107 protein-coding genes and 1 tRNA gene (1 of these 108 only partly in view) are annotated in these 113,471 nt (G+C 67.9%); 30 read left to right on the forward strand and 78 right to left on the reverse strand.

From position 1 onward, the window contains the following. The 7 genes from BOSE125_RS10085 to mscL all read left to right on the forward strand — a co-directional run. Positions 1-161, forward strand: partial view of a DUF1028 domain-containing protein gene (locus BOSE125_RS10085; protein WP_159552240.1) — the end only. Its footprint begins 511 nt before the window's first position; the window shows 161 of its 672 coding nt (coding positions 512-672); its start codon lies beyond the left edge, outside the window; it ends in the stop codon at positions 159-161. Beyond that, positions 97-1,314: a M20 family metallopeptidase gene (locus BOSE125_RS10090; RefSeq protein WP_159552242.1), complete on the forward strand. Its 1,218-nt coding sequence runs from the start codon at positions 97-99 to the stop codon at positions 1,312-1,314. Before BOSE125_RS10085 ends, BOSE125_RS10090 begins: the two co-directional genes overlap by 65 nt. Next, complete coding sequence (locus BOSE125_RS10095) at positions 1,311-2,738, forward strand: aspartate ammonia-lyase (RefSeq protein WP_371300586.1); 1,428 nt, start codon at positions 1,311-1,313, stop codon at positions 2,736-2,738. Before BOSE125_RS10090 ends, BOSE125_RS10095 begins: the two co-directional genes overlap by 4 nt. Positions 2,739-2,887: 149 nt before the next feature. Further along, positions 2,888-3,883 (forward strand): type I pantothenate kinase, encoded by a 996-nt coding sequence (gene coaA / locus BOSE125_RS10100; protein WP_371300775.1) that lies wholly within the window; start codon positions 2,888-2,890, stop codon positions 3,881-3,883. 167 nt (positions 3,884-4,050) lie between these two features. Then, positions 4,051-4,764: a M15 family metallopeptidase gene (locus BOSE125_RS10105; RefSeq protein ID WP_159552246.1), complete on the forward strand. Its 714-nt coding sequence runs from the start codon at positions 4,051-4,053 to the stop codon at positions 4,762-4,764. Positions 4,765-4,917: 153 nt separating this feature from the next. Beyond that, a complete protein-coding gene (locus BOSE125_RS10110; RefSeq protein ID WP_159552248.1) occupies positions 4,918-5,472 on the forward strand; it encodes a hypothetical protein in 555 nt (184 codons plus the stop codon). A 101-nt stretch (positions 5,473-5,573) separates the two neighbouring features. After that, on the forward strand, positions 5,574-5,999 hold the full coding sequence (gene mscL / locus BOSE125_RS10115; RefSeq protein ID WP_159552250.1) for a large conductance mechanosensitive channel protein MscL: 426 nt from the start codon (positions 5,574-5,576) through the stop codon (positions 5,997-5,999). Between the two features lie 48 nt (positions 6,000-6,047). Here mscL and BOSE125_RS10120 read toward each other — a convergent pair whose 3' ends face one another. From BOSE125_RS10120 to BOSE125_RS10160, 9 genes are all read right to left on the reverse strand, one after another. Continuing rightward, positions 6,048-6,791, reverse strand: coding sequence for a MerR family transcriptional regulator (locus BOSE125_RS10120; protein ID WP_236557915.1), 744 nt, complete (start codon positions 6,789-6,791; stop codon positions 6,048-6,050). A 35-nt stretch (positions 6,792-6,826) separates the two neighbouring features. Further along, on the reverse strand, positions 6,827-8,455 hold the full coding sequence (locus BOSE125_RS10125; protein ID WP_201301176.1) for an alpha/beta hydrolase: 1,629 nt from the start codon (positions 8,453-8,455) through the stop codon (positions 6,827-6,829). Positions 8,456-8,563: 108 nt separating this feature from the next. Next, positions 8,564-8,761, reverse strand: a complete 198-nt coding sequence (locus BOSE125_RS10130; protein WP_159552252.1) for a hypothetical protein — start codon at positions 8,759-8,761, stop codon at positions 8,564-8,566. A 2-nt stretch (positions 8,762-8,763) separates the two neighbouring features. Next, entirely contained in the window at positions 8,764-10,122 is a 1,359-nt protein-coding gene (gene glmM / locus BOSE125_RS10135; protein WP_159552254.1) for a phosphoglucosamine mutase, read from the reverse strand. A 59-nt stretch (positions 10,123-10,181) separates the two neighbouring features. Further along, positions 10,182-10,931 (reverse strand): sulfite exporter TauE/SafE family protein, encoded by a 750-nt coding sequence (locus tag BOSE125_RS10140; RefSeq protein WP_371300587.1) that lies wholly within the window; start codon positions 10,929-10,931, stop codon positions 10,182-10,184. Further along, positions 10,928-12,118: an NAD(P)/FAD-dependent oxidoreductase gene (locus BOSE125_RS10145; RefSeq protein WP_159552256.1), complete on the reverse strand. Its 1,191-nt coding sequence runs from the start codon at positions 12,116-12,118 to the stop codon at positions 10,928-10,930. Before BOSE125_RS10145 ends, BOSE125_RS10140 begins: the two co-directional genes overlap by 4 nt. After that, the gene (locus tag BOSE125_RS10150; RefSeq protein WP_159552258.1) at positions 12,108-12,767 is read right to left on the reverse strand and encodes a class I SAM-dependent methyltransferase; all 660 of its coding nucleotides are present in this window, start codon (positions 12,765-12,767) and stop codon (positions 12,108-12,110) included. Before BOSE125_RS10150 ends, BOSE125_RS10145 begins: the two co-directional genes overlap by 11 nt. 86 nt (positions 12,768-12,853) lie before the next feature. Further along, positions 12,854-14,038: a type III polyketide synthase gene (locus BOSE125_RS10155; RefSeq protein WP_159552260.1), complete on the reverse strand. Its 1,185-nt coding sequence runs from the start codon at positions 14,036-14,038 to the stop codon at positions 12,854-12,856. A gap of 38 nt (positions 14,039-14,076) precedes the next feature. Next, positions 14,077-16,482, reverse strand: coding sequence for a LuxR C-terminal-related transcriptional regulator (locus BOSE125_RS10160; protein ID WP_159552262.1), 2,406 nt, complete (start codon positions 16,480-16,482; stop codon positions 14,077-14,079). 333 nt (positions 16,483-16,815) lie between these two features. On the opposite strand from BOSE125_RS10160, the gene BOSE125_RS10165 reads away from it, so the two are divergent. The 11 genes from BOSE125_RS10165 (at position 16,816) to BOSE125_RS10215 (ending at position 29,468) form a co-directional block, all read left to right on the forward strand. Then, positions 16,816-18,288: an amino acid ABC transporter substrate-binding protein/permease gene (locus BOSE125_RS10165; protein ID WP_236557916.1), complete on the forward strand. Its 1,473-nt coding sequence runs from the start codon at positions 16,816-16,818 to the stop codon at positions 18,286-18,288. Next, positions 18,285-19,070 (forward strand): amino acid ABC transporter ATP-binding protein, encoded by a 786-nt coding sequence (locus BOSE125_RS10170; RefSeq protein ID WP_371300588.1) that lies wholly within the window; start codon positions 18,285-18,287, stop codon positions 19,068-19,070. Before BOSE125_RS10165 ends, BOSE125_RS10170 begins: the two co-directional genes overlap by 4 nt. A gap of 39 nt (positions 19,071-19,109) precedes the next feature. Next, complete coding sequence (locus BOSE125_RS10175; protein ID WP_236557917.1) at positions 19,110-19,919, forward strand: AraC family transcriptional regulator; 810 nt, start codon at positions 19,110-19,112, stop codon at positions 19,917-19,919. Between the two features lie 199 nt (positions 19,920-20,118). Beyond that, the gene (locus BOSE125_RS10180; protein ID WP_159552264.1) at positions 20,119-21,204 is read left to right on the forward strand and encodes an iron-siderophore ABC transporter substrate-binding protein; all 1,086 of its coding nucleotides are present in this window, start codon (positions 20,119-20,121) and stop codon (positions 21,202-21,204) included. Positions 21,205-21,214: 10 nt separating this feature from the next. After that, the gene (locus tag BOSE125_RS10185; protein ID WP_201301177.1) at positions 21,215-22,270 is read left to right on the forward strand and encodes an iron ABC transporter permease; all 1,056 of its coding nucleotides are present in this window, start codon (positions 21,215-21,217) and stop codon (positions 22,268-22,270) included. Next, positions 22,267-23,349: an iron chelate uptake ABC transporter family permease subunit gene (locus BOSE125_RS10190; RefSeq protein ID WP_201301178.1), complete on the forward strand. Its 1,083-nt coding sequence runs from the start codon at positions 22,267-22,269 to the stop codon at positions 23,347-23,349. Before BOSE125_RS10185 ends, BOSE125_RS10190 begins: the two co-directional genes overlap by 4 nt. Continuing rightward, the gene (locus tag BOSE125_RS10195; protein WP_159552266.1) at positions 23,346-24,173 is read left to right on the forward strand and encodes an ABC transporter ATP-binding protein; all 828 of its coding nucleotides are present in this window, start codon (positions 23,346-23,348) and stop codon (positions 24,171-24,173) included. Before BOSE125_RS10190 ends, BOSE125_RS10195 begins: the two co-directional genes overlap by 4 nt. Positions 24,174-24,279: 106 nt before the next feature. Continuing rightward, a complete protein-coding gene (locus BOSE125_RS10200; RefSeq protein ID WP_159552268.1) occupies positions 24,280-25,530 on the forward strand; it encodes an acyltransferase in 1,251 nt (416 codons plus the stop codon). Positions 25,531-25,633: 103 nt separating this feature from the next. Continuing rightward, positions 25,634-26,512, forward strand: coding sequence for an SDR family oxidoreductase (locus tag BOSE125_RS10205; protein WP_159552270.1), 879 nt, complete (start codon positions 25,634-25,636; stop codon positions 26,510-26,512). A 23-nt stretch (positions 26,513-26,535) separates the two neighbouring features. Further along, positions 26,536-28,347, forward strand: a complete 1,812-nt coding sequence (locus BOSE125_RS10210; protein WP_159552272.1) for a glycoside hydrolase family 15 protein — start codon at positions 26,536-26,538, stop codon at positions 28,345-28,347. Between the two features lie 128 nt (positions 28,348-28,475). Next, complete coding sequence (locus tag BOSE125_RS10215) at positions 28,476-29,468, forward strand: siderophore-interacting protein (RefSeq protein ID WP_159552274.1); 993 nt, start codon at positions 28,476-28,478, stop codon at positions 29,466-29,468. A gap of 80 nt (positions 29,469-29,548) precedes the next feature. Here BOSE125_RS10215 and BOSE125_RS10220 read toward each other — a convergent pair whose 3' ends face one another. After that, positions 29,549-30,838, reverse strand: coding sequence for an aminomethyltransferase family protein (locus BOSE125_RS10220; protein ID WP_201301179.1), 1,290 nt, complete (start codon positions 30,836-30,838; stop codon positions 29,549-29,551). Positions 30,839-30,939: 101 nt separating this feature from the next. Further along, the gene (locus BOSE125_RS10225; protein WP_159552276.1) at positions 30,940-31,971 is read right to left on the reverse strand and encodes an ABC transporter substrate-binding protein; all 1,032 of its coding nucleotides are present in this window, start codon (positions 31,969-31,971) and stop codon (positions 30,940-30,942) included. A 161-nt stretch (positions 31,972-32,132) separates the two neighbouring features. Here BOSE125_RS10225 and BOSE125_RS10230 point away from each other — a divergent pair, with 161 nt between their 5' ends. Further along, the gene (locus BOSE125_RS10230; protein WP_159552278.1) at positions 32,133-33,086 is read left to right on the forward strand and encodes a LysR family transcriptional regulator; all 954 of its coding nucleotides are present in this window, start codon (positions 32,133-32,135) and stop codon (positions 33,084-33,086) included. Positions 33,087-33,116: 30 nt separating this feature from the next. On the opposite strand, the gene BOSE125_RS10235 is transcribed toward BOSE125_RS10230, so the two are convergent. The 7 genes from BOSE125_RS10235 to BOSE125_RS10265 form a co-directional block, all read right to left on the reverse strand. Beyond that, positions 33,117-34,955: an ABC transporter ATP-binding protein gene (locus BOSE125_RS10235; RefSeq protein WP_159552280.1), complete on the reverse strand. Its 1,839-nt coding sequence runs from the start codon at positions 34,953-34,955 to the stop codon at positions 33,117-33,119. Next, positions 34,952-36,925 (reverse strand): ABC transporter ATP-binding protein, encoded by a 1,974-nt coding sequence (locus tag BOSE125_RS10240; RefSeq protein WP_201301180.1) that lies wholly within the window; start codon positions 36,923-36,925, stop codon positions 34,952-34,954. Before BOSE125_RS10240 ends, BOSE125_RS10235 begins: the two co-directional genes overlap by 4 nt. 126 nt (positions 36,926-37,051) lie before the next feature. After that, positions 37,052-37,606, reverse strand: coding sequence for a potassium channel family protein (locus tag BOSE125_RS10245; protein ID WP_159552282.1), 555 nt, complete (start codon positions 37,604-37,606; stop codon positions 37,052-37,054). Positions 37,607-37,645: 39 nt separating this feature from the next. Continuing rightward, the gene (locus BOSE125_RS10250; RefSeq protein WP_159552284.1) at positions 37,646-38,035 is read right to left on the reverse strand and encodes a hypothetical protein; all 390 of its coding nucleotides are present in this window, start codon (positions 38,033-38,035) and stop codon (positions 37,646-37,648) included. A 58-nt stretch (positions 38,036-38,093) separates the two neighbouring features. Continuing rightward, a complete protein-coding gene (locus tag BOSE125_RS10255) occupies positions 38,094-38,519 on the reverse strand; it encodes a hypothetical protein (RefSeq protein ID WP_159552286.1) in 426 nt (141 codons plus the stop codon). A 181-nt stretch (positions 38,520-38,700) separates the two neighbouring features. Then, positions 38,701-41,229 (reverse strand): LuxR C-terminal-related transcriptional regulator, encoded by a 2,529-nt coding sequence (locus BOSE125_RS10260; RefSeq protein ID WP_159552288.1) that lies wholly within the window; start codon positions 41,227-41,229, stop codon positions 38,701-38,703. Positions 41,230-41,399: 170 nt separating this feature from the next. After that, entirely contained in the window at positions 41,400-42,581 is a 1,182-nt protein-coding gene (locus BOSE125_RS10265) for an AI-2E family transporter (protein ID WP_159552290.1), read from the reverse strand. A 190-nt stretch (positions 42,582-42,771) separates the two neighbouring features. Between BOSE125_RS10265 and BOSE125_RS10270 the strand changes: the two genes are divergently transcribed. Beyond that, complete coding sequence (locus BOSE125_RS10270) at positions 42,772-44,058, forward strand: ion channel protein (RefSeq protein ID WP_159552292.1); 1,287 nt, start codon at positions 42,772-42,774, stop codon at positions 44,056-44,058. A 292-nt stretch (positions 44,059-44,350) separates the two neighbouring features. Next, complete coding sequence (locus BOSE125_RS10275) at positions 44,351-45,574, forward strand: N-acetylmuramoyl-L-alanine amidase (RefSeq protein WP_159552294.1); 1,224 nt, start codon at positions 44,351-44,353, stop codon at positions 45,572-45,574. 206 nt (positions 45,575-45,780) lie between these two features. Here the strand turns inward: BOSE125_RS10275 and rpsI are convergent, their stop codons facing one another. Both rpsI and rplM read right to left on the reverse strand, forming a co-directional pair. Next, the gene (gene rpsI, locus BOSE125_RS10280) at positions 45,781-46,278 is read right to left on the reverse strand and encodes a 30S ribosomal protein S9 (protein WP_159552296.1); all 498 of its coding nucleotides are present in this window, start codon (positions 46,276-46,278) and stop codon (positions 45,781-45,783) included. Positions 46,279-46,313: 35 nt separating this feature from the next. Continuing rightward, complete coding sequence (gene rplM / locus BOSE125_RS10285) at positions 46,314-46,757, reverse strand: 50S ribosomal protein L13 (protein WP_115931866.1); 444 nt, start codon at positions 46,755-46,757, stop codon at positions 46,314-46,316. A 582-nt stretch (positions 46,758-47,339) separates the two neighbouring features. Between rplM and BOSE125_RS10290 the strand changes: the two genes are divergently transcribed. Then, positions 47,340-49,166 carry an HNH endonuclease signature motif containing protein gene (locus BOSE125_RS10290; RefSeq protein ID WP_159552298.1) on the forward strand — a complete coding sequence of 609 codons (1,827 nt, stop codon included), beginning with the start codon at positions 47,340-47,342 and terminating at the stop codon, positions 49,164-49,166. A 22-nt stretch (positions 49,167-49,188) separates the two neighbouring features. Here BOSE125_RS10290 and truA read toward each other — a convergent pair whose 3' ends face one another. Continuing rightward, the gene (truA, locus tag BOSE125_RS10295; protein WP_159552300.1) at positions 49,189-50,079 is read right to left on the reverse strand and encodes a tRNA pseudouridine(38-40) synthase TruA; all 891 of its coding nucleotides are present in this window, start codon (positions 50,077-50,079) and stop codon (positions 49,189-49,191) included. Between the two features lie 27 nt (positions 50,080-50,106). Here truA and BOSE125_RS10300 point away from each other — a divergent pair, with 27 nt between their 5' ends. Further along, positions 50,107-51,027 carry a CPBP family intramembrane glutamic endopeptidase gene (locus BOSE125_RS10300; RefSeq protein ID WP_159552302.1) on the forward strand — a complete coding sequence of 307 codons (921 nt, stop codon included), beginning with the start codon at positions 50,107-50,109 and terminating at the stop codon, positions 51,025-51,027. Positions 51,028-51,349: 322 nt separating this feature from the next. On the opposite strand, the gene rplQ is transcribed toward BOSE125_RS10300, so the two are convergent. From rplQ to BOSE125_RS10480, 37 genes are all read right to left on the reverse strand, one after another. Continuing rightward, a complete protein-coding gene (rplQ, locus tag BOSE125_RS10305) occupies positions 51,350-51,940 on the reverse strand; it encodes a 50S ribosomal protein L17 (RefSeq protein ID WP_159552304.1) in 591 nt (196 codons plus the stop codon). A gap of 119 nt (positions 51,941-52,059) precedes the next feature. Next, the gene (locus BOSE125_RS10310) at positions 52,060-53,055 is read right to left on the reverse strand and encodes a DNA-directed RNA polymerase subunit alpha (protein ID WP_159552306.1); all 996 of its coding nucleotides are present in this window, start codon (positions 53,053-53,055) and stop codon (positions 52,060-52,062) included. Positions 53,056-53,199: 144 nt separating this feature from the next. Continuing rightward, positions 53,200-53,604, reverse strand: a complete 405-nt coding sequence (gene rpsK / locus BOSE125_RS10315; RefSeq protein WP_115931872.1) for a 30S ribosomal protein S11 — start codon at positions 53,602-53,604, stop codon at positions 53,200-53,202. Between the two features lie 112 nt (positions 53,605-53,716). Further along, positions 53,717-54,085 (reverse strand): 30S ribosomal protein S13, encoded by a 369-nt coding sequence (rpsM, locus tag BOSE125_RS10320; RefSeq protein ID WP_159552308.1) that lies wholly within the window; start codon positions 54,083-54,085, stop codon positions 53,717-53,719. 331 nt (positions 54,086-54,416) lie between these two features. After that, positions 54,417-54,530 carry a 50S ribosomal protein L36 gene (rpmJ, locus tag BOSE125_RS10325; RefSeq protein ID WP_010145295.1) on the reverse strand — a complete coding sequence of 38 codons (114 nt, stop codon included), beginning with the start codon at positions 54,528-54,530 and terminating at the stop codon, positions 54,417-54,419. A 40-nt stretch (positions 54,531-54,570) separates the two neighbouring features. Then, positions 54,571-54,792 (reverse strand): translation initiation factor IF-1, encoded by a 222-nt coding sequence (gene infA, locus BOSE125_RS10330; protein WP_010080397.1) that lies wholly within the window; start codon positions 54,790-54,792, stop codon positions 54,571-54,573. A gap of 471 nt (positions 54,793-55,263) precedes the next feature. Continuing rightward, entirely contained in the window at positions 55,264-56,103 is an 840-nt protein-coding gene (map, locus tag BOSE125_RS10335) for a type I methionyl aminopeptidase (RefSeq protein WP_159552310.1), read from the reverse strand. A gap of 72 nt (positions 56,104-56,175) precedes the next feature. Beyond that, positions 56,176-56,811: an adenylate kinase gene (locus BOSE125_RS10340; RefSeq protein WP_159552312.1), complete on the reverse strand. Its 636-nt coding sequence runs from the start codon at positions 56,809-56,811 to the stop codon at positions 56,176-56,178. Between the two features lie 64 nt (positions 56,812-56,875). Then, complete coding sequence (gene secY, locus BOSE125_RS10345) at positions 56,876-58,183, reverse strand: preprotein translocase subunit SecY (protein WP_159552314.1); 1,308 nt, start codon at positions 58,181-58,183, stop codon at positions 56,876-56,878. A gap of 236 nt (positions 58,184-58,419) precedes the next feature. Next, the gene (gene rplO / locus BOSE125_RS10350; protein WP_159552316.1) at positions 58,420-58,902 is read right to left on the reverse strand and encodes a 50S ribosomal protein L15; all 483 of its coding nucleotides are present in this window, start codon (positions 58,900-58,902) and stop codon (positions 58,420-58,422) included. Further along, positions 58,895-59,122, reverse strand: a complete 228-nt coding sequence (rpmD, locus tag BOSE125_RS10355; protein ID WP_115931879.1) for a 50S ribosomal protein L30 — start codon at positions 59,120-59,122, stop codon at positions 58,895-58,897. Before rpmD ends, rplO begins: the two co-directional genes overlap by 8 nt. After that, positions 59,115-59,870, reverse strand: coding sequence for a 30S ribosomal protein S5 (rpsE, locus tag BOSE125_RS10360; RefSeq protein WP_371300589.1), 756 nt, complete (start codon positions 59,868-59,870; stop codon positions 59,115-59,117). Before rpsE ends, rpmD begins: the two co-directional genes overlap by 8 nt. Positions 59,871-59,908: 38 nt before the next feature. Next, positions 59,909-60,283 carry a 50S ribosomal protein L18 gene (gene rplR, locus BOSE125_RS10365; protein WP_159552320.1) on the reverse strand — a complete coding sequence of 125 codons (375 nt, stop codon included), beginning with the start codon at positions 60,281-60,283 and terminating at the stop codon, positions 59,909-59,911. After that, on the reverse strand, positions 60,283-60,816 hold the full coding sequence (gene rplF / locus BOSE125_RS10370; protein ID WP_159552322.1) for a 50S ribosomal protein L6: 534 nt from the start codon (positions 60,814-60,816) through the stop codon (positions 60,283-60,285). The genes rplR and rplF overlap by 1 nt, the downstream gene beginning before the upstream one ends. Before the next feature lie 30 nt (positions 60,817-60,846). Further along, positions 60,847-61,245 carry a 30S ribosomal protein S8 gene (gene rpsH / locus BOSE125_RS10375; RefSeq protein WP_159552324.1) on the reverse strand — a complete coding sequence of 133 codons (399 nt, stop codon included), beginning with the start codon at positions 61,243-61,245 and terminating at the stop codon, positions 60,847-60,849. A gap of 71 nt (positions 61,246-61,316) precedes the next feature. Beyond that, complete coding sequence (rplE, locus tag BOSE125_RS10380; protein WP_159552326.1) at positions 61,317-61,928, reverse strand: 50S ribosomal protein L5; 612 nt, start codon at positions 61,926-61,928, stop codon at positions 61,317-61,319. Further along, positions 61,928-62,269 (reverse strand): 50S ribosomal protein L24, encoded by a 342-nt coding sequence (gene rplX, locus BOSE125_RS10385; RefSeq protein WP_115931885.1) that lies wholly within the window; start codon positions 62,267-62,269, stop codon positions 61,928-61,930. The genes rplE and rplX overlap by 1 nt, the downstream gene beginning before the upstream one ends. A gap of 3 nt (positions 62,270-62,272) precedes the next feature. Next, entirely contained in the window at positions 62,273-62,641 is a 369-nt protein-coding gene (rplN, locus tag BOSE125_RS10390) for a 50S ribosomal protein L14 (RefSeq protein ID WP_115931886.1), read from the reverse strand. A gap of 426 nt (positions 62,642-63,067) precedes the next feature. Continuing rightward, entirely contained in the window at positions 63,068-63,361 is a 294-nt protein-coding gene (rpsQ, locus tag BOSE125_RS10395; protein ID WP_115931887.1) for a 30S ribosomal protein S17, read from the reverse strand. Next, positions 63,358-63,723, reverse strand: a complete 366-nt coding sequence (gene rpmC / locus BOSE125_RS10400) for a 50S ribosomal protein L29 (protein WP_159552328.1) — start codon at positions 63,721-63,723, stop codon at positions 63,358-63,360. The genes rpsQ and rpmC overlap by 4 nt, the downstream gene beginning before the upstream one ends. 2 nt (positions 63,724-63,725) lie before the next feature. Continuing rightward, on the reverse strand, positions 63,726-64,142 hold the full coding sequence (gene rplP, locus BOSE125_RS10405; protein ID WP_115931888.1) for a 50S ribosomal protein L16: 417 nt from the start codon (positions 64,140-64,142) through the stop codon (positions 63,726-63,728). After that, complete coding sequence (gene rpsC / locus BOSE125_RS10410) at positions 64,142-64,951, reverse strand: 30S ribosomal protein S3 (protein WP_159552330.1); 810 nt, start codon at positions 64,949-64,951, stop codon at positions 64,142-64,144. Before rpsC ends, rplP begins: the two co-directional genes overlap by 1 nt. 3 nt (positions 64,952-64,954) lie before the next feature. Further along, a complete protein-coding gene (rplV, locus tag BOSE125_RS10415) occupies positions 64,955-65,317 on the reverse strand; it encodes a 50S ribosomal protein L22 (protein WP_159552332.1) in 363 nt (120 codons plus the stop codon). A 42-nt stretch (positions 65,318-65,359) separates the two neighbouring features. Then, entirely contained in the window at positions 65,360-65,641 is a 282-nt protein-coding gene (gene rpsS / locus BOSE125_RS10420; RefSeq protein WP_115931891.1) for a 30S ribosomal protein S19, read from the reverse strand. 12 nt (positions 65,642-65,653) lie between these two features. Beyond that, entirely contained in the window at positions 65,654-66,493 is an 840-nt protein-coding gene (gene rplB / locus BOSE125_RS10425) for a 50S ribosomal protein L2 (RefSeq protein WP_115931892.1), read from the reverse strand. Positions 66,494-66,529: 36 nt separating this feature from the next. After that, on the reverse strand, positions 66,530-66,835 hold the full coding sequence (gene rplW / locus BOSE125_RS10430; RefSeq protein WP_115931893.1) for a 50S ribosomal protein L23: 306 nt from the start codon (positions 66,833-66,835) through the stop codon (positions 66,530-66,532). Beyond that, complete coding sequence (gene rplD, locus BOSE125_RS10435; protein ID WP_159552334.1) at positions 66,832-67,476, reverse strand: 50S ribosomal protein L4; 645 nt, start codon at positions 67,474-67,476, stop codon at positions 66,832-66,834. The genes rplW and rplD overlap by 4 nt, the downstream gene beginning before the upstream one ends. Before the next feature lie 4 nt (positions 67,477-67,480). Beyond that, positions 67,481-68,131 (reverse strand): 50S ribosomal protein L3, encoded by a 651-nt coding sequence (rplC, locus tag BOSE125_RS10440; RefSeq protein ID WP_115931895.1) that lies wholly within the window; start codon positions 68,129-68,131, stop codon positions 67,481-67,483. Positions 68,132-68,151: 20 nt separating this feature from the next. Continuing rightward, positions 68,152-68,460, reverse strand: a complete 309-nt coding sequence (rpsJ, locus tag BOSE125_RS10445; protein WP_010145320.1) for a 30S ribosomal protein S10 — start codon at positions 68,458-68,460, stop codon at positions 68,152-68,154. A 451-nt stretch (positions 68,461-68,911) separates the two neighbouring features. Continuing rightward, positions 68,912-69,535, reverse strand: a complete 624-nt coding sequence (locus BOSE125_RS10450) for a DUF3817 domain-containing protein (RefSeq protein WP_371300590.1) — start codon at positions 69,533-69,535, stop codon at positions 68,912-68,914. Next, positions 69,532-69,657 carry a hypothetical protein gene (locus tag BOSE125_RS18115; protein ID WP_256375976.1) on the reverse strand — a complete coding sequence of 42 codons (126 nt, stop codon included), beginning with the start codon at positions 69,655-69,657 and terminating at the stop codon, positions 69,532-69,534. The genes BOSE125_RS10450 and BOSE125_RS18115 overlap by 4 nt, the downstream gene beginning before the upstream one ends. Before the next feature lie 9 nt (positions 69,658-69,666). Beyond that, positions 69,667-73,605 (reverse strand): hypothetical protein, encoded by a 3,939-nt coding sequence (locus BOSE125_RS10455; protein WP_159552336.1) that lies wholly within the window; start codon positions 73,603-73,605, stop codon positions 69,667-69,669. A gap of 573 nt (positions 73,606-74,178) precedes the next feature. Next, positions 74,179-75,369: an elongation factor Tu gene (tuf, locus tag BOSE125_RS10460; RefSeq protein WP_159552338.1), complete on the reverse strand. Its 1,191-nt coding sequence runs from the start codon at positions 75,367-75,369 to the stop codon at positions 74,179-74,181. A gap of 288 nt (positions 75,370-75,657) precedes the next feature. Then, positions 75,658-77,772, reverse strand: a complete 2,115-nt coding sequence (gene fusA / locus BOSE125_RS10465; protein ID WP_159552340.1) for an elongation factor G — start codon at positions 77,770-77,772, stop codon at positions 75,658-75,660. 118 nt (positions 77,773-77,890) lie between these two features. Beyond that, complete coding sequence (gene rpsG, locus BOSE125_RS10470; protein WP_115931898.1) at positions 77,891-78,361, reverse strand: 30S ribosomal protein S7; 471 nt, start codon at positions 78,359-78,361, stop codon at positions 77,891-77,893. Continuing rightward, positions 78,361-78,735, reverse strand: a complete 375-nt coding sequence (gene rpsL / locus BOSE125_RS10475) for a 30S ribosomal protein S12 (RefSeq protein WP_091692838.1) — start codon at positions 78,733-78,735, stop codon at positions 78,361-78,363. The genes rpsG and rpsL overlap by 1 nt, the downstream gene beginning before the upstream one ends. A gap of 378 nt (positions 78,736-79,113) precedes the next feature. After that, positions 79,114-80,484, reverse strand: coding sequence for a hypothetical protein (locus BOSE125_RS10480; RefSeq protein ID WP_159552342.1), 1,371 nt, complete (start codon positions 80,482-80,484; stop codon positions 79,114-79,116). A 34-nt stretch (positions 80,485-80,518) separates the two neighbouring features. On the opposite strand from BOSE125_RS10480, the gene BOSE125_RS10485 reads away from it, so the two are divergent. Next, a complete protein-coding gene (locus BOSE125_RS10485) occupies positions 80,519-81,814 on the forward strand; it encodes a peptidoglycan bridge formation glycyltransferase FemA/FemB family protein (RefSeq protein ID WP_236557920.1) in 1,296 nt (431 codons plus the stop codon). 33 nt (positions 81,815-81,847) lie between these two features. Here BOSE125_RS10485 and BOSE125_RS10490 read toward each other — a convergent pair whose 3' ends face one another. From BOSE125_RS10490 to BOSE125_RS10520, 7 genes are all read right to left on the reverse strand, one after another. Next, positions 81,848-82,735: an aldo/keto reductase gene (locus BOSE125_RS10490; RefSeq protein ID WP_159552344.1), complete on the reverse strand. Its 888-nt coding sequence runs from the start codon at positions 82,733-82,735 to the stop codon at positions 81,848-81,850. A gap of 149 nt (positions 82,736-82,884) precedes the next feature. Further along, positions 82,885-86,781: a DNA-directed RNA polymerase subunit beta' gene (locus tag BOSE125_RS10495; protein WP_159552346.1), complete on the reverse strand. Its 3,897-nt coding sequence runs from the start codon at positions 86,779-86,781 to the stop codon at positions 82,885-82,887. A gap of 65 nt (positions 86,782-86,846) precedes the next feature. After that, on the reverse strand, positions 86,847-90,368 hold the full coding sequence (gene rpoB / locus BOSE125_RS10500) for a DNA-directed RNA polymerase subunit beta (RefSeq protein WP_159552348.1): 3,522 nt from the start codon (positions 90,366-90,368) through the stop codon (positions 86,847-86,849). A gap of 261 nt (positions 90,369-90,629) precedes the next feature. Next, a complete protein-coding gene (locus BOSE125_RS10505; RefSeq protein WP_159552350.1) occupies positions 90,630-91,880 on the reverse strand; it encodes an acyltransferase in 1,251 nt (416 codons plus the stop codon). Between the two features lie 262 nt (positions 91,881-92,142). Then, positions 92,143-92,526 (reverse strand): 50S ribosomal protein L7/L12, encoded by a 384-nt coding sequence (rplL, locus tag BOSE125_RS10510; RefSeq protein ID WP_159552352.1) that lies wholly within the window; start codon positions 92,524-92,526, stop codon positions 92,143-92,145. 87 nt (positions 92,527-92,613) lie between these two features. Continuing rightward, positions 92,614-93,159 carry a 50S ribosomal protein L10 gene (gene rplJ / locus BOSE125_RS10515; RefSeq protein ID WP_159552354.1) on the reverse strand — a complete coding sequence of 182 codons (546 nt, stop codon included), beginning with the start codon at positions 93,157-93,159 and terminating at the stop codon, positions 92,614-92,616. Positions 93,160-93,502: 343 nt separating this feature from the next. Beyond that, positions 93,503-94,564, reverse strand: coding sequence for a LacI family DNA-binding transcriptional regulator (locus BOSE125_RS10520; protein ID WP_159552356.1), 1,062 nt, complete (start codon positions 94,562-94,564; stop codon positions 93,503-93,505). A gap of 341 nt (positions 94,565-94,905) precedes the next feature. Here BOSE125_RS10520 and BOSE125_RS10525 point away from each other — a divergent pair, with 341 nt between their 5' ends. The 3 genes from BOSE125_RS10525 to BOSE125_RS10535 are packed head-to-tail and all read left to right on the forward strand — an operon-like array spanning position 94,906 to position 98,026. Further along, the gene (locus BOSE125_RS10525; RefSeq protein WP_159552358.1) at positions 94,906-95,892 is read left to right on the forward strand and encodes a tripartite tricarboxylate transporter substrate binding protein; all 987 of its coding nucleotides are present in this window, start codon (positions 94,906-94,908) and stop codon (positions 95,890-95,892) included. A gap of 47 nt (positions 95,893-95,939) precedes the next feature. Continuing rightward, positions 95,940-96,437, forward strand: a complete 498-nt coding sequence (locus BOSE125_RS10530; protein ID WP_159552360.1) for a tripartite tricarboxylate transporter TctB family protein — start codon at positions 95,940-95,942, stop codon at positions 96,435-96,437. Then, positions 96,434-98,026, forward strand: a complete 1,593-nt coding sequence (locus BOSE125_RS10535) for a tripartite tricarboxylate transporter permease (protein ID WP_236557921.1) — start codon at positions 96,434-96,436, stop codon at positions 98,024-98,026. Before BOSE125_RS10530 ends, BOSE125_RS10535 begins: the two co-directional genes overlap by 4 nt. Before the next feature lie 107 nt (positions 98,027-98,133). Here BOSE125_RS10535 and BOSE125_RS10540 read toward each other — a convergent pair whose 3' ends face one another. From BOSE125_RS10540 to BOSE125_RS10600, 13 genes are all read right to left on the reverse strand, one after another. After that, on the reverse strand, positions 98,134-99,273 hold the full coding sequence (locus tag BOSE125_RS10540; RefSeq protein WP_159552362.1) for a Gfo/Idh/MocA family protein: 1,140 nt from the start codon (positions 99,271-99,273) through the stop codon (positions 98,134-98,136). Continuing rightward, positions 99,270-101,006, reverse strand: coding sequence for an FAD-dependent oxidoreductase (locus tag BOSE125_RS10545; RefSeq protein WP_159552364.1), 1,737 nt, complete (start codon positions 101,004-101,006; stop codon positions 99,270-99,272). The genes BOSE125_RS10540 and BOSE125_RS10545 overlap by 4 nt, the downstream gene beginning before the upstream one ends. After that, on the reverse strand, positions 101,003-102,175 hold the full coding sequence (locus BOSE125_RS10550; RefSeq protein WP_159552366.1) for a zinc-binding dehydrogenase: 1,173 nt from the start codon (positions 102,173-102,175) through the stop codon (positions 101,003-101,005). Before BOSE125_RS10550 ends, BOSE125_RS10545 begins: the two co-directional genes overlap by 4 nt. A 4-nt stretch (positions 102,176-102,179) precedes the next feature. Next, positions 102,180-102,473 carry a YciI family protein gene (locus BOSE125_RS10555; RefSeq protein ID WP_159552368.1) on the reverse strand — a complete coding sequence of 98 codons (294 nt, stop codon included), beginning with the start codon at positions 102,471-102,473 and terminating at the stop codon, positions 102,180-102,182. A 132-nt stretch (positions 102,474-102,605) separates the two neighbouring features. Next, entirely contained in the window at positions 102,606-103,391 is a 786-nt protein-coding gene (locus tag BOSE125_RS10560) for an IclR family transcriptional regulator (protein ID WP_159552370.1), read from the reverse strand. Next, a complete protein-coding gene (locus tag BOSE125_RS10565) occupies positions 103,391-104,410 on the reverse strand; it encodes a DMT family transporter (protein WP_159552372.1) in 1,020 nt (339 codons plus the stop codon). The genes BOSE125_RS10560 and BOSE125_RS10565 overlap by 1 nt, the downstream gene beginning before the upstream one ends. A 23-nt stretch (positions 104,411-104,433) precedes the next feature. Then, entirely contained in the window at positions 104,434-106,185 is a 1,752-nt protein-coding gene (locus tag BOSE125_RS10570; protein WP_159552374.1) for an FAD-dependent oxidoreductase, read from the reverse strand. Positions 106,186-106,341: 156 nt separating this feature from the next. After that, positions 106,342-107,550, reverse strand: coding sequence for a GNAT family N-acetyltransferase (locus BOSE125_RS10575; protein ID WP_159552376.1), 1,209 nt, complete (start codon positions 107,548-107,550; stop codon positions 106,342-106,344). A 152-nt stretch (positions 107,551-107,702) separates the two neighbouring features. After that, positions 107,703-108,419, reverse strand: coding sequence for a 50S ribosomal protein L1 (rplA, locus tag BOSE125_RS10580; RefSeq protein ID WP_159552378.1), 717 nt, complete (start codon positions 108,417-108,419; stop codon positions 107,703-107,705). Positions 108,420-108,514: 95 nt separating this feature from the next. Further along, a complete protein-coding gene (gene rplK / locus BOSE125_RS10585) occupies positions 108,515-108,946 on the reverse strand; it encodes a 50S ribosomal protein L11 (protein WP_115931918.1) in 432 nt (143 codons plus the stop codon). A 151-nt stretch (positions 108,947-109,097) separates the two neighbouring features. After that, complete coding sequence (nusG, locus tag BOSE125_RS10590) at positions 109,098-109,859, reverse strand: transcription termination/antitermination protein NusG (protein WP_159555049.1); 762 nt, start codon at positions 109,857-109,859, stop codon at positions 109,098-109,100. A 381-nt stretch (positions 109,860-110,240) separates the two neighbouring features. Then, entirely contained in the window at positions 110,241-110,501 is a 261-nt protein-coding gene (gene secE / locus BOSE125_RS10595; RefSeq protein ID WP_115931919.1) for a preprotein translocase subunit SecE, read from the reverse strand. A gap of 75 nt (positions 110,502-110,576) precedes the next feature. Beyond that, a tRNA-Trp gene (locus tag BOSE125_RS10600) sits at positions 110,577-110,649 on the reverse strand. A gap of 220 nt (positions 110,650-110,869) precedes the next feature. Between BOSE125_RS10600 and BOSE125_RS10605 the strand changes: the two genes are divergently transcribed. The 3 genes from BOSE125_RS10605 (at position 110,870) to modA (ending at position 113,441) form a co-directional block, all read left to right on the forward strand. Further along, positions 110,870-112,093 carry a pyridoxal phosphate-dependent aminotransferase gene (locus tag BOSE125_RS10605; RefSeq protein ID WP_159552380.1) on the forward strand — a complete coding sequence of 408 codons (1,224 nt, stop codon included), beginning with the start codon at positions 110,870-110,872 and terminating at the stop codon, positions 112,091-112,093. 95 nt (positions 112,094-112,188) lie between these two features. Next, positions 112,189-112,632 (forward strand): molybdopterin-binding protein, encoded by a 444-nt coding sequence (locus tag BOSE125_RS10610; protein WP_159552382.1) that lies wholly within the window; start codon positions 112,189-112,191, stop codon positions 112,630-112,632. Beyond that, a complete protein-coding gene (gene modA / locus BOSE125_RS10615; RefSeq protein ID WP_159552384.1) occupies positions 112,632-113,441 on the forward strand; it encodes a molybdate ABC transporter substrate-binding protein in 810 nt (269 codons plus the stop codon). Before BOSE125_RS10610 ends, modA begins: the two co-directional genes overlap by 1 nt. Positions 113,442-113,471: the final 30 nt, after the last annotated feature.

A 113,471-nucleotide genomic window follows, 5' to 3' on the forward strand; every position in this document is an offset into this window, starting at 1 on the left:
GTTGGCGGGACACCGACCTGCGCGTGGACTGGCACGAGGACCCGGTCGGCGAACTCGGCCGACTGCTCGAGGTCTGGTTGCCGCAACGGGAGGACTATGTGGTCCGCGGCCTGGACCCGGCAGCCTCCATCGGATACGGGGTGCCCGGTGACGACCGCTGACACCGCCGAGTCCCGCGATTCTGCGGAGTCCCGCGTCCGTGCCCGGGTCCGCGATGAGGCGCCGCAGCTAATCGCCCTGTCCGAACGGCTGCACGCCAACCCTGAGCTCGGGTGGCAGGAACATCAGGCGGCCGCGTGGACAGCGACCGCCCTGGCCGCGTCCGGCTTCGAGGTCACCCGGAACTACCTCGACTTCCCGACGGCGATCCGCGCCGTGGCAGGGAACGGCCGCCATCGCATCGGCCTGATGGCCGAATACGACGCGTTACCCGGCCTGGGGCATGCCTGCGGACACAACATCATCACCGCGACCTCGGTCGGCGCGGCCATCGCGCTGGCCGAGGTGGCCGAGGAACGCGACCTGACCGTCGAGGTCTATGGCACACCGGCCGAAGAGGGCGGCGGCGGCAAGATCGAGCTGCTCAAGAAGGGAGCCTTCGCCGGCCTGGCCCTGGCCATGATGGCCCATCCCAGCCCCGTGGACTCCGCAGAGGCCCGGCCTTACGCGGTCTCGCATTCCCACATCAGCTATCGCGGGAAGTCGGCCCATGCTGCGGCTTACCCGCACCGGGGCATCAACGCCAACGACGCCTTCATCATCGCGCAGGTCTCGCTCGGTCTGCTGCGGCAGCAATTGCCGACCGGAACCCGGGTGCACGGGCTGCAGACGCGCGGTGGCGAGGCCCCCAACGCGATCCCCGAGACCACCGAGGGCCGCTGGTATGTCCGCGCAGAGACCCTGGACGACCTGCAGGAGCTGCAGGAGCGGGTGGAGCGCTGCTTCGAGGCAGGCGCCCTGGCCACGGGCGCCGAGCTGAGCATCTCGCCCGAGTCCGAACCCTATTCGGAGTTTCGCACAGACGAGCGCGCGCTCGAACTATACGTGAAGCACGCCCGCGCTCTCGGCAGGACCTTCGACGCCCCGCCGGAGCAGGCGACCATGAACCGCGCCTCCACGGACATGGGCAACGTGTCCCAGGTGGTGCCGGCCATCCACCCCTACATCGGCCTGGGATGCTTCCCGGCCTCGAACCACCAGCCGGAGTTCGCGGCCCACTGCGTGGGCGAGGCCGCCAACCGGGCCATCACGGACGGTGCCACCGCCTTGGCCCTCACTGCGATCGACTACATCGCTGAATCAGGACGGTCATGAGCATGGAGCACCAGATGCCGGACGACTCCGGGCAGACCACCCGAACCGAACGCGACAGCCTGGGCGTCCGGGAGGTGCCCCGGGACGCCTACTGGGGAATCTCCACGCTGCGGGCGGTGGAGAACTTCCCCATGACTGGGCGAGGCGTCGGCACGCTGCGCTCGATGGTCTGGGCCCTGGGAGCTGTCAAGCACGCCGCAGCCACCGCGAACGAGGAGCTGGACCTGCTTCCCGCCACGGTGGCACAGGCGATCCGTGCGGCCGCCGGGGAGGTGATGGACGGCCTGCACGACGACCAGTTTATCGTCGACCTCATCCAGGGCGGTGCCGGAACCAGCACGAACATGAACGCGAACGAGGTCATCGCCAACAGGGCATTGGAGATCCTCGGCCGCACCAAGGGCGACTACGCGGTGCTCCATCCAATCGACCACGTCAACCGCAGCCAGTCCACCAACGACGTGTATCCGACGGCGGCGAAGATGGCGTTGGCGGTAGAGATCCAGAGTCTCCTGGCCGAGCACCGGCTCCTCAGTGAGGCCTTCGACCGCCGGGCCGATGAGTTCAAGGGGATCTACAAGGTCGGACGTACCCAGCTGCAGGATGCTGTGCCGATGACTCTCGGCCAGGAGTTCCGGGCCTTTGCGGCCACCTTGCGGGAAGACCACGCCCGGCTCGGAGAGTTCCGGGAGTACCTGCTCGAGACCAACCTCGGGGCGACCGCCATCGGCACCGGCATTACCGCCTCCCCGGACTACCGCCAGCTGGTGGTCAGTGAGCTGCGACAGATCAGTGGACTTCCTTTGGTCTCCGCTGAGAATCTAATGGAAGCCACGTCCGACGCCGGCGTCTTCATCCTGATCTCCGGCATGCTCAAGCGTGCGGCGGTCAAACTCTCTAAGATCTGCAACGATCTTCGGCTACTGTCCTCCGGACCCCAGGGCGGCTTCGGTGAGATCACCCTGCCAGCCGTGCAGGCCGGTTCCTCGATCATGCCCGGCAAAGTCAATCCGGTGATTCCCGAGGTGGTCAACCAGGTCGCCTTCCGCGTGGTCGGCGCCGACGCTGCCGTGACGATGGCCGTGGAAGCGGGGCAACTGCAGCTCAACGCCTTCGAGCCGATCATGGTCCACGAGTTGTTCGAATCTGTTGCGCTCCTGACCAGCGCCTGCCGCCAACTGCGGATTCGGTGCGTCGAGGGCATTGAACCGAACAGGCCCGCCTTGGCCGCACGCATGCACGAGTCGGTCAGCATGGTGACCGGCCTGGCGCCTCATCTGGGGTATGGGAAAGCGGCCGAACTGGCCAAGGCCGCCCTGCTGGAGCATCGGAGCATCCTCGACGTCGCCCAGGAGAGCGGCCTACTTAGCCGTGAGGAATTGGACCGTGCCTTCGACTTGGCACTGTTGGCCAATGACCGGTAGGGCTCCTGCTCGGCCCTGGCCGGCTCTCTCAAGGGAGCATCGGCCGGGGCGCGCCATGACCCAGGACACGGTTCGCCCCGCTCAGGATGGATAATGGGTGGGTGAATCCACCCGACGCCGCTGGCTCCGGACTCCCGCAGGCCACGCCTGTGACCCCGACCGGCCCCGCCAGTTGGGCAGGCTCCCCACCGGAGCCCGCCGACTCCGAGAACCACTACTCCCCCTTCATCGAGCTGGAGCGGGACACCTGGGCTCGGCTGGCCAATGAGATGGAACAGCCCTTCGACCAGTCGGACATCGACCGGCTGCGGGGCATCGGCGAGCACCTCTCCCTGCGTGAGGTCGCCGAGGTCTACCTGCCGCTCTCCCGGCTGCTGAGCATCCAGGTGGATGCGGCCGCCCATCTGCGGCGGGCGTCCAACGAGTTCCTGGGTGAATCCACCCGGCGCACACCCTTCGTGATCGGCGTGGCCGGTTCCGTCGCCGTCGGGAAATCCACCACGGCCCGCGTGCTCCAGGAGATGCTGCGCCGCTGGCCCAATACCCCCCGCGTGGAGCTGCTCACCACGGACGGCTTCCTCTACCCCAACGCCGAGCTGGAACGCCGCGGCCTCATGCAGCGCAAGGGATTCCCGGAGTCCTACGACCGACGCCGGCTCATGCGCTTCGTGGCGGACATCAAGTCGGGTGCCCCGGAGGTCCGGGCCCCCATGTACTCCCACCTCACCTATGACATCCTTCCGCACGAGGAAGTGGTGGTGCACCGTCCGGACGTGCTCATCATCGAGGGACTCAACGTGCTCGCCCCGCCCCGCGTGCGATCCGACGGCACCGCGGGCCTGAGCGTCTCCGACTTCTTCGACTACTCCATCTACGTGGACGCCAAGACCCCCGCCATCCGGCAGTGGTACACCGAACGGTTCATGCGCCTGCGCTCCGGGGCGTTCGCGGACCCCAAGAGTTACTTCCACCGCTACGCCACCCTGTCCGACGCCGAGGCGATCGCCACCTCCTCGGACATCTGGGACCGTATCAACGGGCCCAACCTCACCCAGAACGTGCTGCCCACCCGCGGCCGTGCCAAGCTCGTGATGACGAAGGACGTGGGCCACGCCGTCACCCGCGTGCTCCTCCGGAAGGTCTGAACGTGCGCGGCGCCCGCCCTCTCCTCACTCTCGGTGTCCTGGCTCTGCTGCTGACCGGTTGTTCAACAACGGACGAGCCGCCGATCGGATCCGCTACGGACAGCTTCCCGAGCCGTGCCACGGAGAGCGCGACGGCTTCCCCGTCGGTGTCCGCGTCGCCGCCCATCATGTCCAGCCCTGTCACACCGTCCTCACCGCCGGCCACCCCGACGCCCGTCACGCCGTCCACCTCACCGAAGGAATCCACGGCCAGCGCGGTGCCCGGCGAGTCAACGCTGGACCATGTCTCCCCCGCCTCCATCCAGGTGATGGTCAACAAGCGCAACCCCCTGGACCCGGCCGACTACGCTCCGGAGGATCTGCGCATTCCGGAAGTGCCGGCGTCGAAGGCTTCGATGGAACTCCGGGACGAGGCGGCCAGCGCGGCCGAGGACCTGTTCGCCGCGGCCGCCGCGGAGGGCGTGGACCTGACCCTGGTCAGCGCCTACCGCTCCTACGGCTACCAGCAGGGCACCTACGGCGGCTGGGTGGAGCGGTACGGGCAGGCCGAGGCGGACCGGATCTCCGCGCGCCCCGGCTTCTCGGAACACCAGACCGGCCTGGCGATGGACGTCGGTGCCGTGGACGGTGCCTGCACGCTCGAGCAGTGCTTCGGGGACACCCCGGAAGGCGCGTGGGTATCCGAGCACGCCGCCGAACACGGGTGGATCATCCGCTACCCGGACGGCGCCGAGGACGTGACCGGGTACTCCCCCGAGCCGTGGCACCTGCGGTACGTGGGCGCCGAGTCCGCGGCCGGCGTCGTGCGTTCTGGTGGGGTGCTGGAGACAGCCTGGGGCTTCGATCCGGCCCCGGACTACGGACCCGATTCCGCCCCTTGACCGAACCGTAGCCAACGGCCGGCCGGCCGGTGGATTTGGGCGCCGAATCGCAATGCATTGGGAGCCTGGCCGGGCTGTCCCTCCACCGCCAGCCGGCGCACAATTCTTCCACTTGGCGCCGCAGCTGCGGTGCCCCGGGAAGAAGGCACGGCCATGAAGAAACCACTTGCAACCCTCGGGACCTTCGTCCTCGCCGTGGGACTCGCCACGGGCATGAGTGCGGCCGCCCCACCCCCTGCGGCCGCAGCCCCGTACTGCGGCATCACGTGGGGTTCCACCACCGATGCCGCCGGGACGCATAGTGGTGCGCAGATCACGGCTGTGCGCACCGGCAGGCACACCTGCTACGACCGGATGGTGATTGACCTCAGGTATAAGGTCAAGGGCTATGACGTCCGCTACGCCTCTGTCCACCGGGAGGGCTCGGGCCAGTATGTCCCACTCGCCGGCGCCGCGGACCTGAGGATCATCGTCAAATCCCCCGCCTACAACACCTCGGGCCAGCCCACCTACGCTCCTGCCAGTTGGACAAACGCGAAGAACGTCAGCGGGTACAGCACCTTCCGCCAGGTGGCCTATGCCGGCAGCTTCGAGGGCCAGACCACCTTCGGGCTGGGCGTCCGGGCACGGTTGCCCTTCCGAGCCTTCATCCTCGACGGTCCGGGCACCGGATCACGCCTCATCGTGGACGTGGCGCACCGGTGGTGATGGCCCTGACCAGCACGTCTCTGCCGTAGGAAGACCGATGTCCCCGGCGTGTCACCCCCAACCTGGCGACCGCCGGGGCCCGGTCGGATTACGTTGAGGCCATGCTCCAGGGATTCAAAGACTTCATCATGAAGGGCAACGTCATCGATTTGGCCGTTGCCGTCGTCATCGGTTCCGCCTTCGGCGCTGTCATCACCGCATTGGTTGATTCGGTGCTGATGCCGTTCATCTCCGGCCTGGTCAAGTCGCCGAACTTCGACTCATTCGCCGTGGTCACCCTCAACGGCAACGACATCCGGTTCGGGGTGCTGCTGACCGCCCTCGTCAACTTCCTGCTCATCGCCGCCGCCGTCTACTTCGTCATCGTGATGCCCATGAACAAGATGATCGAGATGCGCAACCGCAAGCTCGGCATCGACCCGGACGCCGTGGAGATCTCCGACGACGTCGTCCTCCTCACCGAGATCCGCGACCTGCTGGCCGCGAACCGCAGCGGTGGCGCCGTGCCGCCGCGGACGGAGAACTGACCCACCGCCTGACTCCCCGCTCACCCCGCGCCCGACCCGCCGCCGGTCTCACTGACCAGGCTGCGGGTCGGCGTCGTTCTGGGCGTGGTGGGCGCGAACGGTGAGCAGGACGCGGCGGAGCACATCCCGCTGCGCCGGGGTGTAGAGCTCGGCCATGGCCTCGGTGATGGTGCGATCCGTGACCGACTGCCCCCGGGACAGATGGGGCCGGGGGTCGGTCAGCCACGGATAGTCGGTCAGGTGCGTGGCCAGCGCCGGGGCCAGACGTTCGGCCAGCCCCTGCCGGCAGGCCTCGTCGGCGTCCTCCGGCAGGTCGGCGAACTCCTGATCCATGGCACGGGATTCCCCGTCCGTGTCCCGGGCGATCATGCGCTGCACGTCCGCCATGGCCTGCTCGTCATACAGCTGCCCGTAGATCGACACGATGGACCTGTCTGCCTCGGACATCAGGGGCGCCACCGTCTCAAAGCCTGCCGGGACGCCGGCCGGAGCGCGATGCTCGAGGATCGCGGCCACCTCCGCCCGGGCTCTTTGCAGCCTCTGGATGGTCTCCTGCAGCTCGGCGTCCAGCACCTGCAGCGCCTCCAGCGCCTCGTCACCCTCCGCATCGACGGCCCCGATCCGGGACAGGGGCACCCCCAGGTCCCGCAGGCGGCGGATCCGCAGCAACCGCACCAGGTGGCGAACCCGGTACTGCTTGTAGCCGTTGGACCTGCGCTCGGGTTCCTCCAGCAGGCCGGACCGGTGGTAGAAGCGCACGGCGTTGACCGTGGTCCCGGCCAGCTCTGCCACTTCCCGCGTGCTCCACACACCGCTCACCCCCGAGATCACAGGGTACAGCTCGCCCCCTCCTCGGGAGTCTTCAGGTCGATCAGGTAGTCCGCCGCGACCTGGTTCACGCAGTCGTTGAGGCCCGTGGCCACAATCGTGTGCCCCTGCCCCTCCACCGTCAGCAGGGAACTGCCGAGCGAGGCGGCCATGGCCTCCGAACCCGCATACGGGGTGGTCGGATCCTGCGTGAGGGCCACCACCAGGGTCTCCGGCAGGCCCTCGATGTCCTGGGCATGGGGGAAGCCGAGGGTCGGCTCAGCCGGCCAGTGCTCGCAGCCCTCGCGGGCGCCGTCGCTGACGTCCACTCCCGGATCCATGAACGGGGCCTGCTCATAGGTCTGCTGCCGCAGCTGAGCCCCTTCCTCCGTGCTCAGGCGCTCCTCGTCCATGCAGTTGATGGCGTGGTTCGCCTCATTCTGGTTGGTCCAGCCGCCCTCCGGATCACGCAGGCTGAACGCGTAGCCCAGCTGCAACAGGGTGTCCCCGCGGCCCTGCTCGACCTCCCGGATCCCGGTGATGATGTCCTCCCAGTTCTGTGGCGAGTACAGGCCAGCGATCATCCCACCGACCGCAGCGTCAAAGGTCAGCTCGACGTCCTGTGCGGGTACCGGGTTCTCCCGCAGCGGTTGCATGATCTCCTGGAACCTCTCCGTTGCCTGGGCCGGATCGTCACCCAGCGGGCAATCGGGCTCCGCTGCGCAAGCCTCCGCCAGACTGTCGAAGGCCTCCTGGAAGCCGGCATAGGCATTGGTCCGCCGCTCGAGGGTGCCCTCCGTGGGATCCCCGGCACTGTCCAGGATCATGGCCCGGACCCGCTCGGGGAACTGCTCGGCATAGACGGCCCCGAGGCGGGTGCCGTAGCTCTGCCCGAGGTAGGTGAGCTTCTCCTGGCCCAGGACCTCTCGCAGCACGTCCATGTCCCGAGCGGTGTCCCGGGTACCCACATGCGTGAGGGCTTCCATGCCCCCGGAGCCCTCGGCGCACCGCTCCATCAGCGCTCGGGTGTCCTCCTCCGTGAACTGCACCGTGGTGCCTTGGGAACCCAGCGCCACCGCCCCCGTGTCCGCCTCGGCATCCGAATAGCAGTCGATCGTCGGAGTGGTGGCGCCGACGCCGCGGGGATCGAAGCCGACCATGTCAAACTTCTCCGTGACGGGACTCTCCGCCATGCCTGCCGCAGCGCTCACCGCACCCATCAACCCGGACCCGCCTGGGCCACCCGGGTTGATGACCAGCGGCCCCTGGGACTCGCCCCGTGCAGGGACCCTCAGCACGGCCACGGAGGCTTCCTCGCCCTCCGGGTTCTCATAGTCCAGCGGGACCGCCATCCGCGCGCACTCGGAGCCCTCCACCACCTCGTAGACCTCCTGCTCGATGGTGGTGGTCGCATAGTCGTCACACGCCTCCCACGCCAGTTCCTGGCCGTAGAACTCCTCGAGTCCGGCCGTCGAGGAATCCGTGGGCGACGGCTCCCCCGGGGGCTGCGGTTCACCTCCCGGGGCGCAGGCCGCCAACGTGCCGGCGAGGGCCAGGACCGCGAGCATCGCGCCGGCGGCGCGCGGCCGCCGTCGTGATGATGGCCGGGATGAAGATTGACGTGACGGTGGAGGCATCTGGCTGCGCATGGGGCTGTTCCTCAGTGTTGACGATGGGCTATACCGTCAGGTCACACTGTGTTCTGGGAACAGGGTCAAGGCTTCACTGGTGCTTGACCTGGAGACACCGGAGCGATGTCACGGTCCGATGCACGGGGCCCAGGAGTTCGGCGGATGCTCACAGGTCGGCAGGCTGATGGCGAAACAGACCAGTGCCACCAACACCACGGTGGCCGCCGCGCACAGGAGGAAGACCATCCACTTGCCGATCGGGGACACTTCTCCGGCGGGGTCCGGCCCAGCCGGATCCTCCTCAGCCGGGCGTTCCTGGCTCACGCTCAGACCGGGTCGGCGGAGAGCGCGAGTTCGCGCTCGACCACCGTGGCCAAGTCCTCGGCCTCGCGGCGGGCCTGCTCCTCGTCGGAGGCCTCCACCATCACGCGGACCACGGGCTCGGTCCCGGACGGACGCAGCAGCACCCGGCCGGTCTCGCCCAGGCGGGCCTCGGCGTCGGCCACCGCGGCCTGCACCTCGGCGTCCTCGGCCGCACGGTCCCGGTCCACGTCCTTGACGTTGATGAGCACCTGCGGGAGGCGTTCCATCACGCCGGCCAGCTCGGCCAGGGTCTGGCCACTCTCGGCCATGCGGGCGCCCAGCTGCAGGCCGGTCAGCACACCGTCGCCGGTGGTGGCGTAGTCGGAGAAGATCACGTGGCCGGACTGCTCGCCACCCAGGGAGTAGCTGCCGTGCTTCATGCCGGCCAGCACGTACCGGTCCCCGACCTTGGTCTCCACCAGGCGGACGCCCTCGCGTTGCATGGCCAGCTTCAGGCCGAGGTTGCTCATCACGGTCACCACGAGGGTGTCCTCCTTGAGGCGGCCGCCGTCCTTGAGGGCCACCGCGAGGATCCCCATGATCTGGTCCCCGTCCACCACCGTGCCGGTGGCGTCCACGGCCAGGCACCGGTCGGCGTCGCCGTCATGGGCGATGCCGAAGTCCGCACCGGTCTCCACCACCTTGGCCTGGAGTTTCTCCAGGTGGGTGGAGCCGTAGCCGTCATTGATATTGATGCCGTCCGGGTCCGCCCCGATCACCACGACGTCGGCGCCGGCGGCCTTGAAGACCTCCGGCGAGCACCCGGCGGCGGCACCGTGGGCGCAGTCGAGCACGACCTTCAGTCCGTCGAGGCGGTGCGGCAGGGTCTTGAGCAAGTGCAGGATGTAGCGGTCCTCGGCGTCCGCGAAGCGCTGGATGCGCCCGACGTCGGCGCCGGTCGGCCGGTGCGGCTCCTCCTCCATCTGACGCTGGATGGCGTCCTCCTGATCGTCGGTGAGCTTCTCGCCACCGCGCGCCAGGAACTTGATGCCGTTGTCCGGGGCCGGGTTGTGGGAGGCGGAGATCATCACGCCGAAGTCCGCCTCCAGGTCGTCCACCAGGAAGGCGGCGGCCGGGGTGGGGAGCACGCCGGCGTCGTAGACGTCCACGCCCGCACTGGCCAGACCGGCCGAGACCGCAGAGATGATGAACTCGCCACTGATGCGGGGGTCACGGGCCACCACGGCGACCGGGCGGCGCCCGTGGGTCTCCTGGTGCCCCAGCACCATGGCGGCGGACTGGGCCAGCTGGATCGACAATTCGACGGTCAGGATGCCGTTGGCCAGGCCACGGACGCCGTCGGTTCCGAATAATCTGCTCATCACCGTGGATTCTATGCCCCCTGACTCCATAATCCTCGCCACGGCGTGGCTCGCTTCCGTCAGGCCAGCATCAGCACCCCGCGGACCACAGCCACGGCCCCGCCCAATCCGGCCAGGGTGATGGCCACCGTCCGCGCGGTTCGCAGCGAGACCTTCCCGGCCAGCCAGGCGCCCAGCCGGATGCCGACCACCACGGTGACCACGATGATCGGGAACAGCCACCACGGCGGGAGCTGGTCGAACGTCGTGGCGCCCACCGCCAGCTTCGTCCCGACGGAGAAGATCCCCATGGTCATGAACGTCGGCTGCATGGTGGCGGCGAAGGACCGCTGGTCCCAGCGGGCGAACCTCGAGTACATCACCATGGCCGGTGCTGCCACCCCGGCACTCGTGTTGAGGAACCCTCCGACCGCTCCGGCGGCGGCCGTCAGGAACGGAGAGCGGATCCGGGGCACAGACGGCGTCCCGAAGGTCAGGGCCAGGGCCACCAGCACCACCGCACCGATGACGATGTTCAACCACGCCGCATCGAGTTCCCGCACCATGAAGGCCGCCGGGACCGCACCCAGCAGGGCCATGGGCAGGAAGAGCAGGTAGCGTTTCCAGTCCACGTCCCTGATCACGGCCAGCATGATGAGGAAGCCGGAGACCACCGTGGTCGAGTTCGTCACGAAGACCCCGAGCGCCGGCCCCATCAGCAGGGCCAGCACGGGGGCCACCACCAGCCCCACCCCGGTACCGGAGAGCCGCTGCAGCGTCGAGCCGACCAGGATGGCGGCCACTGCGGCGAGCACGAGCCCCAGGGTCACCGTTGGATCACCCCTCCCATCGAATAGAGCCGCGCCAGGCGGTGCTTGGCCGGTGTGGACAGGGCCGCGCGGGCCAGGGCGTCACGTCCACAGCGGGCCACGGCCCACAGCGGGCGCCCCAGGACCATGTTCACCTCCGCCATCCGGGCGGCCCGACGCGCGGCGCGGAGCCGGTCCCGCTCGAAGGCGCCGAGGTCCGGGGGCCCCTGGAACAACCCGGTCAGCAACGGCGCGAGGGCGAGTGCGTCCAACCAGCCCACGGTCATGCCCTGGCCGCCGATCGGGCTGATTGCATGCGCCGCATCACCGATGACCACTGTCCGGCCCGCCACCATCCGGCGGGCCAGTTGCCGGTACACCGTGAAGGCGCTGACCATGGTGGCCGTCGCGGGATGGGGTAGTTCCAGTAGTTCCGACGTGTTCTCACCCGGGCGCTCACCCCAGCGTTCGCGGACCAACGCCACCAGGTCCCCAGCACTTTCCAGCCGCTGCTGCCGGCCGGTGTGCACCACCCAGCGGCGTTGACCGCCGGGCAGCGGGAAGGACTCGACCACGCCGTCCCGGTGCAATTGGATGACGGCGGTCGGTTCGGCGCCAGGACCCGAGCCACTTTCCGCGAAGTCCCCCATGAGGTAGCTGTCTCCCCAGTCCCGCCGGTCAACGCCGACGCCGGCCAGGCGCCGCACCGTGCTGTGGGCGCCGTCGGCGCCCACCACCATCTGGGCCGACCACCGGCGGGTCTCCCCCGCCACCGTCCGCGCGGTCACGAGAACCGGCGCGCCGGCGTCGTGATCCTCGACCGCCACAACCTCGACGCCGCGATGAACGGCACCGGGGGCGAGCCGCTCGAGGTGGCCAGCCAGCAGCTGCTCGGTCCGTGACTGCGGCAGGGTCAGGACGAACGGGTACCGCGGATGGGCTTGATCGAAGGTGATCTCGCCCAGCAACCGGCCGTCCCCGTAGCCGACCCCGCGGCGCACCGTGACGCCCTCGGCCACGGCGGCCCGGTCCAGGCCCAGGACCGCGAGCGCGTCCAGAGCCGGCGGGTGCAGGCCGATGGCCCTCGAGTGCTCGGGAGGGTGCTCTCGGCGCTCCAGCACGGTCACGTCCACGCCCCGGGCCGCGAGGAGTCCGGCGAGGAACAGGCCGACGGGGCCGGCCCCGACGATGAGGACGTCAGCGTGCATCCCACACCGCGAGGTTCCGCCAGGGCAGCTGCGTATGCACCCGCCAGCCGGGGCGCAGCACGGCGGTGAGTTCATCCGGGGTGTAGCTGCGGCGGATCGAGGCGAGCCCGTCGGAGCGGATAAACGAGCCGGGGAACAGCGGACTCGCCAGGCCCGCCCCCGCCGAGAAGAGGGCGTAGGCGGCGGGGCTGCGGCGGATATCCGAGTGGATGGCCCGGTGCACGGCCAGCCGCTCCGAGTCGGCCAACAGGCCTTCGAGCGCCTCCGGGTCCAGGTGATGCAGCAGGTGGTTGGACACCACCACGTCATACCGCTCCCCGGCGGCCACCAGGTCCCCGCTGGTGGCCCGGCTGAAGGCCAGCCCCGGCGCAGGGGGGCGCGCGGTCGCCCAGGCGTGGGCCCGCGCGTCGGGGTCAATGGCCGTGATGTTCACGCGGAAGCCGTCCCGCCGGGCCTGACGTGCCAAGGCGCGGGGCCGGTCTCCGCCGCCGGAGCCGATGTCCAGGACCGTGACGGTGCGGGCCGGGTCCAGCAGCGGGCGGATCCAGCGCCGGTAGGTCAGCTGCCAGCCGGCGACCACCGGGTTGACCACGCCGAAGCCACGGTAGGTGCGGTGCAGCGCCGCCAGGTCACAGTCGGGGTAGTCCATCTGCTCGACGGTCTCCGGCCGGCGGGAGCGCAAGTCCGGGACAAGCCCGCTCCCCCGGATCCGAGAGCCTGGCCGTACCGGCCTCCTCAACCGGCCCCACCGACGCGCGTCATCAGGGCCGACTCCACGGTCAACCCGGGCCCGAAGGCCATGGCGCAGACCCGCTCCCCCTCCGCGGCGGGGGCGGTGCCGTCGGTGCCGTACAGCAGGTACTTCAGCACGAACAGGACGGTGGCACTGGACATGTTGCCGTAGTCCCGCAGGGTGTCCCGGGCGGGTGCGAGCTGGGCGTCGGTCAGCTCCAGCCGGGCCTGCACCTTGTCCAGGATGCTGCGCCCGCCGGGGTGGATGGCCCAGTGCTCCAGCTCCGCGTAGGGGCGGGCGGCCAGCTCGGGTTCGGCGGCCAGCAGTGGTTCGAGGGCGCCGGTGATGTGCTCGTCGATGATGTGCGGGACATAGGTGCCCAGGATCATCTCGAAACCGTGATCGCCGATGTTCCACGCCATGGCCTCCTCCCCCACCGGCGTCAGCACCGTGGCGAAACCGTCCAGCCGCAGGGCCGGCGTCCGGTTCGTGCCGGCGGCCGCTCCCTCTTTGTCCTCGGCCGTCTCCCCCGTCACGATCGCGGCGCCCGCACCATCCGAGAACAGCGAGGCCCCCACGATGGTGTCCTGGTCATTGGCCACGCGCACGTGCACGGTGCACAGCTCGGCACTGACCACCAGCACGACGGCGGCCGGGTCCGCCTCGCACAGCGCCGCGGCCTCGCGCAGGGCCGGGATGGCGGCATAGCAGCCCATGAACCCCAGGTGGATGCGCTTGGTGGTGGCGGCCAGGCCGAGGCGGCGGACCAGCTGGTAGTCGGGGCCCGGGGAGAAGAAGCCCGTGCAGGAGACGGTGATGACGTGGGTGACGTCCTCAGGGCGGAGGTCGGGGCAGGCCTCGAGCGCACCCCGGGCGGCCCGCTCGTAGAGGTCGTTGGCGTGGTCGGTGAAGACCGTGTTGCGGACCCCGGTGCTGGGGTTGAGGATGTGGCCGGTCTCGGGGTCGAAGAAGGTGCCGGTACCGCTGCCGGTGCCGCGGCCGCCGTCCTGCCATTCCTCCACGACCGTGTGCCTACGCTCGATGCCCGAGGCGTTGAACGCCGCGGTGACCAACCGGGTGCCCAGCCGGCTCAATCCGGGTTGCGCGGCCAGCACGTCACGCACCTCCTCCTGATGCAGCACGGTGGGTGGAACGGCGGTGTGCAGCGATCTGAGCAGAGCGGTCATGCCTCATTGTGTGGGGACGGGCCCGGTGGGGACAACCGTCAGAGACCGAAGTGGCGCGCCCGTTCCACGGCCTCCGCCGCACTGGAGGCGCCGAGCTTGGCGTACAGGCTGCGGATCTGGCCCTTGATGGTGTTCTCGGAGCGGTAGGTTCTCCTGGCCATCTCCCGCCGGGACATGCCCGCCCGCAGGGACTGGAGCACCTCGCGTTCCCGCGGCGTCAGCACCGGCGCGGAGGGGACGGCGAGGGTGGGCGAGGGCAGCCGGGCCAGCCGGGCCGCCTCGTCCTCGTCGAGCATCCCCGCCGCCCGGAAGACCGGGGTCCACCCGAGCAGGTGAAAGGCCGCAAGGTCCTCAAGCTCGCCGCCGTGGCGATGGATCGTGGCGAGGCGTTGCACCACGAAGTCGTCCGCAGTCTCCGGTGTGGCGCCGCTGAGGGTCAGCACGCCGATGATCGCGGCCTTGTTCCGGTGGCGCTGGCCGGTCCGCACCGGCAGGCGCAGGGCCCGTAATGCGCCGTCAGGATTGTCGGCCAGCAGGCACCGCAAGGCCTCCAGGTTCGCCAGTGACTGGTGCTGATCCCACCCGGGCATCTCGCTGCGGTCCCCCATGCCCATCCGGGCGGCGAGGAAGGCCTCCGCAAAGAGCCGGGCCGCCAGCGGCGACTGCGCCGCGGACGGCCGTTCGCGGCGCCATTCGGCCACCCGCCGGGCCGCCTCGTCGCTGCGGCCGGCGTGGTTGGCCACCCGGGCCAGCAATGCGGCGTGGCTGGCCCAGAACTCGTCCGTGTCCGGCTCGGCGGGCAGCCGGTCCAGGACGGCCCGCGCGGCGGGCAGGTTTACCTCGGTCAGCGCGATGTGGACGCGGGCGAGCTCGGCCGCGAAGCCGACCATGGACCGGCCCCACTTCAGCCGGGCGAAGGGTTTGTCCACCTTCACCAGCCACTGCCGTGCGGGGGCTGTGTTCCCCCGCTGAGCGCACAGCAGGGCCAGCTTGCCGGCCGCGTCCGCCAGCACGAAGTCCACGCCGCCGTGCTCGGCCCTGCGGTAGGCCGCCTCATAGGCGGTTTCGGCCTCTGCGAGCCGGTCGGCCAGGTGCAGGGAGATGCCGGTCTGCAGCTCCACCACCGCGGCCATCACGGGCCGGACCCGGCGGAAGCCCAGCGCCACGCCCAAGGCCTCCTGGAGCCGGAGGACGGCATCGGCGGACTCGGCGAAGAGCCCGGACTGGCGCAGGTGACTCGCCTCGATCATGCCCAGGGTCAAGGCCTGCTGATCCGGTCTGAGGTACAGCTTGGCCGTGGTGGTACGGAGCTGATGGGCCACCGCATCCCCGGCGTGGTCCGGCGGGGCGGCGGACGGGGAGAACCGGATGGTGTCGGCAGTGGTGGCGGACAGCAGGCGGGAAAGCATTCCGGTGGCGTCCATCCCGCCCAGGTCCACCCGGGGAACGTACTTGACCGCCGCCGCCAGGGCGGGCGCATTCTGCACATAGAGGTCCGGCCAGTACTCCAGCAACAGGTCCCACAGCCGCCTCCAGGCCCGGCCCCGGACCGCCAGCCCGACGGCGGCCTCGACCTCGCCGGCCGCGGACAACGCCTCCTCAGCCGCCCGGTGCAGCTCCGGAACCAGGCGCGGGTGATCCTCCTGCATGGAATCACGCAGGCAGGTGCGGACCAGCGGGGGCATGAACCATCCGCTGGTGGCGTCCCGGACGATCAGTCCCAGGGCCTCGAGCTCTCCCATGCTGGGCAGCGGTCCCAGCCCGCGGGGGCTGAAGCGGTCGATGACCTGTTCTGTCAACGCCGGCAGGTATGCGACCTGGCCGAAGCTGCCCTCCGCGTTCCGCGCGTACAGCCATTGCCGGAGGCCGGAGTACAGGGACCGTTCGGCCGCCTGGAACCCGCGCGGATCGGTCAAGAGGATGGTGGCCGGGACGAGCCAGCCTCCCGTGAGCCGGTGGATCCGCTGCGGCGTCAGTGGCAGCGGCGGTGGTGGCAGATCCTGCCGGTCACCACCGGTGCCCGTGCTGGCCCTCGCCTGTGTCATCAGCTGTGAGGCCAGGGCACGGATCTCGGCCTCCGTCAGGAGCATGTCCCGGACGTTGACGGTCCGCGCCGGGAAGGCGGCGGCCAGGTGACCCACCGGGGCCCGCGGGCCGGCGACGACGGCGACGCGGCCGGCGTCGTCCTCCTCCAGGAGCGCTCCCACCCGGCTGATGATCTCGTGACCGTTCGTCCAGCGAGCCTGCTGCGGCTCCCAGCGGAGCACCCGGTCCGGACGCCCCGCCCAGCCGTGGGCGAACTGTTGCGCCCCCGTACACGGGGGCGCGTCGACCACGAGGAGCCGCTCGCCGGAATGGGGCAAGGCCAGGAAACGGTCAAGGGCCGGGTGGGTCTGCGACGCGGAGTCGCGCAGGGACGGGGCCGTCGAAGAGGGATCTGGCATGCAGGATTCTCGAGTGCTCGAAGGTGCGGTGCGAACGAAATCCAAGAGTCGCATATTCGAAAGGAATTGTCCCCTATTGACCGGCTTTCATATGCGCATAACGGTGATTTATATTCCGATCAGATACTGTTCTGCCGTCAGTTTCCGCGCACCCGGATGTCGTGATGCGTGCCCTGAGGCGGCGGTGTTCCTCCCCAGGGCACAAGTTACGGAAGGGTAAGCTACCGACCAGACCGTGGCCGGGGTCACCGCGCCCAGCGCCCGCGATGCAGCGCTGCCCCGTGGCACCACACGTCATCACTCCGCCACTCCATCAGTCGAAGGGACATCCTCGTGAGAGAGACCCGCTTGAGAACCGCCGTGAGGACCCTCCTCGCGGCGTTCGCCACGTTGGGGGTGCTGCTGCTCGGCCTCGCCCCCGCAGCCACCGCATCAGCCACCGCGTCCGGGACGGACGGGACCGGCGAGACGTACGTCATCGGCACGGACACCACCTTCGCACCGTTCGAGTTCCGGGACGGCGGCGAGCTCGTCGGCATCGACATCGACCTGGTCGAGGCCATCGCCGAGGACCAGGGCTTCGAGGTGGAGTTCCGCTCCCTCGGCTTCAACGCCGCCCTGCAGGCCCTCTCCTCCGACCAGGTGGACGGCGTGATCGCCGGCATGGGCATCACGGAGGAACGTCAGGAGATCTACGACTTCTCGGACCCCTACTTCACCGCCGAACTCCAGCTGGCCGTCAACGGCACCAACGAGGAGGTGCAGGGCTGGGAGGACCTCGAGGGCGAGACCGTGGCCGTGAAGACCGGCTCCCAGTCTGAGGAGTACGCCAAGTCCGTCCAGGACGAGTACGGCTTCGAGATCACCGCCCTGGACCAGACCACCACCATGGTCGAGTCGGTCAAGGCCGGCTCCGCCACCGCCCTGATGGACGACTACCCCGTGCTGGCCTACGGCATCACGCAGGGCTCCGGGCTGAAGACCGTCACCGATCCGGTGCCGGTGGGCGACTACGGCTTCGCCGTGAACAAGGACCAGAACGCCGAACTGCTGGAGATGTTCAACACCGGCCTGGCCGAGCTGAAGGAGAGCGGCGAGTACCAGGAGATCCTGGACACCTACCTGGCCGAGGACGCGCAGTCCGGCCCGGACGCCTCCTCCTTCTGGGGCCTGATCACCACCACGCTCCCCGCCCTTATGGTCGGCCTCGGCAATACCCTGCTGGTCACCGGCATCTCCTTTGCCCTGGCCATGGCCCTGGGCCTGATGTTCGGCTTCCTCAAGGTCTCTACCAACCCCGTGCTGCGCGGGATCGCGACCGTGTTCGTCAGCGTCTTCCGCGGCACCCCGATCCTCGTCTGGGCCTTCTTCTTCTACTTCGGCCTGCCGCAGCTGATCGGCACCGAGGTGGACATCTGGGTGGCCGGCGTGCTGACCCTGACCCTGAACGGCGCGGCCTACATCGCGGAGATCGTCCGCGGCGCCGTGCAGTCCGTGGACCCCGGGCAGATGGAGGCCTCCCGCTCCCTGGGCCTGGGCTACGGCAAGTCCATGCAGCGCGTGGTGCTGCCGCAGGCCTTCAAGATCATGACGCCCTCGCTGATCAACCAGCTGGTCATCATGCTCAAGGACTCCTCCCTGCTGCTGGCCATCGGCTTCGGCGAGCTGCTGTACCAGGCGCAGCAGATCTACGCGGCGAACTTCCGCGTCACCGAGGTGTTGCTGATCGTCGGCATCATCTACTTCGTGGCCATCACCCTGCTGACCCAGCTGGCCAACTTCGTGGATAGGAAGGTCAACAAATGAGCACCCCGGCACCCGAGACACCGGCAACGAACGGCGGCCGCACCATCGGCGAGCGCGTCATGGTGGATGTGAGGGACCTGCACAAGTCCTTCGGGGACAACCACGTCCTCACCGGCATCACCGGCCAGATCCGCGAGCGCCAGGTGGTGTGCGTGATCGGACCCTCCGGCTCCGGCAAGTCCACCTTCCTGCGCTGCCTGAACCGGCTCGAGGAGGCCACCAGCGGCACCGTGCAGGTCGGCGACTACGACCTCACGGACCCCAAGGTGGACATCAACCAGGTCCGCCGGCACATCGGCATGGTCTTCCAGCAGTTCAACCTGTTCCCGCACATGACCGTGGCGGAGAACATCATGCTGGCCCCCGTCGAGCTCGGGAACCTGTCCAAGGCCGCCGCGCGTCAGCGCGCCGAGGAACTGTTGAACCGCGTGGGCCTGGCGGACAAGGCCGAGGCCCGGCCGGCGTCGTTGTCCGGTGGCCAGAAGCAGCGCGTGGCGATTGCCCGGGCGCTGGCGATGAGCCCGAAGATCATGCTCTTCGACGAGGCCACCTCCGCCCTGGACCCCGAGATGGTGGGCGAGGTGCTGCAGGTCATCCGCGACCTGGCCGACGAGGGCATGACCATGGTGCTCGTGACGCACGAGATGGGCTTCGCCCGCGAGGTCGCCGACCGGGTGCTGTTCATGGACGGTGGGACGATCGTGGAGGCCGGCACCCCGTCCGAGATCTTCGATCACCCCCAGCAGCCGCGACTGCAGGAGTTCCTCTCCAAGGTCCTCTGACGGCTCGGCCAGCGGGTGGCCCGGCGTAGGCTCATCGACGTGTCCAGCACCCAGGCATCCAGCGCGCCCACCGGCCCCTACCGGCGGATGCCGTTGCAGCCGGCCGGTTCCGTGCCGGTGGACTTCACCAGCGTGGGCATCGCCGAGGCCCTGGACACCGCCACTCGCTGGCCGGACCACTCGCACCCGGTGCATGAACTGCTCTGGAACGACGCCGGCCCGTCCACCCTGCGCGCCGGCCCACGGACCTGGACGGTCACCCCGACGATCGGGCTCTGGCTGCCGGCCGGGACCGTGCACTCGGCCCAGGCCCCAGCGGGCACCGTGTACCGGGCCACCTACTTCTCTCTCGCGATGGCCGGAGAGGCGGCCCGGCCCCTGCCCACCGAACCGGTCTCCCTGCGCGTCACCGGGCTGCTGCGGGAACTGCTGCTGCGGCTCGGCGAGGAGAGCCTGAACGAGCACTCACGCCGGCTGACCGAGACCATGGTGCTGGACGTCCTGGCCCCGGCCCCGCACCAGTTCCTCGTCCACGAACCCACCGCCGGTCTCCTGCAGCCGATCGTGGCGGCAGTACTGTCCGACCCTTCCGACGCCCGGACCCTCGGTGACTGGTCGCGGCAGCTCAGGGTCAGCGAGCGCACCATCACGCGGGCATTCCGGTCGGAGACCGGCCTGGGCTTCGCCCGCTGGGTCGGCTCGGTACGGGTCCAGCGGGCCACCACCCTGCTGGCGGACGGAGAGCCGCTCGAGGACATCGCCGAGGCCATGGGTTACCGCAGCCCCAGTGCCTTCGGCGCGGCGTTCCGCAAGCTGACGGGCACCACCCCGAGCTCCCTCCGGGGCTGACCCCGGCAGGCGACTCGTCCTGCTCGTGCTGCCGCTCTGTCCGAAATGCGACAGAACCCTGCAGTTCGTCGCGATTGCTCATTAGCGCACGCCTGTCTACATTATTTAGGCAAGCCTTACCTGATCGTGGCCCGTCTCCGGCGCCACCGTCTCGGCTTCAGCCAGCCTCAGCCCGTTTCATCAGAGTGGAGTCATCATCGTGCGCACCTCCCGTCCTGTCGCAGCCCGCCCCTTCGCCGTCTCGGTCGCGGCCGTCGGCCTCGTCCTCGCCCTGTCCGCCTGCGGATCCGGGACGGCAGATCCCGCTGCGGACTCCTCGGCCGGCTCCTCCGGTTCTTCCGGTGCTTCTGAGGCCGCTGACTCCGGCCAGCAGTTCCCGATCGAGGTGGAGCACGCCTTCGGCACCACCACCATCGAGGCCAAGCCCGAGCGGGTGGCCACCGTGAACTGGGCCAACCACGAGGTGCCGCTGGCCCTCGGCGTCGTCCCGGTCGGCATGGCCGCCGCCAACTTCGGTGACGATGACGGCAACGGCGTGCTGCCCTGGGTCGAGGACGAGCTCGCCGAGCTCGGCGCGGAGACCCCCGTCCTGTTCGACGAGACGGACAGCATCGACTTCGAGGCCGTCGCGGACACCGACCCGGACGTCATCCTGGCCGCCTACTCGGGCCTGACCCAGCAGGACTATGACACCCTGTCCGAGATCGCCCCCGTGATCGCCTTCCCGGAGACCGCCTGGGGCACCGACTGGCGGGACATGATCCGCCTGAACTCGCAGGGCATGGGCATGGAGGCCGAGGGTGACGCGCTGATCGAGGACCTCGAGGGCCAGATCGCCGAGACCGTCGCCGAACACCCCCAGCTCGAGGGCACCTCCGCCATGTTCCTCACCCACGTGGACACCGCCGACCTGTCCACGGTGAACTTCTACACCGGCCATGACACGCGGACCATGTTCTTCGAGGACCTCGGCATGACCGTGGCCAAGTCCGTCCAGCAGGTCACCGACGAGACCGACCAATTCTCCGGCACCGTCTCCGCGGAGCAGGTGGACCAGTTCGACGACGTCGAGGTGATCGTGACCTACGGCGACCAGTCCCTGGTGGACACCCTTGAGGCGGATCCGCTGCTGTCCCAGATGCCGGCCGTCGAGAACGGGGCCATCGTGGCCATGGACGGCACCGGCCCGCTCGGCACCGCTGCCAACCCGACGCCGCTCGCCCTGCCCTACGTCCTCGAGGACTACGCGGACCTGCTGGCCGAGGCCGCAGCCGCGTCCGAGTGACCCTGTCCGAGTGACCCTCACCGCCACCTCCGCACCCACCGCGCCGCCCCCTGCCCTGCGCAGGGGGCGGCGGCACCGCCTGGCCTGGCTCGGGGCCGGGCTCGTGGTGCTGGTCCTGCTCTGCGCGGCCTCCGTCGCCATCGGCTCCCGCACTGTGGGCCTGCCCGCGATCGTCGAGGCGCTGGGCTCGCTCGGCGAGCCGGTCCAGGGACTGGACCAGGCCGCCGTCGTGAAGCGCATCCCGCGCACCGTGCTGGCCCTGGCCGTGGGCGCCGCGCTGGGCGTGGCCGGCGCCGTGATGCAGGGCGTGACCCGCAATCCGCTGGCCGATCCGGGCATCCTCGGCATCAACATGGGCGCCTCGCTGGCCGTGGTGGTCGGCATGGCGTGGTTCGGGATGTTCGCCGCGCACCAGATGATCTGGATGGCAATCCTCGGTGCCGCGGTGACCGCCGTGCTGGTCTACGCGATCGCCTCCGCGGGCCGCAGCGGGGCGTCCCCGCTCAAGCTGGCCCTCGCGGGGGCGGCCCTGACCGCGGTGGCCACCTCCTTCATCACCGCCGTGGCCCTGCCCCGCGGGGACATCTCCGCGAACATCCGGTCCTGGCAGATCGGCGGGGTCGGCGGCGCGGCCTGGGATGCCATCACCCTCGTGGCCCCGTTCCTGGGGGCCGGGCTGCTGCTGGCCCTGGTGAGCGCCCGCAGCCTGAACTCCCTGGCCCTCGGCGACGACCTCGCCGCCGGCCTGGGCGAACGCGTCATGCTCGCCCGCGGGCTGGCCGCCCTGTCCTCCGTGCTGCTGGCCGGTGCCGCCACCGCCGTGGCCGGACCCATCGGCTTCGTCGGCCTCGTGGTCCCGCACGCCTGCCGCCTGCTCGCCGGGCCGGACCACCGCTGGCTCCTGCCCTACTCCGCCGTCGCCGGCGCGGGCCTGCTGCTCGCCTCGGACGTGCTCGGCCGCATCATCGCCCGCCCGTCCGAGATCGACGTCGGCATCCTCACCGCCCTGATCGGCGCCCCGTTCTTCATCCACATCGTCCGCCAGCGGAAGGTCCGCGAACTGTGACCGCGACCCTCACCCACACCGAATCCACCGGCTCACCCGCGGGCTCCCCCTCCGGCACCCACGCGAAGGTGACGGGCGCGCGGCAGGGGCGGCGCCGGCGTCGTGCGCTGGTGATCGGCATCCTGGCCGTGCTCGTGGTGGCGGTCTTCGCCGCGTCCCTGATGGTCGGGCGCACCTTCTACGGGCCCGCCGAGGTGCTCGGCGTGGTGTTCGGGCAGGACGTGGACGGCGCCACCTTCACCGTGGGCACGCTGCGGCTGCCCCGCGCGGTGCTCGCCGTGGTGGCCGGCGCCTGCTTCGGGCTGGGCGGCGTGACGTTCCAGACCATGCTGCGCAACCCGCTGGCCAGCCCGGACATCATCGGCATCTCCTCGGGCGCCTCGGCTGCGGCGGCGTTCGCGATCATCGTGCTCGGCATCGACGGACCCGCCCGCTCCGCGTTCGCCATCGTCGCCGGCCTGGGCGTGGCCCTGCTGATCTACCTGCTCTCCTCGAAGGGCGGGGTGGCCGGCACCCGGCTGATCCTGGTGGGCATCGGGATCTCGGCGATCCTCACCTCCATCACCAACTACCTGCTCTCGCGCGCCGGATCCTGGGACCTGCAGGAGGCGCTGCGGTGGCTGACGGGCTCGCTCAACGGGGTGGGCTGGGAGCAGGTGGTGCCCACGGTCGTGGCCCTGCTCGTGCTCGCCCCCGTGCTGCTCGGCCAGTCCGCGAACCTGGAGTCCCTCACCCTGGGCGATGACACCGCGGCCGGTCTCGGCGTCCGGGTCAACCGCACCCGGCTGGTGGCGGTGATCGCCGCCGTGGGCCTCGTGGCGTTCGCGACGGCGGCCTGCGGACCGATCGCGTTCGTCGCCTTCCTGTCCGGTCCCATCGCGGCCCGGCTGCTCGGCCCGAACGGCTCCCTGCTGGTGCCCTCCGCCCTGGTGGGGACGCTGCTGGTGCTCGTGGCGGACCTGGTGGGCCAGTTCGCCATCGGCACGCGCTACCCCGTGGGCGTGGTGACCGGCGTGCTCGGGGCACCCTTCCTGCTGTACCTGATCGTCCGCCAACACCGCACCGGAGCCACCTCATGACCACTCACCTGAACCTCACGGCCAGCCGGCACGAGCTGCGGGCGGAGGGATTGGCCGTCGGCTACGGCGAGCGGCACGTGCTCTCCGGCCTCGACCTGGAGATCGAGCCGGGCACCGTAACCTCGATCGTGGGGGCCAACGCCTCCGGCAAGTCCACCCTACTACGGACCCTGTCCCGGCTGCTCTCCCCCGGCGGGGGCCAGGTGCTGCTGGACGGCCGCTCGGTCCACTCGATGCCCTCGAAGGAACTCGCCCGGGTGCTCGGCCTGCTGCCCCAGTCCCCGGTCTCCCCGGACGGGATCACCGTGGCGGACCTGGTGGGCCGCGGCCGGCACCCGCACCAGCGGATGTTCCGCGCCTGGAGTGCCGCTGACGACGCCGCCGTGGCCCACGCCCTCGACGCCACCGCCACCGCGGACCTGGCCGACCGCCCCGTGGACGAGCTCTCCGGCGGCCAGCGCCAGCGGGTATGGATCGCGATGGTGCTGGCGCAGCAGACGGACCTGCTGCTGCTCGACGAACCCACCACCTTCCTCGACGTCAGCCACCAGATCGAGGTGCTGGACCTGCTCGCTGACCTCAACCGGGACCGCGGCACCACCATCGTCATGGTGCTGCACGACCTCAACCTCGCCGCCCGCTACTCAGACCGACTCGTGGCGTTGGAAGGCGGCAGGGTCTACGCGGCCGGGCCGGCCTCCGCGGTCCTCACGGAGCAGTGCGTGCAGGACGTGTTCGGGCTGCGCAGCCGGATCATCGAGGACCCGGTGTCCGGCGATCCCCTGGTGGTCCCCGTGGGGCGGCACCACATTGCTGCCGGCTGACAGGTCCTGGTCAGGCTAAAGGGACCTGACACGGGGTACCGTGGACTGTTGCCCTTGCGGCAGCTGTTGCTATGCCCAGTTTGCTATCCCCAGCCGAAAAGTCCTCATGTCCCTGTCCAGGCCTCACGCGCACCCCGGTGCCCGTCCGACCTCCCGCCCCCGCGCCCCGTGGGTGGACACCGCCAAGGGGATCTCGATCCTGCTGGTGGTCCTGCTGCACACCAGCCTCTGGCTGCGCCAGGCGGACATGGACCGGATCCCCGCCTTCAGCGCCCTGAACACCGCGTTCGAGGACCTGCGCATGCCGCTCTTCTTCGCCATGTCCGGGTTGTTCGCCGCGAAGTGGCTGACGGCGGGCTGGGGCGATTTCCTCCGCACCAAGGCCTCGCTGCTGGTCTGGGTGTTCCTGCTGTGGCAGATCCCCGTGATCGCCTACCGGATCATCGGCGGGCACCTGCTGCCGGGCATGGTGCACACGGACCTGGGGACGCAGCTGGAGACCTGGGCGTGGTCACCGCTGCGGGCCAACGCCGAACTGTGGTTCCTGTGGGCCCTGGTGCTGTTCCTCCTCGCCGGTCGTCTGTTGCAGAAGGTCCCCACCGGGTGGGTGGTCGGCTCGGCCGCGGCGCTGTCCGTGGTGTGGTCCGGGCTGGTCTGGCCGGGTGCCACCGGGCTGGAGGGCGGCGAACTGCGGCACTTGGTGGGCACCGGACTCTATGAGGCCCCGGCCTATTTCCTCTTCTTCATCGCCGCCGCGCGCGGCAGCTCCTGGATGCGCGACGGCGTCGCCCGGGTCCCCCAGACCGTGTGGGCCGCCGTCGCGGTCGGCTGGCTCGTGGCCTTCGCCTGGTTCGGGGCCTTCGAGGACCAGCGGGACCAGCCGGGCGTCGTGTTCCTGTGCCAGGTCTGCGGGGAGATCGGCGGGATCGCCCTCGCGGTGTCCCTGCAGCGGATTCGCCCGGCGGCCCGCGCGCTGGCATTCCTGGGCCGGCACACGCTGGAGGTGTACCTCTCCCACACCACGATCGTGGTGGCCCTGGCCTCCGTGCTGTATCTGACCGGTTCACCCCTGCTCGCGGCCCCCTGGGCGGCGTGGACGGTGGTGGCCGTGGCCCTCGCCGCGATCGCCCTGGGGCTGCTGCTGGGCCGCGCGGCCCGGGGCACCTGGCTGCTGGAGCCGCCGGCGGTCCTGCGGCGATGGCCGGGATCGCTGCGCCAAGCCTTTGAATCCCCGGCCTCCCCGGCCACATCAGCATCGTCGCATTCCCCGGCCACATCGGCGGCCTCCCCACACTCCCCCGTCTCGCCAGTCGATACCGGTTCTCCCTCGCCTCGGACCACCACAGCTCGGCGTTGACCACAGCACGTCGGTAGTACGGCAGTGACCGCCACCCACCGGTGGTTCACGTCCGGAGTGCTCGCTACAGTGGGCGGCACGTGATCGACGACAGGAGACGAGCATGACTCCAGCACCCGAGACGAACACCGACGGCTTCCCGGAGCACATCCCCGCGCAGCAACAGCAGCCGCCGGGCGTGCAGTCGCAGATGACTCCGCTGCCGGACTGCGGCGAGACCAGCTACCGGGGTTCCGGCAAGCTGGAGGGCCGGGCTGCCATCATCACCGGCGGGGACAGCGGAATCGGCCGCGCCGTGGCCATCGCCTTCGCCCGCGAGGGTGCGGACGTGTTGATCGCCTACCTGAATGAGGACGAGGACGCGCAGGACACCGCGCGGTACGTCGAGGAGGCCGGACGCCGCGCCGTGCTGGTCCCCGGCGACCTCTCGGATCCAGCCCACTGCCGCAGCGTGGTGCAGAGGGCCGTCGACGAGTTCGGCCGGCTGGACGTGCTGGTGGCCAACGCCGCGTTCCAGATGAGCCACGAGAACCTCGAGGACATCTCGGACGAGGAGTTCGACCACACGTTCCGGCTCAACGTGGGCCACTACTTCTACCTGGCCAAGGCAGCGCTGCCACACCTGAAGCCCGGGGCCTCCATCATCGGCACCTCCTCGGTGAATGCGGACTCCCCCAGCCCGACCCTCGCTCCCTATGCGGCGACCAAGTCGGCCATCGCCAACTTCTCCGCGTCTCTGGCGCAGCTGCTCGGCCCGAAGGGCATCCGGGTGAACTCGGTGGCGCCTGGCCCGATCTGGACTCCGCTGATCCCGTCCACCCTGCCGGAGGACCAGGTCAAGGACTTCGGCCAGCAGGTGCCGCTCGGCCGCACGGGCCAGCCCGCCGAACTCGCCCCGGTCTACGTGATGCTGGCCAGCGACGACGGCAGCTACGTCTCCGGGGCGCGGGTGGCCGTCACGGGCGGCTCGCCGATGCTGTGAGTGGGGAGGCTGTGAGCGGACGCATGACACTGGATGAACGCCGCGACGGCTATGTGGACCTGCGCTCCTATGCCGCGATCGGTAACGGCAGGACCGTGGCCCTGGTGGCGCATGACGGCTCCGTGGACTGGTTCCCCGTGCCGGACCTGGACTCCGCCCCGGTCTTCGCCCGGCTGCTGGATGCGGACCACGGCGGCTGCATAGAGCTGGGTCCGGACGAGGAGGCCCTGAGCGCCGCGGGCGTGGAGGTGGCTGCCGATCTCGGGGTCCACCGCGAGTACATCCCCGGGACGAACGTGCTGCGCACCACGTACAGCACCCCGGTGGGCACCGTGCGGGTCACCGATTCCGTGAACATGGGCTCCACCGGCGCCCTGCCCTGGACGGAGCTCGCACGCTGCGTGGAGGGCCTCGACGGCCAGGTGCCGATGCGGTGGCGCGTGGTCCCGGGGACCATGCTGAACACCGCCTCCCCGTGGGTGCAGCAGACGGACCAGGGCCCGGTCATCCGCGTCGGCGAGGTCTCCCTCGCCGTGCGCGGCGAGGACATCGGAGCGCACGACGCCGGCCCCCAGACCATCTCCGGCCGGTTCACCTCCGGCGAGGGCACTGAACACCTGCTGGCCGTCGTCGGGACCGCGGCGGAGCCGCTGCGCCTGCCCGAGCCGCACGCGATCCGGCGCAACGTGGACCTGAGCGTGGACCTGTGGCGGCGCTGGACCGACCTGCTGGAGTACGACGGTCCCTACGAGGACGAGGTGCGCCGCAGCGCTCTGGTGCTGAAGCTGCTCGGCCACAGCCCGTCAGGATCGATCGCGGCGGCGGCCACCACCTCCCTGCCGGAGAACCGGGAGGGCACCAAGAACTATGACTACCGCTTCGCCTGGATCCGTGACGCCACCTACTCACTGCACGCGCTGTTGCGGCTGGACGAGCAGGAGGACGTGCATGCCGCCGTGTCCTGGCTGCTGCGGCTGGCGCGGGAGCAGCAGCCCCGGCTGCACGTGCTGAACCGGCTCAACGGGCACGTGCCGGAGGCCGGCACCACGGAACTGGAAGTACCTGGTTGGCGCGGCATCGGCCCCGTGGTGTCCGGCAACGACGCCGCTGACCAGTTGCAGCTTGGCGTCTACGGGGACATCTTCGACATGGCGACCCTGTATGTGGGCGGCGGCAACGTGCTGGACGCCGAGACGGCCCGGATGCTGTCAGGACTGGCGGACGCCGTGTGCGACCTTTGGATCCGGCCCGATGCCGGCATGTGGGAACTGCCCGAGCACCGGCACTACACCAGCTCGAAGATGGGCTGCTGGGTGGCGCTGGACCGGGCCATCGCCCTGGCCGACGGTGGGCACCTGCCGGGAACGGATGACAGGTGGCGGGATGAGCGGGACCGGATCCGGGCGTGGATCGACGAGCACGGCTGGTCCGAGCAGCGCGGTGCCTACGTCATGTACCGCGGGAGCGAGGAACTGGACGTCTCCGTGCTGCTGCACACGATCAGCGGGTTCGACACCGGTCCGCGGATGTCCTCAACCATCGATGCCCTGCGCGAGGAACTGGGCCGCGGGCCGCTGCTGTTCCGGTACAGCGGGATGGACGCGGAGGAGGGGACCTTCACGGCGTGCGGCTTCTGGTGCGCCGCGGCCCTCGCCCTGGTCGGCCGGCGTGCCGAGGCCCGGGAGCAGATGGACGCGATGCTGGCCCTGGCCAACGACGTCGGCCTGTACACCGAGATGATCGACCCGGCGGACGATTCGTTCCTGGGCAACATGCCGCAGGCCTTGAGCCATCTGGCCCTGCTGGTGGCCGCCCTGACCCTGAACGGGCAGTGAAGGAACGGGCGGCAGCCCTGGCGCTCATTGCACAATACGGCATGATTCCGTAGATTAATTAGGTGTGCCTTACCTATTGTCGTCAGGCACGCGGAGGCACCCGCCTCGATCCCTACGGAAAGCAGACCATGACCGCGACCGCGACGCAGACGTACCCCTCGACCCGCGCCTACCAGACCCGGGTGGCGCGGATCAGCCGGCTCGGCGAGCACTTCGTCCGGTTCACCTTCGCCGACGACGACCTGCAGTACTTCGGCACCGGCGGCCTCGATCAGCGCATCAAGCTCATGCTGCCCCGCGCGGACGGCACGCTGCCGGACGTGGGACTGTTCGCCGACCCCGCCCCCGCGATGATGGAGTGGTACACCCGCTGGCGTGAGCTGCCGGAGGCCGAACGCAACGCGATGCGCACCTACACCGTGCGCGCGGTCCGCCCGGAGGTCCGCGAGATCGACGTGGACTTCGTGCTGCACGGCACCGCGGGGCCAGCGTCCGCATGGGCGCTGGGGGCCGCCGTCGGGGACGAGATGGTGATCCTCGGACCGGACGAGCGCTCCGAGACGCGCGGCCGTGGCCGCAGCGGGGGCATCGAGTGGGAGCCGGGCTCGGCCCGCACGGTGCTGTTGGTGGGCGACGAAACCGCCGCCCCCGCGATCTGCGCCATCCTGGAAACCCTCGATGAGAGCTTCGGCGGGCACGTGTTCATCGAGGTGCCGGACGCCGGGGACATCCTGCCCGTCGCCACACCCCCGGGGGTGCAATTGAACTGGCTGGCCCGTGGTGATCGTCCGCACGGCGAGGCCCTGACCGAGGCCGTGCAGGCCTGGGGCCGCGAGTTCGGCGCGGAGGTGGCCGGTGCTGGTGCCGCTGGGACCGGAACTGACAGTGCTACTGGCGCAGCCGGCGTCGTGGGCGAGACTGATGCAGAGGCAGCCGATGCGGAGGCGACCCTGTGGGAGGTTCCCCCGGAGACCCCGCATGGCCATTGGTACGCCTGGCTGGCGGGCGAGGCCGGCACCATCACCGGGCTGCGCCGCCACCTGGTCAAGGGCCTGGGCATCGACCGGAAGTGCGTCTCCTTCATGGGGTACTGGAAGATCGGCCGCGCCGAGGGCTCCTGATCCTGACTCACCTGACGAGAACAACCGTGCGGGCAGAACGGACTGCTCCCGTTCTGCCCGCACAATTCGGTGGCAAAGGATCAGGAGGCGGCCCGCAGCTCGCCTCGTGATCGATCCTCCTTGTAAGGGGCAGGCCGCACCACGGCGCGGATCGACTTCTGCGGACGACCGGGGGCGCCCCAGATCACGCTGACGCGCGTCCCGGTCTCCGCATGCTCCACGTCCACGGTCGCCAGGGAGAGCATCTTGCGGAAGAAGTAGCTGTAGCCGCGGGAGGTCGCGGTCCCCACGAGAGCCCCGTCCACCTCGATCCGGTCACACCACATGTATCCGCGCTGATCACGGGGCATTTCCATGAAGTCATAGTGTTCGCCCTCCCCGAGCAGGGAATTCTGCACCGCAGCAACGTCCTCGGCGTTCCATTCCAGGGTTCGCAGCACGTGGCGTGGATTCGCCTTCTCCGCGGCGAGGGCCTCTGCGCCGAGGTAGTCCGCACGCCGGGTGGTGACCACCTTGGCCCACCCGAGTTCGACAGGGCTGCGGTAGTACTCCGCGGGGTCATGGCCGTCGAAACTGCCGGCGATGTAGGCCGGCTGGGCAAAGGAGGGCATAGAGGCCAGGAAGTACTCCATATACTCAGTCATGTCCTCGTCGAAGATGGCCGGAATGTAGTCGCTGGCAATGGTCGGGTAGGAAGCCTCGAGGTGATTGATCATCGCGATGCGCCCACCCATCTTGCGGATGTGGTGCTCCTGCCCGGCCTCCAAGACGGCTTGATAGACGTCTTCGCCGTACTCCTTCGGCCCTTGCAGCTCGAATCCAAGCTCACCGGCCATTCCCTGGCGGAGGGCGAAGATGTCATGACCGGCAATCCGCACTGGCACGGCGTGCATGAACTTCGCACTCAGCAGCACCTCGGCATCGGTGAGTGACTCCAGTACCTTGAGTGCCTTGGGCCCAGAGACCTGGTACATGAACCAGTCGTCGCGGGTGACCTGGGCGTCATAGCCACCGCGTTCCAGGTTGAAGGACAACCAGTAGCCGCCGCGGCCATGGACCATGAAGTCGTCTTCGCCGAACTTGGTCAGCACGCCCTCGTGGATGACCTTGCCGTCTTTGTTCGTGTGAATGGCGTGCTTGGACTGGCCGACCTCGAAGGTCTCGAAGCTGTTGACGGTGAAGTCCGCGATCAGCTTCAGGGCGTCCGGACCGGTGAAGCGGTGCTGCCAGAGGAAGGACCAGTCGCCGATGTAGCAGGATTCCTTCCAGGACAGGCTCTCGTCCATCCAATCGGTGTACTCGGGTAATCCGAAGCGGCTCCAGGCGTAGCCCTCGGGCCCTTTGCGCATGTCCTGAACGGTATAGGCCATCTGGTTCTCTCCTCGGTTTGTGGTGGTGCTCTGCGGTGTTGGGCTCGAGGTGTTCCGACGCCGGCCGGGACCTCGGCTGCCTCCGGCCGGCGGGCGGAAGGTCAGGGGGCGTCCGACAGGACGACGTCCTCGACGGAGAGCTCCCCGTCCAGCAGTCCGTCTTCGGTGCTGATCTCGATCAGCCGTTCGAGCGAGTCGGCGTTGATTTCGTCGACCCAGCGCGGCAACCGAAGCTCCGCCGCGGTCTCCGGAGGAATCGAGGTATAGGTGTCGAGGATGGAGCGCGTCTCCTCCGGGTGGGACTCGGCGTAGTCCGCGGACTCGGCCATCGCGGCCTGGAACGCGGCGACCAGCTCCGGGTCTTCCTCGGCCAGGGCCCCGGTGGTGAAGTAGGCGGAAGCCATCAGGTCCGGGGATACCTCCATCCAGTTCCAGAAGACCGGTTTCATCGCTTCCGCCAGACCCATGGTCAGGAAAGGCTCTACGAGGAAGGCCGCGTCAACGGTCCCCTGCTCCACGGCCGCGACCATGTTCGGGAAGGGCATCTCCACGAATTCGACCGCAGAGGGGTCTCCGCCGGACTGGCGCACGGCTTCCTTCACGGTGGAGTCGGAGATGTTGTTCAGAGTGTTCACCGCCACGGTGTGGCCTTCGAGGTCAGCGGCGGACTCGAAGTCCGAGTCCGGCAGGACCACAGTGGCGCCGTAGTCCGTCGCTTCGTCCCCGGTGCTGGAGCCGCCAGGGGCGATCACCTTGATGTCCAGCCCCTTGGAGGCTGCGATCAGCAGGCTGGTGGGATTGCTGAAGCCGAAATCAGCCTGGCCGCTCGTGACGGCGGGAATGATGGCTGCGCCGCCCTGGGCGGTCTGGAGCTCCAGCTCCAGACCGTGCTTCTCGAAGATGCCCTGGTCGACACCCAGATGAAGCGGCGCCAGGTCCACCAGGGGCATGACGCCCACGGTGACCTTCTGCACCTCACCCGAGGCGTCGGCGTCGTCCGCCGTCCCGGTCGCCGTAGCGTCGCCGGAGGGGGAACCACCGCCGCAGGCGGTCAAGGACAGGGCGAGGACGGCGGCGGCCGCACTAGTCCACAGGACGGTGGAACGGCGCTCAGAACGAAGGGGAAGACCCATGATGTCACCTCGGAGAACAGGGCTCCGTGGGGGTTGGAGCCGGTTTGGTGTGATGAAGAGCACTCTGGGAACAACGGTAGGATCGGAAGGGCTATCAAGCCAATCAAAAGAGCCAAACTTAACATCGGATTCATCTATACAGAGGCTTGACATGGAGGATCATGGACACGACTGATTCATACGACATGAACCTGTTGCGGACCTTCGTAGTCGTCTACGAGACCCGCAGCGTCACCCAAGCCGCGCACGTGCTGTACCTCAGCCAGCCCTCCGTCAGTTATGCCCTGGGCAAGCTGCGGAAACTCTTTGCAGATCCCTTGTTCCTGCGCAGCCGAGCAGGTTTGGAACCGACTCCCGTGGCGGAATCGCTGTACCCACGAATGATCCAGGCCATCCAGTTGATGGACTCGGTGGTACAGAGCGCCACCGAATTCCGGGCCGCTGAGACCACCCGCACGTTCCGCCTGATGATGACCGATCTGGCCCTGATGGCCCTCTTCTCATTCGTGGTCAAGGCCATCCAGGAACAGGCACCACTAGCCAAGATCGAGGTGACGCTGTTGGACGTCGCCCAGCTAGAGGACCAGCTGCGCCGCAACGAGATCGACGGGGCTATCGCCGTGCCGTCATTCTCGCCGGACGTCGTGGTCCGCGACCATCTGATGGATATGCCCTACGTAGGGGTCTGCGCCGCCTCCCACCCCCGCCTCTCGGCGGCACCGACGGTGCCGGAACTGGCGGTGGAACAACGAGTCGTGGTGTCCGGGGCTCTAGGTCATCAGCATGTGGAGCAGACGCTCGGCCGGCTACCGGGCGACCACGAATCCTCCATCGCCCTCCCGAACTACTCGGTAGTGGATGAGACCATCGCGGCCACCGAGTCGTACTGCGTGGTGCCGCTGTTCCTCGGGGACATGTTCGTCAAGCGCAGCCCGGTGCGGAAGTTCATCCTCCCCTTCACTCTGGAGCCCGGACACGTCGGCCTGCACACGCTCCGACGGGTCGCGCCGTCACCTTCGGTAGAATGGCTCCGCGAGATCATCACCGAGGCTCTGACCGCCTATCCCTATCCGCAGCACATCGAGGACTACGACAACAGCTGGTTCACGTCCTAGCCGCGACTGGTGGCACCGCCGGACGAAACCTCAGTCGCCGAACCAGGCGCGGGAGAGTTCGGCGTAGTGCCCGCCGGCCGCCCGCAACTCCTCGTGGGTCCCGGATTCTACGATCCGCCCGGCTGACATCACCAGTATCCGGTCCGCGGCCACGGCCTGACTGAGCCGATGCGCCACCACCAGCCCGCTGCGGCCGCGCAGCACCCGGGCCGCCGCGACGTCCAACCGGCGGGCTCCGGCCGAGCTCGCCTCCGCCGTGGCCTCGTCCAGCACCACCAGCTGCGGGTCCGCGAGCGCCACCCGGGCCAGGGCGAGCATCTGCAACTGCATGGGATCCAGCCGGTAGCCGCCCTCCCCGACGTCGGTGTCCAGGCCCTGCGGCAGGTGCGCCACCCAGCCGGCCCCCACGGACTCCAATGCCGCTTCCAGGGCCGCGCGGTCGGCCTCCGGCCGGGCCACCCGCAGGTTCTCGGCCACCGTGGTGGCGAAGCCGTGCACCTCCTGGGAGACCATGGTGATGTGCTCGCGCAGGCTGCCCGGGTTGGCCTCGACCAGCTCGACCCCACCCAGTCGAGCCGTCCCGGACGTCGGTGCCGCCAGCCCCGCCGCGATCTGCGCCAGCGTGGACTTGCCCGCCCCGGTGGTCCCGACGACGGCCACCACCTCCCCCGGCCCGATCCTCAGGTGGACGTCGTGCAGGGCAGGGGTGCCGTCGTCGTAGGTGTGGGAGACGCCGGCCAGTTCCAGCGTGCCGCCGTGCAGCCGCGCGGTGCGCTCGGGCACCGGCAGGGAGACGACGCCGGCCATCCGGGCCAGCGAGGCGCCGGCAGACTGAACCTGGTCGAACATGCCGACGAGCGCCCCGATCGGATTGAACAGCCGGTGGAACAGCAGGGCCGCCGTGGTCACGGCCCCGGCGGTGATGTATCCGGCGGACACGAGCAGGAACCCGGCACCCAGGATGGCCCCGAGCACCACGGCCTCGGCCCGGTTGTTCCGGCTGAACGCCCGGGTGAGAAAGCCGAACACCCCGATGGAGAGATCGCGCGCCTGGGCGGAGGCGGCGTGGATGCGCTCGAGTTCCGGACCCTGGGCGTCATAGGCGCGCAGGGTCCGGGCACCGGTGATCCCACCGAGCAACCGGGTGGCGCGGGTGCCGAACGCGGCCCGCTCCTCACGGTAGATCGGCCCGGAGCGGGGCAGGTACCAGCGCAGGGTGGTCCAGTACATCGGGATGGCCAGCAGTCCCACGAGCCCCAGCCGCCAGTCGACGGCGGCCAGGCCCGCGGCCGAGACCACCACTGTGAACAGCGACTGCACCACCAGTGGCACCACCGTGGTGGCAGCCTGGCTGACCTCGCGGGCATCCTCGGCCACCCGGGACACCAGATCGCCCGTCTCGGTGCCGTCCAGCCGCGCCGAGCCGATCCGGAGGGCCCGGTCCATCACGGCCTCGCGCAACCCCGCCACCGTGGGCTCGCCGGCCCTGGCCAGCCAGGCCTGGCCGGCCCAGGCGCAGGCGGCAGCGATGAGGCCCGCTCCAGCCACAGCGGCCGCGGCCCACCACACGGCAGCGGCTGGGGCGTCTGCACCGGGGCCACCGGCAGTACCTGAGGCCGCGGCGGCGTCAGCAGCATCCGGGGCTGGGTCGACGCCGCCGACTCCGGCGGCCAGCAGGACGTCCACGAGCCAGCCGATCATCCACGGCGCCACCAGGCCGGCGACGGCGGCCAGCAGACCCGCGATTCCCACCAGCCACACGAACGCGCGTTGGCCGCGGGTGTGCCGCCAGAGCAGGCGGAAGGATTCTGCCGGCCGGGCCAACGGAAGGGCCAGCGGCAGGACGGTGTCCACACCCTGAACAGTCATCGGGCCACCGCCATCCGGTAGTCGTCCGAGGCCTCCAGCAGGGAGTGGTGCGTTCCGGTGGAGGTGGTGCCGTCCCGGTGCACCTGCACCACGGTGTCAGCGACGGCCAGGAAGGCTGGCGAGGAGGTCACCACCACGGTGGTGCGCGGGCCGGTGCGTGTGGCGGCGAACTTCGAGCCGCTCTCGGCTCGGTGCCGGGTGGCGGCCTCGGAGCGCAGCGACTTCACGTCCTGGGCGATCTGGAACTCGGTGACGGCATCCACCGCGCTGGTCGGCTCGTGCAGGACGAGCACCTCCGGGTCGGCGTGCAGGGCGCGGGCGAGGGCCAGGCGCTGACGCTGGCCGCCGGAGAGGTTGCGGCCGCCCTCGTCCACCCGGTGCTCCAGCCCATCCGCGAAATGGCCGATGATCTCGGTGACGCCCGCCGCCGCCAGCACCGCCGGATCGATCTCGAGGACTCTGCGGTACGCGGCCTCGCTGGTGTCCTGGGCACGGTGCGTGGCCGGGTGTGAGCGACCCGGACCCTCGTGGTGCAGGGTGATGTTCGAACGCACGGTGCCGGCGAACAGGTCCACCCGGTGCGGCGCCACCACCAGGTGGTCGGCCAGCCGTGACACCAGGCGGCTGCGCGGATGCCCGCCGATCAACACTGTTCCGGCTTGATCTCCCAGGCCGTCCACGGCTTGGAGGATGGTCTCGGCCTGGGTTGGGTCGTCCACCACCAGACCGAGGAACCGGCCCGGCGGCACCTGCAGATTGAGCCGGATCATCGGAACCTGACCGTCGCGCTCGGCCGAGGCGCCGGCGTCGTGCCCGGGAGACGTGACCAGCGCCAGACCGGTGATGCGCAGTCCAGCCGTTTCCGGGACCTCGTCACCGGTGTCCTCGGCCGGGACCGCGGCGAGGAAGTCAGCGATCCGTCGGGCCGCGCCGTGCGAGCGGGCGAACGCGCCGATCATGTCCGTGATGGTGCGCACCGGCTCCTGGAAGAACACCGCGACCCCGACCACGGAGACCAGGGTGCCGATCGCCAGCTCCCCGGACAGCACCCGCTGGCCGGCCACCACCAGGACCAGCGCCAGCACCAGGGCGGTACCGAGGGCACCGATCGCCTCCAACCGCCCGCTGCGCTCGGCCGTCACGACGCCGGCCCGCCCGGCCCGCTGCGACGCCTCCCGGTAGTGCGTGCTCGCCCAGCGTTCACCGCCTCCGGCGCTGAGGACCCGCAGGCCGGCCAGGATGTCGCCGGCCCGGCGGCTGGCCAGGCCGATCGCCTCCTGCTGCGCGGTGGAGTGCCGTGAGATGGAGCGGGAGGCCAGAGCCACCAGGAACAAGCTGAGCGGCACGCCCACCAGCACCACGAAGCCCACCATCACGTCCGTGGCCAGCAGGTACACCGAGACCGCCACGAGGCCGATGATCGCGGAGCCGCCACCGGCGATCTGCCGGAACACCTGGGCGGTGACGTCCGCGTCCGCCGAGGACAGGGAGAGGATCTCGCCGGCGTTGGACCGGGCTGCCACGGCCCCGGAGGCGAGCGGCACCTCGGCGACCTCCACCCGCAGCGCGTGGGCCTCCTGGTGCAGCGCGGTGTTGGCGAGCCGGGCGCCGAAGCGGTAGCCCAGGGAGAGCACGGTGAACAGCGCCGCGATCCCGAGCAGGGAGAGGAGCATCGCCCGTCCATCCAGGGGGACGATCGCCACGTCCACGATGATCCCGATGGCGATCGGTACGAAGGCCTCGCACACCTGCCACAGCGTCATCAGCGTCAGGCTCCCCGCCACGCGGCCCCGGCGACGGCGGATCGCGCGCCACAGCAGCCGGCCGGCGGTGGTGGGGGCCTGAACGGAGGTTCGCTGCGCGGTGGCCGTGAGCCGGGCGGCGGCCGACGGCTGTGTTGCCCGAGGCGACACAGGGTTCGGCCGAGGCAGGGCCGTCTGCGGGGCCTGCGACTCAGGCGATGTCGGCATGCTCGGACTCCTCGCAGTGGTGGCCAATCTGTCCATTGTCATACGAAGTTGGACGGGTAGCGGCATCGGCGGTCTCTGCCGAGCGCAGACCTGAACCCGCTCCGAGGGCAGCGCCGCTCCTGCTGCTCACAGGGAACGTCGCAAACCTTCTTTGGCCGCGTAGAAGGACACCTTCGCGATCATGACCAGGACACCCAGTCCAAGGAGCACCTGAACCGTCACGATCAGCCGTGCCAGACGGGTCAACGGAACGACGTCCCCGAAGCCGACCGTGGCGAAGGTGCTGACGGTGAAGTACAGGGCGTCCATCCGATCCAACGGCTCGCTGAACGACGCGGGATCCGTGGTCGACATCGACAGGTGCAGCAAGGCGAAGAGGCAGAGGAACGACATGAGGCTTTCCACGACGGCTTCAGCGGCCCGGATCATCGGCAAGCCGGCAGCAAACACCAGGCGGACCTGCAGGCCGAGGAAGCACAGGAACACCAGGACCACAGCCGCCAACCTGATCCAGGCCCCGGCCGAGTTGGCGGCGTTGAACCCGTCAACGGGCACGATGAAGTAGACGAGGAAGACCACCGTCAGAATCGTGGTGACACGGAGGGCGGCGCTGCCCCCGGCACGCCACTGCCCCGGCCGGTCGAGGTCACGGAACCGGCGCTGGCCCTTTCCTGGATGCATGGTTCGGCGAAACCTCCGACTCGTCACGCGGAGAACCTCCTAGTCACCCAGCGCGCGCGCCTTGATGAGTTCGTATTCCTGCGAGGTGATGCTCCCGGCATCGAGAAGCGTCCGGGCCGTGGCGATCTCGTCGCTGATGCTCGTCCTGGCCAGGGACCGGACATACGCGGCCTGGGCATCCTGGCGGATCTCGGCCTGCTTCTGGTTCCGGGCTGCCATTCCACTGCCCCGCACGATCAGGTACACCAGGACGGAAATGATGGGGAAGAACACCAGGAAGACGACCCAGAGGGCCTTGAACCAACCACCGAGTGCCTTGTCCCGGAACAGGTCGGCATAGACCGAGAAAAGCGCGCCCAGGAAGGCGATCAGTGCATAGAAGCAGAACAGGAACCAGAAGAAGTCCCAGAAATTCGTCCAGATGTCCATCGTCACTCCTTGGTAGGGTCCGCCGCCGCTGGGCGAGCGCCTCATTCCCCCCAGAGCCTCAGCACTGGAGGTCGCTTTCGACATCGCTCAGGGCTGTGCCGACGTCGTTCGCTTCCTCGCGCAGGGAGGAGAGAGCATCCGGGACCTTGGTGTCATCCGGGACCTCATTGACCGCTTCCCGGAAATCACGGACGGTGGTGTCAAGCTCCTCCCGGCGGTCTTCGGCCACGTCACCGGCCTCCTCCACCAGCGCGTCGTAGGATTCCCCAACCTTGTCCCGCGCTGAACGGAGCTGTTCCGTGGTGGCGTCCGGGGTGAGGGTGGCTCGAAACTCCTCAAGTGACGTGGAGAACGTCTCGGTCGCCGCACAAGCCTGGGACACGTTCTCCTGCGGGCTCGGGGTGGAGCAGCCCGCCAAGGCCAGCAGGGCCACCGATGCACCTACAGCCAGGGCGCGGGCCTGACCAGAGAATGTTCTTTCCATGGAGAGGGCTCCCTTCAAGGGAATGGATGCTGGGGACTGGCCATGGCCGCCATGACCAGGACACCGGTCCCCTGTGGTCCGAATTATCACCGGTGCCAAGCTCCGGCGCCTCACCCTTTGGAGGTGAACATGAGCCCGGAAGCCGTGCTCGTCGAGGCCATGCCAATCCGATGGGTTGGGCCTAGATGAGTCCGCGGGCGGTGGCGATCCTGACGGCTGATCGGCGGTTCGTCGCGCCGAGCTTGCGATAGATCGACTGCTGATGCGATTTGAGCGTGTTCACCGAGATGAAGAGCGAGTCGGCGATCTCGGCGGCCGTGAGCAAGGTCCGCATGTGGGAGAGCACTTCCCGCTCCCGTTCCGACAATGTCCAGAGGGAATGCTGCCGGCGTTGAACGTGTTCCGGAGGCCGGTGAGTCAGCGTCGAGGCAATGAAGGCGTCGTGGGCCGTACCCCACGCCGCATGCTGGACCAGGAGCTGGAGCAAGTCGCCGCGCCGCTCAACGAAGGGCCGCAGGACGGATTCAGGTTCGGCACACCGGACGGCGTACTCGAGTCGCTCATGGGCGACTGCGGACTCGCCGGCCGAATAGGCGATGAGCGCCTCGGTCAGGGCGCTGCTGGTTTCGACGTACAAGGGGTTGGCCTGCTCCGCCAGAGCCCCCGTGCACACGAGTGCCTTGTCGGTCTCCCCCGCCTGCCGCAACAGCTCGGCCACCAGTGCGTCGGCCAGGGGGGAGGCACCGCCCCTCGCCAGGGGACGTACCATCGCCGCAGCCCCCTCGACGTCACCGGCCGCTTCGCGCAGCTTCGCCGCGGCGACCATGGCGAGTACCGGCCATGAAGAGTCATGCGGCTCCTGCGCTTCAAAGGCCCGGAACGCCAGCTCCGATGCCGCTATCCGGACCGGGTCGCCGGTGGCGCAGTCCACCAGGATCCGGTACACCATACCCAGGGAATCGGACGGGAACGGGGCAGAGCCCACATCCATGGCCCGGGCGAGATCATGGTCGGCGCGGTCCAAGTCATCGCGCCAGTACGCCACCAGCCCGCGGGCCACCCACACCGGCGCGAGGGATGCCTGGCACGGCCAGGCGCAGGTTTCGGCCAGGGCGATGGCCACCGCCCCCTGCTCCTCAGCGGCCGAGAAGTCGCCGTTCACCGCAAGGGCCAAGGCGAGCTCCGCTCCGGCGCAGACTTCGACCGTGGTGAGGCCATTGGCGCTGCCTGCCGCTGTTGCTTCCCGCAGCAAGTCGATCGCGACCTTTCCGGGATGGCCGGCCCGAGTCTGGGCCCTGCCGAGCAGAAAGAAGCCGTTGGCCAGCATGGCTGTCGGGTGTTCAGTGGCCAGGTCGACAAGGCGGATTCCCTGACGGGCAGCCGCCGCGGGATCCCCCTGACCGAGCACGAATAGTTCGAACAGGGCCCGATTGGCCTCGAAGCGGCGGCGACGCGCCGCACCGAGCCCGCTCATACCCGAGGACGCCCGGCGTCCCAACGTGATGGAGGAGGGCAGGTCGCCGGCCAGGGCACGGCAGGAGGACCGGACCAGAAGCATTTCCGGGTCCTCACTCCAGGGAAAAGGCAGCCGGAGGCACAGCTGTTCCAGGGACGCTGCGCCTCCGGCCACGATCATCTCCAGCCAGTGTTCCCCTATCGACTTCATCGCCGTTCGGGGTTCGCCGCCCAGCAGAGCCTCGGACACGCAGGTGGGTACGTCCACGTCCTGGTAGTGCCGGGCCGCGGCGCCGTGGAGGGCGCGGGCGAGCTGGGGGTCACGATGGGACAGGATGGTGCGGCACGCCATGGCGAAGAGTGGCTGCCAAGTGTACGTTTCTTCCGCGCTGCCGAGGTGATCCGCCGCCAGGAAGAACCCCTGCTGGAGGCAGTGCTCGAGCAGCATGGCGCCGTCGTCGTCATCGCACAGGTCGATGGCCAGCTGACGGGTGATCCTGTTCCGGGTCGTGGCCCGCAGGACGAACTCCGACAAAGGTACGGGGCACCGTGCGAGGATCTCCTGGGCGACGTAGTCCAGGAAGACCCTGCGCGGCTCCGGCGAGAATGCAGTCGCCGCAGGCATCCCCTCCTCTCGGAGGACCAGGCCCTCGGTGATGGCCACCGGCCATCCGCCCGTCGCGTTCCACAACCCGATGCCTTCCACGGAACCGTCAAGCCCGTGAAGGGTCAGCAGCTCGCTGGTCTCGTCTGGCGTGAATGCCAACGCGCGGGCCCCTACATCCGTGACCGTTCCCCGGAGCCTCTGCGCGGCAAGGGAAAGGGCAGGATCACCACGCGAGGACAGCACCAGGTGCAGCCCGGGCGGCCCTGAACGGACCAGGGCGCCCAGCAGTCCGTCGTCGAGGGCCGGACCGGCCAAGTGCAGGTCGTCAATGACGAGGGCCAGGGGTTCGGCAAGCATCTCCAAGGCCCGGATCACACCGCGGTAGTCCTCCACCGGATCCGGGCCAGGAACCGGGTCCAGGCTGGTCACTGCAGCGCGGACGGGACCATGGAGGTTGCCCGCCACACTCTGCAGCGCCCTGATGATCCAGTGGTGCAGACTCGCGGAGTCGTTGGCGTAGGGGTCGAAGGACAGCCAGGCGCAGACCGCCCCACAGTTGCGGGACCAGTCGGCTAACAGCGTCGTCTTCCCGTAACCCGCCGGGGCCGAGACCACCGTGATCCGATGGGACCCATCGGCGAAGGACACGGCTTCTTCCAATCGACCACGCCGCAACGTGCCGAGTTGGCGTCCGGGTGCACGGATATTCACCTGTGATTCGGACGGACCTGCAGAAGGCGGCCTGTGCCCCACGCTCGTCATGCTAGATCCGCCGGCGAGCCACGACAACCCATCCACGGCCCACGGTTCGAGGCCACTCATTGCGCATTCCTTCGTGGGACCACGACGTGCCGGACCACAAGGGTCAGCGCCGCGGCCACTGGGTTCGCGATCAGGGCCCCGGCGAATCCCATGAGCACCCCTCCGGCCGTGGCGGAGATCAATACCGTAGCTCCGGGAATATGGAGCGCCTTTCCCATTGCCCTGGGGGTCATGACGTAGGCCTCGACTTGCATGTACACCACCATGGCCACCAGAACGACCACCCCGGCGGTGGGCGAACTCAACAACGCGAACAGCGTCATGAAGCACGTCGTCACCACGGTGCCGATCACCGGAATCAGCGTGATGAAGAAGGCGGCGAAGGAAATCGCCCCCGCGTAGGGCACACCGGTGAACGTCAGCAGAACCAGGCTGAACGCGGCGTTGCAGGCAGCTAGCACCACCATCCCGCCCAGGTAACGCCCGATCGAATCCGTGATCCTCTCCGTGAGAAAGATGGCCATGTGCCGCTTCGAGGCGCTGACCAGAGAATAGAAGCCACGCTTCATGCCCTTGAGGGAGACCAGGAAGTACAGGGCAAGCACAGCCATGAAGAACGCCGAGGACAGCCATCCGGCGAGCCCGGTACCCAGCGACAGCGCCCCGCCCGCCACGAACGCCCAGAACGACGACTGCCCGGTCAGGTCACCGAGCCCCTGGATCAGTGCGTCGGCTCCACCACTCGTTGCCGCGTTCACCGTTTGCACCCACGCCTGGTTCGACAGCTCGGCCAGGCTGCCGGGCAGGGAGCGCACCAGCTCGGCACCTTGCCTCAGGACGGGGGGAATCACCAGGACCAGAGTTCCTCCGGCGAGGAGCGCAAAGGCCACGGCCACCACGAGAATCGCCCTGCCTCTGGATAGGCCCCTCCGCCCCAGCACGTTGACCAGGGGATTCAGCGAGAGCGCGATGAACAGCGCCGCGAAGACATTGAAGACAACCCCGGACATGATGACCAGCGCCAGCGCCAGCCCGATGGCCACGATGGCGCCCCAGGTCACCGCGAAGCCCCTGGCAAACGGCGACAGTGGGCCCGGTGAAGGACGAACGGGGCCGGAGGATCGATGCGTCTGCGCACGTCGGGAACTCGTTCCCGCCAGTCGGGGCGCAACCACATGACCGCTGACGAGGAACTCAAACGCGGAGCGGCCGCGGCCCCTGACTGCATGCTCGTTCATGCTGACTCGATCCGCTGCCGGAGTACGACGGTCTCACGCAGGTGCGCCACCCCACCGGGGCTTTCCGCTCCTCTGGATGGCCTCGGCGATTCCACAGCCTGAAGGCTGCGCCTGCACATAACTGTCCACCCAGCCCGCACCCGTCGGATCACCCGCGCAGGATGATTCCGGATCCGGCGGACTGAGGACAATGGCTGGTGTGGACGGACACAGGGCACCTTCGACAACCACGCTTCTGGGTTTATCGGTACCGGCGATCATTGTGGGGGTCATTTCGGCGTTGGGCCTGTTCCTCGTGGAGGAAGCGGCCCACCTGCTCGAACACCTGCTGTGGGTGAGCCTGCCGGCTATCTGGGGCCTCGATCCTGACTCGGGATGGTGGATCTTCAGCGTGCTGAGTTCGGTAGGGCTGGCCGTCGGCGTCATCGTCTCCTTCGCCCCGGGCCATGGCGGTCGGGACTCCGCAACCGTCGAGCTGGTGGCTCCGCCGCTGACACTCACCGCGGTGCCCGGGCTCGTCCTCGTGACCGTGCTGGTCCTGGCCGGCGGCGTCAGCCTCGGGCCAGAATCCCCCATCATCGCCATCAACACGGCGCTGCTGGTCGCGCTGGTTGCCAAGTTCTGGCCCCGCATCGACGTGCACCTCGTGGTCCTGGTGACCGCTGCGGGCACGATAGGGGCACTGTTCGGAACCCCTGTGGCGGCCGCCCTGGTCTTCACCGGCATGGTGGCGGCCGCCACGACCGGCGGCGCGCTGTGGGACAGGCTCTTCCTCCCGCTCCTTGCCGCTGCGGCGGGCTCGCTGACCATGCGTCTGGTCGACGGCCCCCAACTCTGGGCCACGGGGTTACCGTCCCTGGGGACGCCTCAGCTGGCGCATCTTCTGGCCGGCGCCGTGGTCGCCTGCGCCGCAGCACTGTCCATTCTCGCCGGGGCATCCGTGTTCCGGCCCTTACACACGCTTTTCCGTCGGCTGCGACGCCCGCTCCTCTACACGACCCTGGGCGGCATCATCCTGGGAGGCCTGGGGGCGCTTGGCGGGCCCCTCACCCTGTTCAAGGGTGGCCAGCAGATGGCAGATCTCGTCCGGGCGGCGGAAGACTATACGACTGTCCAGCTCCTGCTCATCGTTGCCGTCAAACTCGCAGCACTGGTGGTCGCGGCCACCGCCGGCTTCCGCGGGGGCCGGATCTTCCCGGCCGTGTTCATCGGGGCCACGGTGGGCCTAGTGGCCCAGTCAATCGTTCCGGGCGTTCCGCTGGGTCTGGTCATCGCTTGCGGCATCCTCGGGGCCGTTCTGGCTGAATGCCGGGACGGTTGGATCGCGCTCTTCATTGCCATCGTCGTGGTGGGCGACATCTCCCTGTTGTCGATCCTCTGCATGGTGGTCCTTCCCGTCTGGCTCCTCGTCACACACGCACCGAAAATGATGGTCCACACCGTGCCACGCCAGCAGGTCTCCGGTTCCACCGTCTAATCGGGCGAAACCCCGGTGATCCGTGGGGATGAGGCGGCGCAAGGAATGGCTCAGCCGCCCCGGACGGGCACGCGGCTCAGACGAGTGGCGGAATGGGCGTGCGACCGAAGCTGCCGAAGGAACCGGGGTGGCCGACGTCGTTGGTTCCCCGGCGTTTCTACCGGCATTGACGCAGGTCACGTGCGTACGGTGGGGTCACCGTCTCAAGTCGACCACCACCAGCAGTCCGTCCCTCGCGTGCTTCCCCAGCAGTCCCCCGCGAGGTGGCGAGCCGTTCTGAATGGAGCCTGACGTGACAGACCACATCACCGCACCCGCCCCCGCGCCTGCACCGGCGTTCGCCCCCGCGGCCACAGCTGCAACCTCAGCTGCGTCCGCGCCCGTTCCCACCCGACCGGCCCGTGTGTCCCGACGCCGGCTGCTGCAGGGCACTGCCGCTCTCGGCGGCGTCATCGCGTTCGGGACCGCCGTCTCCGCCTCCACCACCCCGGCGTTCGCCGCCACCGTGAGCCGGCCGGACATCATCTCCACGAACGACTGGGGTGCCTCGGCCGCCAAGGGGTCACTTCCGACCCTCACGCGCCGGCCGACGCACCTGGTCATCCACCACACCACGCACGTGAACTCGGACGACTTCTCCGATGCCGCAGCCAAGGAGGTGGCCCGGCTGATCCAGCGGAACCACATGACCAACGGCTGGGCGGACACCGGGCAGCAGTTCACCATCGCCCGCGGCGGCCAGATGCTCGAGGGCCGGCACGGCTCGCTCGACGCCGTGGTGGACGGGACCCGATTCATCGAGGGCGCGCACGCCTACGGCTTCAATGACCAGTCGGTGGGCATCGAGGTCGACGGGATGTACACCAACGACGTCCCCACGGACGCGCAGTGGAGCTCCCTCGTGCATCTCAGTGCCTTCATCTGCCAGCGGTACGGACTTCACGTGGACCGGATCATCGCCCACCGGGACGTGCCTGGCGCCCAGACGCTGTGCTGCGGGGACACCTTCTACGGCAAGCTGTCCGCCCTGCGTGATGAGGTGGCCTCGGCGCTGGCCAACGGGGTCGACGGCGGCTCGGGCCCCTCCGGCGACTACCCCACCGTGCGCCTCGGTGACGAGGGCGAAGCCGTGCGCCGGGTCCAGGTCACCCTCAAGGTCATCGGCCATGATCCCGGCGCGGCCGACGGCGTGTTCGGCCCCGCGACGGAGAAGGCCTTGCGTGCGTACCAGTCGTCGCTCGGCACCGGCGTGGACGGCATCGCCGGTCCTCGTACCTGGGGCGCCCTCGCGACGCACCACGCGGCCGGCTCGACGGTGAGTTCCGGGGACAGCGGCACCGAGGTCGAGTATCTGCAGCGGGGCCTGAAGGCCTCCAGCGGCGTCGACCTGGCCACCGATGGCCACTTCGGGGAGCAGACCGAGGCCGCCGTCTCCGCCTACCAGAAGGCACGCGGGCTGACCGTGGACGGGGTGGGCGGCGCCGAGACGTGGGCCGCACTGAAGCACGGGCAGTAGGCCGCCGGCAGTAACTAGGGCGGTCCTCTCGCGGGCAAAGACAGAACCCCGTGGTCCCGTTTCCACGAAGGGAACGGGACCACGGGGTTCTGTGGGCCGACGCGCGCCGGGTGACCGGTCGGCGTCGTGCGCAGGAGTGCTCCCGCGCTACTGTATGCCGGGCGAGACCGCCGAAGCGGCCCCGCCCACCAGGTGCAGCGTGAAGATCAGCGCTTCGAGAACTGCGAGGCCTTGCGGGCCTTCTTGAGGCCGGCCTTCTTGCGCTCGACGACGCGGGCGTCACGCGTCAGGAAGCCGGCCTTCTTGAGAGCGGCGCGGTTGTTCTCGCGGTCGATCTCGTTCAGGGCGCGGGCGACACCGAGGCGCACGGCACCGGACTGGCCGGAGGGGCCGCCGCCGGTGATGCGCACGATGACGTCGTAGGCACCCTCAAGCTCGAGGAGCTTGAACGGATCGTTGACTTCCTGCTGGTGCAGCTTGTTCGGGAAGTAGTTCTCGAGGCTGCGGCCGTTGATGGTCCAGGCGCCGGAGCCCGGGATCAGGCGCACGCGGGCGATGGCCTGCTTGCGGCGCCCCACGGCGCCGCCGCCGACGGTCAGCGCGGGGCGCTCAGCGACAGCAACGGTCTCGGGGGCATTGGTGGACTCGGAGGTGTAGCTGGTCAGCTCCACTTCCTCGGTGGACTCATTCTCATTGAGAGTCATGGTTCTCCTTGAAAGATTGTGGTGGTGCTGACCCGTTACTGGGCGACCTGGCCGATTTCGTATGTCTTGGGCTGCTGGGCGGTGTGGGGGTGCTCGGCACCGCGGTACACCTTGAGCTTGTGCAGCTGCTCAGCGGCGAGGGAGTTCTTCGGGAGCATGCCGCGGACGGCCTTCTCCACGGCGCGCACCGGGTTCTTCTCCAGCAGCTCCGCGTAGGAGACAGAGGAGAGACCACCCGGGAAACCGGAGTGGCGGTAGGCGCGCTTCTTCTCGAGCTTGGCGCCGGTCAGGGCCACCTTCTCGGCGTTGATGATGATGACGAAATCGCCCATGTCCATGTGGGGGGCGAAGGTCGGCTTGTGCTTTCCGCGCAGCAGTGTTGCGGTCTGGCTGGCAAGACGACCCAGCACGACATCAGTGGCGTCAATGACGTGCCACTGGCGGTCGGCATCGCCGGGCTTCGGGGTGTACGTACGCACGTTGTTTGCCTTCGTGTTCGGTGTCGGTTACAGATTTCCGGCCCGCGGCGGTGAGTCCATGGGCCAGTCACTGAGTTCATCGGTGCGCAGCCGGTACGCCAGGTGAGGACTGGAGTGAGGCCGGGTCCGAAAGCTTCCCGGCGGCGCCCTGGGCTATCGCGACCATGCAACCAGGCCACCCGAGGGTACAGCGAATCCGGGAAAGGACACGCACAACGAAGGTCAATACTACCGTGTCCGCGCAGTAGGGGCAAAGCAGCTGGAATTCAGGCGAGTTCTGGAGGGATTCAGGAGGGTATCAGGGGAATCAGGGGAATCAGGGGAATCAGGGGAATCAGGGGAATGGAGCATGGCGGACTACTCCACAGGTGACTGATCACGGCGTGTCATCCACAGATTTTCAGAAGCCCTTTTCGGCGTCCGCAGGGTGTGCTCGAATGGACTCATTCGAACACATGTTCCCATCCTGTGGGGCAGGGAACGGGCAGAAGCCACCTTCACCAGCGGCGGCGAATGGGTACGGAAAAGCACGTTGGGGAAAGCAAGACTCAGGGGACATCAGATAGGGGAAGGAGGGCGGGCATGACTGACGACCACGAGTACCAAGACGGACTGGAGCGCCAGGTCGAGCACAAGAACGAGCAGAAGAACGAGCACAAGGATGTGGACGATCATGCCTCAGGGACCGCCCCACTCCCTTCTCTGAACTCTCTGGACGAGCTGCCGCTCGGTCACCTGACGGCCTTGCTGCAGGAGGCCACCCGAGCCGTGGTGCATCGCCTGTCCGGCCCCGACGCCTTGCGCGAGTTCACCGCCATGGCTGTCCCCGAGGACAGCGGCGGTCGGGACTGGGGAGCCATGCTGTCCTCCCTTCCCGACGAGCCGGATTCGGACGCGGCACCAGGGCTGGCTGTTGCCTCTGTCCCTGACCCGAACCCTGTCCTGCCCCCTGTCCTGACCGGGGATGCCTCCACTCATGCCGACGCTGTCACCCTCCCGGTGCTGCACCAGGTCCTGGAGACCGTCGGGCGATCCGTTGCGACGGCCCAGATGACCTTGACGGGCCACACGGTGGAGGCCTTCGACAATCCACCAGAACGCCGTCGCCTTCTCGGACTCCCTCAAGGGAAGACCGCCTTCCGAGATGCCACCGATTACCTCAAGCTCGCCCTGCGGATCGACGGGACCGAAGCTCGGCGCCGGACGCGTTGGGCGGCTTCCCTTCGGCCGACCCGCGCGCTGACCGGTGAGTCCCTGCCTCCCGCCCTCCCCCTGCTGTCCGCCGCCGTCCACGAAGGGAAGTTGGACCGTGCCGCCGTGGACGTCATCACCACGGCCTTGGACAACGTCCGGCAGATGGCCCGTCGCGTGGAGGCCGACCCACAGACCGTCTCCGACCTTCTGGATGACGGCGAGGAACGCCTGGTGGCGCAGGCCGAGTCCGTGGACCCGGGCACTCTGCGCAAAGTCGCGGCCCATTGGCTGAGGTGGGTCGAAGCGGCCGTGGATCCCGACGGCTCCGAGCCGAACGACGCCACGCTGCCCCAGTTGCAGGGACTGATCCGCAAGGGGGAGCGCAATGGACTGCACCAGTGGCTGCTCGCGGTCAACGATGAACAGAACGAGTACCTGCTGACGGTGGCGAACGCCGCCACCAATCCCCGTGCGTCCTACCGCGGCCCGTCGATGGAGGGTGCGGAAGGTAGTGCAGCTGGGAGCGAGGGTTTGGATCAGCTGTTGACGGCGGAGGTCCAGTCCGAGGAGGACGGTTCGTTGACGGCGGTCACTGCCGTCGACCCGCGCTCAACCCAGCAGAAACAACTCGACGGGCTGATGGCGTGCATCGCCGGCGGCCTGGCCATGATCGAGTCGGACCAGCTTCCCTCGACGGGCGGCACCCGCCCCCAGGTCTCAGTCCTGATCGACTTCCATACCTTGCTGGGCGATCTGCAGAAGGCCGGCACGGTCACCGCTGAAGACCTCCTCCAGTTCGAGTCCTCAGCAACCTTCACCGGTCCGATCCATCCCGGCACGATCCGGGCCATGGCCTGTGATGCGGACATCCTGCCGGTGGTGCTCGGGTCGAGCGGCGAGGTGCTCGACGTCGGCCGCGCGCAGCGACTCTTCCCCGCCCGGCTCCGGCAGGCGGTCGCTGCCCGCGATGGAGGGTGCGCCGCACCCGGTTGCTGGATCCCGGCGCCGTGGTGTGACGTGCACCATGTCGAACACTGGGAACACGGCGGACCCACCTCTGTCGACAACGGGGTCCTACTCTGCAACCACCATCATCACGCCGTCCACGCCGGCGCATGGGACATCGACATGGACTCCGGCCGGCCGTGGTTCATACCGGCTCCCTATCTGGATCCACGTCGACAACCACAGCGCAATCGGTTCTGGCGGAGATAGACCCATGGATCTCGGCCATCAGTTACACCACGGTTCGACGCGCCCGTGTCCCAGCGGCGCGGAAGGCCAACGCACGGGGATCGGAGTCGACGTCGGGGTATTCGACGTGTTCCAGGACCAAGGCGTGCGGCGGTGCGAGCCGCGTCTGCGAGTCACGGACCATGGCCTCCAGACGTTCGCTGACCCAGCCGGCAGGATGTCGCCCCTCCCCCACCTGAACGACGGCTGCCACGAGGGCACGGACCATGTTGTGACAGAACGCGTCGGCCTGCAGGTAGGCGGTGATCAGTCCGGATTGCCCGTCGCGGATGAAACCGAAGTCCTGCAGTTCACGGATGGTCGTGGCGCCCTCCCGCGGCTTGCAGAAGGTCAAGAAGTCGTGGAGACCGAGCACGGCTTTCGCTTCGGCGTCCATCAATTCGGCATCCAGCGGTTCCCTGTGCCAGTACGTGGATCGACGGTTCAGCGGGTCTCGCGTCTCAGAGGAGTCGCTGATGGCGTATCGGTACGAGCGCCACAACGCCGAGAACCGCGCATCAAACCCCTCGGGCGCCAAGGATGCTCCCGTCACCACCAGCGCACCCCGTTCGCGGCTCAGAGCGCCGCTGAGACGCCGCACCAAGGTCGACGCCGGCCCGGCCTCGTCAGGATTCCGCGTCACCGCGTTCCATTCGGCCTCGGTCAGATCAAAGTGCACCACCTGACCACGGGCGTGCACCCCAGCATCGGTGCGACCGGCGACCACGGTGCGAACGGGGCGACGGATGATCATGGCCAGCCCGTCCTCAAGGGCGCCCTGGACGGTCGGCAGTCCAGGTTGGGTGGCCCAACCCTTGTAGTCGGTGCCGTCATAGGCCAGGTCCATCCGGACGCGGACAAGGGCGGGATCGGACGGCGTGGGCATGGGGATCATTCTAAATCCCGGGCCAGAATAGGCAGAATGGAGAACCTTGCGCCGTGGGTGGCCTATCTGTTGACCGTGCTGCCCGGAGTGGTGCTGGTCGGCATCATCGTGGCCCTGCTGCCGCGGCACGCGCATGGGGTGCGGATCCTCATGCTGGTCCTCGGGTTCGTCTTCGTCCGCGATGCAATGAGTCCCCACGGGCTGTGGACGTTCGGCACGGCCGGTCCGTCCGGGACGGCGGGTCAGTCCGGGACGGCGGGCCAGTCCGGGACGGCGGGCCAGTCCGGGACGGCGGGTCAGTCCGGCACCTCGACGGCAGCCGACTCGATCGAGCTGCCCGTTTTGTGGTTGCGTTTCACTGACGATCCCGTCGCCCTCCTGGTGATGACCGTGGCCTCGCTGGCACTCGCAGCAGCGATCGTCTTCGCGTGCCGGGACCTGCGGTGGATGGTGCTGTGGTCGGGACCACGATGGTGGACCTCAGGACTCGTGGGCCTGGTCGGCGTCGTGGTGATCGCGCTGCCATTCCTGTACCTTCACGGCACCTTGGTCGAGTGGTTCCCCATCCTGGACGGCACTCCCTTGGCCCGTCCCTTGATTCCGGTTGAGCAGCGCGGCGGTACGGTGGCCGCCGGCGTCGTGGTCCTCCTGGCTGCCTTCGCCCTGTGCGGGAACCTGGTGGAGGAGCTTCTGTTCCGCGGCTTCCTCCAGGCCCACCTGGAAGATCATCTGCCAGGACGGTCTGGCCGCTGGCGCGCAGCGCTGCTCTCCGCCCTGATCTTTGCCGCCGGGCACCTGTTCCTCGCCTACAACCTCACCGGCGTGGGTTGGCCGCTGCTGGCCTTCACCCTGTTCGAGGGACTGGTCTGTGCCGTCATCGCGATGCGCCACGGTGTCCTCGGGGCGACCGTGGCACACGGCGGCGCCATCTTCCTGCTGACGTCCGGGCTCCTCTGACTTCCTCTGATCCGCCTTAACCTGTCATGCCTTGCCTGGCCGCCTGCCTGCCTGGCCGCCTGCCTGCCTGCCTGCCTAGCCTGCCTGCCTGCCTAGCCTGCCTAGCCTGCCTAGCCTGCCTAGCCTGCCTAGCCTGCCTAGCCTGCCTAGCCTGCCTAGGGCTAGCCGTACCGGACCGCAGAGCCCACCGACCAGCGCACGCTCCAACGACGCGTCCGTTAAACCCAACGACCCGCCCCTCCGCACGTGATGTGCGTCGGAACGGGTCGTCCAGATGGTGTCTGGAGAAGACTCAGCAGACAGCCGGTTCAGACCGAAAGGATCACTTCTCCTCGGTCTTCTCCTCTGCGGCAGGAGCCTCAGCGGCTTCAGTTTCAGCAGCCGGAGCCTCAGTGGCTTCGGCGGCTGGAGCGTCGGCAGCTTCGGTCGCGGCACCCTCAGCCTCGGCCACGGGGGCCTCAACCGGAGCAGCGGCCTCAGCCGGAGCAGCGGTCTCAGCAGCCTTCTCGGCTTCCTTGACCACGGCCTGCTTCGGGGACACCGGCTCCATGACGAGCTCGATGACTGCCATCGGGGCGTTGTCGCCGTGACGGTTGCCGATCTTGGTGATCCGGGTGTAGCCACCCTCGCGCTCGGCCATGGCCGGGCCGATCACCGTGAACAGCTCGTGCACGATGGTCTTGTTGGTGCGGTTCTTGGCCGAGATGATGCCCTGCACCTTGCGACGCGAAGCCAGGTCACCCTTCTTGGCGAAGGTGATCAGACGTTCGGCGAAGGGACGCAGGCGCTTGGCCTTGGTCACCGTCGTGGTGATCTTCTTGTGCTCGAACAGGTTGGCCGACAGGTTGGCCAGCATGAGCCGCTCGTGGGCAGGGCCGCCGCCCAGGCGCGGTCCCTTAGTGGGGGTAGGCATTGGTGTTTCTCCTCAGATGGACCCTGACGGCTGCCGGCCATCAGGACACTATTGGTGGTGGTACAGCGAGTGAAGAGAGTGATTCAGGACCCGGCCGAAGCCCGATCCCGGTTCACGGCTCAGTACTCGCCGTAGGACTCCTCGGACTCCTGGGAGTGCAGCGAGGGGTCATAGCCAGCCGGGGAGTCCTTCAGGGACAGACCCAGTTCGGTCAGCTTTTCCTTGACCTCGTCGATGGACTTGGCACCGAAGTTCCGGATGTCCATGAGATCGGCCTCGGAGCGAGCAACGAGCTCGCCAACGGTGTGGATGCCCTCGCGCTTCAGGCAGTTGTAGGAGCGCACGGTCATTTCCAGATCCTCGATCGGCAATGCCATGTCGGCGGCCACCGTGGTGTCCGTCGGGCTCGGGCCGATCTCGATGCCTTCGGCTTCCAGGTTCAGCTCACGGGCCAGGCCGAAGAGCTCCACCAGGGTGGTGCCGGCAGAGGCCACGGCGTCACGCGGAAGCATGGACTCCTTGGTCTCGACGTCGAGGATCAGGCGATCGAAGTCGGTGCGCTGCTCCACGCGGGTGGCCTCGACCTTGAAGGTGACCTTCAGGACCGGCGAGTAGATGGAGTCGACCGGGATCCGGCCGATCTCCGCGTCACCGGTCTTGTTCTGGGCTGCCGTGACGTAGCCGCGGCCACGCTCGACGATGAGCTCCATGTCGAACTTGCCCTTGCCGTTGAGGGTGGCAATGTGCAGGTCCGGGTTGTGGACCTCGACGCCGGCCGGGGACGTGATGTCCGCAGCGGTGACGACGCCGGGACCCTGCTTACGCAGGTAGGCGACCACGGGCTCATCGTGCTCGGAGGAGACCGAGAGCTTCTTGATGTTCAGGATGACCTCGGTGACGTCTTCCTTCACACCGGCGACGGTGCTGAACTCGTGCAGCACCCCATCCACGCGGATGCTGGTGACAGCAGCGCCCGGGATGGAGGACAACAGGGTCCGGCGAAGGGAGTTTCCGAGGGTGTAGCCGAAACCGGGCTCCAGCGGTTCGATGATGAACCGGGAACGGTTGTCGGCAACGACTTCTTCAGTCAGCGTGGGGCGCTGTGCAATGAGCACTGACATTTCCTTTCGGCGAGCGTCCGCCATATGACGCACACGATGGGTGGAAACGAATGGGGTGGGCGGGAGTGCACCGATGCGCACGCCCCGGCTGGTCGGAAAAGCCCGGAACCAGCCGAGGGGCGTGCGCTCGGTACGAGGTCAGACGCGGCGGCGCTTGGCCGGGCGGCAACCATTGTGGGCAGAAGGGGTGACGTCCGAGATGGAGCCGACCTCGAGGCCTGCAGCCTGAAGCGAGCGGATCGCGGTCTCGCGGCCGGAGCCGGGACCCTTCACGAAGACGTCAACTTTGCGCAGTCCGTGCTCCTGAGCCGCCTTGGCTGCCTTCTCGGCAGCCATCTGTGCGGCATAGGGGGTGGACTTGCGGGAGCCCTTGAATCCCACATCGCCGGCCGAGGCCCACGAGATGACAGCACCGGTGGTGTCCGTGATGGACACGATGGTGTTGTTGAAGGTGCTCTTGATGTGGGCCTGGCCCACGGTGATGTTCTTCTTGTCCTTGCGACGAGGCTTGCGGGTGACCGCAGCACGTGTCTTGGGGGGCATGTGTCTCTCCTACGAAAGCTGGTGTTGTGCGGAAGTGACTGTCTTGCTGGGGAGAAGCCGGAGGCAACCGTGAATCGGGAAAGCGGCGCGGAGGCCGCCCCGTTCGGGGTGACTACTTCTTCTTGCCGGCGACAGTCTTCTTCGGGCCCTTGCGGGTACGGGCGTTGGTCTTCGTGCGCTGGCCGTGGACAGGCATGCCGCGGCGGTGGCGGATACCCTGGTAGGAGCCGATCTCGACCTTGCGGCGGATGTCGGCTGCCACCTCGCGGCGCAGGTCACCCTCCACCTTGAAGTTCGCCTCGATGTAGTCGCGCAGTGCAACCAGCTGTTCGTCTTCCAGGTCCTTGACGCGAGTGTTCGGGTCGATGCCCGTCGCTTCGATGGCCTGCTCGGAGCGGGTCTGGCCCACACCGAAGATGTACGTGAGAGCGATGACGACGCGCTTTTCGCGCGGGATGTCGACGCCTGCTAGACGTGCCATTTGGCCGTCCTCCTTGTTCTTCTGAAGCAAAGGTCTGCACCAGCACGTCCCCTCCCTGCGGGAATCTCTTCCCTGCGGTGCCCTGGTGACGGTTCCGGCGAAGTTCCGGAGTTTCATTCCGCCGACCGGCGTTGCCGCGGTTCGGGTCCCCGGCCCTTGCGTCCAGGGGTTGCCGTCTGCCTCGGTTACCCTGCTGGACCCCGGAGGGCCTCAGGCAGGAATCCGTGGATTCCAGCTGTGCTGCTGTTTGGTCCGGTTGGACCTGGTCGTCCGGTTGTGCACCGGCCGACCTAAGGTTGCTGCGCGTGGACAATCCCGTCGAAAGACGAGGTCAGCCCTGGCGCTGCTTGTGGCGTGGGTTCTCGCAGATCACCAGGACGCGGCCCTTACGGCGCACCACCTGGCACTTGTCACAGATCCGCTTCACGCTCGGCTGAACCTTCATGGTTCCTCCTCCAGCGCTTGCTGTTTAGTGGTGGATGGGTTTACTTGTAGCGGTACACGATACGACCCCGGTTGAGGTCGTATGGGCTAAGTTCCACGACGACCCGGTCCTCGGGGAGGATTCGGATGTAGTGCTGACGCATCTTTCCCGAGATCGTGGCCAGAACGACATGCTCGTTCTGCAGACGGACGCGGAACATTGCGTTCGGCAATGCTTCACTGACCGTGCCCTCGACCTCGATGACACCTTCCTTCTTAGCCATGTCCTCCACTTACGTTGTGCCAGACTCCAGGCGTCGGCGCGGGCGGTGCATCCGGGTCGCAGGCGACTCGAATACCCCACGTCCGTTGGACGGATGAAACCAGGCGGGGATGTTTCCGGCTGACGACCAGGGCGCAATCCAGGGGTACCTCGGGAATTCCGAAGGAACTTCCGAGGACACGGCGCACCGCAGAGACAACCAGCAAGCAATACTACTGGTTTCGCGCACAGAAGTGAAATTCACCCGCGTCAGAGTTGACCCGTCCTGGAGGAAGGGGTATCGCCTCGGGGGAAGGGGGTAACGCCTCTGGGAAAGAGGTACCGCCCCGGGGAAAGGGGTAACGCCTCGGAAAGGAGGTAGCGCCTCGGGGAAGGGGAAAGCACCTCGGCGAAGGGGGTCGCGCCTGATCCCCGGACCGAAGCGAGACTAAAGCGAGACCGGCGGGGTTCAAATGAGCTCTACGGCTGCGTTCTACTCGCCGATGGGAACGGGCACCACGCCGAGCGGGGCGAGGTCGGCCGCGCCGCCGTCGGGCATGGAGAGCACCCAGATGCCGCCGCGATGCCGCGCGACCGAGTGCTCCCACTGGCTGGCGCGGGCCCCGTCACGGGTGACCACGGTCCAGTCGTCGGTGAGGACGTCAGTGGCCAGGCCGCCGCGCACGAGCATGGGCTCAATCGCCAGGCACAGCCCCGGCTTGACCTTGGGGCCACGGTGCCGGGACCGGTAGTTCAGTACGTCCGGCGCCTGGTGCATGGCCGTGCCGATGCCGTGACCCACGTAGTCCTGCAGGATGCCCAGCGGGGCGCCGGGCTGTTCGGAGACGAAATCATCGATGGCGTCACCGATGTCGCCGACGTACTTGGCCGTGGCGAACGCAGCGATGCCGTGCCACAGGGCCTGGCGAGTGATCTCGGACAGCCGCTCGTCCTCCGGATCGGCCGTGCCGGCCGCCGAGGACCCGAGAACCACGGTGCGGGCCGAGTCGGAGTGCCAGCCGTCGATGATGCAGCCACCGTCGATCTTCAGGACGTCCCCGGCCTGGAGGACCCGCTCCCCCGGGATCCCGTGCACCACTTCCTCGTTCACCGAGGCGCAGATGGTGGCGGGGTAGCCGTAGTACCCCAGGAAGTTCGGCGTGGCGCCGGCCTCCTCGAGAACCGCAGCGAACACGGCGTCGACGGCGGCCGTCGTCGTTCCCGGGACAGCCGCCGCGACGGCCGCATCCAGGGCGCGATGAAGGACCAGTCCAGCACGATGCATGGTCTGCATCTGCGGGACGGACTTCAGTTCGACCTGGCGGCGGTTCATCACAGCGGCTTCTCGGATCCTTCGTTACGCGGGTACTGAATTTCTCGGGTTCTGAAGTACCCGAGCTCTGGACTACTCGGGATTCTCGGCGTCGCCCTGGCCGATCGGCTGGACCACAGGGAGGTTGCCGGTGCGCTCACGGACGGAGTACACGGCCTGGAGCAGTCGCTCGGTGATGTCGTCGATCTGGCCGGTGCCGTCCACGCGGGCCACGATGCCGCGGGACACGTAGGACTCGATCACGGCCTGTGTCTGCTCGTGGTAGAGGTCCAGGCGGTGCTGGATGACCTCGGCGGTGTCGTCAGCACGCCCGTCGGTCTCTGCACGATTCAGCAGTCGTGCGACGAGTTCCTCGTCCGGAACCGTCAGCTCGATGACGACGGTCAACGCCTGTCCGTCCTCCGTCAGGAAGCCGTCAAGGGCCTCCACCTGACCGGCAGTACGCGGATAACCGTCCAGCAGGAAGCCGTGCTCGGCGTCAGACTGGCGGATGCGGTCGGCGACCATGCGGTTGGTGACCTCGTCCGGAACGAAGTCGCCATTGTCCATGTACTTCTTGGCTTCCTTGCCGAGCTCCGTCATTTCCTTGACGTTGTACCGGAAGATGTCGCCCGTGGAAATGGCCACGATGCCGAGCTTGTCCGCAATACGGGAAGCCTGGGTGCCCTTGCCGGACCCAGGAGGGCCCATCATCAGCATGCGGGTCATAGGTATTCCTTACTGTCGATCAGCGTGAATATTCGGTTTTCAGGAGTACGTCTGGGGTTTACCGCTACCGCAGCAGGCCCTCGTAGTTGTGCTGCTCCATCTGCGCATTGATCTGCTTGATGGTCTGCAACGCAACGCCAACCATGATGAGGATCGAGATGCCGCCGAACGGGAAGTTCTGGTCGGCGTTGATCAGCACGAAGGCGATCATGGGGATCATCGCCAGGACACCAAGGTACATCGCGCCCGGGAAGGTGATCCTGCTGATGACGTACTCGAGATACTTCTCGGTCGGGCGGCCAGCACGGACACCCGGGATGAAACCGCCGTATTTCTTCATGTTGTCGCTGATCTCGACCGGGTTGAACGTGATCGTCACGTAGAAGTACGTGAAACCGATCGTCAACAGGAAGAACAGGATCATGTAGACCGGGTGCGATCCGGTGCCGAAGTACTCGGAGAGGAAGATGACCCACTGCGGCGGGGTGGTGCCGTCCTGCGGGGTGTTGAACTGGATGAGGATGCCCGGGAGCATCATGATGGAGGACGCGAAGATCACGGGGATCACGCCGGCCATGTTCACCTTGATCGGGATGTAGGTGGACGTCCCGCCCACGGTACGGCGGCCGATCTGGCGCTTGGCGTACTGCACGGGCACGCGGCGCTGGGACTCCTCCACGAACACGACGGCCATGATGGTCAGCAGGCCGACGATCAGCACGATGCCGAACACGCGCCAGCCCTGCGTGGACCAGATCTGGCCCAGGCCGGCCGGGAAGCCGGCGGCGATGGACAGGAAGATCAGCAGGGACATGCCGTTGCCCACGCCCCGCTCGGTGATGAGCTCGCCGAGCCACATGATCAGCACGGTTCCCGACGTCAGGGTGACGATCATCAGCAGGATCACCGGGAGGCTGTCATCCGGCACGATCGGCAGGTTACAGCCGAGCAGAGCACCGGTGCGTGCCAGGGAGACGATGGTCGTGGCGTTCAGCAGCGCCAGCGCCACGGTGAGGTAACGCGTGTACTGGGTCAGCTTGGACTGGCCCTGGGCGCCTTCCTTCTGCAGCTCCTCGAAGCGGGGAATGACCACCCGCAGCAGCTGCACAATGATGGCCGCCGTGATGTACGGCATGATGCCGAGGGCGAAGACGGAGACCTGCAGCATCGCGCCGCCGGAGAACATGTTCACGAACGAGTACAGGCCGCCCGTGGTGTTGCCCTGATCCAGGCAGACCTGCACGGTCCCGTAGTCAACACCGGGGGCAGGAACGAACGCCCCGAGCCGGTAGATGACGACGATCCCTAGGGTAAACCAGATCTTTCGCCTCAGGTCGGGCGTCCGGAAAACCCGGGCAATCGCGCTGAACAAGCGTCCTCCTGGAGGTGGATGGTGCTGTGGTTGGACGCGGAAAGAAGAACTGGCGAAGGGTTGCCTTCGGCAGAACCGTTGCCGGAACCACTGACCGAGTCTAACGGAAAGAAGAAGGCCCCCGTGCCGCTATCCACGCAAAACGCACATGGACGGCGGCCCGGGGGCCAACTTTGGATTAACGCGAGGCTACGCTGAGCTCGCGCCGAACCGGTTCAGAACCGGTCTGATCCAGTTCAGAGGGTCTCGGTGGACCCGCCGGCTGCGGAGATCTTCTCCGCTGCGGAGGACGAGAAGGCGTTCGCCTTCACGTTCACCGCCACGGTGATCTCGCCGGTCCCGAGGACCTTCACCGGCTGGTTCTTGCGGACCAGGCCCTTGGCGATCAGATCGTCCACGGTCACGTCGCCGCCGGCCGGGAAGTGCTCCGACAGCTTGTCCAGGTTCACGACCTGGAACTCGACCTTGAACGGGTTCTTGAAGCCACGCAGCTTCGGCAGACGCATCTGCAGCGGCACCTGGCCACCTTCGAAGCCGGCCTTCACCTGGTAGCGCGCCTTGGTGCCCTTGGTACCGCGGCCAGCGGTCTTGCCCTTGGATGCCTCGCCGCGACCCACGCGGGTCTTGGACTTCTTGGACCCGGGGGCCGGACGCAGGTCGTGGACCTTGATCGCGTTCGCGCCTTCGACAGTGTTGTCAACTGAGCGTTCATCAGCCATTGTTGACCTCCTCAACCTTCACCAGGTGCGGCACGGTGTTGACCATGCCCACGGTGACCTCATCGGCCTTGCGGTTGACCGTGTGGCCGATCCGCTTGAGGCCGAGGGACCGCAGGGTGTCGCGCTGGTTCTGCTTACCGCCGATGGCGGACTTGATCTGGGTGATTTCCAGCGTGGCATCGCTCACGGCGACGTTCTTACGCGTGCTGAAATTAGCCATTGGCGGCACCTGCCTTCTCGCTCTTCTTCGCGCGATCCTGCTCCATGGTGCGGAGCATCGCGTGAGGAGCGACCTCGTCCAGGGTCTTGCCACGACGGGCAGCCACGGACTGGGGCTCCTCCAGCTGCTTGAGGGCATCCACGGTGCCGCGCACGATGTTGATCACGTTGGCGGACCCCATCGACTTCGACAGCACGTCGTGAATACCTGCGCACTCCAGCACGGCGCGGACCGGACCACCGGCGATCACGCCGGTACCCGGGGAAGCCGGACGCAGGAGCACCACACCGGCGGCGTCCTCACCCTGCACGAGGTGCGGGATGGTGGAGCCGACGCGCGGAACGCGGAAGAAGGACTTCTTGGCCTCTTCCACGCCCTTCTGGATGGCTGCCGGAACTTCCTTAGCCTTGCCGTAGCCGACGCCCACCAGGCCGTCGCCGTCGCCCACGATCACCAGGGCGGTGAAGGAGAACCGACGACCACCCTTGACGACCTTGGACACACGGTTGATGGCCACGACGCGCTCCAGGAACTTGTCCTTGTCGTCGTCGCGACCGCCACGGCCACCACGGTCGTCGCGGCGTCCGCCACGGCCACCGCGGTCGTTACCGCCGGCGTTGCCGCCGCGGCCGCGGTCGTTGCCGCCACGCCCGCCACGGTTGCCCTGGCCTTCAGTGGACTGGCTGGCCGAACCGGCAGCGGTCTCAGACGCGCCACCAACGGCAGTGTTCTCGGTGTTTTCGGTCACCTGAGTGTCCTTCTTGTTGCTCTCGGTGTTCGACTCGCTCACAGCTGCAGCCCACCTTCCCGGGCACCGTCAGCGACGGCGGCCACACGACCGTGGTACTTGTTGCCGCCGCGGTCGAAGACCACGGCCTCAATGCCGGCGGCCTTGGAACGCTCGGCCACCAGCTCGCCGACCTTCTTCGCCTTGGCGGACTTGTCGCCCTCGAGGGCGCGCAGGTCGGCTTCCATGGTGGAGGCCGAGGCCAGGGTGACACCGCGGGTGTCGTCCACGACCTGCACGAAGATGTGACGTGCGGAGCGGTTGACCACCAGACGGGGACGGACGGCAGTGCCGGAGATCCGCTTGCGAACGCGCAAGTGGCGGCGGGTGCGGGAGACGAACTTCCCCTTGCCCTTCACTTTCAGCGTGGACATTACTTACCTGCCTTTCCGGCCTTGCGGCGAATAACCTCGCCTGCGTAACGCACACCCTTGCCCTTGTACGGGTCAGGACGGCGCAGCTTGCGGATGTTCGCAGCGGTCTCGCCGACGCGCTGCTTGTCGATGCCGACCACGGTCACCTTGTTGCCCTCGACCTTGAAGGAGATTCCCTCCGGGGCCTTGACGGGAACGGGGTGCGAGTAGCCGAGGGCGAACTCGAGGTCCGAGCCCTTGGCCAGCACGCGGTAACCGGTGCCGATGACCTCGAGCTGCTTCTCGTAACCGTCGGTGACACCGACGATCATGTTCGAGATGAGGGTACGGGTCAGGCCGTGCAGCGAACGCGATTCGCGCTCGTCATTCGGGCGGGTCACCGTGATGGTGCCCTCCTCGAACGAGACCTCGATCGGGCTGGCCACAACGTGGCTCAGTTCGCCCTTGGGGCCCTTCACGGCAACGTTCGATCCGTCGATCTTGATCTCGACGCCGGACGGCACGGTAATCGGAAGACGTCCAATACGTGACATGTCTGTTCTACCTTTCTTCCGTCTTAGCCGTTACCAGACGTAAGCGAGGATTTCCCCACCTACGCCCTTCTTGGCTGCCTGGCGGTCGGTGAGCAGACCGGAGGAGGTGGACAGGATGGCGATACCCAGGCCGCCCAGCACGTGCGGCAGGTTGGTGGACTTGGCGTACACGCGCAGACCGGGCTTGGAGATGCGGCGCAGGCCGGCGATGGCCCGCTCGCGCTGAGGACCGAACTTCAGCTCGATGACGAGCTTCTTGCCCACCTGGGCGTCCTCTTCCTTGTAATCAGCGATGTAGCCCTCGGACTTGAGGATGTCGGCCACGCGAATCTTCAGCTTGGACGACGGCATTTCCACGGAATCGTGGAAGGCCGAGTTGGCGTTGCGCAGACGCGTCAGCATGTCTGCGACAGGATCTGTCATGGTCATGTGGGCTTCGTGCCCTTCCTCGTTACGGTTTCCCTTCCCGGTACACCGGTGGGGACCTGCAACGTAGATAATTACTTCTGAGTGGACTTCGTGGGCTTGTCGAACGGCTGGAACGGGAAGCCGAGCGCCTTGAGCAGCGCGCGTCCCTCGTCGTCCGTCTTGGCGGTGGTCACCACAGTGATGTCCATGCCGCGCACGCGGTCGATCTTGTCCTGGTCAATCTCGTGGAAGACCGACTGTTCGGCCAGACCGAAGGTGTAGTTGCCGTTGCCGTCGAACTGCTTCGGCGACAGGCCGCGGAAGTCACGGATACGCGGCAGCGCAAAGGTGACCAGGCGGTCCAGGAACTCCCACATGCGGTCGCCACGCAGGGTCGCGTGGGTGCCGATCGGCATGCCCTCACGCAGCTTGAACTGCGCGATGGACTTGCGGGCCTTGGTCACCTGCGGCTTCTGGCCCGTGATCTGGGTCAGGTCGCGGATGGCGCCGTCGATGATCTTCGAGTCCTTGGCGGCCTCGCCGACACCCATGTTCACGACGACCTTCACGAGGCCGGGGATCTGCATGAGGTTGGCGTAGGCGAACTCCTCCTGAAGGGTTCCGCGGATCTCTTCGCGGTACTTGTTCTTCAGGCGCGGGGCCACCTTCGGGGCGGTGGTGTCTGCAGTCTGCACCTCAGTCATCACAGCTCCTTTCCGGAGGCCTTGGCGAAGCGGACCTTGACGGTCTTGGACTCGCCGTTCTTCTCCACGGTCTCGAAGCGGTAACCCACACGGGTCGGCTTCTGGGTCTCGGGATCCACGACGGCCACGTTCGAGACGTGAACGGGGGCCTCGACGACCTGCAGGCCGCCTTCGGTGGAACCGTTGTTGTTCTGGCCGGCACGCAGGTGCTTGGTGACGCGGTTGACGCCTTCCACCAGCACCCGGTCACGGGACGGGAAGACGCGCAGGACCTTGCCCTGCTTGCCCTTGTCCTTGCCGGCGATGATCTGGACGAGGTCGTCCTTCTTGATCTTGGACATGTGTCAGATCACCTCCGGTGCCAGCGACACGATCTTCATGAACTTCTTGTCACGCAGCTCGCGACCCACGGGGCCGAAGATGCGCGTGCCGCGGGGCTCGCCATCGGTCTTGAGGATGACGGCGGCGTTCTCGTCGAACTTGATGTAGGAGCCATCGGGACGACGGCGTTCCTTCTTGGTCCGAACGATGACTGCCTTGACGACGTCGCCCTTCTTGACGTTGCCGCCCGGGATGGCGTCCTTCACGGTGGCGACGATGGTGTCACCGATACCTGCGTAGCGGCGTCCGGATCCACCGAGAACACGGATGGTCAAGATTTCCTTGGCACCAGTGTTGTCGGCGATCTTAAGCCGCGATTCCTGCTGAATCACTCGTTACTCCTGTCGTCGCGCTGGTTCTCCCCCGAAGCCGGGCGAGCCTTGCGGAACGGATATTTTGATGTTCCCGGGCCACTTACCCCTGCCCCAGTGGCGTATGGGCCGGCTGCAGAGCCTTCCGGTTCCCCTGTCAGACGAGAACCAGCGCTGCAACAACCGTCCATCCGCAGGGCAAGGCCGAGGCGGCTGATCGAGAAGTTTTGCGAAACCCTTGGCGCGCGGGGTGGATAGTCCCGCCAACAAGGGCGCACAGATGGTCCATCTTAGCCCACCGGGGGCCCAGCGGGCGAATTGACCGTCTGTGGTAGCGGACCACCACCATCACCTCCACCCCAACGCACGACGCCGGCCGTCACCGCACGTATGCGGTGCCGGCCGGCGTCGGGCTGGGCTTGTCCTGAGGTTGTGGTGACCTCGCGCTTACTTGGCGCGCTCGGTGACCTCGACCAGGCGCCACCGCTTGGTGGCGGAGTACGGACGGGTCTCGGCGAGGATGACACGGTCGCCGACGCCGGCGGTGTTCTCCTCGTCGTGGACCTTCAGCTTCTTGGAGGTGCGCAGGACCTTGCCGTACAGGGCGTGCTTCTTCAGGTCCTCGACCTGCACGACGATCGTCTTGTCCATCTTGTCGGACACGACGATGCCGCGGAGCGACTTGCGGTAGCCGCGCTCCGAGGCCTCGTTGGCTGCAGATGCGTTCGCGTTCTCGGTCACTTGGCCTCCTCCTCGGTCTTCTCGGTCTTCTCGGTCTCCTCGGCCGAAGCGGCCTTGGTTGCCTGGGTGCTCTTCTTGGCGGTCTTCTTGGAGGCCTTGTCAGCCTTGGCGTCCGCGACGTCCTCTGCCGGAGCCTCGACATCCTCGCGGATGCCCAGCTCACGCTCACGCAGGATCGTGTAGATCCGGGCGATGTCGCGCTTGACGGTCTTCAGACGGCCGTGGTTGTCCAGCTGGCCGGTGGCCGACTGGAAACGCAGGTTGAACAGTTCCTCCTTGGAGCGCTTGAGCTCCTCGGCCAAACGGGCGTTGTCCAGGCCGTCCAGGGCCTCGACGTTCAGTTCCTTCGAACCGGTAGCCATGATCACTCACCACCCTCTCGGCGGACGATACGTGCCTTCAAAGGCAGCTTGTGCATAGCCAGGCGCAGCGCCTCGCGGGCCACGTCCTCGCTGACGCCGGAGAGCTCGAAGAGCACACGACCCGGCTTGATGTTGGCGACCCACCACTCGGGCGAACCCTTACCGGAACCCATGCGGGTTTCGGCCGGCTTCTTGGTGAGCGGGCGGTCCGGGTAGATGTTGATCCACACGGTGCCGCCGCGCTTGATGTAGCGCGTCATGGCGATACGAGCGGACTCGATCTGACGGTTGGTCACGTAGGCCGGGGTCAGGGCCTGGATGCCCCACTCGCCGAACGTGACGGCGGTGCCGCCCTTGGCCATGCCCGAGCGCTTCGGGTGGTGCTGCTTGCGGTGCTTGACTCGACGCGGAATCAACATCAGGCGTTGCCTCCTTCAGCGGGCGCAGAGCCTGCAGCAGCGTCCTGACGCGGGGCGCGGTCGTTGCGACGGCGGCGATCGCCACCACCGGGACCACCGGGTCCACGACGGTCGCCACCGCGGGCCCCACGGCCGGACGGTGCAGCAGCTTCCTTGGCGGCCAGTTCCTTGGCCGTCAGGTCGCCCTTGTAGATCCAGACCTTCACGCCGATGCGGCCGAAGGTGGTCTTGGCTTCGAACTTGCCGAAATCGATGTTCGCGCGCAGGGTGTGCAGCGGCACACGGCCTTCGCGGTAGAACTCCGAGCGCGACATCTCGGCGCCACCCAGGCGACCGGCGCACTGGATGCGGATGCCCTTGGCACCTGCACGAGTGGCGGACTGGATGGCCTTCTTCATCGCACGGCGGAACGCCACGCGCGAAGCGAGCTGCTCGGCCACACCCTGGGCGACCAGCTGGGCATCGATCTCGGGGTTCTTGACCTCGAGGATGTTCAGCTGGATCTGCTTGCCGGTGAGCTTCTCGAGCTCGGTGCGGATGCGATCGGCCTCGGCGCCGCGGCGGCCGATGACGATGCCGGGACGAGCGGTGTGGATGTCCACACGCACACGGTCACGGGTCCGCTCGATCTCCACCTTCGAGATGCCGGCGCGCTCCATGCCGATGGTCATCAGCTCGCGGATCTTGATGTCTTCCTTCAGGAAGTCCTTGTACCGCTGGCCTTCCTTGCTGGAGTCAGCGAACCAGTGCGAGACGTGGTCGGTGGTGATGCCGAGGCGGAAACCGTTCGGGTTGATCTTCTGACCCATGGGTTACTTCCCCTCCTCTTCCTCGGTCGCAACGACCACGGTGACGTGGCTGGTGCGCTTGTTGATGCGTCCGGCGCGGCCCTGGGCACGCGGCTGGAAACGCTTCATGGTCGGTCCTTCGTCGACGAAGGCCTCAGTGATGAACAGGGCGTCCTCGTTGAACGCCGTGCCCTCGCGGTCGGCCTTGACCCGGGCGTTGGCCACCGCGGAGGCGACCAGCTTGTACACCGGCTCCGAAGCGCCCTGCTGGGCAAACTTCAAAATGGCCAGTGCTTCGTTCGCCTGCTTGCCACGGACAAGGTTGACGACGCGCCGGGCCTTCATCGGCGTTACACGCAGGTGGCGCGCAATTGCCTTGGCTTCCATTGCTTTCCTTCTTTCGAGTGTCTCGGACGGTCAAGCCCCGCGTCAGCGGCGCTTGCCCTTCCGGTCGTCTTTCACGTGACCGCGGAAAGTCCGCGTGAGTGCAAACTCGCCGAGCTTGTGCCCGACCATCGACTCGGTGATGAACACCGGGATGTGCTTGCGTCCGTCGTGCACCGCGATCGTGTGCCCGAGCATGTCGGGGATGATCATGGACCGGCGGGACCAGGTCTTGATGACGTTCTTGGTGCCCTTTTCGTTCTCAGCGTCCACCTTGAGGTAGAGGTGCTGATCAACGAAGGGGCCCTTCTTCAGGCTACGTGGCATGTCTCCAGGCTCCTATCGCTTGTTCTTGCCGGTACGGCGACGGCGCACGATGAGCTTGTCGCTTTCCTTGTTCGGGCGGCGGGTGCGGCCCTCTGGCTTGCCATTGGGGTTGACCGGGTGACGACCACCGGAGGTCTTGCCCTCGCCACCGCCGTGCGGGTGGTCGACGGGGTTCATGACCACACCGCGGACGGTCGGGCGAACGCCCTTCCACCGCATGCGGCCGGCCTTGCCCCAGTTGATGTTCGACTGCTCGGCGTTGCCGACCTCGCCGATGCTGGCGCGGCAGCGCACGTCCACGTTGCGGATCTCGCCGGAGGGCAGACGCAACTGGGCGTACTTGCCTTCACGGGCGACCAGCTGGATGGACGAACCGGCCGAGCGGGCCAGCTTGGCGCCGCCGCCCGGACGCAGTTCCACCGCGTGGATGACGGTGCCGAGCGGGATGTTGCGCAGCGGCAGGTTGTTGCCGGGCTTGATATCCGCGGTGGCGCCAGCCTCGATGGTGTCACCCTGGTTCAGCTTGGCCGGGGCCAGGATGTAGCGCTTGGTGCCGTCCACGTAGTGGAGCAGGGCGATGCGGGCGGTGCGGTTCGGGTCGTACTCGATGTGAGCGACCTTCGCCGGCACGCCGTCCTTGTCATGACGACGGAAGTCGATGACGCGGTACTGGCGCTTGTGGCCGCCGCCCTTGTGGCGGGTGGTGATCTTGCCGGAGTTGTTGCGTCCGCCGCTCTTGGTGAGCGGGCGAAGCAGCGACTTCTCCGGGGTGGTCCGGGTGATTTCTGCGAAGTCGGCCACGGACGAGCCACGAAGGCCCGGGGTGGTCGGCTTGTATTTACGGATAGCCATGTGTCAGTTCCTCGATTAAGTGGTCTCCGCTACGCCTCAGGCGAGCGGACCTCCGAAGATGTCAATCGTGCCCTCTTTGAGCGTCACGACCGCGCGCTTGGTGCTCTTGCGGGAGCCCCAACCGAACTTGGTGCGCTTACGCTTGCCGGCACGATTCAGGGTGTTGATCGAGTCAACCTTGACGGAGAAGATGGCCTCAACCGCCTGCTTGATCTCGGTCTTGTTGGAGCGCGGGTCGACCAGGAAGGTGTACTTACCCTCGTCGATCAGGCCGTAGCTCTTTTCCGACACGACCGGGGCAATGACCACGTCGCGGGGATTCTTGTTGATGGAGCCGCTCACTTGGCATCCTCCTTCTGTGCGCCGGCCTTGGCCACAAACGCCTCGTAGGCAGCCTGGGTGAAGACCACGTCATCGCTGACCAGCACGTCATACGTGTTCAGCTGATCGAAGTACAGGGTGTGCACCGACACGAGGTTGCGGGCACTCAGCGCCGCAGTGTCGTCAGTACGCTCGATGACCAGCAAGATGTTCTTGCGTCCCGTGGTCAACGAGGACAGGATCGCCTTGGCACCCTGGGTGGTCGGGGCACCGGTCGGGACCAGTTCCTCGATCACGTGGATGCGGCCGTTGCGAGCGCGGTCAGAGAGGGCGCCACGCAGGGCGGCGGCCTTCATCTTCTTGGGGGTGCGCTGCGAGTAGTCACGCGGCTCGGGGCCGTGGACCACACCGCCGCCCACCATCTGCGGGGCGCGGATCGAGCCCTGACGGGCGCGGCCGGTGCCCTTCTGCTTGAACGGCTTGCGGCCGGCACCGGAGACCTCGCCCCGACGCTTGACCTTGTGGGTGCCCTGGCGAGCGGCGGCCAGCTGGGCCACCACGACCTGGTGCATCAGCGGCACGTTGGCCTGGACATCGAAGATCTCGGCGGGCAGGTCGACCTTGACGGTCTTGGCTTCTGCGTTAGTTGCGTTGGTAGCCATCTGCTCATGCTCCCTTCACTGCAGTGCGAACCAGGACGACCCGGCCGCGAGGACCCGGGACGGCGCCCTTGATCAGCAGCAGGTTCTTCTCCACGTCGATGCCGTGGAGGGTGAGGTTCTGGGTGGTCTGGCGAACGGCGCCCATGCGGCCCGGAAGGCGCTGGCCCTTGAAGACGCGGCCCGGGGTGGACGCGCCACCGACGGAACCCGGCTTGCGGTGGTTCTTGTGGGCACCGTGGGAGGCACCGACGCCGGAGAAGCCGTGACGCTTCATGACACCGGCGAAGCCCTTGCCCTTGGTGGTTCCGACGACGTCGACCTTCTGGCCGGCCTCGAAGACCTCGACGGTGACGTCCTGGCCGAGGGTGTACTCGGCGGTGTCGCCGGTGCGCAGCTCGACCACGTGACGGCGCGGGGTGACCCCGGCCTTCTCGAAGTGGCCGGCGAGCGGCTTGGTGACCTTGCGCGGGTCGATCTGCCCGTAGGCGATCTGGACGGCGGCGTAGCCGTCGGCCTCCGCATTGCGCAGCTGGGTCACAACATTGGGTTCAGCTTGGACGACAGTGACGGGGATGAGCTTGTTGTCTGCATCCCAGACCTGGGTCATGCCGAGCTTCGTGCCCAGCAGGCCCTTGACGTTTCGCGTGATGGTCATAGTTTCTCAGCACCTCCCTCTCAGAGCTTGATTTCGATGTTGACGTCGGCCGGAAGGTCGAGGCGCATGAGCGAGTCGACAGCCTTCGGCGTCGGGTCGATGATGTCGATCAGCCGCTTGTGCGTGCGCATCTCGAAGTGCTCGCGGCTGTCCTTGTACTTGTGGGGAGAGCGGATCACGACGTACACGTTCTTTTCAGTCGGCAGCGGCACGGGGCCCACCACCGTTGCGCCTGCGCGCGTGACCGTGTCGACGATCTTCCGAGCCGAAGTATCGATGACCTCGTGGTCATACGACTTCAGCCGGATGCGGATTTTCTGTCCCGCCATGGCGTCATGCCTCTTTCGTCCTGTGCTTCGTACGCGTTACACGTACCTGTCCCTGTGTGCAACGGGCCTGGCGAACCGGTCCCGCGCTTCTATATCCACCCGCACAGACCGAATCCGGAGAACCGGGTTCCTCGCCCTGTCGGGGCTTCGACCCACGCGGTCGGGCGTGTCGTGATCTGCCCCGCAGACATGCGTGAACATGCCAGAGACACAGCTGATCACAGGACCGCCAGATCCTGATGGGGATTGTGTGTTGATTTGGTCTCGGGCGGCGGAATCCGAACCTCACGGACACGACTCCACACACGCCCAAGCGCTTGAGCAACTGATCCAGTATGACAGATCCGCGCCCCAGGCGCTAATTCAGCTGAACGTCAACACTGGCAGTCGAATAGACGCCATCAGTTGACTAGGCACCGTCAGCCGAACCAGCCGTCCTTCGAACCAGCTGTCAGTCGAACCACTCGCCGGGCGGGCCCGCCACCAGCAGCAGCGAGAACACCACCACCACGACGCCGGCCGTCAGGACCGCGGCCAGGATCACGTTCCGCAGGACCCAGGCCTCGAGCGACTCCCAGAAGCCCCGTGGGCCGCGGTCCCCGGTGCGCCCATCCACCAGTCGCCAGGTGGCATCCGGTTCCCCGCGCCGGGCCAGCGACCGTTCGAACGGCAACGTGGCGAATGGCACGACCGCCAGCAGGACGGCCGCTGCTCCCCGACCGGCGCTCCACTGCTGGTTGATCCACACGCCGACGGTCACGACGCAGTAGCAGAGGAACACGAACCCGTGCGCTCCCCCGGCAGCGGGCATCAGGACCTCGGTGGCGCCGGAGTATTTCAGCACCATGGCCAGGATCAGGAGGGCCCAGGTGAACATCTCCGCCGTTGCGAAGACCCGGTAGAGGGCCCGGGGACCCGGGAGGATGGTGCCCTTCCTCGTTGGCGTCTCCTGGGTTGAGCCGGAGGGTGTGGTGGAGGGTGAGATGGGGGTGCCGGTGGACGTTGAGCCGGAGGGTGAAGTGGAGAGTGACCGGGAGCGTGCACCGCCGGTGCTGGAGTCTGCGTTCGGGTTCACTGGTGGTCGTTCGCTCGCTTGATGCGCTTTCCGCGGTCGATCTCGCGGCCGAAGGTCTTGCGCAGTCGAACGATCGCGAAGACCACCGCGGCGATGACCACCAGGGCAATGAGGAATTCCATGGATCCAGTCTACCGGCCTCTGGTGCCCTCAGCCTGGTCCCGGCCCGGGGCCACGCCCAGGTCCGGAGTCACGTCCGGGTCTCCGGCAGACTGCCGGGCCTGGTGACGCCGCAATTGGCGCACGGCCAACACGATCAGGACCAGACCCAGCAGCGCAAGGTAGATGTAGGTATAGCCGCGCAGATACCACAGCACCGACATCGCGACTCCCGCCGCGCCCCACCACGTGAGGAGTTGTTCGCGCCGGGTCAGGCCGAGCACCACGAGCAGGGCGAAGCCTCCCAGCACGGTCAGCTGCATGAGGGCGGTGCCGTTCGCGAGGACATAGAGGGCCGCGAGCGTGAAGATGCCTGCCGCCGCACCGAAGTAGGTCACGGGACGGCGGAGACCTGTCTCCGCGCGGCCCGCCTGCGAGCCACCCCTCTCCCGCCCCGGCTCTTGCCCCGCCTCTTGCCCCGGTAGGGACCGGTCCCGCAGCTCCCGCAGCACATGCCGGAACCCTAGCCCCACCAGCACGAGCACCAACAGTTGGACATTCCACCAGCCAGCGCGGCCCAGGTCGTCGGGGACGGCGGTCTGCCACCACGCGCGCGACGCTGCCGCAAACGTCAGCAGGACCGCCGCGTCCTGTCCCCAGAGGACCCACTGAGTCTGCCTGCCCGGGGATTCGGCCCACAGCAGCGTCCTCCCCCAGGCATCGACGGTCAGCCAGATCCCCGCCACTGCCACCGCCAGGGCGGTCCAGACGACGGCGTTCTCGGGTAGGCCGGCGCGCGGCTCGAGGGCCACCACGGTTCCCAGCGCCAGCACGAGCATCACAGCCAGTCCGCCCTGCCACAGGATCGCCGGCCGCTGAAGGGCGCTCGGTGCCAGCGCCACCGGGACCCCTGCTGGCCCCCTGGCCTCCACCGATTCAGCCGATTCACCCGATTCAGCTGCTTCAGCTGCTTCAGTTGCTTCCACCGCCGTCAACGACCTCTGACCCTGGCGTGCGTCCACCAGCGCCCACAGTCCCAGGACCGCCACTGACAGCATGCCGATGATGACGGCCGTCCACGACTCGTCCGGGAACCACCATCCCTGCTCCTTCCACCAGAGCGAGAGCATCCAGCCGGACACGGGCACACCGATGACTGTCCCGGCCACCAGCGCCACCACCCCGCGCGTTCGGGCGAAGACGTACAGCACCAGTGACCCGACGGCCATCGTCATCCCCAGGACGCCGAGGTGCGGATCCCGGTCCACCTCGCCGGTCAGGCCCAACACGAGAGCCACCGCCCATCCGGTCGCCGCGGCCACCGGACGGAAGAGGGCGAGGTCGTTCAGCCAGGACCAGGCGGACAAGGAGGAGGAGGAGGAGGATAAGGAGGAGCGGGAGGATAAGGAAGCCCGTTCGCGGCCGGATGTCGGCACCGGCCACCCCGTCGAGACCGAGATCTCCCAGGCCGCCACGGACAGGGTGAGGAGCAGGATCAAGGCCGCAGCGGCCGACGTCGGGAACAGGGCGGCCGGCAGCCAGCCACCCGTGAGATCGAACCAGGCGCTAGCCACCACCACGAGTCCCACCGCTCCCGCCAGCACGGCCCAGTGGCCGCCGGCGGAAACCCGCAGCACCAGCCCGGCCCCCATCAGGGCCAGTGCCATGACCATGAGTGCGGCGCGGTCGCCCTCCCCTGCTGCGAGCTCCACGAACCACAGGATGATCACGGCGCCCGTCACCAACCAGGACGTGGCAGGAGCCGTCAGGAACCCCGCCGATCCCGCGCTCCGGTCCGAGCCCGGCAACCGCCGCGCAAAGCGGGAGCGCAGGGCCAAGCCGACCACCAGGGCCACGACGGCGGCTGCGCGGGCGGCGGACTCGTTGCCTCCGAGCCGGTCCACCACCGTGGAGACCAACACGGCGGACGAGGCCTGACCGGCCAGCAGGACCACCGTGCGGGTGGCCTGCGGCAGCCGGTCCCGGGTGAGGACGGCGACCGTCACCAACCAACCCGTCAGCAGCACCAGTGCGATCACCACGTGCCAGGACGAGACTCCGGTGAAGGGCTCCGAGCTGCTGATGGAAGCACGAGCTGCCTCAGCCATGTCGGCGAACCGGAGGGTTGCGGTGAGCAACGTCAGTCCGCCCACGATCAGCACCATGATGCGGCAGACGACCTGCCGGTCCCCCAGCGCGCCGGAACCCAACCACCGTAGGGCCACCGCTGCCGTGATCACGGCGAGGGCATACCAGCCCAGCAACGCACCGCCGTGGGACAGGGAGGTCGCGAGCAGAAGGACCACGGCCAACAGGCTGGCTCCTGACCAGACTGCCGCCGGCAGCGTCGCGTCGGCTGGCACCGCTCTGCCGTCTGGCCCCGCCCCACCGTCTGGCTCCTCTGTGCCAGCCGGATTCTCCCTGCCAGCCGGGTTCTCCCTGCCGGCCGGCCCGTCTGTGGCGAGCCGCCCCTCGGCGTCCATGGTGAGACCACCGCGCACCGTCAGCGGCCCCTGGTGCAGGGCCGTCACCGTGGCCCAGAGCACCGCGGCGAGGGCGGTCAGTGTCAGCGCTGAGTCTCCGGGCGGATCAGCCCATCGGAAGGCGGCGAGGTACACGAGGACGACACCGCTGGTGGCGATGACGTGGGGAACGAGGCGGGTGTCGATCCGGCTGTGCTGGCCGCGGCGCCGCAGCAGTACCAGGGCGATGGCCTCGACCGCCATGATCACGAGAAGGATGATCTCGAGGTTCCAGCCGCGGCCATCACCGGACCCGGCGTAGCCCTCGGGACGAATCTGGGGGTAGATCAGCAGCGGTGTCAGGGCTACGGGCGTCGTCACCTGCCAGAGCAGGTTCGCGGTGGCCGGTGCCCCCACCTCGCCCAGACGGTTCGTGTGGAGGAACAACAGCGAGAATACCGCCGTGGTGACCACCACGACGGCCGCGGCCACGCCGATCCCCGGCGTCAACCGCAACAGCCCTTCTGTCCCGAGCACCGGCCCGGCCAGCGCGGCGAACTGGGACGAGGCCGCCAGGGCCACGGCCACCAACCAGCAGCCCGCATGGTCCACCATCGCCGCCACACCGACCGGCAGGTAGCCCCGAGCGCCGGCTCCACGCCACACCAGCGGGATCTGCAGGCAGAGGTACACGACCAGCGAGGTCAGCATGAGATCCGCCGACCAGTCCAGCATGAGTGCCCACGAGACGAGTGCCAGCAGGACTCCGCACCGCACGGCGTAGGTGGCCGCCAACCGGTACCGCTCCGGCCCGATCGCCGCGACGGTGGCGTAGTAGGCGCACGCGGACAACAGGAGCAGGAGCATCTGCACCGGCTCGATCCAGACGCCGACGATCAGCCCCAAGACCACCATGCCGGGCACGATCCATTGATGGGTCTGAGCGAATGCCGTCCGAAAGCGGGCTGGTAACCAACGGTTGCGGCCAGGTCCCTCCACAGAGATCCACGCCATCAGGACAGCCAGGCCGATCGAGGCGATCAGGGCCCACACCAGACCCTGCTGCACTGCGGCGCCGGAGGCCATGACGGTGCTGAGCAGGAACGGCACCGTCAGGTAGGCCACGATCCGGCTGTCGAGGCGCACTGCCGCGAACACCATCATGGCGGTCCCCACCGCCGAGGTGAGCAGCCAGGAGAGGGTCGGATCATGCAGGACGAGCACATCCAGGGCCACCCCGGCCACGGGCACCAGCGCCAGCCCCGTCCCGGTGAAGGCGGTGGCCGCCGGTCGCAGGGTGCGGCTCGTCGCGTGCACCACCAGTCCCGCGCCGTAGAACAGGCCCACGACGACGGCCAGTCCCGCGACCCTGGCCGTCACCGGCAGTGCGGCCCCGATGAACAGTGAGGCGGCGGCCACCAGCAGGAGGCATGCGGTGTACAGGGTGATGTTGACGTTGCGCCGATCCCGCCTCTCCTTCTCCGCCGCCCGTTCTTCAGGCGTCTGCACCGGGATGGACGAGCTCGGGGGCAGAAAGGCAAGAGGGGACGCCGGAGGAGATACAGGAGGGGATGCAGGAGACAACGGAGACGGGAAGGGTGGCGGCAAGGATGGAGAGACGGGCGCAGCGACGTGATCAGCCGGGGCGCCGGTCACCGTTGGGACACCGGAGGCGGTTGGGATGGCCGACGCGGCCGAGCCGGCGTCGTACCCCTGCTGCCACGCGCGGGCGAGGTCCGAGCGCGTGTACGTCCCCATCACCTCACCGGGTGCCGTGGCGGACCCACGGCGCACCACGAACCGAGCCACGGCCGCACCGACGAGCAGCCCGAATACCAGCGCTATGAAGATCCCCACACCGACAGCGTACGGTGCCACCGCAGGCCGGACCCGGTTGTCCACAGCCGTGACCCACTGCAGGACGCCGCCACCGGAACCCCCAGATCCAACAGGGGGTATCGAACCGGAGGACCTGACCAGAGACGCAAATACCCATGCCTCGAACAGGCACAGCATTAAACGCCAGAACCCCTCCGGCCGAAGCCGAAGGGGTTCTCGCTGATGCTTGGCTGACGCCTTAGATCACTTGACGATCTTGGTGACGCGGCCAGAGCCCACGGTGCGGCCACCCTCGCGGATGGCGAAGCCGAGGCCCTCCTCCATGGCGATCGGCTGGATCAGCTCGACCGACATTTCGGTGGTGTCGCCGGGCATGACCATCTCGGTGCCTTCCGGCAGCGTGATGACGCCGGTGACGTCGGTGGTGCGGAAGTAGAACTGCGGGCGGTAGTTCGAGTAGAACGGGTTGTGACGGCCGCCCTCATCCTTGGACAGGATGTAGACGTTGCCCTCGAAGTTGGTGTGGGGGGTGATGGAACCCGGAGCCACAACAACCTGGCCGCGCTCGACGTCCTCACGCTTCAGACCGCGAAGCAGCAGGCCACAGTTCTCGCCGGCCCAGGCCTCGTCGAGCTGCTTGTGGAACATCTCGATACCGGTGACCGTGGTCTTCTGCATATCGCGGATGCCCACGATCTCGACCTCGGAGTTGATCTTCAGCGTGCCACGCTCGGCGCGGCCGGTCACGACAGTGCCGCGGCCGGTGATGGTGAAGACGTCCTCGATCGGCATCAGGAACGGCTTGTCCTTGTCGCGGACCGGATCCGGGATGAAGCTGTCCACGGCGTCCATCAGTTCCTCGACGGACTTGACCCACTTCTCATCGCCCTCGAGGGCCTTCAGGCCGGAGGTGCGGATGACCGGGGCGTCGTCGCCGTCGAACTCCTGGGAGGACAGCAGTTCGCGGACCTCCATCTCGACGAGCTCCAGGAGCTCCTCGTCCTCGACCATGTCGGACTTGTTCAAGGCGACCAGCAGGGCGGGAACGCCAACCTGGCGGGCCAGGAGGACGTGCTCACGGGTCTGGGCCATCGGGCCGTCAGTGGCGGCGACCACGAGGATGGCACCGTCCATCTGGGCAGCGCCGGTGATCATGTTCTTGATGTAGTCCGCGTGGCCCGGGGCGTCCACGTGGGCGTAGTGGCGCTTCTCGGTCTGGTACTCCACGTGGGAGATGTTGATGGTAATGCCGCGCTGACGCTCTTCCGGCGCCGAGTCAATCGTCGCGAAGTCGCGTGCCTCGTTGAGGTCCGGGTACTTGTCGTACAGGACCTTCGAGATAGCGGCGGTCAGCGTGGTCTTACCGTGGTCAACGTGGCCGATGGTACCGACGTTAACGTGCGGCTTCGACCGCTCGAACTTTGCCTTCGACACAGGTTCCTCCTAGAACTGTTCATCTGAAGAGACTTCTCAGACGCGGGTGGCGTGCTGACAACTTGGGAAAGTCTACTTCGATCTGTCTGCTGGTGATAATTCTCCGGATTGCGTCAGGACCGGTCCTGGATCAGGCCACTCGGACCGCCTGTTCCGCGGACCGACCTTCCGTCCTGTGGTGGTTCCATCCTCCGGAGTGCGGACGGGCCACCTGTCCGGTCCGGTGGCGGATCCCCTGGGAGTACCAGGGATTCCGCCACCCTTCCGGACACGTTCTGTGACAGCTGACTATTCGCCGCTGTTCTTCTGGATGATCTCGTCGGCCACGGCCTTGGGGACCTCGGCGTAGGAGTCGAACGTCATCGAGTACACGGCACGACCCTGGGTCTTGGACCGCAGGTCGCCGATGTAGCCGAACATCTCGGACAGCGGGACATTGGCCTTGACGACCTTGACACCCTGCGCGTCCTCCATGGACTGGATCTGGCCACGGCGGGAGTTCAAGTCGCCGATGACATCGCCCATGTACTCCTCCGGGGTGCGGACCTCCACGGCCATCAGCGGCTCGAGGATGACCGGGTTGGCCCGGCGCATGCCCTCTTTGTAGACCATGGAGCCGGCGAGCTTGAACGCCATTTCCGAGGAGTCGACATCGTGGTAGGCGCCGTCCAGGAGGGTCGCCTTAACGCCGACCATGGGGTAACCGGCCAGGATGCCGAACTGCATGGCGTCCTGGATGCCGGCATCCACGGAGGGGATGTACTCGCGCGGGATGCGACCGCCGGTGACGGCGTTGACGAACTCGTAGAACTCGCCCTCGGAGGTGTCCATCGGCTCGAAGGCCATCTGCACCTTGGCGAACTGGCCGGAACCACCGGTCTGCTTCTTGTGCGTGTAGTCGACCTTGTCGACCTTCTTCTTGATGGTCTCGCGGTAGGCCACCTGGGGCTTGCCCACATTGGCCTCGACCCGGAACTCGCGGCGCATGCGGTCCACGAAGACGTCCAGGTGCAGCTCACCCATGCCGCCGATGACGGTCTGGCCGGTCTCATCGTCGAGGTTCACGGTGAACGTGGGGTCCTCGGCGACGAGCTTCTGGATGGCGGTGGAGAGCTTCTCCTGGTCGCCCTTGGTCTTCGGCTCGATGGCCACGGAGATCACGGGCTCCGGGAAGGACATGGATTCGAGGATGATCGGATCGCTGATGGAGCACAAGGTGTCACCGGTGGTGGTGTCCTTGAGACCGATCACGGCGTAGATGTGACCAGCCACGACCTCCTCGACCGGGTTCTCCTTGTTCGCGTGCATCTGGAACAGCTTGCCGATGCGCTCCTTCTTCCCCTTGGTGGAGTTCAGGATCTGGTCACCGGGGCTCAAGCGCCCGGAGTACACGCGAATGAAGGTCAGCTGACCGAAGAACGGGTGCGCGGCGATCTTGAAGGCCAGGGCCGCGAACGGGCCTTCCTTCGAGGGCTCGCGGGTCAGCTCCTTCTCCTCGTCCTTCACGTCGAGGCCGGTGATGGCCCCGGCGTCCATGGGGTTCGGCAGGTAGGAGACCACGGCGTCCAGCATCGGCTGCACACCACGGTTCTTGAAGGCGGAACCACAGAAGACCGGGTAGGCCTCGGCGTTGATGGTCAGGTGGCGCACACCGGCCTGGATCTCCTCGTTGGAGATCTCCTCACCCTCGAGGTACTTCATCATGAGTTCCTCGGAGGTGTCGGCAACGGCCTCGATGAGCTGGGCGCGGTACTGCTCGGCCTTCTCCTGGAGGTCGGCCGGGATCTCGCGGGTCTCGTAGGCGGCACCCATGGTGACGTCACCCTTGGAGTCGCCCTCCCAGACGAGCGCCTTCATGGACAGCAGGTCCACCACGCCGACGAAGTCGTTCTCAGCACCGATCGGCAGCTGCATCACGAGCGGCTTGGCGCCGAGGCGGGACACGATGGTGTCGACGGTGTAGTAGAAGTCGGCGCCCAGCTTGTCCATCTTGTTGACGAAGCAGATGCGGGGCACGTTGTACTTGTCAGCCTGGCGCCACACGGTCTCGGACTGCGGCTCCACGCCTTCCTTGCCGTCGAACACGGCAACGGCGCCATCGAGCACGCGCAGGGAACGCTCCACCTCGACGGTGAAGTCGACGTGGCCCGGGGTGTCGATGATGTTGATCTGGTTGTCGTCCCAGAAGCAGGTCACCGCGGCGGACGTGATGGTGATGCCGCGTTCCTTCTCCTGCTCCATCCAGTCCGTGGTGGAGGCGCCGTCGTGGGTCTCGCCCAACTTGTGGTTGACGCCCGTGTAGAAGAGGATGCGCTCGGTGGTGGTGGTCTTGCCGGCATCGATATGCGCCATGATGCCGATGTTGCGGACCTTTTTGAGGTCGGTCAGCACGTCCTGTGCCACGGTGTCTCCCTAAGGTTGGTGGGTGGGTCCTGTAGTGATGCCGGTAGCCGGTGCCGGCAGCGAGTGCAGGCGGCACGGCGCCCGGAAACCGCCGTAACGGTTTCCGGGCGCACGAGAATCACCAGCGGTAGTGGGCGAAAGCCTTGTTGGACTCGGCCATCTTGTGGGTGTCCTCGCGGCGCTTGACCGCGGCACCGAGACCGTTCGAGGCATCGAGGATCTCGTTCATGAGGCGCTCGGTCATCGTCTTCTCGCGACGGGCCTTGGAGTAGCCCACGAGCCAACGCAGGGCCAGCGCGGTGGAACGTCCCGGCTTGACCTCGACGGGCACCTGGTAGGTGGCGCCGCCGACGCGGCGGGAGCGGACCTCGAGGGCCGGGCGGACATTGTCCATGGCCTTCTTGAGGGTGGCCACCGGATCGGCCCCGCCCTTGTCACGAGTACCCTCGAGGGCACCGTAGACGATGTGCTCGGCGGTGGACTTCTTGCCGTCCACCAGCACCTTGTTGATCAGCTGGGTGACCAGCGGGGACCCGTAGACCGGGTCGACGACGAGGGGGCGCTTCGGCGCAGGACCCTTACGTGGCATTACTTCTTCTCCTTCTTCGCGCCGTAGCGGCTGCGGGCCTGGCCGCGGCCCTTGACACCCTGGGTGTCCAAGGCGCCGCGGACGATCTTGTAACGGACGCCCGGGAGGTCCTTCACACGACCGCCGCGCACGAGCACGATGGAGTGCTCCTGCAGGTTGTGGCCCTCGCCCGGAATGTAGGCGGTGACCTCGATGCCGCCGTTGAGGCGGACACGTGCCACCTTGCGCAGCGCGGAGTTCGGCTTCTTCGGGGTGGTGGTGTACACACGGGTGCACACGCCACGGCGCATGGGGTTCCCCTGCAGTGCAGGAGCCTTGGTCTTGACGACCTTCGGTGAGCGGCCCTTGCGGACCAGCTGCTGAATCGTAGGCACTCTTGGTCTCTCCGTTGTTCGGTTCCAGGTTGGCTGCTCTCACAGCTGTCCTGCTTTCAGCCCGGCGGGCGCACAGGACGGGCCCGCGTCAACCTGGACTGCTGATGGTCGTTTCTTCGCACCCGGGGGGTTCAGCGAGAACGACCGCAGGCGTGCAAAAGTGTGGCATTCGTCGCGCAAGAACCCCGCAACCCGGACTGTGTCCCTATTGCCACACAAAAACAATTGAGACCAGCCTACCACCCCCTGGGGGCAGCGGTGAAACTCTGGCTGGGCAGGGGTCAGGGGCGGTTCAGCGGATGGGGCGGTGCAGAGAATGGGGCTGTACAGGGGATGGGGCTGTACAGGGGATGGGGCGGGGCACCGGGCCAGTCGGGGCTAGTCCCGGGGCGCCGGGTGGTCATGGAACACCCGACGCGCCTTCAGCTCGGCGGCGCGAAGATAGAGCTCGCGCCGCAGGTCGCGGTCCGCGGGGTAGGAGAAGGGGCGCACGACCCGCCCGGCCCGCTTCGCCTGCCGGATGCGCTGCCGTTGCGCGTCAGTGGCGTACTGGTCCACCAGGGAAAGCGGGATGGTGGTGATGAGGGCGGGACCGGTGGTGGTCACCCACCCCTCGTCCAGCCGCTGGTCCGTCTTGAGGTCCACGTTCAGATACTCCTCCACCAGGTAGGGGGCCGGGTTCGCCCCGGCGGCCGTGAGGTAGTAGTGGTTCCGGCCCAGCCGTGGGTTCATCTCCAGGAACTGGGCCACGCCGGTGCGGGGGTCGATCTTGGTGTCGAACATCGCGAAACCGTGCCAGTCGAGCGCGTCCATCAGGGTGGTCCCCTGGTCCGCGATCACCGGGTGTGCGGAGGCCAGCACCGCTCGCGCATTGCCCTCCAGGCCGGGGGCATGGTCCTCAACGATGACCTCTCCGTAGGACACGAGCCGGGTGGAACCGGTGCGGTCACGGAAGAACGTGGCGATACCCAGCTGCGAGTCCGGGCCGGGCACCATCTCCTGGACGATCAAGGCGCCACGATAACCGGCTGCGCTGGCTTTGCCGAGGAGGGCCTCCACCTCGGCGGCTCCCCCGGTGCCAGTGTCCGCGTCGGTGCCTGCACCGGTGCCCGTGTTGGCCCCCTCGATGATGTGCACCTTGCGCCGGCCCTCGAAGCGGATGTCCGCCCACGCCCCGCCGTCACCGGCCTTGAGGATCACGGGGTACGTCAGGCCCAGCCCGGCAGCGAACCGGCGCGCGGCCTCGGGGGTGTGGGAGCCGGCGTCGTAGGTGGCGGTCTTCGGATACGGCACCCCGTACTGCTCGCACAGTGCGTAGAAGTTCTCCTTGAGGGCTGCCGCATCCAGGGCGTCCTCACCCGGATAGGGAACGGTGTAGCCCGCGGCCTCGAGGGTCTCGCGGTGGCGGACGGCGAAGCGCACGAGGTGGTCATAGCTGGCCAGCAGCAACAGCGGGCGGCGGGGTTCCCCGCGCAATTGCCCGGCGACCCGCACGAGGGCGTCGATGACGGGCTGCTCCTCCGTCATGGGCCCGGCCGGGAAGGCCTCCAGGATGGCTGAGTGCTTCAGGTTGCGGTTCAGGGACGTCGGGACCACCGCGGAGATCACGCCGTACGCCTCGTGGAACTCCCGGGCCAGGGAGTACGCGCCCACGTCTCCCCCGGTGATCACCGGCACGAAAGGCTGCCCTGCGGGTATGACTGACGGGCTGGCTGAAGGCGTGGCCGAGGAGGCAGCGGGGTCTTCCATGGCTTCGATGCTACCGGCGGCTAGGGTGGGGGTCGTGCCAGATCTAGCTTCCCCGTTCGGTTCCCCCACCCCCTCCGGCCAGGACTCCCGGCCCCTGACGGTCCGTCGGATCACTCCCGCAGACCATGGGCGGTTCCTGGCGGATCACCCTGGGGCCTCCTTCCTCCAGAACCCGCAGTGGCCCGGGGTGAAGATCGACTGGCGCGGGGACTCCCTGGGCTTCTTCGACGGCCAGAGCCTCAAGGCCACGGCCCTGGTGCTGTTCCGCCGACTGCCCGTCCCGGTACCGGTACTGAAGAAGCGCTCCCTCGCCTACGTCGCCGAGGGGCCGGTGTTCGACTCCTCCGCCGTCCAGCTGGAGTCCGTCCTCGTTCCGCTGGTGCAGTACCTCAAGTCCCGGGGCGCGTTCCTCGTCCGCGTGGGCCTGCCGGGAGTCGTCACCCGCTGGGACGGATCCGAGGTCCGCAAGGCTCTGGCCGCCGGCACGCACCGCTCGGTCACCGACCTCACTCCCCTCCACACCGAACCCGCCGCCGAGGACGTTCGCTCCCGCCTCCTGACCCTGGGCTGGCAGGCACCGTCCGAGTCAGAGGAGTTCGAGGCCGGCCAGCCGCAGTTCCAGGCGCGCATCCCGCTGCAGCCGGAGCTGGACATCGCGTCTGATGGCACCAGCGCCGAGCCCAACAAGAACGGTGAGTCTCCCGCCCTGGAGGCGGCACTGAACCGGATGGACTCCACGTCCCGCCGGCAGACCCGCAAGTCGACCCGGTCCGAGCTCACGGTGTCCGTGGGCACGGTGGAGGACCTGCCGGCGTGGCAGGCCCTGTACGAGGAGACCGCGGCGCGAGACGGCTTCACCGGGCGGCCGCTCGCCTACTTCCGGCGCATGTTCACCCAGCTGAACTCCGGTGGCGCTGGTCGCTCCGGTGGCTCTGGTGGCTCCAGTGGCTCCGAGGCCAGCGCAGTGGACACCGAGTGCACCCTGTACCTGGCCCGCTTCGGCGAGCAGCTGCTGGCCGCCGCCATCTACGTCCGCCAGGGCCAGTTCGGGTGGTATGTCTACGGGGCCTCGTCCTCAGAGGAACGCAAGCGCTACGCCCCGCGTGCCCTGCAGCTGCGACAGATCCAGGACTCCCTCGCCGCCGGGTGCACCTGGTATGACCTCGGCGGAATGAGCCCCTCACTGGACCCGGAGTACGAGCTGGCGGGGCTGACCCGGTTCAAGACGACCATGGGGGCCGACGTGGTCCAGACGCTCGGCGAGTGGGACTACCCCGTGAACCGGATGCTGGCCCGCGGCTTCAATCTGTACATGTCCCGCCGGGGCTGAACGCCCGGCGCAGCACACCCAAGCACACCCCTGTCAGTGCCCGAACTCGTCCGCGTCCTGGCGGGTCTCCGACGGTACACCGGCATCGAGCGCATCGACGGCCGCGAGGTCGTCGGCCGTGAGCTCGAAGGAGAACACATCCAGGTTCTCCCGTTGCCGCTGCGGGTCGGCTGACTTCGGGATGGCGATCCGCCCCTGCTGCACGTGCCAGCGCAGCACCACTTGCGCCGGCGTCCGCCCCAGCCGTGAGGCGATCGTGGTGACCTCCGGACGGTCCAGCAGCTCGCTCCCCCGCCCGATCGGGGTGTAGGCCGCCGTCAGGACTCCGGCGGCGGTGTTGGCCTCCTGCAGGTCCGATTGGGCATCGGTCGGCTGGCAGTGGATCTGGTTGATGCTCGGCACCAGTCCCGCCTCGAGCACCCGTTGCAGGTGCGCAGGCTTGAAGTTGGAGACACCCCAGGACCGGATGAGTCCGGACTCCGTCAGCTCGGCCAGCGACTCGCACGCCTGCACATAGCGGTCCAGTCCCGGATTCGGCCAGTGCACCAGGTACAGGTCGAAGTAGTCCAGCCCGGCCCGCTCGAGCCCGGCCTCGAGACCGGCGCGCACCACGTCCACGGGCCCATGCCACTCCCGGTTGAACTTGGAGGTCACGAAGACCTCGTCCCGGCTGAGCCCGGAGCCGACGACGGCGCGCCCCACCGCGTCCTCGTTCCGGTAGTTCTCGGCCGTGTCCACGTGCCGGTAACCGGCCTCCAGCGCGCTCGTCACCGCCTCGCTGCACTCGTCGCCGGTCATCGGCCAGGTGCCGAGCCCGATCAGGGGGATCTGGACAGCCGGGCGTGCGTTGCTGGTGCTGGCGTCGCCGGTGCCGGTGTCGGAGTTGGTGCCGGACAGGGGAGCATATCTCTGGGTGACCATGGCACCCAGCCTGTCACGCCGGCGTCGGGAAGATCCACCGGGCCTTAACACACAGAGTGACCTGGCCCCGTCATGTGAGACGGGATCAGGCCACTCTGGGTGGTGCTGATTCAGCGATGTGTTAGCTCAGCATTGTGCTGGCTCAGCGATCAGCCGCGGAAGTCGCCGCCCATGCCGTAGTCGTCCAGCGAGATCGCGTGGAACTCCGGCGTGGCCGAGGAATCCAGACCCGGGTAGTCGAAGTCCGCGAAGCCGGCCGGACCGGTGAACAGGTTGGCCTTGGCCTCCTCCGTGGGCTCGACGTTGACCTTGGTATAGCGATCCAGGCCGGTGCCGGCCGGGATCAGCTTGCCGATGATCACGTTCTCCTTCAGGCCCAGCAGCGGATCCGACTTGCCCTCCATGGCCGCCTGCGTCAGGACGCGGGTGGTCTCCTGGAAGGATGCGGCGGACAGCCACGAGTCGGTGGCGAGCGAGGCCTTGGTGATGCCCATGAGCTCGTCACGGCCGGAGGCCGGCTGGCGACCCTCCGCCACGGCCTTGCGGTTCGCGGCGGTGAAGCGGGCGCGGTCCGTCAGCTCGCCCGGCAGCAGGTCGGTCTCGCCCGACTCGATGACGGTGATGCGGCGCAGCATCTGGCGAACGATGACCTCCACGTGCTTGTCGTGGATGCCCACACCCTGGGACTGGTACACGTCCTGGACCTCCTGGACCAGGAACTTCTGGGCGGCCCGGGGACCGAGCACACGCAGCACCTGCTTCGGGTCCACGGCACCGGCGACCAGCTGGGTACCGACGCCCACGTGCTCGCCATCGGATACGAGCAGACGCGCACGGCGCAGCACCGGGTAGGCGATCTCCTCAGAGCCGTCGTCCGGGGTGAGCACCAGCCGCAGCTGCTTCTCGCCGTCCTCGATGACCACGCGGCCGGCGACCTCGGAGATCGGGGCCACACCCTTCGGGGTACGGGCCTCGAAGAGCTCTTGGATACGGGGCAGACCCTGGGTGATGTCGTCTGCGGAGGCGACACCACCGGTGTGGAAGGTACGCATGGTGAGCTGGGTTCCCGGCTCACCGATGGACTGTGCGGCGATGATGCCCACGGCCTCGCCGATGTCCACGAGCTGACCCGTGGCCATGGAGCGGCCGTAGCACTTCGCGCAGGTCCCGACGGCGGACTCGCACGTGAGCACGGAGCGCACCTTGATCTCGGTGACACCTGCGGCGATGTAGGCGTCGATCGCCACGTCGCCGATGGCCTCGCCGGACTGGCCCAGCACGGTGCCGTCCTCGGAGGTGACATCGACCGCGAGGGTCCGGGCGAACGAGGAGTTCTCCACGGTCTCGTGACGCACCAGCTCGCCGTCGGCGTTCGGCACGCCGATGATCTCGGTCAGGCCGCGCTCGGTGCCGCAGTCCTCCTCGCGGACGATGACGTCCTGGGAAACGTCCACCAGACGACGGGTCAGGTAACCCGAGTTCGCGGTCTTCAGCGCCGTATCCGCGAGGCCCTTACGGGCACCGTGGGTGGCGATGAAGTACTCGAGCACGGACAGGCCCTCACGGTAGGAGGACTTGATCGGACGCGGGATGATCTCGCCCTGCGGGTTGGCCACGAGGCCGCGGATGCCGGCGATCTGCCGGACCTGCAGCCAGTTACCACGCGCACCGGAGGTCACCATGCGGTTGATGGTGTTGAGCTTCGGCAGCCCCGCCTGCATGGCGGCGGCGACCTCGTCGGTGGCCTTGTTCCAGATGTCGATCAGCTCGGAACGGCGCTCCTCGTCAGCGATCAGACCCTTCTCGTACTGGGCCTGGACCTTGAGTGCCTGGTCCTCGTACCCGGCCATGATGGAGGCCTTGTCGAAGTCCGAGGTGATGTCCGAGATGGCCACGGTGACACCCGACCAGGTGCCCCAGTGGAAGCCGGCGTCCTTGAGGTTGTCCAGCGTCGCGGCGGTCTGCACCATCGGGTAGCGCTCGGCCAGGTCGTTGACCAGTGCGCCGAGGGTGCCCTTGGTCGCCTGCGTGGAGAGCCACGGGTAGTCGACCGGGAGCAGCTCGTTGAACAGCACCACGCCGAGGGTCGTGTCCAGCACGGCCGAGGTGCCCTCTTCCCAGCCCTCGGGGGCCGGGCTCTGGACGGACGGGATGAACCCGTCCACGGTGATCTTGACCGGTGCGTTCAGGTGCAGCTGGCCGGCGTCGAAGGCCATGATGGCCTCGGCGACCGACGAGTACTCCGTCCCGGCACCGACCTCGTCCTCACGCACGGTGGTGAGGTGGTTGAGGCCGATGATCATATCCTGGGCCGGAACGGCCACGGCGCGGCCATCGGAGGGCTTCAGGATGTTGTGGGAGGACAGCATCAGCAGTCGCGACTCGGCCTGCGCCTCGGGGCTCAGCGGCAGGTGCACTGCCATCTGGTCACCGTCGAAGTCGGCGTTGAAGGCGCCACAGACCAGCGGGTGCAGCTGCAGTGCCTTGCCCTCCACCAGCATCGGCTCGAAGGCCTGGATGCCGAGGCGGTGCAGGGTGGGTGCACGGTTCAGCAGCACTGGGTGCTCGGTGATGACCTCTTCCAGCACGTCCCACACCTGCGGGCGGAAACGCTCCACCATCCGCTTGGCGGACTTGATGTTCTGGGCGTGGTTGAGGTCCACCAGGCGCTTCATCACGAAGGGCTTGAAGAGCTCCAGGGCCATCTGCTTCGGCAGTCCGCACTGGTGCAGCTTGAGCTGCGGGCCCACCACGATCACGGAACGGCCGGAGTAGTCCACGCGCTTGCCGAGCAGGTTCTGGCGGAAGCGTCCCTGCTTGCCCTTGAGCATGTCGGAGAGCGACTTCAACGGACGGTTGCCCGGTCCGGTGACCGGACGGCCGCGACGGCCGTTGTCGAACAGCGAGTCGACCGCTTCCTGGAGCATGCGCTTCTCGTTGTTCACGATGATCTCGGGGGCACCGAGGTCCAGCAGTCGCTTCAGGCGGTTGTTGCGGTTGATCACGCGGCGGTACAGGTCGTTCAGGTCGGAGGTCGCGAAGCGGCCACCGTCCAGCTGCACCATCGGGCGCAGCTCCGGCGGGATCACCGGCACGGCGTCCAGGACCATGCCCAGCGGGGAGTTGTCCGTGGTGAGGAACGCGTTGACGACCTTCAGTCGCTTCAGGGCACGCGTCTTGCGCTGGCCCTTGCCGGTCTTGATGACCTCGCGCAGGAACTCGGCCTCGGCTTCGAGGTCGAAGGTCTCCAGGCGCTTCTTGATGGACTCGGCGCCCATGGAGCCCTCGAAGTACTGTCCGTACTTGTCACGCATCGCACGGAACAGACCCTCGTCGCCCTCGAGGTCGGCGACCTTGAGGTTCTTGAAGCGGTCCCAGATCTTCTCCATCCGGTCCAGCTCGGCGTCGGCCCGCTTGCGGATCTGCGCCATGGTCTTGTCCGCGGAGTCACGGGCCTTCTTCTTCTCGGCGGCCTTGGCGCCCTCGGACTCGAGCTTGGCGAGGTCCTTCTCCAGGTCACCGGCGACGGCGGCGATGTCGGCATCGCGGGTGTCCGTCAGGTGACGGGTCTCCTGGTCATGCTCGGCCTGCAGGTTCGGCAGGTCGGCGTGGCGTGCCTCGTCGTCCACCGACGTGATCATGTAGGCCGCGAAGTAGATGATCTTCTCGAGATCCTTCGGGGCCAGATCCAGCAGGTAGCCCAGGCGGGAGGGCACACCCTTGAAGTACCAGATGTGCGTGACCGGGGCGGCCAGCTCGATGTGGCCCATCCGGTCGCGACGCACCTTGGAACGGGTCACCTCGACGCCGCAGCGCTCACAGATGATGCCCTTGAAGCGCACGCGCTTGTACTTGCCGCAGTAGCACTCCCAGTCCCGGGTGGGGCCGAAGATCTTCTCGCAGAAGAGTCCGTCCTTCTCGGGCTTCAGGGTGCGGTAGTTGATGGTTTCGGGCTTCCTGACCTCGCCGTAGGACCAATTGCGGATCTCGTCCGCGGTCGCGAGGCCAATGCGCATGAGGCCAAATGATGAGTTGTCGTTGGACATGGTCCGTTGAACTCCTGATTCGTAACGTTGATGAAGTCTGGGGTGGGACGGGGAACGGGTGTTGCTCAGACCTCTTCAACCGAGCTGGGCTCGTTGTGGGACAGGTCGATGCCCAGTTCCTCGGCGGCCCGGAAGACTTCATCCTCCGAGTCACGCATTTCGATCGCGGTGCCGTCGGCGGAGAGGACCTCCACGTTCAGGCACAGCGACTGCATCTCCTTGATGAGGACCTTGAAGGACTCGGGAACGCCCGGCTCCGGGATGTTCTCGCCCTTCACGATGGCCTCGTAGACCTTCACACGACCGTGGATGTCATCCGACTTGATCGTCAGCAGTTCCTGCAGGGTGTAGGCAGCGCCGTACGCCTCCAGGGCCCAGACCTCCATCTCACCGAACCGCTGGCCACCGAACTGTGCCTTACCACCCAGCGGCTGCTGCGTGATCATGGAGTACGGACCGGTGGAGCGGGCGTGGATCTTGTCATCCACCAGGTGGTGCAGCTTCAGCATGTACATGTAGCCCACGGAGACCGCATCCGGGAACGGCTCGCCGGAGCGGCCGTCGAACAGGGTGGCCTTGCCGTTGGTGCCCATCAGGCGGTCGCCGTCACGGGTGACATTGACGTGGCCGAGCAGGCCTTCGATCTCATGGGCCTCGGCACCGTCGAACACCGGGGTGGCGACGTTGATCGGACCGGAGGACCGCGGGAAGTTCGGCAGGTCCTTGATCCACTCCGGCTCGCCCTGGATGTCCCAGCCGCGGGAGGCGGCCCAGCCCAGGTGCAGCTCCATGACCTGGCCCAGGTTCATGCGGCCCGGAACGCCCAGCGGGTTCAGGATGATGTCCACGGGGGTGCCATCCTCGAGGAACGGCATGTCCTCCATCGGCAGGATCTTGGAGATGACGCCCTTGTTGCCGTGGCGGCCGGCCATCTTGTCACCGTCGGTGATCTTGCGCTTCTGGGCCACGTACACGCGGACCAGCTGGTTCACGCCCGGGGGCAGGTCGTCGTCCTCGTCGCGATCGAAGATGCGCACGCCGATGACGGTGCCGGACTCGCCGTGGGGCACCTTCAGGGAGGTGTCACGCACTTCGCGGGACTTTTCACCGAAGATGGCGCGCAGCAGGCGCTCCTCCGGAGTCAGCTCGGTCTCGCCCTTCGGGGTCACGCGGCCGACCAGGATGTCTCCGGCCTCGACCTCGGCGCCGATGTGGATGATGCCGCGCTCGTCGAGCTGCGCCAGGACCTCGTCGGAGACGTTCGGGATGTCCCGGGTGACCTCTTCTGCGCCCAGCTTGGTGTCACGGGCGTCGACCTCGTGCTCCTCGATGTGGATCGAGGTCAGCACGTCATCGGAGACCATGCGCTGGGACAGGATGATGGCGTCCTCGTAGTTCAGGCCCTCCCAGGGCATGAACGCGACGAGGAGGTTCTTGCCGAGCGCCAGCTCGCCATGGTCCGTGGCGGGACCGTCGGCGATGATGGACAGCTTCTCCACGCGGTCGCCCTCGGTGACCCGGACGCGCTGGTTGTACGCGTTGCCCTGGTTGGAGCGGGCGAACTTCATGATCGGGTAGTGGCGTATCGTGCCGTCGTCGTTCATGACGGTCACCATGTCCGCGGCCACCTCGGTCACGACGCCGGGGGCATCGGCCGTGATGGAGTCACCGGCGTCGACGGCGATGTACTTCTCCATGCCGGTGCCCACCAGGGGTGCCTCGGCCTGGAGCAGCGGCACGGCCTGGCGCTGCATGTTCGCACCCATGAGGGCGCGGTTGGCGTCGTCGTGCTCGAGGAACGGGATCAGCGCCGTGGCGGCGGAGACCATCTGGCGCGGGGAGACGTCCATGTAGTCGATCTCGTCCACGCCGGAGAGCACCGGCTCGCCGCCGCCGCCGCGCTGGCGGCAGAGCACGAGGTCCTCGGCGAAGGAGCCGTCGTCGTTCAGCGGAGCGTTGGCCTGGGCGATCTGGGCTTCCAGCTCGTCGTCGGCGGTGAGGTAGTCCACCTGTTCGGTGACGATCCCGTCCACGACCTTGCGGTAGGGGGTCTCGATGAAACCGAACGGGTTGATGCGCCCGAACGTGGCCAGCGAGCCGATGAGGCCGATGTTCGGGCCTTCCGGGGTCTCGATGGGGCACATGCGGCCGTAGTGGGACGGGTGCACGTCACGGACTTCCATGCCCGCACGGTCACGGGACAGGCCGCCCGGGCCGAGCGCGGACAGGCGCCGCTTGTGGGTCAGGCCCGCCAGCGGGTTGTTCTGGTCCATGAACTGGGACAGCTGGGAGGTTCCGAAGAACTCCTTGATCGAGGCCACCACGGGGCGGATGTTGATCAGGGTCTGCGGGGTGATCGCCTCGACGTCCTGGGTGGTCATGCGCTCACGCACGACGCGCTCCATGCGGGACAGGCCGGTGCGGATCTGGTTCTCGATCAGCTCGCCCACGGCGCGGATACGACGGTTGCCGAAGTGGTCGATGTCGTCGACCTCCACGCGCACCTCGACGTCCTCGCCGGCGCGCTTGCCGGTGATCGTCTTCTCGTTGGCGTGCAGGGCCACGATGAAGTGGACCATCTGGACGATGTCGTCCTGCGTCAGCACGGAGGCGTGCGGATCGGACAGCGGCATGTCCACGCCCAGCTTGCGGTTGAGCTTGTAACGGCCCACCTTGGCCAGGTCATAGCGCTTCGGCGTGAAGTACAGGTTGTTCAGCAGGTTCTGCGCGGCGTCCACGGCGGCGGGCTCGCCGGGGCGGAGCTTGCGGTAGATGTCCAGCAGCGCCTCGTTCTGGCCCTCGGTGGGGTCCTTCTCGAGGGTGGCGCGGATGGAGTCGTACTGGCCGAACTCCTCGAGGATGCGGGACTCGGACCAGCCCATGGCCTTGAGCAGCACGGTGACCGGCTGCTTGCGCTTGCGGTCGAGGCGGACGCCGACCTGGTCGCGCTTGTCCACCTCGAGCTCGAACCAGGCGCCACGCGACGGGATGATCTTCGCGGTGAAGATGTCCTTGTCACTGGTCTTGTCCGGGGTGCGCTCGAAGTAGGCGCCGGGAGAGCGGACGAGCTGGGACACGACGACACGCTCGGTGCCGTTGATCACGAAGGTGCCCTTGTCCGTCATGAGCGGGAAGTCGCCCATGAACACCGTCTGCTGCTTGATCTCGCCGGTGTTGTTGTTCATGAACTCGGCCTTGACGTACAGCGGAGCCGCGTACGTGGTGTCGCGCTCCTTGCACTCGTCGACCGGCATCTTCGGGTCCGAGAACTCCGGATCGGTGAAGGACAGGGACATGGTGCCCTGGAAGTCCTCGATCGGGGAGATCTCCTCGAAGATGTCGGCGAAGCCGGAGGTGACAGCCACGGAGTCGTCGTTGATCTCGCGAGCGTGGGCCACCCGTTCGGCCCAGCGCTCGTTGCCCACGAGCCGGTCGAACGACTCGGTCTGCAGGGCCAGCAGGTCCGGGACCTCCAGCGGCTCATGAATCTTCGCGAACGAGATTCGGCCGGCACTGGCGCCGGAGCGGGGCGAGACGCCCCCGGGGAAATTAGCGGTTTCGGTATTTGAGGTGCTCGAGGCGACCAAGAGGGATCCTTCCACAGACCGTCTTTACTTCCGTGCACTCCCCCACTGGTCCACAGCACCGGGGCCCACCGCTATTTGAAGGCCAGACCGAATGCCACACCGAGATGCCCCCGGACACGACCGGTGGCATGGCAAAGTGGACTTCAGGGGAGACGTAAGGAACCATACTAACTTTCGGCACGCCCGAAGTCCAGCCGGTCCTGTTCCCGTGGCTGTGAATATGCTAGGAACGCCGGAGGTCAACCGGAACCCCGGAATTCCCTAGGAGACCGGCATGCGGGCCCGGCCCAATCGCCGCCCCGCCACCGGCCATGTCCCGACGCCGGCCGTCACCGCTCGCTGCAGTCCCGGCCCCAGCGGGCGTTCAACCCACCGGTGCAGCAGCCACGCGGCACCCAGGATCGCGGCGAGGGTGAGGATGAGCACCACCTCGCGCGGCAGGTACGGCGAGAGCAGGAAGATCAGCCACCACCCCCACAGCTGGTGCAGGAGGTAGACCGGGTAGGTCAGCTGTCCGGCCAGGGTCATCCCCGGCACCCGGAGTGAGGCCAAGGGGGTCAGCACGATGAGCGCCACCAGGACGAACAGCCCGGCGACGATGGCCACGAAGGCCCAGAAGGGGTAGTCGTAGCCGGTGAGCTTGACAGTCTCGGCCTGTTGGACCCGGGCGGACCACAGGCTGCCGACACCCGCGTTCAGCACGAGGGCCGCCCACCGCAGCGGGGTATGGCCGAACTTGAACAGCAGGAACAGGGCCATCCCGCCGGCGAACAGGGCCGAGTACTGCGGGAAGAACACATGCTCCACCCAGTCGATGGGCTGGCCGGCCGCATGCAGGCCGAAGTACAGCGCATTGCCGAGGATCGGCCACGCGAAGGCGAACACGAGCACCCGTCCCACCGTCATACCGATGAGGGTGAACGCGAGGATCCAGAGGTAGAACTTCATCTCCACCCACAGGGTCCAGTACACGCCGTCGATGTGCCCGACGCCGAGGCCGCCCTGGAACATCGTCAGGTTCGCCAGGATGTCCACCGGCGACCGCTGGGATCCCATCTCCGGCCAGAGGACGAAGGTCAGCGTGGCGGTGGCCAGCACCGCGACCCAGTAGGCCGGGTAGAGACGGCCCACCCGGGAGCCGATGAACCTCGCCGGCGACTTCCCATAGGAGGAGAGCAGGATCACGAAGCCGGAGATGATGAAGAAGAGCTGGACGCCGAGCGCCCCGACGGAGCTGAACTGGCTCAACCACGGCCATGCCTCGGCGGCCGGCTCCCCGTGGCGGCCCCAGTGCCCGTGGTGCCAGGCGGTCCAGTGGAAGAGCACCACGGCGAGGGCGGCGACCAGGCGGAGCCCGTCCAGCAGGGCGAGGCGGGGTCGGGGCCGATCAGCCGTCTGGTCCTGTGCCCGGTGACCAACCTGCTGATCTGCCTGCTGACCAACCTGTTGATCTGCCTGGTGACCAACCTGCTGGTCTACCTCGATCCGCGGCAGTTCCGTCGTCGCGACCATGGGTCGGCACCCTCCCTCACGTACCGAGCCGCGCCGCGCTCTGGGTCCCATTCCCCGCGCGTCGGGCTCTGCTTGCATCCCGTCCTTAATGTTTTCGTTACCTTACGAACTCAGTCTGGGCGGTCACTGGGAATCCGATGAGAACGGGACGGGACCGGGGTTGTCTAACCGGGGTTAAAGCAGAACGGCCCCACCCTCCCCGCACGAGCGGGTCGGATGGGACCGGACTGACAGAGACGAACAGCGGCTCAAGCCGCCGTCATCACTTGAGGGTGACGGTGGCGCCGGCGCCCTCAAGGGTCTCCTTGGCCTTGTCGGCAGTCTCCTTGTTGACGCCCTCCAGGACGGCCTTCGGAGCGGAGTCGACGAGGTCCTTGGCTTCCTTCAGACCCAGCGAGGTCAGTGCGCGGACCTCCTTGATGACGCCGATCTTCTTGTCGCCGGCGGCCTCGAGGACCACGTCGAACTCGGACTGCTCTTCCTCGGCCTCAGCGGCAGCGGCAGCCGGAGCGGCGCCGGCAGCGGCGACCGGAGCGGCAGCGGTCACTTCGAACTTCTCTTCGAAGGCCTTGACGAACTCGGACAGCTCGATGAGGGACAGCTCGGAGAAGGCCTCGAGCAGCTCTTCAGTGGACAGCTTAGCCATGGTGGGCTCCTTTACTTCCGTGTGATCACGGATGAGTTTTCACGGATGTGATGGTGTGGGGTGGCCGCAAGAGCGACCGGGGTGGTGTTACTCGGCGGCCGGCGCAGCTGCGCCACCCTGCTCCTCGACCTTCGCGCGCAGGGCGTCCACGGTGCGGACTGCCTGCGAGAGGGGGGCCTGGAACATGTAGGCGGCCTTGTACAGGTTGCCCTTCATGGCACCTGCCAGCTTGGCCAGCAGAACCTCGCGGGACTCAAGGTCCGCCAGCTTCTTCATGCCGGTCTCATCGAGGAACTGGCCCTCCATGTAGCCGCCCTTGACGACCAGGGCCTCGTGGTCCTTGGCAAAGTCACGCATCGCCTTGGCTGCGTCCACCGGATCACCGGAGACGAAGGCAATAGCGGACGGGCCGGTCATCTTGCCCTTGAAGGCATCGACGCCGGCCTGATCGGCCGCAATCTCGGTCAGCGTGTTCTTCACCACGGCGTAGGTCGCATTCTCACCGAGTGCACGGCGGAGCTGCTTGAGCTCGGCCACGGTGAGACCACGGTACTCCGTCAATACTGCTGCGGTGGAGGTGCGGAAGAGTTCCGCCAGCTCCGCCACAACAGCGTTCTTTTCAGACGTCGCCATGGCACTCCTTCCATTGCTGTGGGGCCGGTACCCCCTGACAATGAAAAACGCCCCGTGCAGGTGCACAGGGCGTGGCGTTGACGTCACGGCGGACCTGGGTCCAACCATCCTTCAAGCGTTGCTCGGTTTCACCTGCGCAGGTCGCCTCCATCGGGAGAGCTTTACGGACGGGCATCCAGAGGTTCAGGGAACATCCGGGTACCTGCCGACCGGCGGTCTTTGGTGCAATCGATCTTAGGCCCGACGCCGGCCAATCACCAAATCGGCGAGCGTCCGGCAAGAGACCGGCAAGTCGGCGGACCGGCAGATCGACAGATCGACAGATCGACAGAACAGCCAACCCTCACCGGCGCACCGCAGACAGGATGGGGGCCGATGAGGGGGAGGGGGATGTGGACGCCGGACCGGTCGAGCCGCGGACCTGCAGCCCAGAGGCCAACCGGAGCTGGCGCACGGTCCTCTCCCCCGCCATGCGGGCCAGCAACAGGTCCACGGCCGCCCGGCCGGCCTGCTCCACCGGCGCGTCCACACAGGTCAGGCCCGAATGCACGAAGTCGGAGCCATAGGTGTTGTCGTAGCCGACCACGGAGACATCCCCCGGGACGTCCACACCGTTGGAGATCAGGTGCCGGAGGATGCCGACGGCCAGTTGGTCGTTGTAGCCGATGATGGCGGTCGGCCTTCGCGCCCAGGCTAAGGCAGCCGCTGCGGCCCCCTGGCCGATCAGCGGTTTGAACGGCCCCGTGGTGATCAACTCGATCCCCAAGGCCTGGGCCACCTCGTCCTGGGCCTTCTGGCGCAGGACGTTGCTCCACGCATTGTGCGGCCCCGCGCAGTACACGATTTTCCGGTGCCCCAAGGCATGCAGGTGTTCGATCAGATGCCGGCTGGAATCGGCGTCCCCGGCAACCACCGAGCTGATGCCCGCCACCTCCCGGTTGAACAGCACCAGGGGCCGACGCCGTGCCATCTCCCGCAGCTCGGCATCAGAGGTCCAGCGGGCCGCGGCGACCACACCGTTCGCATCCCCGGTCAACCGCTCCAGGTGCGTCCGCTCCATGGTGGCGGACTCCTCGGCATCCCCCAAGGTCACGAGATAGCCCGCCGAACGCGCCTGGCTGACGGCGCCTTTGACCAGGTCCGAGAAGAAGGGGTTGGCCAGGTCCTGCACCAGGAGGTTCACCGCGCGAGAGGCAGGAGCCGGGGTCACGGCCGCTGCACGCGGGGGCTCACGCCGGTATCCGAGCCGGGCGGCCGCATCCATGACCCGCTCCACGGTCTGGAAGTTCACCCGGTCGGGCCGCGTGAACGCACGGGATGCCGTGGACGGGGCCACACCGGCCGCCCGGGCCACGTCTTCAAGGCGAACCCTCGCCGCAGCGGCGTCGTCCCGTTCAACATCCATGGTGTTGTCAACTTTTCGCGTGAGGTGGAGGGTGCCGTCATCGTCTCATCCGGGGCCGAGGCCACCGACTGGACATGCAGGATCTTTCCACTCTTTGCCGTGATTCGTCCAGCATGAGTTTTTCGCCGATCCGCGTCATGGCGGGCTCAGCAGGACAGAATCCATGTCGCCGTCGTCTCATTTCCGCAATTTTTGGCAATCTACTGGCAATCACTTTCGGTTCATGCCATTGTTCTATTCACCCTGACCGATGTGAGCGTCATCACCGCCCACGCCGAGGGCACATCACCGCATCCGTCTTAGCCCGAGTTATCCCCGAGTTATCCCCCAAGGAGCCGGACATGAAACAACGCACCCTGATGACTTCCGCGGCCACCCTGGCCGCCGCCGGACTGCTGCTGTCCGGTTGCGCCTCGAACTCCGGAGGCGGAGGCGGAGGCGACGAGTTCCCGACCGAGGACGTCCGTCTCGTCGTGCCCTGGGCCGCCGGCGGCTCCGGCGACCTCTCCGCTCGCACCCTGGCCCCGCTGCTCGAGGACGAGCTCGGCGTCAGCGTCATCGTGGAGAACCGCCCGGGAGCGAACGGCTCCGTCGGCTACAACTGGCTCAAGGAGCAGGAGCCGGATGGCTACAACCTCTCCATGCTGGGCGCAGAGGTGGCCACCCTCCAGTTCATGGACTATGACATCGCACCGGCCGACTACGCCTTCCTCGGCAAGATCCTCGAGGGCCCCGGCGCGATCGCCGTCAAGGCTGACAGCCCCTACGAGACCCTGCAGGACCTGATCGATGCCGCGAAGGCGGCTCCGGGCGAGATCACCTACTCCTCCCCCGGCGTCGGATCCGTGTGGGACAACCCCGCCCAGGGCTTCCAGGAGTTGGCCGGCATCGAGCTGACCAACGTGCCCTATGACGGCTCCGCCCCCTCGATCGCCGCCGCGGCGGCCGGTGACGTGGATTTCTCCATCGACGCCATGGGCTCCCAGAAGGCCCAGGTGGACGGCGGCGAGCTGCGCTACCTGGCCGTCCTGGCGGAGGAGCGCGTGGAGGACTTCCCGGACGTGCCCACGGCGGCCGAGCAGGGCGTCGACCTGCAGAACGCCTCCTTCACGGGCCTGATGGCTCCTGCCGGAACCCCGGACGACGTCGTCCAGACCCTCTCGGACGCCATCGTGGCGGCCACGGAGGACGAGGACTACCAGTCCGTCATCGAGCAGTCCAACCTGGTCCCCGTCTCCGTTCCGGCCGGGGAGTTCACCGAGTTCATCCAGGCCGAGGAAGAGCGCTACGGCCCGTGGATCGAACTCGCGAAGTCCAAGCAGGGCTAATCGTGTCCTCGACTGACACGTCTGGATCCTCGACCGATTCTTCTGCCGTGACCGCTGAGCGTCCGGGTGATCATCCGGAGGACCTGGTCCTGCTGAAGAACCTGCCGTACCGGCTGCGCGAATTGATTCCCGTGGCCGCGTCGGTCGGCCTGGGGATCACGATCCTCGTCCTGGTCGGTGGCATCACCGACCGGGGCGGGGACGCCCTGGGCCCACGGTTCTGGCCAACCATGCTCGCCTGGGCCCTGATCGGGCTCGGCGTCCTGCTGGTGTTCACGAACGTCCTGCGCGGGGTCCGACCCTCGGACATCCCGGAGGACATGAACTGGACCGGGATCGGCCGGATGCTCGCGACCTTCGCCGTGCTGATCGGCTACCTGCTGCTCTTCAACGTTCTGCAGTTCTGGCTGATCACCATGGTCGTCACCGTGGTGCTGCTCTTGCTCTACGGCATCCGGAACTGGAAGGTCCTCGTCTTCCTCCCGATCATCATCGGTGCCCTGCTGCACCTCTTGTTCATCGTCCTCTTGAAGGTGCCCCTGTGATCCCCGAACTCCTTCTCCAGCTGCCGCAGCTGCCTCACCTACCGCAACTGCCCCTGCCCATCGCGGCGAACGCCGTCACCGACGGCATCGGCGTGGTCCTGCAGTGGGACACCCTGCTGTACATCGGCCTGGGCATGCTCGTGGGCATGCTGGTCGGCGCATTCCCCGGCGTCACGGCCACCATGGCCGTGGCCCTGGCCTCCGGTTTCACCCTGACCATGGATCCCATCCAGGGCCTCGCCGTGCTGCTGACGATCTACGTGGCCGCGCAGTTCGGCGACCGGGTACCGGCCATCCTCATCAACACCCCCGGTACCCCGGCTTCGATCGCAACCACCTTCGACGGCTACCCCCTGGCAAAGCAGGGCAAGGCGGGCCTGGCGATGACCGCCTCCGCCTTCGGCTCCGCGTTCGGCATGATCATCGGCATCATCGTGCTCTCGCTGTTCGCCATCCCCCTGGCCGGACTCGCACGCCAGTTCGGGCCGCCGGAGATGTTCGCCCTCGTGGTCTTCGGCCTGACGATGATGATCGGGGTCTCCTCCGGCCGCATCTTCAAGGGCCTGGTCGCTGGCGGTTTCGGCCTGCTGCTGGCCACCGTGGGCCGTGATCCGATCACCGGCGACCAGCGCTTCACCCTGGGAATCCTGGAACTCAACGGCGGAGTGCCCTTCATCCCGGTGATCATCGGCCTGTTCGGTGTGGCCGAGGTCCTCAACCAGATGGTCACCCACCGCCGCAACGCGGTCCAGGACAAGCCCATCAGCCAGATGGGGCAGTGGATGCCGGACCGGGCGATGTTCCGCCGGCTGCTCAAGCCCATGAGCATCGGCGCCGGCACCGGCTCCGTCGTCGGCCTGGTCCCGGCAGTCGGCGGGGACATCGCCGGCATCATCGCCTGGGACAACGCCAAACGCCTCTCCAAGCGCAAGGAGGAGTTCGGCAAGGGCTCCATCGAGGGCCTCACGTCCGCTGACACCTCCTCCACCGCCACCCTCGGCGGCTCCGTCACCACCACCATGGCCCTGGGCGTGCCGGGCGACTCGGTCATGGCCGTCCTCATCGGCTCCATGATGATCTGGGGCATCCAGCCGGGCCCGGCCCTGTTCACCAACGATCCCTCGCTGGTCTACACCCTGGCAACGATCCTGCTGGTGGCCACCGTGCTCTCGCTGGGTCTGTCCCTGGTCCGCATGAAGTCGATGGTGAAACTGCTGGAACTGAAGAACCAGTACCTCTGGATCATCATCCTGGTGTTCTGCATGGTCGGCACCTACTCCATCAGCAACTCCGTCTTCGACGTCTTCGTCATGCTGATCATGGGAGTGATCGGGCTGTTCATGCTCCGCTTCGGCTTCCCCGCCGGGCCAGCTGTACTCGGCCTGATCCTCGGTCCCCTCGCGGAATCCAACCTGCGGCGCACCCTGATCGGGGACGGCTGGGCCGGATTCCTCAGCAGCCCCATCGCCCTGGTCCTCTTCGCCGTCTCGGCCGCAGCACTCCTGCTGCCCCCGCTGCGCCAGATGCGCCTGCGCCGCAAGCAGGCCCTGAAGGGCAAGGACGAGGGACTGTCCGTCCTGATCCCCTGACGGGGGTCTCCACCGCCGGTACCACCGGCACCACCAACGACGGCGGCGCCCCCTTCCCGAAGGAAGGGGGCGCCGTTGCCTGTCGTCACCTCAGTGAGCTGAGCGACTCAGAAGATGACCGGCTTGCCGGTGCGGGAGGATTCATACACCGCCAGCAGGATGCGCAGGGACTTCGTGGCCTCCTCGCCCGTCACGGCGGGGGTGCCGCCGGTGCGGACGGCGTCCACGAAGTCGGCCACCTGGGCCCGGTGCCACGGGATCAGGGCACCGTTGATGGTGGCCAGGTCCACGTTGGGATTGAGCGAGGACGGCCAGGTCTCCTGGGCACCGACGCTGTCCCCGGCCGCCCAGATGTCCACCCGGCCGTCAGTGCCCTCCGGGAACTCGGTCACCTGCGCGGTGGCGCCCGTGGAACCGGTGACGCGGACCTGGACGCCCAGTGACGGGGTGACGGCGGTGGACGCCTGCACGGTGGCGATGGCCCCGGAGGCGAACCGCAGGGTCGCCACGGCCGAGTCCTCGACCTCGATGTGGTCGCCGTGCACGTAGGTCGCCACGTGCCCGTGTACCTCGACCACCTCGCCCATGAACCACTGGAGCAGGTCGATGTAGTGGATGCCCTGGGTCATCAGCACCCCGCCGCCGTCCGAGGCCCAGGTGCCCCTCCAGTCGGTGGCGGAGTAGTACTCGGGTTCCCGGTGCAGCAACACGGAACAGTGGCCGAGAATCGGGTCGCCCAGCGTCCCGTCGTCGATGGCCGCCCGGATCCGCTGGGCGGCGGGCCAGAACCGGCGCTGGAACAGCACGCCGAAAGTCACGGCGGCCTCACGGCAGGCGGCCACCATCCGCTCGGCGGCAGCGAGGTCGATCGCGATGGGCTTCTCGCACAGCACATGCACACGCGCGGCGGCGGCCTCCGTCACGACGGCCTCGTGGGTGGGGTGCGGGGTGCACACCGAGATCAGGTCGATCCCTCGTCCGTCCGCGCCGCGCCAGGCCAACAGGTCCGTGACGGAGCCGAAGGCGTGCTCGATCCCATTCGCCGCCGCAACCTGCCCGGCCCGCTCGGCGTCGATGTCACACACGGCCACCACCTCGACGTCCTGCAGGGCACGGTACGCCTCCAGGTGGTTGCGGAAGATCGCACCGCCTCCGGCGATGCCGACGCGCAGAGTGCGGACGGCCGACTCGGCGGTGGTTTCAGTGGCGGCGGGTCCAGTGCTGGTCTCGGTTCCAGTGACGCTCATGCGCGGATGCCCTCCGTGGCGGTCTCCCCACCGAGACCGGCTGGGGAGAGACGGGTCCGGGTGAGATGCCGGCCTGCAGCATAGGCGCGGGTCACGGCCGAGCCGATCGTGGCCCCGCCGCCGGGATAGGCGTCCTTGAAGACGGTCGCCGAGCAGTTGCCGGCGGCATACAGTCCGGGCAGCGGGATTCCGTTCCAGTCCAGGACCCGTCCGTCCAGGTCGGCCCGCAGGCCGCCCGCGGTGCCCAGGGCGCCGGGATGCAGCTGCACGGCGTAGAACGGTGGGGCCACGAGGGGCGCCAGACAGGGGTTGGGGAGGTTCTGCGGGTCTCCCAGGTGCCGGTCCTGGGCCGAGGATCCCCGGCCGAACTCCGGGTCCTCGCCGCGTTCCGCCGGCGGGTTGAACCGGGCCACGGTCTCCTCGAGGCCGGCCGGGTCCACCCCGATGATCTGCGCCAGCTCGGCCAGCGTGTCCGCCCGGACCATCCAGTCCGGGGCCTCGGTCGGTTCGGAGAAGACCGGATTCCCGGCGACGGGGTACCGGGAGACGAACCTCGAGTCCATCACCAGGTGGGCCGGGATGTTGGCGTACTGGGAGGTCTCGGGGTCGATGTTCGCGAAGACCCGCGAGAAGTCGTGGTAGTTCAGGGCCTCGTTGACGAAGCGGCGACCGGCGGAGTTCACCACGATGCCGCCGGGCAGGGTGGCCTCGACGTTGCCCATCCGGCCGGAGGGGCGGCCGTCGTACGTGGCACCGTGGGCGGTGATCACCGGCACGCCCCAGATGTCCGTGGTCTCCGTGAAGGAACCACCCACGGCCATGCCCAGCTTCAGTCCGTCCCCGGCGTTGGACGGCGCCGAGATCGGGGTCACGGGGAACTTCAGAAGGGTGCCGGTCAGTTCAGGGGACCATTCGAAGCCGCCGGAGGCGATGACCACGGATGCGGCCGCGATCTCCCGCTCTCCGGCCACGGTCACCTGCCAGCCGCCAGTCTCAGTGCCGGATTCAGGGCTGGTAGCCGTGCCGGCATCCCGCCGCAGTCCCGTGGCCGGAGCAGAAGCCGCGATCACGACGCCGGCCTCCCAGGCCGAGGCGGTCAGGGCACCCGCCAGCGCCCCACCCATCGTGCGCACCCCGCGCTCGGCGCGGCCGGTGAGCAGCGCGGGATCGGGGGCCGCGCCATGCAGCTGGTCGCGCTCGTCCATGGTGATCAGCGGCAGGTACGTGGGCGGACGCAGGGCCTCGGCCAGTCCGGGCACCACCGAGGGGTCGAATTCCCGGTGGTCCAGGCCCCGCCCACCCGGCGTGGCTCCCGGCCATTCCATGTGGTAATCGGGACGGAACAGGGGCGCATAGTCCACCCGGGTGTTCTCATCCAGGAAGCCGACCGCCTCGGCGGCGGTGGAGACGTACCAGGAGATCTCCTCCTCGGAGAGCTTCCCAGCCGTGGCCGCCCGCACGTAGGCGGCGGCGTCCTCGTCACTGTCCGAGAAGTCACGAGTGCCCATCAGATGATTGTTCGGCGCCCACATCACCCCGCCGCCGGCCGCCGTGGTCCCGCCCAGCCGGTCCGCCTTCTCCAGCACCAGCACGGAGGCTCCGGTCCGGCGGGCCACCAGGGCCGAGGTCATCCCGGCACAGCCGGAGCCGATGACCACGAGGTCGTAGCGGTCGGCGAGCTCCGGGACGGGGGTCAGGAGGGGGCGGTCTGCGGCGGGGCGGGTCTCGGTCATGGCCGGGTATCTCCTTCAGTGGGGTCTTCCGAGGGGAAGTCGATCGCGATTTTGCCGACGCCGGCCGTGGGGTCCACGAGGGTCTCGAAGGCGGCATCCAGGTCCTCGAACGCGAACCGGTGGGTCAGCAGCCGTCCGATGCTGTCCTGGTGGCGATCCAGCAGGTCCAGCGCCTGGCCGATGAGGTTCTGCGAATTGCGCGAGCCGAGCAGGTCGATCTCCTTGACCGGCAGGGTGCGCAGGGTCAGGCGCAGTTCCGCGTCGGAGATGCCGACACAGACCACGCGGCCGGCCGTCGCCACCAGGTCCACCCCGGTGGCCACCGAGGCGGGGGCGCCGGTGGCGTCGATGACCAGGGACGGACCGTCGCCGCGGGTGAGCTGGTCCAGCTCGGTCCGCTGCGCCGCCGTCGGGAAATCCCCGGGAGTGACGGTGAAGGTGCGGTCCGCGCCGAGGGCCGTGGCCAGCGCCAGCCGGGATGGGTTCATGTCCGAGACGGTGACGTCACAGCCGAGGTCCTTGAGGTAGACGGTGGCCAGGAGGCCGATCGGCCCGGCACCGGAGACGAGGACCCTCTCGCCGGCCTGGGCGCGGCCGCGGTTGACGGCCTGCATGGCGATGGAGGCTGGCTCGGACATCGGCGCCAAGGACAGTTCCAGTCCGTCCGGAACCCGATACAGCTTCTCCAGCGGGACGGCCTGCTCGGTCACCAGCGAGCCGTCCTCGTAGCAGCCATAGACGCTCATGTGCCGGCAGGCGTTGACGCGTCCGATGGAGCACGCGTGGCACTGGCCGCAGTAGAACATCGGAGAGATGGCCACCCGGTCGCCCACGGCCCAGCCGCCAGTCCCCGAGCCCGAACCGGTATCCGAAGGGTCGAGCGCGGCGATGGTGCCGGCAGCCTCGTGGCCCTGGATGATCGGCAGCTCGGTGGCGTAGTCGTCATCCCAGATGTGCGCATCGGTACCGCAGAGGGTCACGGACGCCATCCGGATGACCGCCATGCCGGGCGCCGGCACCGGTGCCGCGATGCTGCGGTACTCGATGGTGCGGCGGCTCGTGGTCACGGCGGCGGTCGCCATGCGGGCCGTGCCGGCAGCGCTGGCAGCGCTGGAAGCGCTGGCGGCGGGATCGGTGCTGGAAGCCGGGGCGGGGGTGGTCGAGGTCATGTGATTACTCGGCGCCCTCGATCGAGCCGAAGGCGATGTTCCAGCGGCGCACCGTGCGCTCGGCGATGAAGCCGCCCCGGTGGAAGGGGTCGCCGTTCATGATCTCGGTGACCTCGTCCACGGACTCGCCCTTGATGATCAGCAGGGCGCCCAGCGGATCGGCCTCGGTCAGGCGGCCGGAGACCAGCAGGGTGCCCTGCTCGTTCAGGCCCTTGAGGAACTCCACGTGGGAGGGGCGAGTCTCGGTCATCTCCTCGGTCTCGGGGACATAGGCGTAGGTGACGGCGTAAGCGGCCATGGGTGCAGCTCCTCGGGTTGATGCACACCGGCCTTGTGACCGGCATTACAGACCATCGTGCCGGGAGGAGACCCTGCTGCGCCTCCGCATTCCCATTGAATGGCAATGTGGAGCAAGTGCCAGCCGCGACCGTCAGGAGGGCTCCCACCCTCCGGACTTCCCCCGCGAGCCCATCTGGCGGGACAGCCCCCTCGCCGCAGCCAGGAGGACGGGGGCCTGGATCTGGAGGTTGATCTGGTCCACCTCGGCCACGATCGAGATGGCGCCCAGGACCCGGCCTCCCGGTCCGAAGACGGGGGCGGCCGTCCCCGAGGAGCCGGCCACGGTGACCCCGCGCAGGTGGGCATAGCCGTCAGCGCGGGCCTGCGCGAGACGGCGGCGCAGCCCCACCTCGGTGATACCGGAATTGCGTGTGGCCTGGTCCCAGGTCGAGGTGAGGTACCGCTCCTGGAGCTGGCGCGGTGAGTGCGCCAGGATGGCCAGGCCCGGGGCCGTGGAGAGCACGGGCAATCGGCCCGCGACCTTGGTCAGGTCCGTCGGCACGTCCTTGCTGATCAGTCGTTCCAGATAGATGATCGTGCCGTCGTCATGGTCCATGATCGCCAACGAGGTGTTCTGGCGTTGGGTGACGTGCACGGCCTCCATGAACGGCAGCGCCGCCTGACCGAACTCCTGATAGGTGGAGCTGCGCTGGCCCAGTTCCCACAGCACCAGGCCGATCCGGAAGCGGCCGTCCGGGGTGCGCCGCAGCAGCCCCTCCTCAGCCATGTCCCCCGCCAAGCGGTGGGCGGTGGACGAGGACAGACCCGTGCGGACGGCCAGTTCGGAAGCCGTGAGTTCCGGGTGGTCGGTATCGAAGGCGTGCAGCACCCGCACCAGGCGCTGGATGAGGGATTCGCCCGAACGTGAGTTGGCCATCAGGAGCTCCGACTCCGGCTGGCCCGGAGCGAGGTCTGCAACGAGGTCCGCAGCGTGCTGGAGGAGGCCAGCACCAGGGCCAGCAGCGTGATGACCGCCCCGGTCATGACCTGCCAGGTCACCTCGGCGCCACGGGTGGGCCACACGGCGTCCACCACCAGTGACCCGGCCAGCTGGCCGGCGACGAGCCCGAGGGTGAACAACAGCGATCCGATGGTCCGCGTCAGCAGGGCACCGCCGATCACCACCACGGAACCCAGCAGGCCGCCGGTGTAGTACCACCAGTCCCCCGGGCCCCACGGGAGCCGGGCCAGACCACCGGCCGCGATCTGCGGTGCGGCCACCACCAGCAGGGCCAGCGTCCCGATCAGATAGTTGAACAGCACGAGCGGCTCGACCCGGCCCACGGCCGCGCCCATCACCGCGTTCATCGCCATCTGGGGCGGCTGGAGCAGTCCGCCGGCCAGGACGAGCAACAGGGGCAGGCCGAGGGCCAGCAGCAACTCCGCGCCCGGGGCCGCCCCGGCGCCCCCTCCGAACCCACCCCCGAACAGGCGCGGGGAGAGCGCGAGCCCGACCCCGGCCAGTCCCGCGAGCACGCCCACCGACCTCCGCAGGCTCAGGCGATGGCGCCCGGAGGGCACCCACCCGAGGGTGTCCATCAGTGTCGAGGAGAGCATCTGGCCGGAGATGAAGACGAGGGAGAACAGGGCAACGCCCACCAGGTCCACGGTGACGGCCTGTCCGTACACGGCGAAGGCGCCGAGGAGCCCGGAGAAGGCGAACACCCACGGAAACCGTCCCGTGGCCGCACCCCGGACCAGCTGGACCACCCCGCGGCGGTTCGCCCGGACCAGGCCGTTGACGAGCAGCATCAACGCCAGGCCGGAGCCGAAGGTCACCGTCGCGGCCAGGGAGGCATCCCCCAGTTCGGTCCTCAGTGCTCCGGTGATCCGGGCCTGGACCGCAATCGCCACGCCGCCGGCCAGCGCCAGGAGCAGTGACAGGGTCCTGCCCATGGGTGCGCCTCCTCGTCAGGTGATCAGTCGGTCCCTGCCGCATGGCGTGCGGCCACCCAGCCGAAGGTCATGCCGGAACCGACCTGGGAGCCGGCCCCCGGGTACTCGCTGCCCATGACAGAGGCGGCGTCATTGCCGGCAGCGTACAGGCCTTCGAGCGCCTCGCCGTCGCGGCCCAACACCTGGGCCTGCGCGTTGATCTGGATCCCATAAGCGGTGGCCAAGGGAGTCGGGACCACGGCCACGGCGTAGAACGGCCCCTGCCGGATCGGTCCGATGTTCGGGTTCGGCGTGTGCTCCGGGTCCCCGGCCACCCGCCCGAACAGCAGCTCGCCCTTGTGGAAGTCCTCGTCCACACCGGTCTCGGCGAAGCCGTTGTACCGGCGCACAGTCTCCTCAAGACCCGCGGGATCCACGCCGATCCCCTCGGCCAGCTCCCGCAGCGTGGAGCCGCGGTGGAGGTAGCCGTCGTCGATGTACTTCTGCAGCATCGTGGCGGGCAGGTGCGGCATGGTGATCATGCCCAGCCCGTACTTCGCCAGGGTGCTGGAGTCCACCACGAGCCAGGCCGGAACGGTCGGCACCGTCTGGTGCGAGGCGTACATGGCCCGCACGAAGCGGTGGTAGGAGTGCGATTCGTCCACGAAGCGCCGGCCGGCGGCGTTGACGGCGATCAGGCCGGGCTTGGCCCGGTCCCAGATGTGCGGGAAGACCACGGTGGAGCCGTCCGCCCGGGTCCCGATCGAGGCCGGGAACCACAGGGCGTTCTCGCCGTTGTCCGTCCCCGCCGCCGCGCCGACTGCCTCGCTCAGACGCAGGGTGTCACCCGTGGCGCCCTCCCCGGCACGGGAGAATTGCGGCGTGGGCTCCGGGAGGAACTTCTCCCGCAGTTCGGGGCTCTGGGCGAACCCGCCCGCGGCCAGCACCACTCCGCGCCGGGCACGGATCCGCAGCTCGCGGCCCCCATGGCCCACGACGGCGCCCGTCACCCTCTCCGCGTCCCGCAGCAGCTCCGTGGTGTAGGCATTGCGCCACACCTCCCCGCCCCGGCCGAGCACCTCGGCGTACATGCGGGCCACGAGGGCATTGCCCATCACCAGCCGGGTGCCGCGCGGATTCCGGACCATGTCCAAGGCCCAGCGCGCCCCCAGGCCCAGGGCCGTGGCGCCAGCCTTCGCCGTCTTGCCGGCCTTCTTGGAGAACAGGCCCAACAGGGTGCCGACCTCGGCCCGGCGCAGCATCATGGTCCCGCCCATGAGCGCGAACTCGGGCACCGGGGGCCGGACGTGGCGGAAGCGGTTCCGGCCCAGCGTGCGGCCGTCGAACGGCTCCGGCTCCAGGGCGCGTCCGGTCTGGCCGGTCTCCGGCAGCTCCGAGTGGTAGTCCACCACGGCGGGTGACCGCCGGAACGTCACCCCGAGGTCCTCCATGTAGCGCAGCATCGCGGGACCGTTGTCCAGGTACGCCTGGCGCAGCGCCTTGTCCGATTTGTCCCCCACCAACCGGTCGAGGTAGCGCTCGGCCTTCTCGGCGTCGTCGGTGATGCCGTCCTCACGCTGGAAGTGGTTGTTGGGGATCCAGCAGGTCCCGGCCGAGTAGGCCGTCGTGCCGCCGATGTAGTCGGTCTTCTCGAGGACCAGCACCGAAAACCCCTCCTGGACACCCGTCAGGGCGGCGGCGAGACCGGCGACACCGGTGCCGAGCACCAGGAGGTCCACCTCGTGATCCCACGGCGCGAGCGCCGGAATCGTCTGTGCGGAAGGGTTCTCGGTCATGGGCCTGCCTTGTTCTGCCTGAGTTTGCGCTGGCTGGCGTTCTGCCCAGGTCTGCGTCGAATCTGGATACGGTGCCGCGTCCGTGACGCGGCTCACGGTCCATCGTCACCCACGCTCACCGCAGCCGGGAGGTTGATTCCCATTGAATAGGAAGTATCAGGCCTTCTTCTGCCAGGCGGGGTGCGTGGCCACCGGCACGAATCCCAGCTCCTGGTTGGCGCGCAGGATGGCCCCGTTCTCGGCGGCGTTCCAGGTGTAGAGGCGTTCGGTCTCCGGCCTCAGCCGCAGCAGCTGCGAGACGTTGACGGCCTTGAGCAGCACGGCGAGTCCCCGGCCCCGGTGCTCGGGGTGGACCAGGGTGTTGCCCTGGTAGGCCGCCTGGGGCAGGTCGGCGAAGGTCTCGATGTCCGAGTGCCCGACGAGCTGCCCGGTCGACCGGTCGCGTGCCGCCGTCGTGATGATGGTCAGCCCCATCTCCCGGCGGGCCCGCTCCTCGGCTCGCAGCCGGGGCACATCCCAGTGCTCCGCCACCCGCTCCAGGGCCCCGGCGGGCGCCTCGGCCGCCATCCGGCCGAGCAGCCCGGCCATCGATCCGGCATCCTCCTCCGGGCAGGCCCCCTCCCATCCGACCAGGTCATAGCCGTGCTCGTCGGCGGCCCCGGAGCCGGATTCGGCCACGAGGGCGGCACCGGCCGCCTCCCGCAGGTCCAGCACAGACGTCCACTCCACCTGGGCCAGCTCGTAGCCGTGGGCGGCGGCGAACGCCGCGTCCGGCGCCTGCCAGCGGACCCGGTCCCGGCCGGCGTCGGGCACCGATTCCGCAGGCGTCCGGACCACCGGGGTCAGTCCGGTCTCCAGCGAGGTGCCGGAGACGAACACCGGGCCGGATCCGACGGCGGCCGGGTCCACCAGGGCGTTGTCCGTCCAGGACTGCAGCATGGTGCGTCCCCGCCGCACCGCTTCGGCCTCAGCCTCGCGCAGCAGGGCGGACCCCACCCCACGACGCCGGAAGTCGGGGTGCACGGCCACGTTCACCTCGGCGGTGGTGGGCTGAGTGGTTGGCTGGGCATCCGCCGAGGCACCCGGCTCCCAGGGCAGGCTCAGGGCGGCGTAGCCGATGATGCGGTCCGGGCGGTCCCCGGCCAGGGGCTCGCGGGCGACGGCGTAGGAGGTGCGCACGTCATCCCGGGAGGTGGCACCGGCCAACTGGTTCTCCGGGGAGACGTAGAAGTCGTTGTTGCCCCAGAACAGGGACGTCACCAGGTTGGCGAGTTGCGTCACCTGCAGGAAGTCCGCAGTGGTGGGCGGCATCGGCAGCCGCGTCTGGTCCAGGGCGTCGGGAAGGTCCAGCCATTCGATCCTCATGGTGTTCATGATGCCGCACCGGGCCGTGTGACCGTGTGCATCAACGCACCAGGGCCGGAACCTCGATCTCTCGCTGGTTCCGGCCCTGATGATGAAGCTGGTGATGAAGCTAGTGGTGAAGCTGGCGGCGATGCCAGTGCTTCGACCTGAGATCAGGCCTGAGCGGACGCCTCAGTCTCGATCTTGACCACGTTCGGGTCCACCCGGATGCCGGGGCCGAAGGTCGTCGAGATGGTGGCCTTGGAGATGTACCGGCCCTTGGACGCGGACGGCTTCAGGCGCAGCACCTCCTCCAGGGCAGCGGCGTAGTTCTCGGTCAGCTTGTCAGCATCGAAGCTGGTCTTGCCGATGATGAAGTGCAGGTTCGAGTGCTTGTCGACGCGGAAGTCGATCTTGCCGCCCTTGATGTCGGTCACGGCCTTGGCCACGTCCGGGGTCACCGTGCCGGTCTTCGGGTTCGGCATCAGGTTGCGCGGGCCGAGGACCTTGCCGAGACGGCCGACCTTGCCCATCATGTCCGGGGACGCCACGGCGGCGTCGAAGTCCGTCCAGCCGCCCTGGACCTTGGCGATCAGGTCGTCCGAGCCCACGAAGTCGGCGCCGGCTGCCTCGGCCGCTGCGGCCTTGTCACCGGTGGCGAAGACCACCACGCGGGCGGTCTTGCCGGTGCCGTGCGGCAGGTTGACGGTGCCGCGCACCATCTGATCGGCCTTACGGGGATCGACGCTCAGGCGGAAGGCGACCTCCACGGTGGCGTCCGACTTGGACGGGTTGGTGTCCTTGGCCAGGGCGATGGCCTCGACGGGACCGTAGATGTCCTCGCCGATCTTCTCCTGAGCCGCCTTGTATGCTTTGCTGCGCTGTGCCATCTGCTTGTTCTCCTTATGCAGTCGTGGTCTGCGGGTCGCGCGCGACCCTGCCACTGGAATGTGCTGTGTTGCTGTGCTGAAAAGAGGTGTTTCCGTCAGCCTTCGACGGTGATGCCCATGGAGCGGGCGGTGCCGGCGATGATCTTGGCCGCAGCCTGGACATCGTTGGCGTTGAGGTCTTCCATCTTGGTCTGGGCGATCTCCTCGCACTGGGCCTGGGTCAGCTTGCCGACCTTGTCCGTGTGCGGGGTGGAGGAGCCCTTGGCGACCTTGGCAGCCTTCTTGATCAGCTCGGCGGCCGGCGGGGTCTTGGTGACGAAGGTGAACGAACGGTCTTCGTACACGGTGATCTCAACGGGGACGACGTTGCCACGCTGGGATTCCGTCGCGGCGTTGTACGCCTTGCAGAATTCCATGATGTTCACGCCGTGCTGACCGAGCGCAGGGCCGATCGGAGGGGCCGGGTTGGCGGCTCCTGCCTGGATCTGCAGCTTGATCAGGCCTGCGACCTTCTTCTTGGGGGCCATAATCGGGTCCTTCTTCTGTAACTTCTTGCGTGTTCCCCGAAGCACAGGAGCGTGTTCCGGAGCTGGTGGCCACCGTGGCGCGGTGACCGGTCCGCCACCGTCCGGCCAAAGCAGCCGAAGCAACCGGAGGGGCGAAGTCTGGTGGTGCCTACTACCTGATCTTCGTGACCTGGTTGAAGGAGAGGGTGACCGGAGTCTCGCGCTCGAAGATGGTCACGAGGACCACGAGCTGCTGGGACTCGACCTTGACCTCGGAGATCGTGGCCGGCAACGTCTCGAACGGACCGTCGTTGACGGTGACGGACTCGCCGACCTCGAAGTCGACCTCGATGGCCGGGGCGGACGTCTCGGCGCCTGCCGGGGCGGGCCGGCCCTCGGCCTGGGCGGTCTTGGTGGCCTCCTGCATGACCGAGGGGGCCAGCATGGAGTGGATCTCGTCGAGGGAGAGCGGGAACGGGTCATGGGCGTTGCCCACGAATCCGGTGACGCCCGGGGTGTGGCGGACCACGCCCCAGGAGGCATCCGTCAGGTCCATGCGGACGAGCACGTAACCGGGGATGCGCACCCGGTTGACGAGCTTGCGCGTGGTGTTGCGGATCTCCACGACCTCTTCCATGGGGACTTCGATCTCATAGACGTAGTCCTCCATCTCCTGGGTCTGGACACGCGTCTCCAGGTTGGTCTTCACGCGCTTCTCGTAGCCCGCGTAGGTGTGGATGACGTACCAGTCGCCGGGCTGGCGGCGCAGGCGGGTGCGGAGCTCCTCGGAGGGGTCGACCTCCGGCTCAGCCGCGGCGGTCGGCCCGGCCTCGACCGGCTCCACGTCCAGGGAATCCTCGCCCGCCAGGGCGGCGTCGGGTCGATCGGCGGACTCGGCGCCGCTCTGGGCCAGGTCCTCCTCCTGCAGGGTCATCTGACCCTGGTCCTCAGCGGATTCCTCAGAGGCGACCTCGCGGGTCTCAGCCTGGGGATCGATCTCCGGCTCGGCGGTCTCGTCGTAGCTCTCGTCGATGCCGTCGGCCTCGATCGCCGGGTCCACGGCGGCCTGCGGGTCGACGTCGGCCTCCGACTCCTCGGAATCGGACGGCTCAGCCGGCACGACGGGCTCACCGGCGACGGCGGCGTCCTCAGCAGTCTTGGGGTCCCGAGACGGCTGGGACTGCTCCTCTTCGAGAGCGTCAGCCTCAGCGAGGGCGTCGGCCTGCGGTTCGAGTTCCTGCTCGGACACTGGTTCCTGCTTTCTTCACGCGTTCAACGTACTTCCGGCAGGGCATGCGTCCACCGGCGGGTAGCGTCAGGCGCTGCCGTCGCCGAAGACGAAGGAGGCGCCCATGCCGAACAAGAAGTCCAACAAGGTCACCAGCAAGATCATGAAGATCACGAAGGCGAGCACGACGCCCGTGAGCTTCACCAGCTCCTCACGGGTGGGGGTGACGACCTTCTTGAGCTCGTCCACCACCTGCCGCAGGAACAGGGCGATTCTGCCGAAGAGACCTCGCTTCCGCGGCGTGCCGGGGTTCTGGTCCCCGGTGCTGTTCGCAACTGCCTCGGTCACGTGGCCTCACTTGCTAGGTCGACACTGAAACTGTCCTGCCGGGGGCTTTTCGGATCACCGAAAGACCACCCTGCGCAGGGTAGACAGGACTCGAACCTGCAACCTGCGGTTTTGGAGACCGCTGCGCTACCAATTGCGCCACTACCCTAGGGGCCGAAAGTGGTTTCCCACGGCACGGCCCAGCCTGGTGCTTTTCAACACCGAGGATCAACTTTACGCCATCGGGGGCAGTGAGTCGAACCGGCCGTTCTCCGGGGCGCACACACGGGCACATGCGGGCACACACGAGCACACACAGCCACAGCTGTGCCGCGTACCACTAGGCTGGATCGCGACGACCCCCGGAAACCGCCCGCCGGAAGGACCCCATGTCTAGCTCGCTGTCCACCTCGCAGCCCACCCCGCCCCGCAGCCGCGTCTCTGAGCGCATCGGCTCGATCGCCGAATCGGCCACCCTCGCTGTCGACGCCAAGGCCAAGGCCCTCAAGGCCGCCGGGCGACCGGTGATCGGCTTCGGCGCCGGTGAACCGGACTTCCCCACCCCGGGGTACATCGTCGAGGCCGCCGTGAACGCCGCCCAGGACCCCAAGAACCACCGCTACTCCCCCGCCGGCGGCCTGCCCGAGCTGAAGCAGGCCATCGCGGAGAAGACGCTGCGTGACTCGGGATTCGAGATCGAGCCCCAGCAGGTCCTGGTGACCAACGGCGGCAAGCAGGCCGTCTACAACACCTTCGCGACCCTGCTGGATCCGGGCGACGAGGTCATCGTCCCCACCCCTTTCTGGACCACCTACCCCGAGTCCATCCGCCTGGCCGGCGGCGTGCCGGTCGAGGTGTTCGCCGGCCCGGAGACCGGCTACAAGGTCACGGTGGACCAGCTCGAGGCCGCGGTCACCGAGCGGACCAAGGTGCTGTTGTTCAACTCCCCGTCCAACCCCACCGGGGCCGTGTACGACCCGGAGGAGACCGCCGCGATCGGACAGTGGGCCGTATCCCGCGGCCTCTGGGTGGTCACCGACGAGATCTACGAACACCTCACCTATGACAACGTCCCCTTCACCTCGATCGCCGCCGCCGTGCCGGAGATGGCGGAGCAGGTCATCGTCCTCAACGGCGTGGCCAAGACCTACGCCATGACCGGCTGGCGCGTGGGATGGATGGCCGGCCCGGTGGACATCATCAAGGCGGCCACCAACCTGCAGTCGCACGCCACCTCGAACGTCGCGAACGTCTCCCAGCGCGCGGCCCTCGCCGCCGTCGCCGGCCCGCTGGACGCCGTCGAGGAGATGAAGACGGCCTTCAACCGCCGCCGCAAGGCCATCGTCGAGGGCCTCAACGCGGTGCCCGGATTCTCCTGCCCGACGCCGGCCGGCGCCTTCTACGCGTACGTGGACGTCCGCGGTGCGCTGGGCGATGGACACCGGCACCAGACCTCAGCGGAGCTGGCCGGCTACATCCTGGACGAGGCCGAGGTCGCCGTCGTGCCAGGCGAGGCCTTCGGCCCCTCGGGCTTCCTGCGCCTGTCCTACGCCCTGGGCGATGACGACCTCGCCGAGGGCATCGGCCGGATCCAGCGGCTTCTCGCCCGGTAGCCTCGCCCGACAACCCCCCGGGCGGATGGCGGTCCGCGCAAGTGCGGATCATTCTGGGGTTCTGATCCGCAGTTGCGTCGCTTAGGGTGTCCTGTATGACGCTATTGCGGATTTCCGAGGCTGCCCGCTTCCTGGGCGTGAGTGACGACTCCGTCCGCCGATGGGTCGCCTCCGGCCGGCTCAGCGCCCACACGGATGGAACCGGCCGGGCCGCCGTCGACGGGGTCGAGGTGGCCCAACTGGTCAAGGACGGCAATGGCAACAGCAAGGGCAACCTCAACGGCACCAGTGACGACGGCGTCCCCTCCTCGGCGCGCAACCGCTTCCACGGGCTCGTGACGGACGTGGTCATGGACACCGTCATGGCCCAGGTGGAACTGCAGTGCGGCCCGTTCCGGGTGGTCTCCCTCATGAGCGCGGAGGCGGCCCGGGACCTCGGCCTCGAGCCCGGAATGCCCGCCACGGCCATCGTGAAGGCGACCACCGTGATCGTGGAACGAATGGAACGAACGGAACGAACAGCACGGGCGGACGGCTGATGCGGGGCCGTACCGGACGCAACCGGGGCCTTGCCCTGGGACTCATCGTGGGATCCGGGATCGTGGGATCCGGCGTTGTCCTGACCGGCTGCAGCGCCCCCTCGAGTGGCTCCGCGGAGTCCGGCACCACCCTCACCGTCTTCGCCGCAGCGTCCCTGGGCGATTCCTTCGAGGAGCTGGCGGCAGGCTTCGAGCAGGAGAACCCGGGGGTCGAAGTCGAGTACAACGTTGCCGGCTCATCCGCCCTCGCGGAGCAGATCCTGGCCGGTGCCCCCGCCGATGTCTTCGCCTCGGCCGACGAACCGAGCATGGACACCGTTGTGACGGCTGGGGAGAACTCCGCGGAACCAGAACCGTTCGCCACCAACGTCCTGACACTCGTCACCCCGGCCAATACCTCCGGCATCACCTCCCTTGAGGACGCGGCATCCGAAGGTGTGAAGCTCGTGGTCTGCGCCCCTCAGGTCCCGTGCGGCCGAGCCGCCCTCGCGCTGGCAGAGGACGCCGGAGTGGAGCTCTCCCCCGTCAGCGAGGAGGCCAGCGTCACCGATGTGCTCGGCAAGGTCACCTCCGGCGAGGCCGACGCCGGCCTGGTCTACGTCACGGACGCCCTGGGTGCCGGTCAGTCGGTCAACGCCATCGAGCTCGAGAACGCCGGATCCGCCGTGAACACCTACCCCATCACCGTGCTGAACGCCGCCGCACAGAACGGCCCGGAACACCCCGAACTGGCCCAGCGCTTCGTCGACTATGTGGTCTCCGAGGAGGGCCAGTCGGTGCTCGAAGCCGACGGGTTCGGCACTCCGTGACAGCTCATCCGGGGCGCTCGGCAGGATTGA

This window comes from Citricoccus sp. K5 (assembly GCF_902506195.1).
GTDB lineage: Bacteria > Actinomycetota > Actinomycetes > Actinomycetales > Micrococcaceae > Citricoccus.

Excerpts from the sequence above, each read along its gene's own strand:
- BOSE125_RS10160 (WP_159552262.1), bottom strand. The coding sequence starts at position 16,482 with ATGCCAGATCCCTCTTCGACGGCCCCGTCCCTGCGCGACTCCGCGTCG.
- BOSE125_RS10505 (WP_159552350.1), bottom strand. The coding sequence starts at position 91,880 with ATGGTCGCGACGACGGAACTGCCGCGGATCGAGGTAGACCAGCAGGTT.
- rplX (WP_115931885.1), bottom strand. The coding sequence starts at position 62,269 with ATGTCCAAGATCAAGAAGGACGACCTCGTCCAGATCATCGCCGGCAAG.
- BOSE125_RS10205 (WP_159552270.1), top strand. The coding sequence starts at position 25,634 with ATGACTCCAGCACCCGAGACGAACACCGACGGCTTCCCGGAGCACATC.
- rplD (WP_159552334.1), bottom strand. The coding sequence starts at position 67,476 with ATGGCTACCAACGCAACTAACGCAGAAGCCAAGACCGTCAAGGTCGAC.
- BOSE125_RS10245 (WP_159552282.1), bottom strand. The coding sequence starts at position 37,606 with ATGCATCCAGGAAAGGGCCAGCGCCGGTTCCGTGACCTCGACCGGCCG.
- nusG (WP_159555049.1), bottom strand. The coding sequence starts at position 109,859 with ATGACCCTGCAGGAGGAGGACCTGGCCCAGAGCGGCGCCGAGTCCGCC.
- BOSE125_RS10270 (WP_159552292.1), top strand. The coding sequence starts at position 42,772 with ATGGCTGGTGTGGACGGACACAGGGCACCTTCGACAACCACGCTTCTG.
- BOSE125_RS10540 (WP_159552362.1), bottom strand. The coding sequence starts at position 99,273 with ATGAGCGTCACTGGAACCGAGACCAGCACTGGACCCGCCGCCACTGAA.
- rpsI (WP_159552296.1), bottom strand. The coding sequence starts at position 46,278 with ATGACTCTCAATGAGAATGAGTCCACCGAGGAAGTGGAGCTGACCAGC.
- rplV (WP_159552332.1), bottom strand. The coding sequence starts at position 65,317 with ATGGAAGCCAAGGCAATTGCGCGCCACCTGCGTGTAACGCCGATGAAG.
- rpsC (WP_159552330.1), bottom strand. The coding sequence starts at position 64,951 with ATGGGTCAGAAGATCAACCCGAACGGTTTCCGCCTCGGCATCACCACC.
- BOSE125_RS10560 (WP_159552370.1), bottom strand. The coding sequence starts at position 103,391 with ATGGCCAACTCACGTTCGGGCGAATCCCTCATCCAGCGCCTGGTGCGG.
- rplJ (WP_159552354.1), bottom strand. The coding sequence starts at position 93,159 with ATGGCGACGTCTGAAAAGAACGCTGTTGTGGCGGAGCTGGCGGAACTC.
- BOSE125_RS10520 (WP_159552356.1), bottom strand. The coding sequence starts at position 94,564 with ATGGATGTTGAACGGGACGACGCCGCTGCGGCGAGGGTTCGCCTTGAA.
- BOSE125_RS10610 (WP_159552382.1), top strand. The coding sequence starts at position 112,189 with ATGACGCTATTGCGGATTTCCGAGGCTGCCCGCTTCCTGGGCGTGAGT.
- BOSE125_RS10255 (WP_159552286.1), bottom strand. The coding sequence starts at position 38,519 with ATGGAAAGAACATTCTCTGGTCAGGCCCGCGCCCTGGCTGTAGGTGCA.
- BOSE125_RS10235 (WP_159552280.1), bottom strand. The coding sequence starts at position 34,955 with ATGACTGTTCAGGGTGTGGACACCGTCCTGCCGCTGGCCCTTCCGTTG.
- BOSE125_RS10480 (WP_159552342.1), bottom strand. The coding sequence starts at position 80,484 with ATGGAAGACCCCGCTGCCTCCTCGGCCACGCCTTCAGCCAGCCCGTCA.
- rpmD (WP_115931879.1), bottom strand. The coding sequence starts at position 59,122 with ATGGCTAATTTCAGCACGCGTAAGAACGTCGCCGTGAGCGATGCCACG.
- rpmC (WP_159552328.1), bottom strand. The coding sequence starts at position 63,723 with ATGGCTACCGGTTCGAAGGAACTGAACGTCGAGGCCCTGGACGGCCTG.
- BOSE125_RS10265 (WP_159552290.1), bottom strand. The coding sequence starts at position 42,581 with ATGAACGAGCATGCAGTCAGGGGCCGCGGCCGCTCCGCGTTTGAGTTC.
- rplQ (WP_159552304.1), bottom strand. The coding sequence starts at position 51,940 with ATGCCTACCCCCACTAAGGGACCGCGCCTGGGCGGCGGCCCTGCCCAC.
- BOSE125_RS10545 (WP_159552364.1), bottom strand. The coding sequence starts at position 101,006 with ATGACCGAGACCCGCCCCGCCGCAGACCGCCCCCTCCTGACCCCCGTC.
- rpsK (WP_115931872.1), bottom strand. The coding sequence starts at position 53,604 with ATGCCCCCCAAGACACGTGCTGCGGTCACCCGCAAGCCTCGTCGCAAG.
- mscL (WP_159552250.1), top strand. The coding sequence starts at position 5,574 with ATGCTCCAGGGATTCAAAGACTTCATCATGAAGGGCAACGTCATCGAT.
- BOSE125_RS10110 (WP_159552248.1), top strand. The coding sequence starts at position 4,918 with ATGAAGAAACCACTTGCAACCCTCGGGACCTTCGTCCTCGCCGTGGGA.
- rplE (WP_159552326.1), bottom strand. The coding sequence starts at position 61,928 with ATGACTGAGGTGCAGACTGCAGACACCACCGCCCCGAAGGTGGCCCCG.
- rplP (WP_115931888.1), bottom strand. The coding sequence starts at position 64,142 with ATGTTGATTCCGCGTCGAGTCAAGCACCGCAAGCAGCACCACCCGAAG.
- rpsG (WP_115931898.1), bottom strand. The coding sequence starts at position 78,361 with ATGCCACGTAAGGGTCCTGCGCCGAAGCGCCCCCTCGTCGTCGACCCG.
- BOSE125_RS10125 (WP_201301176.1), bottom strand. The coding sequence starts at position 8,455 with ATGCGCAGCCAGATGCCTCCACCGTCACGTCAATCTTCATCCCGGCCA.
- map (WP_159552310.1), bottom strand. The coding sequence starts at position 56,103 with ATGAACCGCCGCCAGGTCGAACTGAAGTCCGTCCCGCAGATGCAGACC.
- rplF (WP_159552322.1), bottom strand. The coding sequence starts at position 60,816 with ATGTCACGTATTGGACGTCTTCCGATTACCGTGCCGTCCGGCGTCGAG.
- BOSE125_RS10605 (WP_159552380.1), top strand. The coding sequence starts at position 110,870 with ATGTCTAGCTCGCTGTCCACCTCGCAGCCCACCCCGCCCCGCAGCCGC.
- truA (WP_159552300.1), bottom strand. The coding sequence starts at position 50,079 with ATGATCCCCATGCCCACGCCGTCCGATCCCGCCCTTGTCCGCGTCCGG.
- BOSE125_RS10090 (WP_159552242.1), top strand. The coding sequence starts at position 97 with ATGTGGTCCGCGGCCTGGACCCGGCAGCCTCCATCGGATACGGGGTGC.
- BOSE125_RS10555 (WP_159552368.1), bottom strand. The coding sequence starts at position 102,473 with ATGGCCGCTTACGCCGTCACCTACGCCTATGTCCCCGAGACCGAGGAG.
- BOSE125_RS10150 (WP_159552258.1), bottom strand. The coding sequence starts at position 12,767 with ATGGACTACCCCGACTGTGACCTGGCGGCGCTGCACCGCACCTACCGT.
- glmM (WP_159552254.1), bottom strand. The coding sequence starts at position 10,122 with ATGAGCAGATTATTCGGAACCGACGGCGTCCGTGGCCTGGCCAACGGC.
- BOSE125_RS10215 (WP_159552274.1), top strand. The coding sequence starts at position 28,476 with ATGACCGCGACCGCGACGCAGACGTACCCCTCGACCCGCGCCTACCAG.
- rpsJ (WP_010145320.1), bottom strand. The coding sequence starts at position 68,460 with ATGGCGGGACAGAAAATCCGCATCCGGCTGAAGTCGTATGACCACGAG.
- BOSE125_RS10250 (WP_159552284.1), bottom strand. The coding sequence starts at position 38,035 with ATGGACATCTGGACGAATTTCTGGGACTTCTTCTGGTTCCTGTTCTGC.
- BOSE125_RS10490 (WP_159552344.1), bottom strand. The coding sequence starts at position 82,735 with ATGGTCACCCAGAGATATGCTCCCCTGTCCGGCACCAACTCCGACACC.
- rplO (WP_159552316.1), bottom strand. The coding sequence starts at position 58,902 with ATGGCTGATGAACGCTCAGTTGACAACACTGTCGAAGGCGCGAACGCG.
- rplA (WP_159552378.1), bottom strand. The coding sequence starts at position 108,419 with ATGGCACAGCGCAGCAAAGCATACAAGGCGGCTCAGGAGAAGATCGGC.
- BOSE125_RS10565 (WP_159552372.1), bottom strand. The coding sequence starts at position 104,410 with ATGGGCAGGACCCTGTCACTGCTCCTGGCGCTGGCCGGCGGCGTGGCG.
- BOSE125_RS10155 (WP_159552260.1), bottom strand. The coding sequence starts at position 14,038 with ATGACCGCTCTGCTCAGATCGCTGCACACCGCCGTTCCACCCACCGTG.
- BOSE125_RS10575 (WP_159552376.1), bottom strand. The coding sequence starts at position 107,550 with ATGAGGATCGAATGGCTGGACCTTCCCGACGCCCTGGACCAGACGCGG.
- BOSE125_RS10095 (WP_371300586.1), top strand. The coding sequence starts at position 1,311 with ATGAGCATGGAGCACCAGATGCCGGACGACTCCGGGCAGACCACCCGA.
- rplL (WP_159552352.1), bottom strand. The coding sequence starts at position 92,526 with ATGGCTAAGCTGTCCACTGAAGAGCTGCTCGAGGCCTTCTCCGAGCTG.
- infA (WP_010080397.1), bottom strand. The coding sequence starts at position 54,792 with ATGGCTAAGAAGGAAGGTGTCATCGAGGTCGAGGGCACGGTCAGTGAA.
- BOSE125_RS10145 (WP_159552256.1), bottom strand. The coding sequence starts at position 12,118 with ATGCACGCTGACGTCCTCATCGTCGGGGCCGGCCCCGTCGGCCTGTTC.
- rpmJ (WP_010145295.1), bottom strand. The coding sequence starts at position 54,530 with ATGAAGGTTCAGCCGAGCGTGAAGCGGATCTGTGACAAGTGCCAGGTG.
- modA (WP_159552384.1), top strand. The coding sequence starts at position 112,632 with ATGCGGGGCCGTACCGGACGCAACCGGGGCCTTGCCCTGGGACTCATC.
- BOSE125_RS10495 (WP_159552346.1), bottom strand. The coding sequence starts at position 86,781 with ATGTCCAACGACAACTCATCATTTGGCCTCATGCGCATTGGCCTCGCG.
- BOSE125_RS10570 (WP_159552374.1), bottom strand. The coding sequence starts at position 106,185 with ATGACCGAGAACCCTTCCGCACAGACGATTCCGGCGCTCGCGCCGTGG.
- BOSE125_RS10230 (WP_159552278.1), top strand. The coding sequence starts at position 32,133 with ATGGACACGACTGATTCATACGACATGAACCTGTTGCGGACCTTCGTA.
- BOSE125_RS10195 (WP_159552266.1), top strand. The coding sequence starts at position 23,346 with ATGACCACTCACCTGAACCTCACGGCCAGCCGGCACGAGCTGCGGGCG.
- BOSE125_RS10105 (WP_159552246.1), top strand. The coding sequence starts at position 4,051 with ATGTCCAGCCCTGTCACACCGTCCTCACCGCCGGCCACCCCGACGCCC.
- BOSE125_RS10290 (WP_159552298.1), top strand. The coding sequence starts at position 47,340 with ATGACTGACGACCACGAGTACCAAGACGGACTGGAGCGCCAGGTCGAG.
- BOSE125_RS10220 (WP_201301179.1), bottom strand. The coding sequence starts at position 30,838 with ATGGCCTATACCGTTCAGGACATGCGCAAAGGGCCCGAGGGCTACGCC.
- BOSE125_RS10240 (WP_201301180.1), bottom strand. The coding sequence starts at position 36,925 with ATGCCGACATCGCCTGAGTCGCAGGCCCCGCAGACGGCCCTGCCTCGG.
- rpsS (WP_115931891.1), bottom strand. The coding sequence starts at position 65,641 with ATGCCACGTAGCCTGAAGAAGGGCCCCTTCGTTGATCAGCACCTCTAC.
- rplB (WP_115931892.1), bottom strand. The coding sequence starts at position 66,493 with ATGGCTATCCGTAAATACAAGCCGACCACCCCGGGCCTTCGTGGCTCG.
- rpsM (WP_159552308.1), bottom strand. The coding sequence starts at position 54,085 with ATGGCACGTCTAGCAGGCGTCGACATCCCGCGCGAAAAGCGCGTCGTC.
- rplK (WP_115931918.1), bottom strand. The coding sequence starts at position 108,946 with ATGGCCCCCAAGAAGAAGGTCGCAGGCCTGATCAAGCTGCAGATCCAG.
- BOSE125_RS10550 (WP_159552366.1), bottom strand. The coding sequence starts at position 102,175 with ATGACCTCGACCACCCCCGCCCCGGCTTCCAGCACCGATCCCGCCGCC.
- BOSE125_RS10340 (WP_159552312.1), bottom strand. The coding sequence starts at position 56,811 with ATGACCCGCATGCTGATGATGGGCCCTCCTGGGTCCGGCAAGGGCACC.
- BOSE125_RS10525 (WP_159552358.1), top strand. The coding sequence starts at position 94,906 with ATGAAACAACGCACCCTGATGACTTCCGCGGCCACCCTGGCCGCCGCC.
- BOSE125_RS10200 (WP_159552268.1), top strand. The coding sequence starts at position 24,280 with ATGTCCCTGTCCAGGCCTCACGCGCACCCCGGTGCCCGTCCGACCTCC.
- BOSE125_RS10225 (WP_159552276.1), bottom strand. The coding sequence starts at position 31,971 with ATGGGTCTTCCCCTTCGTTCTGAGCGCCGTTCCACCGTCCTGTGGACT.
- rplR (WP_159552320.1), bottom strand. The coding sequence starts at position 60,283 with ATGTCCACGCTGAAAGTGAAGGGCAAGGGGAAGTTCGTCTCCCGCACC.
- rpsH (WP_159552324.1), bottom strand. The coding sequence starts at position 61,245 with ATGACCATGACAGATCCTGTCGCAGACATGCTGACGCGTCTGCGCAAC.
- BOSE125_RS18115 (WP_256375976.1), bottom strand. The coding sequence starts at position 69,657 with ATGGAATTCCTCATTGCCCTGGTGGTCATCGCCGCGGTGGTCTTCGCG.
- rplC (WP_115931895.1), bottom strand. The coding sequence starts at position 68,131 with ATGACCATCACGCGAAACGTCAAGGGCCTGCTGGGCACGAAGCTCGGC.
- BOSE125_RS10210 (WP_159552272.1), top strand. The coding sequence starts at position 26,536 with ATGACACTGGATGAACGCCGCGACGGCTATGTGGACCTGCGCTCCTAT.
- BOSE125_RS10300 (WP_159552302.1), top strand. The coding sequence starts at position 50,107 with ATGGAGAACCTTGCGCCGTGGGTGGCCTATCTGTTGACCGTGCTGCCC.
- BOSE125_RS10170 (WP_371300588.1), top strand. The coding sequence starts at position 18,285 with ATGAGCACCCCGGCACCCGAGACACCGGCAACGAACGGCGGCCGCACC.